The organism is Aeromonas sp. ASNIH4 (assembly GCF_002934425.1).
GTDB lineage: Bacteria > Pseudomonadota > Gammaproteobacteria > Enterobacterales > Aeromonadaceae > Aeromonas > Aeromonas hydrophila.
Window position 1 is genome coordinate 2,376,329 of record NZ_CP026217.1, and the last position, 115,343, is coordinate 2,491,671.

A 115,343-nucleotide genomic window follows, 5' to 3' on the forward strand; every position below is an offset into this window, starting at 1 on the left:
CCAGCAGTTCAAGGACGACCTCGACGCCCTGGCTGCCGACGGCATCAAAAAGAGCACGGGCAAGGCCTGATATCCCCCTGGCTGCCCGCTGCGGGCAGCCACATCTCCCCATGCTCCGTCACGACAGGCTCGCCCTGCGCCGGGGATGGGTGAAGGAGAGAACATGAGCCAATCATCTTACGGCCCGCTGTTCGAGGCCCTGGCCCACTACAACGACAAGCTGCTGGACATGGCCAAGGCGCAGACCGAGCGCACGGCACAAGCCCTGCTGCAGACCAATCTCGACGACCTCGGCCAGGTGCTGGAACAGGGTAGCCAGCAGCCCTGGCAACTGATCAATGCCCAGATGAACTGGTGGCAGGATCAGCTCAAGCTGATGCAGCACACCCTGCTCAAAAGCGCAGGCCAGCAGAGCGAACCGCTCATCGCCCCCGAGCGCAGCGATCGCCGCTTCAAGGCCGAGGCCTGGAGCGAGCAGCCCATCTATGACTACCTCAAGCAATCCTATCTGCTGACAGCCAAGCACCTGCTGGCTTCGGTAGATGCCCTCGAGGGGGTGCCCCAGAAGAGCCGGGAGCGGCTGCGTTTCTTTACCCGCCAGTACATCAACGCCATGGCCCCCAGCAACTTTCTGGCCACCAACCCGGAGCTGCTCAAGCTGACCCTGGAGTCCGACGGTCAGAATCTGGTGCGCGGACTGGCGCTGCTGGCCGAAGATCTCGAGCGCAGCGCCGATCAGCTCAACATCCGGCTGACCGACGAGTCCGCCTTCGAGCTCGGCCGGGATCTGGCGCTGACGCCGGGCCGGGTGGTGCAGCGCACCGAGCTCTATGAGCTCATTCAGTACAGCCCGACCACGGAAACGGTGGCCAGGGCGCCGGTACTGATCGTGCCGCCCTTCATCAACAAGTACTACATCCTGGACATGCGGCCCCAGAACTCCCTGGTGGCCTGGCTGGTCGCCCAGGGCCAGACGGTGTTCATGATCTCCTGGCGCAACCCGGGTCCGGCCCAGGCCGACATCGACCTCGACGACTACGTGGTGGACGGCGTCATCGCCGCGCTGGATGGCGTGGAGGCGGCCACCGGCGAGCGGGAAGTGCACGGCATCGGCTACTGCATCGGCGGTACCGCCCTCTCCCTGGCCATGGGCTGGCTGGCTGCCAGGCGCCAGAAGCAGCGGGTTCGCTCCGCCACCCTGTTCACCACCCTGCTCGACTTCTCCCAACCAGGGGAACTTGGCATCTTCATCCACGAGCCCATCATTGCGGCGCTGGAAGCCCAGAACGAGGCCAAGGGCATCATGGACGGACGCCAGCTGGCGGTCTCCTTCAGCCTGCTGCGGGAAAACAGCCTCTACTGGAATTACTACATCGACAGCTACCTCAAGGGGCAGAGCCCGGTGGCGTTCGATCTGCTGCACTGGAACAGCGACAGCACCAATGTGGCGGGCAAGACCCACAGCAGCCTGCTGCGCCGGCTCTATCTGGAGAACCAGCTGGTGAAGGGGGAGCTCAAGATCCGCCACACCCGCATCGATCTCGGCAAGGTGAAGACACCGGTGCTGCTGGTCTCGGCCATGGACGATCACATCGCCCTCTGGCAAGGGACCTGGCAGGGCATGAAGCTGTTCGGTGGCGAGCAGCGCTTCATCCTGGCCGAATCGGGCCACATCGCCGGCATCGTCAATCCGCCGGACGCCAACAAGTACGGCTTCTGGCAGAACGACGCCGAGGCCGCCAGCCCCGAGGTGTGGCTTGCCGGCGCAAGTCACACCCCAGGCTCCTGGTGGCCGCAGATGGCAGCCTTCATCCAGAGCCGGGAAGAGGATCCCGCCCCTCTCCCCGCCCGCATCCCGAGCGAAGGGCTGGAAGCAGCCCCCGGCAGCTACGTCAAGGTACGGCTCAACCCGGTCTTTACCCAGACCCCCGAGGAGGTGCCCGCATGAGCACGCTTCCCTTCGAGGTGGGCCAGAAAGCCAGTCTGATCAAGCGGTTCGGGGCGGCAGAAGTCGAGGCGTTTGCCGGGTTGTCGGAGGATTTCAATCCGCTGCACCTGGATCCCGCCTTCGCCGCCACCACGCCGTTCGAGCGCCCCATCGTGCACGGCATGCTGCTGGCCAGTCTCTTCTCGGGGCTGCTGGGCCAGCAACTGCCGGGCAAGGGCACCGTCTACCTCGGTCAGAGCCTCGCCTTCAAGCAGCCGGTGTTTGTGGGAGATGAGGTGACGGCAGAGGTGGAGATCATCGCCCTGCGCAGTGACAAGCCCATCATCACCCTGGCCACCCGCATCTTGACGGCAACCGGCGCCATCGCCGTCAGCGGTGAAGCCGTGGTGAAGTTCGGCTGAAAAGGGTTTGCCCCATGATCTCAGTCAGCCCGGCAACAGCCGGGCTGACTGCTATGGTGTGCGCCCCAAAAATGGTCTTGCAGGCCACAATTGCCCGCAGAGAGGTGCCCTTGCCCTTTCCTTGACGACCCGAACTGCCTAGAATAACCGCCCTGCTGTTTCAGCCATTCATCCACTAGAGGATTTCCCATGGAGACGTTTCTGCTCGAAGGCCACCCCTTCGTTGCCTTGTGCGACCTTATCAAACATCAGGGTTGGGCCGATTGTGGCGGTGCGGCCAAGGCGCTGGTCGCCGAAGGGTTGGTAGAGGTGGACGGTCAGGTCGAGACCCGCAAACGCTGCAAGATCGTGGCCGAGCAAGTAGTCAACTTCAACGGCATGAAGGTCGTGGTGAAAGAGGGCGTCAGCCCGGAGATCCTCTGACCTCGCTTGAATAAGGGCGCCGACGCGCCCTTTGGTATTCAGCTGGCCTTGATCGACAGGGTCAGCACGAAGCGCGCCATCGCCTCATCCCCGTTCAGCGACGGACAGGTGGCCACCACCTGGATGGGGCGGTTGATGCGCTGACCGCTCGCCAGCGACTCGTCGATCATGGCGTCGATCTCCTCCCCGGCCGCGCAGTCAAACTGCACATCCCCTTCGGGCCGTTTCAGAAACTCCCCCTGCACATCCTTGAAGGCGAAGTGCACCTTCTTGCGCCGCTGCCGCCCCTTCTCCATCACCAGCAGACCGCCCACCAGATCGGCACCGGTCGCCAGCGCGCCGAAGTACATGCTGCCCAGGTGGTTGCGGGTGCGCCAACCGAGCGGGATGCGAATGCGCAGCGCCTTGGCACTCATCTCTTCGATGACGGGGGCACAAAATCCGATGACGGGGATATAGCGCCAGGCAAAGAGCCGCAGCGCCAGGTTGGCCTTCAAACGTTGCAAATCCATATGCGAACTGATCCGATGAGTTGATGTAAACAACATGTTGCCAGCATGGCTGGCGTTCGACAAGGATGCGGATCACGCTTGCTGTCATTTCCTCTCATCAAAAAAGAGGGAACCGCACCGGTTCCCTCTTTATTCCATCTTACTGGTTCACAGCAGATGCACTGGTCAGGCCCGCTTCTCTTCCAGCCAGGCGCCCTGGCTCTGCATCTCGAACAGCTGGGCATAATGGCCGCCCAGCGCCATCAGCTCGCCATGAGTACCCCGCTCGTTCACCTGACCGCGCGAGAGCAGTAAGATCTCGTCCGCGTCGACGATGGTCGAGAGACGGTGGGCGATGGCGATGGTGGTACGGCCGCGCCGCGCCGCCGCCAGCGCCGAAGAGAGGGCCAGCTCGGTCTGGGAGTCCACGCTGGCAGTCGCCTCGTCCAGAATGAGGATGCGCGGATCCCCCACCAGGGCACGGGCAAAGGAGAGCAGCTGGCGCTGGCCGGCGGAGAGGTTCTTGCCCCCCTCCTCCATCAGGGTGTTCAAACCCTCCGGCAGGCTCAGCACGAACTCGGCCAGCTGCACCTCGGTCAGCGCCTGCCACAGGCGCGCCTCGTCGATGCCGTCGCGGCCAAGCCGCAGGTTTTCCGCCAACGTCCCAACGAAGATAAAGGGATCCTGCTGTACCAGCCCGATGCTGCGGCGCACCGCCGAGAGCGACAGGCTCGCCATCGGATGATCATCGAAGCGGATGATGCCCTGATCCAGCGGGTAGAAGCCCATCAGCAGGCTGATGATGGTGGACTTGCCGCTGCCGGTATGACCCACCAGCGCCAGCATCTGGCCCGGTTTGGCGGTAAAGCTTACGTCGCGCAGCACCTGCTGCTCGCCATCGTAGGAGAAGCTCACCCGCTCGAAGCTCACCTGCCCCTTGAGCGGGCGCATCTCGCCCTCGGTACTCTCGCGGGTTTCATCGAGCAGAGCAAAGACCCGCTCCCCGGCTACCATGGCCTGCTGCAACTGGTTGAGCTGGTTGGTCATCTCGATGAGCGGCTCGATCATCCGCCCCAGATAGCTGATGAAGGCGTAGAGCACCCCCACCTGGATGGCGCCCTCCGCACTCAGCCCCTCGCGGGCAAACAGCGCCAACAGGCCGATCAGCACCATCATGTAGAAGAGGTCGATGAGCGGGCGCAGCAGGATGCCGTTGATCTTGAGGCTCTTGAGGCGCGCCGCCCAGTGCTGCTGGTTCACCTCGGCAAAGGCGTTGGCGAAATGGCGCTCCTGCACCATGGCCTGAATGACCGGCATCCCCTGCAGCGACTCGTTGAGGCGGCTGTTGATATCGGAGAGCAGGCTGCGGGTCGCCCGCACCACGGGCACGCTCAGTTTCTGATAAAGCCACATCACGCCGCCCACCGCCGGCAACAGACAGGCACACACCAGCATCAGCCGCAGATCCAGCAGCGCCATGGAGATGAGAATGCCGCACAGCAGCACCACCTTCTGCACCAACAGCCCAATCACCTGCACATAGAGGTTCATGATCGCCTCGGTGTCGTTGGTGATGCGGGAGATGAGCGAACCGGAGCGATGCTGGTCAAAGTAGCGGGCCGGCAGCCGGATGGCGGTGGCAAACACCTGCTCGCGCAGCCGCTGCACCACCGCCTGGGCGATGCGGTTGAAACGCAGGGACTGCAGGTAAAAACCGGCCGCAGACAATACCTGCAGGCCGAGATAGCCGGCGGCAATGGCCGCGATGGCGGGCCACACCAGCTGGCGCGGCGCCAGATAGTCGTCGATGAACAGCTTGATAAGCAAGGGACCGGCCACTTCGGCGCCGGTGGCCAGCAGCAGGCAGATCCCCGCCTGAATCAGCCAGTGCGGATAACGGGCGCAGTACCCGAGCAGTCGTTTGATGGTCGGGTTCACAGGCGCTCCTCCACGTCTTGTTTCAGCCGCTGATGATGAGGCCCCAGGCCGGCATACCAGCACTCGGGCTCAGCGTCACATCGAGTGAAAACGCTCTTGATGAGTGGGCTCACAGGCTCTCCTCCACGTCTTGCTCGAGACGCTGGTAACGCACCATATCCGCGTACCAACCGTTGTGGGCCATCAGGGCGCCGTGGCGACCCCGCTCACTGACGTGGCCCTCTTCCAGCACCAGGATCTCGTCGGCCTGCTCCACCGCCGTCATCCGGTGGCTGACCAGGATCAGGGTACGCTTGTGGGCCTTGAGGGCGTGCAGGATCTGCTGCTCAGTGTGGGCATCCACCGCCGAGAGGGCATCGTCGAGCACCAGGATGGGTGCCTCCAGCAGCAGGGCTCGGGCGATGGCGAGCCGCTGTTTCTGACCGCCGGAGAGGGTCACCCCCTTCTCCCCCACTTCGGTCTCATAGCCTTTGGGGAAACGGCTGATGTCGTCGTGCACGCAGGCGATGCGCGCCACCCGCTCAATCTCCTCCCGGCTGGCATCGGGGCGGCCGAGGGCGATGTTGGCGGCAATGGTGGTGGAGAAGAGAAACGGCTCCTGCGGCACATAGGCAAACTGACCGCGCAGCTCACCCAGCGCCAGTTGCGAGATGGGCACCTCCCCCATGCGGATCTCCCCCGCGGTGGGGTTGGCCAGTCGCATCAACAGCTTGAGCAGGGAACTCTTGCCCGCGCCGGTGCGCCCGACGACTCCGAGCATGCCGCCGGCTTGCAGCGTGAAATCCACATTGCGCAGCAGGGTGCGCTGCTCGAGCTGGTAGCTGAGCGCCACGGCGCGCAGCGGAAAGGCCGAGGTCAGCGCCACCGGCTGGGCCGGCTCTTCGATGTCGCTGCGCTCGGCCAGCAGGCTTTCGATCCGTGAATAGGCAGCGCTGCCGCGCTCGATGATGTTGAACAACCAGGCGATGGCGAACATGGGCCAGATCAGCTGGCCGAGGTACATGGTGAAGCTGGTGAGCTCCCCCAGGGTCAGCTCGCCCTGCAGCACCAGGGCGCTGCCGCCGGCTACCGCCAGAAAGTAGGAGCAGCCGATGCAGAGGTAGATGACGGGATCGAACTTGGCATCGATGCGGGCCACCGCCATGTTGCAGGCGCCCGCCTCCCGGGTCAGCTCGGCAAAGCCGCGATCTTCAAGCGACTCCACCGCATAGGACTTGAGCACCCGCACGCCGGAGAGCGCTTCCTGGGTCTTGTTGTTGAGCCGGGAGAAGGCACCCTGCGCCGCCTTGAACTCCTTGTAGATCTGGGTGCCGAAGCGGTTCATGAAGAACGCCATCACCGGCAACGGCAACAGGGAGAGCAGGGTCAGCTGCCATGAGTACTGGCTGCACATGATGGAGAGCACCAGCACCCCGACGATGATGGAATCCACCAGGGTCAGCACCCCTTCCCCGGCGGTCATCTCCACCGCCTGGATGTCGTTGGTGGCGTGGGCCATCAGATCGCCGGTACGGTGGCGCTGGTAGAAGTCCGGGCTCATGCAGGTGAAGTGGCTGAACAGCCGGTTACGCAGCACATAGGCTAGCCGGTATGAGGCGCCAAACAGCATGACTCGCCACACGTAGCGCAGCAGATAGATCAGCAGACCGAGACCAAACAGCCCAGCCAGATAGCCCGTCAGGGTTGCACTATCAAGGGACCCTTTGGCGATGCCATCCACCACCCAGCCCACCACCTTGGGCGGGATCACGGTCAACAGGGCCACCATCATCAACAGGGAGATGGCGATCAGGTAACGCCGCCACTGCTCCTTGAAGAACCAGCCCAGCCTTGCAAATACGCTCACGTAGATATCCTTTGTCGCGACCGGCCCAGGGCCGGCGTCCATCACGGGGAAACTCAATGCAATCGCCCCCGGCTGGGGGCGATACGAGGGGGTCATGATAGCCTGAAGCAAGCGGCTTGAGAATTATTGCTATTTCACCTGTTACAACAAGCGATCATCACGCTGTCCGAAGCCTGCGTACGGTGTTTCATGCTGCTCCCCGGTGAGCAGGAAGTGGGACACCTCCTCCCGGGTCAGGCTGAACACCTGTTGCAGCTGCTCCAGATCCTGCTCGGTCAGCTCCTCCTGCTGGCGCAACCGCCACTCCAGCTCACCGGCCATGATCTGCAGACGGGAGGCGGAAATATTGGCGGAGACCCCCTTGAGGGTATGCAGCAACCGGCAGGCGATATCGGGCTGCTGACGACGCAGGGCGGAGCGGATCTCCCACAGGTCGTCCTTGTGCTCCGACATGAACAGCTTGAACAGGATCTGCAGCGCCTCCTTGTCCTGCTCCAGCCGCCTGAGGGCATCCTCCAGATCCAGCACCCCCATCAGGTCGGGCGGTTTCACCTCGAGCGGCACCCGCCGCTCGCCGCTGGCGCTCTTCACCCACTGCAGCAAGTTGTTGTAGAGATCAAGCTTGCTGACCGGCTTGGTGACATAGCCGTTCATGCCGACCCCGAGGCAACGTTCCCTGTCCCCCGGCATGGCACTTGCGGTCAGGGCGATGATGGGTACATCGTGCTTGTCGACCATCTTGCGGATCTGGCGGGTGGCATCCAGCCCGTCCAGCACCGGCATCTGCAAGTCCATCAGGATCACGTCGAAGGGTTGCTCGGCCACCCGCTCGACCGCCTCCCGGCCGTTGCCCACCACGGTCACCAGAGCATCGACCCGGCGCAGGTATTCGATGATGAGCTGCTGGTTGACCCGGTTGTCCTCGGCCAGCAGTACCCGGATGCCTTGCAGCAGCTCGCGAAAATGCTGCTGATCCCCCTGCGCCTCGGCCTGGCGGAACTGCTGATCGTGGGAGCTGCCGTTGAGCAGTTCATCCACCTTGGCCAGCAGGGCATTTTCGGTCATCGGCTTGGGCAGGAAGTGGGTCAATCCCATGCTCTCCATCCGCCCATGCAGTCCCTCCTTGGCCCAGGCACTGGTCATCAGGATCGGCAGACGGCGCCACTGGCTGTGTTGATACATCTCGAGCGCCAGATCCAGCCCGTCTTCCTGCCCCATGCGCCAGTCCAGAATGGCCAGCCGGATATTCTGCCCCTCTTCCCGCAGCACCTGGCGGGCCCGGGAGAGGCTGTTGACCGCCATCACCCTGGCTCCGGCCCGGCCCAGGATATCCTTGGCCAGATCCAGCACCAGCTCGTTGTCATCCATCACCAGCACCAGCGGCTGATGTTCGAAGAAGACCCGCCGCCCGGAGACACCGTAGACAGCCTTGGTCATGGGGATCTCGAACTGGAAGACCGAGCCCGTTCCCGGCTTGCTCTGTACCGTGATCCTGCCCCCCATCAGTTCGACCAGGCGCTGGGATATGTTGAGACCCAGACCGGAGCCGCCGTATTTGCGGGTATTGCCTGCCTCCAGCTGGGTGAAGGGCTGGAACAGCTGGGCCTGTTTCTCCTCGGCGATACCGATGCCGGTGTCACGCACGCTGAAACGCACCTGCATGGGATGCTGGTTGACAAGGGTGATGGCCACTTCCACCTCGCCCCGCTCGGTAAACTTGATGGCGTTGTTGACCAGATTGACCAGCACCTGGCCGAGGCGCAGCGGATCACCGCGCAGAAAATCCGGCACGGCTGGCGACTTGTTGATAATGACCTCGACCTGCTTGCGCTCGGCCAGGTCGGCAAACATGCCAGCCAGCGAGTCGATCTGCTCGCTCAGATCGAAGTCGATCTCCTCCAGGGTCAGCTTGCCGGACTCCACCTTGGTCAGATCCAGAATGTCGTTGATGAGCAGCAGCAGGGTATCCGATGAGGATTTGATCTTGCTGAGATAATCCCGCTGCTGCTGATCCAGCTCGGTCTGCAATGCCAGCGAGCTGAACCCGATGATGGCGTTCATGGGGGTGCGGATCTCGTGGCTCATGTTGGCCAGAAAGTCGCTCTTGGCCTGTGCCAGCAAGCCGGTCTGGCGCGACAGCTCGCTCAGCTTCTGGTTGCGCCGCCACAGGGTCACCGCCACCAGCCCGAAACAGAGCATGGCCCCCCCCAATACCATCAGATAGAAGCGGCTCTTGAGGGAGGAGGCCTGCTCCATCTTGCTCTGCTTCCAGAGTGACAGCCCCTCCAGTTCGTGCATGTCGATCACCTGGTTGCGCAGCACGTGGTACTCCACCACCTGATGGCTGACATCCTCGCTCAGCTGGGCCAGCCCCGCCACTTCGGGATTGCCGGGATAGGCCGTCTTGAGGCGGCGCTGCAGGGCCTGCAGCCGCAGCTGCTCTCCCTTGTCCCAGCTGCGCTTGAGGTAGTGACTGAGCTGGGCCAGCTCGGTCAGGTCGATGGCCAGCTGAGAGTCTGCCGGCAAGGTGGCCAGCAAGCCGTTGAGCTGCTTTTGAAAAGGCTGCTCTATGTACTCGATCGCCATCTCCATGGAATAAAGCTTGGCCAAGTCGAGCAAATAGCTGTCGATGTCGTGCAACAGGGATTGGGAGTGGGGATTGTCGGCAGAGTCGGGATCGTTGCGCACCTGGCGCACGAAGCTGTCGAGGTTGCTCGACAACTGGTTGAGACGTTGCTGTACGTTGCCGTCGTTGGCCTTCTCGCGGCCAAGCAGATAGACGGTGTCGGTATTGACCCGGTTGAGGATCAACTCTGCGGCAACGCTGAGCTCGGAGGCCTTCTGCTGCTGGCTGAGCAGCTGCCAGCAATAGCCGGAAAACCCCAGCAGCGATACGATGATCAGGCTAAGCACAACACGATTGACCCGTGTCACATTATTCATCCCGTCTCGATTCTCATGTCATGGCCACGCATCCACCGACATCATGTCGACACAGGATAACTGGCTGTGAAAGATAACTGACTACTATGTTACCGTTACTCTGCCCTGTCAGTGCAATAAGATGTTGCAGGGCTTATGCATACAGGAATCAATTATGTCATTTATCACTACCTATTGTAGCCATTGCTTCACCAGGAACCGCCTGCCTGAAGAAAAAGTGGATTCAAACGCGAAATGCGGCCGCTGCAAGAGCGGGCTGTTCGTTACCACCCCGGTCAACGGCCAGGAGCAGCAGTTCGATACCCTGATCCAGTCGGATATCCCGGTCGTGGTCGACTTCTGGGCCAGCTGGTGCGGGCCATGCCTTCAATTTTCACCTGTTTTTCAACAAGTTGCTAGTGAACTTGAGCCAAGACTCCGCTTTGTCAAGGTCGATACCGAGCAACAAGCCGCCATTGCGGCCCGTTACGCCATTCGCAGCATTCCCACCCTGATGGTCTTCAAGCAGGGCAAGATGGTGGCACAACGCAGTGGCTCCCTTCCTCCCAGTCTGTTCAAGGAGTGGTTGCACAGCTTCATCTAGGCCACAAATGATACCAATATGTTTAATTTGTGTTTATTTAATGTTTTCATTTGCCTTGACTCTGTGAGTCCCGGCATGCTTTGACCAGTTCCCCCTGTTTCAAACGGGGGGATGAATGTAATCTCGGCAACACAACAACAACCATAAATTAACCGAGAGAACAATATGCACACATCTGCAGTACCCTCCACTACCCCATCACGCTGGCTGGACATCAAATCCGGGATCGTCATCCTGGATGTGTTGCTGCTCTGTGCCATGCTGGCCTGGCTACCCTTTGACCCCAACGTCAACAAGGGGCTGGGGATCCTGGTCTTCATCGCCATCCTCTGGCTGACTGAAGCAGTCAACATCACCATCACGGCCCTCTCCATCCCGGTACTTGCCACCCTGCTCGGGGTCTTTGACATGAGCAAGTCGCTGACGGATTTTGCCAACCCGGTGCTGTTTCTGTTCTTTGGCGGCTTTGCACTGGCCGCCGCACTCTCCAAACAGGGGCTGGATACCCAGATCGCCGCCAAGGTGATGCAGCTTGCCAGAGGCCACCTCGGCTGGGCCGCCATCGTGCTCTTCACCATCACGGCCGCCCTCTCCATGTGGATCAGCAACACCGCCACCGCCGCCATGATGATGCCGCTGGCCCTCGGCATGCTGAAAGGTCTCGATGCCCACAAGGAGCGCCGTACCCTGGTCTTCGTCCTGCTGGGGGTCGCCTACAGCGCCAGCATCGGCGGCATCGGCACCCTGGTCGGCAGCCCGCCCAACGCCATCGCCGCCGCCCAGATGGGGCTGGGTTTCACCGACTGGATGAAGTTCGGCATCCCGGTGGTACTCATCTTCATGCCAGTGGGCATCGGCCTGCTTTATATGGTGACTCGTCCCAACCTCTCCCATCAGGTCAGCACCGAGCAGGTCACCATCCAGTGGACCGGTCAACGCAAGATCACCCTGCTCATCTTCCTGACCACAGTACTGCTGTGGATCGGCTCCCAGCCCATTGCCAAGGCACTGGGAGGCATTCCCCAGTTCGATACCCTGATCGCCATGGGCGCCATTGTGGCCATTGCCATCAGCCGGGTGGCCAGTTGGGATGACATCAACCAGAACACCGACTGGGGCGTGCTGATGCTGTTTGGTGGTGGCCTTACCTTAAGCGCCATCCTGAAGCAAACCGGGGCCAACGCCTTCCTGGCGGAGCATCTCTCCAACGGTCTGGCCACCATGCCGATCTTCATCATCCTGCTCTGTCTGGCCGCGTTCGTGGTGTTCCTGACCGAGCTGGTCTCCAACACCGCCACTGCCGCCCTGCTGGTGCCGCTGTTTGCCGGAGTAGCCCAGGCGCTGGGTGTATCGCCCATCGTCGTCTCCGTACTGATCGCCGTCGGTGCCTCCTGCGCCTTCATGCTGCCGGTGGCCACCCCGCCCAACGCCATCGTGTTCGCCAGCGGTCATATCAAACAGCGTGAGATGATGCGGGCCGGCCTGGTGCTGAACCTGGTGTTCACCGTCATTCTGACCCTGCTCGCCTACTTCATGGGTGACATACTGCACTGATATTCCGAGTACCAAGAGGCCCCTGACGGGGCCTTTTTATTGCCTCTTCTGCATGCAGTCTCGGCCAAACTTCACCCCTTCTCACCCAGTCACCACCTGTGACAGTCCCCTTCTCGACTAAAAGAGCCGTATTGTAAAGGTTCTGGTTTGACGCTTCCCCTTGCGCTCCCTTTTCCTCAATCCCCCATCACCAACACCGACCACCCAAAATAAAAAACCCCCGCATGGCGGGGGTTTGCTGGTTTACCGTCTGGTTAACCGATGCTGCAAGGTTTCAGTTGCCAGATGCGATCCACATAGTCCTGGATGGAGCGATCGGAGTTGAACTTGCCCATGGTGGCCGAGTTGATGATGGCCTTCTTCGCCCACAGGGCCGGATCCCGATACCAGGTATCGATCAGCTTGTGAGCTTCCGAGTAGGAGGCGAAATCGGCCAGGGTCAGGTAGGGATCCCCCCCTTCCAGCAAGGAACGCTTGATGGAGGAGAGCTCGCCCGGACGACCCGGCGTGAAGTAGTCGGTATCAAACCAGTCCAGCACGGCCTTGAGCTCGGAGTTGGCATAGTAGAAGTCGTACGGGTTGTAGCCGCGCCCTTTCAATGCCTTCACCTCGTCTACGTTCAGACCGAAGATGGCGCAGTTCTCGGCTCCCGCCTCTTCGGCGATCTCGATGTTGGCGCCGTCCAGCGTACCGATGGTGATGGCACCGTTGAGCGCCATCTTCATGTTGCCGGTACCGGAGGCCTCATAGCCGGCGGTGGAGATCTGCTCGGACACATCAGCCGCCGGGATCAGCTTCTCGGCCAGGCTCACGCGGTAGTTCGGCATGAACACCACTTTCAGCTTGCCTTGGATGCGAGCATCGTTGTTGACCCGCTCCGCCAGCTTGTTGATGGCGTAGATGATGTCTTTGGCCAGCTTGTAACCGGGCGCTGCCTTGGAGCCGAAGATGAACACCCGCGGGTGCATGTCATAGTCGGGGTTGGCCAGCAGGCGACGGTAGAGCGCCATGATATGGATAAGGTTCAGCTGTTGACGCTTGTACTCGTGCAGACGCTTGATCTGGACGTCGAAGATCGCCTCCGAGCTCACCTCGATGCCGGTTTCGGCCTTGATCACCTTGACCAGCTTCTCCTTGTTGTGGCGCTTGATGGTCATGAACTGCTGCTGGAATGCCTTGTCGTCGGCAAACTTGACCACGCTGCGCAGCTTGTCAAGCTGCAGCGGCCACTCTTTGCCCACCACCTCGTTGTACAGCTCGGCCAGTTCCGGGTTGCAGGCCAGCAGCCAGCGACGCGGGGTCACCCCGTTGGTGACGTTGCACATCTTCTCTGGCCACAGCTCGGCATACTCGGGGAACAGGTCTTCCTTCACCAGCTTGGAGTGGATCTCGGCCACACCGTTGACCTTGGAAGAGCCGATGACACACAGGTTGCCCATGCGCACCTTGCGCACATCACCCTCTTCGATGATGGAGAGCTTGGCCTTGATGGCATCGTTACCCGGCCACTTGGGCTCCACCAGCTCGCTCAGGAAGCGGGCGTTGATCTCGTAGATCACCTCAAGATGACGGGGCAGCACCTTCTCGAACAGACTGACCGACCACTTCTCCAGCGCTTCCGGCAGCAAGGTATGGTTGGTGTAGGAGAAGACCTGATAGCTGATGGCCCAGGCCGCGTCCCAGGTCAGCCCCTCTTCGTCCACCAGCACCCGCATCAGTTCCGGGATAGCCACGGTGGGGTGAGTATCGTTGAGCTGGATGGCAATCTGGGCGGCAAAGTTGCTGAAATCGGCGCCATGCACCCGCTTGTAGCGACGCATGATGTCCTTGATGGAGCAGGCACAGAAGAAGTACTGCTGGATCAGGCGCAGCTCTTTGCCCGCATCGGTTTCATCGTTCGGATAGAGCACCTTGGAGATGGTCTCGGCCTGAGCTTTCTCCGCCTGGGAATCGATATAACCACCGGCGTTGAACACGTCCCAGTCAAAGAACTCGGAGGCGCGGGATTCCCACAGGCGCAGGATGTTGACGGTATGACCGCCAAAACCGACCACCGGGATATCCCAAGGCACCCCTTTGATCTTGCGGCCGGCGTGCCACACCTTCTTCAGGCCACCGTTGTCGCCAAAGACGGTCTCGACATAGCCATAGAGCGGGATCTCCTGCACGGATTCCGGGCGGCAGATCTCCCAGGGGTTGCCATATTCACGCCAGGAGTCGGGGCGCTCAATCTGGCGACCATCCTGAATTTCCTGACGGAACAAGCCGTGCTCGTAGTGGATACCATAACCGACCGCCGGATAGTTCAGGGTCGCCAGGGAATCGATGAAGCAGGCGGCCAGACGGCCCAGGCCACCGTTACCGAGCGCCATGTCGGGCTCTTGTTCACACAGATCGGTCAGTTCCAGACCGAGTTCACCCAGCGCCTCTTCGCAAACTTTGTATAGAGAGAGGTTGTGCAGGTTGTTGGAGGTCAGACGCCCCATCAGGAATTCAGCAGAGAGATAGTGAATCGCACGAGTATCTTTCTTGAAGTGAGTCTGCTGAGTGCGGGTCAGGCGCTCGTACACCTGTTCGTTGACGGCGGCTGCGGTCGCTTTCCACCACGCTTCTGGCGAGGCTTTCTGTTCGCTTGTACCCAAGGTAGAACGCAGGTGACGCACGATACTCGCCTTGAGCTGATCTTTATCCAGTTGGAGATCCTGGTCTGTCTTCTTCTTGGTAGCCATAAACCATTTCCTTCGTTACAGAATAATAAATTGTTATCCCATCAGGGACCGGCGCTGTTGTTATCTCAGAATATGTTCCGGCGTGGGCATACTAGCTAAAGCCGCTGGTTTAAAAGTTAACGCAAGTCACACTTTAACGCATAAAAATGACAGTTCAAGCTTGAAAACCCTTTCCTGAAACCTGCCATTATGAATCTTTAATTTCATTAAAAATCATAAAGTTAATATCTTCATAAAAATATAAATACGTGAATAGGTTTTCAATGATTGCCAAGTGCTGAAAATCCTTGAAAATAACTGAAAATTCAGCGCACATTGAAAACGATTTCAATATGCGCTGTTCATGAAAAGCAAAGACCAAGACTGTTCGGTTGATTTCTGCGGGTCAACCATGGGCCTTGAACTGGTTGCTCATGGGGTCATAGTGATAGCCTATCTGCAATAAGCGGGTAGCCAGCTGATCTTCCGTCATGTCGTAGTAGGCCAACAACTCTTCCAGCCCGTCACACTCCAGCCGCAGCTTCTCATTGATGATCCCGAGCAGGATATTGGCATCCAGTCGTTGCAAGGTGCTGACGTCCATCTCATCTCTCCTCTGTGCAAGACATACTGTATAACCATGGGCGTCCCCTCCTGCTTTGTCCATAGGCTAAAAAACACTCACCGCCAACACCAAATAAATAACCTTTATAATCAATGCTATATACTCACCCACTGCCAATTCGATCACATTTTAGAGCACAAATGGCTTGTCACTGGCACCAACAGCAACTACTGTATGCGCATACAGCATGGTTATTCATACAGGACAAACATATGAGCCAGCCCATGAGTCAGCACCCCATCACCACCTCAGCCGGTATGAGCAATCCCTGGCCCACCCGGCATCAAGGCAACATGGATGATGAGCGTTATAGTGCAACGATTGCCCATGAAGCCCCGCTGCTTGATGAGCTGGTGAGACTGAGCCATGGCGATACGGGCTGGATCCTGCTGATCGCACCACCCGGTCTGCCGGTAGCCAAGCAGTTGCAGGCACAGGGGATCAATCCCGCTAGGGTGTTGGTGGTGCACAGCCCCAAGATCAAAAACTGGCAACGTACGCTGGAACAGAGTCTGGGCAACGGCCGCTGCGCCGCCGTGCTGACCTGGCTGCCGGAACAGGTCATGCTGGATCGCGCCAAGTTGAGCAAGCTGGGACAACGCTGCGGGGTACTGACCCGTTTCTTCGAGCCGGCCGCATCCTCTCCTGTCCACAGTGGTTCACTGGTCTATGGCGGGCAGGATGTCTATCTCAACCACTGACAGGTACCAAGAGTGCGAGGAGACGCCTTGTAGGATTGGCTGCTGAGTTGAACGGGCTTTTCGTTGGGCGCTGAACAGCCCAGCAATCACTGAGTGACAAGAGCCCTACAACCGTCAGGCAACAGCGGCAAGTGCCTGCCGACAGACGGAAGTGGAAGCCGGCATGAAAGCAAGGCGCAGAGCCCCTCACAGTGAGCACATTGGCAATTGACTCATGCGACTGCACGCTGGCCAAAAGAGAAGGCGACCCTGGGGTCGCCTTCGTTCTGTCTGTTATGGCTGCAGCGGTATAACGGTGGTATCGATAACAGTCACGCGCCGTGTCCGCTCACGCTGAGCCTCGAGACAAGTCTCAAGAGCACGCGTGAACAGCCATCAAACAGCTTTCACTCACGCCAGCTTGCCATCGAGCTCGGCAATCTTGGCAGACCAGTAAGCCGGGCCTGTCTCATGGATATTGTTGCCCTGGGAGTCGACCGCCACGGTCACCGGCATGTCTTCCACCTCGAACTCATAGATGGCTTCCATACCCAGATCGGCAAAGGCCACTACCCGCGCCTTCTTGATAGCCTTGGCCACCAGATAGGCGGCGCCGCCGACGGCCATCAGATAGACAGCCTGGTGCTGCTTGATGCTCTCGACCGTCTTGGGGCCTCGCTCGGATTTGCCGATCATGCCGATGAGGCCGGTTTCCCCCAGCATCATGTCGGTGAACTTGTCCATCCGGGTGGAGGTAGTCGGGCCGGCCGGGCCGACCACTTCGTCACGCACGGCATCGACCGGGCCGACGTAATAGATGAAGCGGTTGGTGAAATCGACCCCTTCCGGCAGCCCCTCGCCTTTTTTCAGCATGTCGGCAATGCGTTTGTGAGCGGCATCGCGACCGGTCAGGATCTTGCCGGAGAGCAGCACGGTATCCCCGCTCTTCCAGCTGGCAAGCTCTGCCTTGGTGATACCGTCGACATTGACACGGCGTACGTTGCCGCCAGCCGAGCGGGTGATCTCCGGCCAATCTTCCAGCTTCGGCGGAGTCAGCTCGGCCGGGCCGGAACCATCCAGTTCGAAGTGCACGTGACGGGTCGCCGCGCAGTTGGGGATCATCACCACCGGCTTAGAGGCGGCGTGGGTCGGCGCAGATTTTACCTTCACATCCAGCACGGTAGTAAGACCGCCGAGGCCCTGGGCGCCGATCCCCAGCTTGTTGACCTTGTCGTAGAGCTCGACCCGCAGCTTCTCTTCGGTGGTTTGCGGGCTACGGGCGATCAGCTCCTGAATGTCGATGTGCTCCATCAGGGCTTCTTTGGCCAGTACGGCTGCCTTCTCGGCGGTACCGCCGATGCCGATCCCCAGCATGCCCGGTGGACACCAGCCGGCGCCCATGGTCGGCACGGTTTTGAGTACCCACTCCACCACGTCGTCGGAGGGGTTGAGCATCACCATCTTGGACTTGTTCTCGGAGCCGCCGCCCTTGGCCGCGATGCTCACTTCCACCTTGTCACCCGGGATCATGTCGATGTGCACCACGGCCGGGGCATTGTCCTTGGTGTTCTTGCGACTGCCGGCGGGGTCGGCCAGCACGGAGGCGCGCAGCGGGTTGTCCGGATTGGTGTAGGCACGGCGGGTGCCCTCGTCCACCATCTCCTGCACCGTCATGTCGCTGTCCCACTGCACCTGCATGCCGATCTTGACGAAGCAGGTGACGATGCCGGTATCCTGACACAGGGGGCGATGCCCTTCGGCAGACATGCGGGAGTTGATCAGGATCTGGGCCAGGGCGTCCTTGGCGGCCGGGTTGATCTCGCGGTCATAGGCAGCCTTGGCGGCCTGCACGAAATCGAGGGGGTGGTAGTAGGAGATGTACTGCAGGGCGTCGGCGATGGAATCGATAAAATCCTGTTTTTTAATGATGCTCATATCATCCTCACTGGTCCTTGTCTCCGGCGCGATGCAGAGCAAGGGCTTCCATATGAGCCGTGCTTCGGTGGGGTGGTGCCAGGCGGCTTGCCTGTCGGCCCGATAAGACAACGGCGTGTTTTTTCTAAAAATTCCGGCGGCTATGATACGCTTGCCACCCCCGTACCGGCTAGGGAGCAGGCTGTAAACTGTTGCCTGTGTAACAAAAAATGAAACCAACGCTGCATATCCACCATTTTGATCACCAGACGGCGCTCCATGCCCTGTTCGCACGCCTTCATCATCTGCCCTGGGCCATGTTGCTGGAATCCGCCGGCCCGCTGGGAGCGGACAACGGCTTTGACATCATCACCGCCGATCCGCTGGCCACTTTGCAGACCGAAGGAGCGCTGACCCGTATCGCGCAGGGAGATCAGCACGAATCCCGTGAAGATGATCCGTTGACGCTGCTGGCCCAACGCCAACACGCCCTGCTGGGAGAGGTCATCAGTCAAGCGACCCCCCTGCCCTTCATCGGCGGAGCTCTCGGCCTGTTTGGCTATGATCTGGGCCGCCGTTTCGAGCGTCTGCCGAGCCTGGCCGCCCGTGACGTGACCATCCCGGACATGGCAGTCGGCATCTATGACTGGGCCCTGCTGCGGGACCTGGCAACGGGTCAATGGCAGCTGGTGCACTGGGGCGATGAGGCCGGCCTTGCCCGCCGCCTGCAGTGGCTCAAGGCGCAGCAGGCAACCGCCACTGAGCCCTTTGCCTTGCAGGGAAAATGGCAGAGCAACATGAGCCGCGCGCAATACGGTGACAAGTTTGCCAAGGTCCAGGCCTATCTGGCCGCCGGGGACTGCTATCAGATCAACCTGACCCAGCGCTTCAGCGCGCCCTATCGGGGCGACGAGTGGCAGGCCTATCAGGCGCTGTCACAAGCTAATCGCGCCCCCTTCTCGGCCTTCCTGCGCTTGCCGCAGGGCGCCATATTGAGCCTCTCCCCCGAGCGCTTCCTGTTGCTCGACCAGCGCCATATCGAGACCAAGCCCATCAAGGGCACCCGCCCGCGACTGGCCGACCCTGCGCTGGATCAGGCCAGCGCCCTGGAGCTGGCTAGCGCCGACAAAGACAGATCGGAAAATCTGATGATCGTGGATCTGCTGCGTAACGACATCGGCCGGGTGAGTCGGCCCGGCTCGGTCAGCGTGCCCAGCCTGTTTGCGGTAGAGTCTTTTCCGGCGGTGCATCACCTGGTATCCACCATCCACGGCGAGCTGGACGCCCAGTGGCAGGCGGTGGACCTGCTGCGCGCCTGTTTCCCCGGCGGCTCCATCACCGGCGCCCCCAAGATCCGGGCCATGGAGATCATCGAAGAGCTGGAGCCCCAGCGGCGCAACGCCTACTGCGGCAGCATCGGTTATCTGAGCCAGCATGGCCGGATGGATACCAGCATCTGCATCCGCACCCTGATCGCCGCACAGGGACAGCTCCACTGCTGGGCCGGTGGCGGCGTCATTGCCGACTCCGACGTGGACGACGAATATCAGGAAACTTATGACAAGGTGGCCCGCATTCTGCCGCTGCTGGACACACTGCGTTGAAAACCTGACAAAATGGATCACAGCAACTGGAGCGAAAAAGAATCGAGATGGAACGTGCCGAACTGCTGACCCGCTTTTTATTGCAACGCCCCGCCCCCGCCCACCGGCTGACGGTGGCCGGGCTCAAGCCCGCCGCCGTGCTGCTGCCGTTGGTCGAGCGGGCCGACGGCCTGCAACTGCTGCTGACCCGGCGCAGCCCGCACCTGCGCCACCACGCAGGGCAGATAAGCTTCCCCGGCGGCAGGCAGGATCCAGACGACCGGGACTTGATCCACACGGCGCTGCGGGAAACCCAAGAAGAGCTCGGCATAGTCCCTGCCCAAATAAAGGTGCTGGGTACCCTCACGCCCCTCAACACCGTCTCCCAATACGACGTGCTGCCGGTGCTGGGGCTGGTCACGGCCGACTATCAGCTCACCCTGAGCCGGGACGAGGTCGACCAGGCTTTTGAGGTGCCGCTCAACCACCTGCTGGATCCACGCCACCACATCGCGCTCACCATCCCCAGAGCCGATCACCTGCACACCATCTACTGGATCCCCTGGCAGCATCACTTCATCTGGGGCGCCACCGCCAGCATGATCCGCCAACTCTCTCGGCAACTTGCCATATAACATTTTGCCTACAAAACGTTTTGCAACATTCGCGCATTAACATTAAACTAACGTAGGTTTTTATAAAAAATAATTGATTAATTCTTCTTTCGATCACATTTCCACAAAAGAATGCGGGTTTGAGCCCCATAAAGGTGAATTTGATCAACATTTTTGATTAAAAAAACCGTATCCTTGCGCCGATTCAATAAAAACCACAATTCGGGGTGAGACACATGTCTAATACTGTCACCGGCGCACAGGACGTTGCGACCTCACAGGAGCAAGGAACCCGCTCCATCCAATCGCGTGGTTGGACCAAGCAAGACACCAGCTGGGTGATCAGCCTGTTCGGCACCGCCGTCGGCGCCGGCATTCTGTTTTTGCCCATCAACGCCGGCATGGGTGGCTTCTGGCCACTGGTGGTGATGGCGCTGCTGGTCGGCCCCATGACCTACCTGGCCCACCGCGGCCTCGCCCGCTTCGTACTCTCCTCCAGCAGACCCGATGCCGACATCACGGAAGTGGTGGAAGAGCACTTCGGCGTGGGTGCCGGCAAGTTGATCACCCTGCTCTACTTCTTCGCCATCTACCCCATCGTGCTGATCTACGGGGTGGGCATCACCAACACGGTTGAGAGCTTCATGGTCAACCAGTTGCAAATGACGGCCCCCCCACGCTGGATCCTCTCCATCGTGCTGATCATGGGCATGATGTCGGTGATGCTGGCCGGTGAAAAACTGATGCTGAAGGTGACCGAGTTCCTGGTCTACCCACTCATCGCCATCCTGGTGGGGATCTCCTTCTATCTCATCCCGGACTGGACCGGTGCAGCCCTCTCCCAGATGCCGTCCGGCAAGGACTTTGCCATCACTCTGTGGCTGACCATTCCGGTGCTGGTGTTCTCCTTCAACCACAGCCCGGCGATCTCCAGCTTCTCGCTGGCCCAGCGTCGCGATCACGGCGAACACGCGGTCGAGAAATCTGACGCCATCCTCAAGCGTACCGCCACCATCCTGCTCGGTTTCGTGATGTTCTTCGTCTTCTCCTGCGTGATGAGCCTGACCCCGGCGCAGCTGGCAGAAGCCAAGTCCCAGAACATCGCCGTACTCTCCTACCTGGCCAACCAGCACGCGAGCCCCATCATCTCCTACTTCGGCCCGCTGGTGGCATTCGTGGCCATCGTCTCCTCCTTCTTCGGCCATTATCTGGGTGCCCGTGAAGGCCTGAAGGGGATGATCGTCCAGAACCTACGCAAGTCCGGCAAGGAGCCGAACCACAAGAAGGTCGAGATGTTCATCATCGCCTTCTTCATCCTGACCCTGTGGGGCACCGCGGTGATCAACCCCTCCATCCTCGGCATGATCGAGTCGATGGGCGGCCCCATCATCGCCACCATCCTGTTCATCATGCCGATGTACGCCATCAAGCGCGTGCCGGCCATGGCGAAGTATCAGGGCCATATCAGCAACGTCTTCGTGGCTGTGATGGGGATGACGGCCATCTCCGCCATCCTCTACCAACTGCTCGGCTGACATTCGGCCATACTAGCAACAATGCCAGCCGGGTAACCGGCTGGCATTTTTTATGATGCCAACAGCAGCGGATGATGACTCTCCAGCAGGCGAGCATGCACAGGCATCTTGGCCAACCCGCCACTCGCAAAACACCGGCCCTGCTCCCCATCCCGACAATTCCCCCCCTTTTCTTTCGTCATCCTCCCTTCAACGGCAACCGACAATGGCTGGCCCATAGCCCATACAGCCTTATACAAGCCGCTGCCACACCGCCTGCCTGACCATGCGTTCATCCAGGCTCTTGATGCGCCTGCGGTATTCACTCAGCCTGCTCCTCTCATCTCACGAAGATTCGGATCGGACCAGCCGCCAGACAATAAAAAACGCCCTCGAATGAGGGCGTTTTCTGTGCGGTGAAGGCTGTACTATCAGGCTTCGCTGTTGGGCACCGACGAGGCATCCAGCAGGGTTTCATCTTCGGCCATGCAGGCCGCGGCGGTGAACAGCACGTCGGTGGAGCTGTTCAGGGCAGTCTCTGCAGAATCCTGCAGTACCCCGATGATGAAGCCCACGGCTACCACCTGCATGGCGATGTCGTTGCTGATACCAAACAGGCTGCACGCCAGCGGGATCAGCAGCAGGGAGCCGCCGGCCACGCCGGACGCGCCGCAGGCGCTGATGGTTGCAACCACGGAGAGCAGAATGGCGGTCGCCAGATCCACTTCCATCCCCAGGGTGTGTACCGCCGCCATGGAGAGCACGGTGATGGTGATGGCGGCACCGGCCATGTTGATGGTGGCACCCAGCGGGATGGAGACCGCATAGGTATCTTCCGGCAAGCGCAGTTTCTCGGCCAGTGCCATGTTGACCGGGATGTTGGCGGCAGAGCTGCGGGTAAAGAAGGCGGTCACGCCGCTCTCTTTCAGGCAGGTCAGCACCAGCGGATAGGGGTTGCGCTTGATCTTCCAGAACACGATCAGCGGGTTGACCACGAAGGCGATGAACAGCATGCAGCCGATCAGCACCATCAGCAGCTGGGCATAGCCGAACAGGGCGTCAAAACCGGTTTCCGCCAGGGTGGAGGCAACCAGGCCCAGAATACCGAGCGGCGCGCAGCGGATCACCGCTTTCACGATGGTGGAGACACCGTGGGACAGGTCGGTGATCACCGCCTTGGTCCCCTCGCTGGCGTGGCGCATGGCGATACCAAGGCCGATGGCCCAGGCCAGAATGCCGATGTAGTTGGCATCCAGCAGCGCCTTGACCGGGTTGGTCACCACGTTGAACAGCAGGGTCTGCAGCACCTCGGTGATCCCGCCCGGCGGGGTGATCTCGGCACTGTTGGCCACCAGATGCAGGTTGGAGGGGAACAGGAAGCTGGCCACGACGGCGACCGCAGCAGCCAGGAAGGTGCCCAGCAGATAGAGCAGCAGGATCGGTTTCATGTTGGTCTTCTGGCCCTGCTTGTGGCCGATGATCGCTGCCATGACCAGTACAAAGACCAGCAGCGGGGCCACCGCCTTCAGGGCGCCGACGAACAGGCTGCCGAGCAGACCTGCCGTTTTGGCCCATTCCGGCATGAACATGGCAAGGAGAATACCGAAGACCAGACCGACCAGGATCTGGCTAACCAGGCTGGTACTGTTGACCAGTCTTACGAGGGGGTGTTGTTGTGTCATCAAATAGTCCCTGAGCACCGAAGTGCGTGAATCATTAGTCCTGTTGGCAACCGCTACGCCAGGCGACACCCATGTCACGGCTGGCGTCATCTGTCCCGGCAAGCCTTCTGTTGAGCCTGTCCGGTAACACACGGGATTGCGGACAAGGAATATCCCATCTGCAACCGCTTTTTTCCATATAATCACTGAAAAATATCCGGTTGACCTCACAAAAAAACCACAACAATGCGATAACACAATATCAACAGCATTCAAATGGATGCCGTTTTCCCTCGCTTGGCCATCCAGACACTCCCCGGCGGTGGTATCATGACGGTTTTTGCGCTGGAGCCCTGCCATGATCTCATCCCTGTTGACCCGTCACTTCGGCTTCGATCGGTTAAGACCGGGACAGGAGGCGGTGATCAGCCGATTACTGGCCGGTCAGAGTGCCGCCGCCATCTTCCCCACCGGCTCCGGCAAGTCCCTCTGTTATCAGCTGCCGGCGCTTGCCCTGCCCCATCTAACCCTGGTGATTTCGCCGCTGATCGCGCTGATGCACGATCAGCTCGCCTTCCTTCGCAGCAAAGGGATCGCCGCCGCCACCCTCGACTCGAGCCTGACCCCGGAAGAGAGCCGCCGGGTGATGCAGCAGGCCGGCGATGGCCAGCTCAAGATCCTGATGATCTCGGTGGAGCGGCTCAAGAACGAACGCTTTCGCCGCTTCATCCGGCAGGTGCCGCTGTCGATGCTGGTGGTGGACGAGGCCCACTGCATTTCGGAGTGGGGCCACAACTTTCGCCCCGACTACCTCAAGCTGCCGGATTACCGCCGTGAATTGCAGATCCCGCAGGTGTTGCTGCTGACGGCCACCGCCACCCCGGCGGTCATGGCCGACATGCAGGCCAAATTCGAGATCGAGGATGAGGGGCTCATCGTCACCGGTTTTTATCGCGCCAACCTGGACTTGGCCGTGGTACCGCTGCCTGACGAGGCTCGCGATAGCTGGCTGCATGCCGAACTGGTTCGTGACCCCACCGCGCCGACCATCATCTATGTCACCCTGCAACACACTGCAGAGCAGTACGCCACCCGCTTGCAGCAAGCCGGGATCAGGGCGCGCGCCTATCACGCCGGGCTCGATGCCACCCTGCGCAGCCAGATCCAGCACGACTTCATGGCCGGCAAGCTGGACTGCATCGTGGCGACCATCGCCTTCGGCATGGGGATCGACAAGGCCGACATTCGCCGGGTGATCCATTACGATCTGCCCAAATCCATCGAAAACTACAGTCAGGAGATAGGCCGCGCCGGCCGGGATGGTCTGCCTTCCCGCTGCATGGTACTGGCCAATCGCAGCCAGTTGCCGGTGCTGGAAAACTTCGTCTATGGCGACACCCCGGACAGAGCGGCCATCGTCACCTTGCTCGAGATCCTGCAGCAAAGCGGCAGCGAGTGGGAATTTGGCTTGCTGCGCCTCTCCAACGCCACCAATATCCGCCAGTTGCCGCTCAAGACCCTGCTGGTCTACCTGGAGATGGCGGGCATCATAGCGCCGGCCTACAGCTATTTTGCCGAGTATCGCTTCAAGTTCGTGCTGGACAAGGCCGACATCCTGGCCCGTTTCAATCCGGCGCGACGCCAGTTTCTGGAGCAAGTGTTCGCCAGTGCCCCGCAAGCGCGCAGCTGGTGCACCATGGACTTCGAGGCGCTCTGGCAGGGTTATCAGGGGGAGCGGTCGCGGGCCGCTGCCGCGCTGGATTATCTACAGCAGCAAGGCTGGATCGAGCTGGAGAGCAAGCAGATGACCGAGGTCTATCGGGTGCTACAGCAAGATCTGGACATAGCACCGCTGGCCGATCAGCTGCACTCACTGTTTGAAAAGAAAGAGCAAAGCGAGCTGGCGCGTCTGCAAGCATTGCTGGGGTTCTTTACCTCCAGCAGTTGCCTGAGCCATGAGCTGGCCCGCTACTTTGCCGATCAGGCCGCGCCCACCCATTGCGGGCACTGCTCAGTCTGTCGGGGAGAGGTGGCACAGCTTCCCTCCTTACCCAGCCGGACACTCCCCAATGAACAGGGGCTCAGAGCCTGGTGCGATCCACTGGTGGCCCTGTGTCACAGTCGGGATCCCCGCATCCTGACGCGTTTCCTGTGCGGCATCACCACCCCACTCACCACCCGGCTCAAGGCCAGAAGCCTGGCTGGATTCGGCCAGCTGGCATCCCACCCCTTTGCCGATGTGCAGACGGCCGTATCCAACATTTATGCCGCTCGCCAACAGGAATAAGCGGCCTAAACATCGGGTAGAGCCCAAAAAAATAAGACCCTCGCATCTGCGAGGGTCAAGCCAACGGAAACGTGCTTAAACAGAGCTTTGTATCAGCAACCAGCCACTCTCTTGCTAAAGCGCTGACTGCCTGACACAGGGCCAATCTAGAGCAGTCGCAATGTAGCGTCAATGTAAAAATTAGAGCTAAAACACCAAACAAAACACTTTCCGCTCACGTAAACGTAATGTTAGTTCGTCTCGTCTACGCCCTGCCCCTTGCCCCGTCTGTGCTGCAGCCAGTCTCCCAAATAAACGCGATGTCATTTCCATTTTCCGACAAACATTTATTTTTTATGTCTTTGACATTTACCTCACTATCGTGGCAAAAATAATTTAACAGTCAGTAACATAGGTGTGTCACTGATTGCGCCTTCCCGCATTGGGTCGGGAAGTACCCTTGCAAATTTAAACCAATAGTTGGTGATGGATTACTGGGGGCTGTTGACTAGGCTTAATGAGGTAAACAGAACAAAAGTAGTGATCCACTCTTTTCAGGGTAAGCGACTATAACGAGGGCAAAGTTATGGGCATCTTCGAGCATTATCAACAGCGATATGAGAAAGCCAGGGAAGAGGAATACACCATCCAGGAATTTCTGGATATGTGTAAGCAGGACAAATCCTGCTACGCCTCCGCCGCCGAGCGTTTGCTGGTCGCCATCGGCGAACCGGAAATGATCGACACCTCGGTCAACCCCAGACTCAGTCGCCTTTTCTCCAACCGCGTCGTGGCACGCTATCCCGCCTTCAAAGATTTCTACGGCATGGAAGAGGCCATCGAACAGATTGTCTCCTATCTCAAGCACTCGGCTCAGGGCCTGGAAGAGAAGAAGCAGATCCTCTATCTGCTGGGGCCGGTTGGCGGTGGTAAATCCTCGCTGGCAGAGAAACTCAAATCCCTGATGCAAAAAGTGCCTGTCTATCGTATCAAGGGTTCACCGGTCAACGACCACCCCTTCTGCCTGTTCGACATCGAAGAAGATGGCGAGATTCTGGAGAAGGAGTACGGCATTCCGCGCCGTTATCTGCGCCCCATCATGTCCCCCTGGGTCGCCAAACGGCTGCATGAGTTTGGTGGCGACATCACCAAGTTCAAGGTGGAGAAGGTCAATCCCTCTATTCTCGACCAGATCGCCATCGCTAAGACCGAACCGGGTGATGACAACAACCAGGACATTTCCTCGCTGGTCGGCAAGGTGGATATCCGCATGCTGGAGCACTTTGCCCAGGATGATGCCGATGCTTACTCCTACTCGGGCGCGCTGTGCAAGGCCAACCAGGGGATCATGGAGTTCGTCGAGATGTTCAAGGCACCCATCAAGGTGCTGCACCCGCTGCTGACCGCCACTCAGGAGGGCAACTACAACGGGACCGAGGGGCTCTCCGCCCTACCCTTCGACGGCATCCTGCTGGCCCACTCCAACGAATCCGAGTGGCAGCAGTTCCGCAACAACAAGAACAACGAGGCTTTCCTCGACCGGGTCTACATCGTCAAGGTGCCTTACTGCCTGCGCGTATCGGAAGAGGTGAAGATATACGAGAAGCTGCTGGTCAACAGCGAGCTGACCGATGCCAAGTGCGCCCCGGGCACCCTTGAACTGCTGGGCCAGTTTTCCGTGCTGTCACGTCTCAAGGAGCCGGAAAACTCGAGCCTCTACTCCAAGATGCGGGTCTATGATGGTGAGAGCCTCAAAGACACGGATCCCAAGGCGAAGAGCTATCAGGAGTATCGCGACTACGCCGGCGTGGATGAAGGGATGAATGGCCTGTCGACCCGCTTCGCGTTCAAGATCCTCTCCCGCGTCTTCAACTTCGACCACGCGGAAGTGGCAGCCAACCCGGTGCACCTCTTCTATGTGCTGGAGCAGCAGATCGAGCGCGAGCAGTTCCCGCAAGAGCTGCATGATCGCTACCTTGAGTTCATCAAGGGCTATCTGACTCCGCGCTATGTGGAGTTCATCGGCAAAGAGATCCAGACCGCCTACCTCGAGTCCTACTCCGAGTACGGTCAGAACATCTTCGACCGCTACGTCACCTATGCTGATTTCTGGATCCAGGATCAGGAGTACCGTGACCCCGAGACCGGCCAGCTGTTTGACCGCGCGTCGCTCAACAGCGAGCTGGAGAAGATTGAGAAACCCGCCGGGATCAGCAACCCGAAAGATTTCCGCAACGAAATCGTCAACTTCGTGCTGCGTGCCCGGGCCAACAATGCAGGCCGTAACCCCAACTGGACCAGTTACGAGAAGCTGCGCACCGTGATCGAGAAGAAGATGTTCTCCAACACGGAAGAGCTGCTGCCGGTTATCTCCTTCAACAGCAAAACCTCAGCCGAGGAGCAGAAGAAGCACGATAACTTTGTCGAACGGATGATGGAGAAAGGCTACACCCGCAAACAGGTGCGACTGCTCTCCGAATGGTATCTCAGGGTACGCAAGTCATCCTGACCCTGACTGTTCAAGGGGGAGTTATGGCGCATTTTATCGACCGCAGGCTCAACGGCAAAAACAAAAGCGCTGTCAATCGGCAGCGCTTCATCCGCCGCTACAAGAAGCAGATCAAACAAGCGGTCTCTGATGCTGTCTCCAAGCGCAGCATTCAAGACGTAGACACGGGCGAGAGCATCAGCATCCCGACCAAGGATATCGGCGAGCCCCATTTCCATCAGGGGCAAGGCGGCAAACGGGAGATGGTGCATCCCGGCAATGACCAGTTTGTCTCCGGCGACAAAATTGACCGCCCCAAGGGAGGAGGTGGCGGTCAAGGCTCTGGCGAAGGGCAGGCTTCCAACCAGGGAGAAGGGGCGGATGACTTCGTCTTCCAGATCTCCAAGGACGAGTACCTCGACCTGCTGTTTGAAGATCTTGAGCTGCCGCGGCTGCAGAAAACCCAGCTCAACCAGCTGATGGAGGTCAAAACCTACCGGGCGGGCTACACCTCCAACGGGGTGCCGGCCAACATCAACGTAGTGCGTTCACTGCAAAATTCGCTGGCCCGTCGGATGGCGCTGCAGGCCGGCAAGAAACGCCAGCTGCATGAGCTGGAAGATAGGCTGGCCCTGCTGGCGGCAGATCCCAACGAACATTTTGCCGAAATAGCCCAGCTCGAGAAGGAGATCAGGGAGCTGAAAAGACGGATCGATGCGGTGCCGTTTATCGACACCTTCGACCTCAAGTTCAACAACTTCGTCAAGCGGCCCGTCCCCTCCAGCCAGGCGGTGATGTTCTGCCTGATGGACGTGTCAGGCTCCATGGATCAGGCCACCAAGGAGATGGCCAAGCGCTTCTACATCCTGCTCTATCTGTTCCTGAGCCGGACCTACAAAAACGTCGAAGTGGTCTATATCCGCCACCATACCCAGGCCAAGGAGGTGGATGAGCATGAGTTCTTCTACTCCCAGGAAACCGGCGGCACCATCGTCTCCAGCGCCCTCAAGATGATGAACGACATCATCAACGAGCGTTATCCTGCCCATCAGTGGAACATCTATGCGGCGCAAGCTTCGGATGGCGACAACTGGGCCGACGACTCGCCACAATGCCGGGAGATCCTGGCGCGGGACATCATGCCGCGAGTGCGGTACTACTCCTATATCGAGATCACCACCCGTGCCCACCAGACGTTGTGGCACGAATATGAATCGGTCGCCAGCGAGTTCCCCCACTTCGCGATGGAGCACATTCGCAAGGTAGAGGATATCTATCCGGTATTCCGGGAGCTGTTCAAGAAGCAAGCGGCGTGAGGGAGGTCATATGGTAGAAACCGCAAGAAAAGTCGCACCGCTGGACGATGGCCCGGATTGGAACTTCGACCTGCTGGACATTTACCATCAGGAGATAGCCCGGGTCGCCAAGTTCTATCGACTGGATACCTACCCCAACCAGATCGAGGTGATCACGGCAGAGCAGATGATGGATGCCTACTCCAGTGTCGGCATGCCCATCGGTTATCAGCACTGGTCATTCGGCAAGCGCTTCATTCACACCGAGCGCAACTACAAACGTGGCCAGATGGGGCTGGCCTACGAGATCGTCATCAACTCGGATCCCTGCATCGCCTATCTGATGGAGGAGAACACCATGCCGATGCAGGCACTGGTGATGGCCCACGCCTGCTACGGCCACAACTCCTTCTTCAAGAACAACTATCTGTTCAAGACCTGGACCGATGCCTCCTCCATCATCGACTATCTGCTGTTCGCCAAGAACTACATCACCGAGTGTGAAGAGAAACACGGCATTGATGCGGTGGAAAAGCTGCTCGACTCCTGCCATGCCTTGATGAACTTCGGGGTGGATCGCTACAAGCGGCCCCAGAAGATCTCACTGGCCGAAGAGAAGCGGCGCCAGAAGGCACGGGAAGACTATCTGCAGACCCAGGTCAACGAGCTGTGGCGAACCCTGCCCAAGCAGCACAAGGCCTCCGGGGTGGAAGACAGACGCTACCCGGCTGAACCACAGGAGAATATTCTCTATTTCATCGAGAAGAATGCCCCTTTGCTGGAACCCTGGCAGCGCGAGATAGTGCGCATCGTGCGCAAGATCAGCCAGTACTTCTATCCGCAAAAGCAGACCCAGGTGATGAACGAAGGGTGGGCCACCTTCTGGCACTACACCATCCTCAATCACCTCTATGACGAGGGCAAGATCAGCGATCGCTTCATGATTGAGGTACTGCACAGCCACACCAACGTGGTCTACCAGCCCCCCTACAACAGCCGCTACTACTCGGGGATCAACCCCTACGCCCTCGGTTTTGCCATGTTTACCGATCTGCGCCGTATCTGCGAGAACCCGACCGAGGAGGACAGATACTGGTTCCCCGATTACGCCGGCAGCAACTGGGTCGATACCCTGCATTTCGCCATGCAGAACTTCAAAGATGAGAGCTTCATCAGCCAGTTCCTCAGCCCCAAGGTGATGCGCGACATGAAGCTGTTCGCCATTGATGACGACGATCTGAAGAACTATCTCAAGGTCTCCGCCATCCACAATGACGAGGGCTACCGCCAGGTGCGCAATACCCTGTCGGCCCAATACAACCTGAGCAATCTGGAGCCCAACATCCAGGTATTCAACGTGGCGGTGAAGGGAGATCGCTCGCTGACGCTGCGCTACGTGCCGCACAACCGGATCCCGCTGGGGGACTCCCGGCACGAGGTGCTCAAGCATCTGCACCAGTTGTGGGGATTCGATGTGGTGCTGGAACAGGATAATGGTGAACTGCCTGCGGATATCATCGGGCGTTGCCCGGAGAAAAAACCGGCTTGAGCAAGCAGCCATCCACCATAAAAAAACGCGCCATTTGGCGCGTTTTTCTTGCATCAGAATACCATCAGTTGTCGCACAGATTACTCGGCATGTCCTGACGCAGACGGGTCCACAACTTGCCTGACTCGATGCCGTACTGGCGTACCGTCATGAACACGGCTTCGTGATTCTTGGTCTCGGCCAGGTTCAGCAAGGTCTTGTAATAGGCATCGGCTGCTTCACGGGCCTGCTTGTCGGAAAAATAGTAACGTCCAACCCGGCTGTACAGCCCCTTGAAGCCGTTGAGGATCAGGGCATAAATCGGGTTGCCGGAAGCAAAGGAGAGCTGGTGGTGCAGGCGATAATCAAACTCTGCATACGCTTCCGGGGAGTTCTCTACCGCGTCGGCACCACGCAGGATCTCGGCGGCTTGCTCCGGATTGTTGCGGATCGCGCCACGAATGAAGATGGTGCAGATGTTGGTGCGCGCCGACAGCAGCTGGGCTACCAGATCCGGCACCTTGTCCTGATCCAGCCTGGCCAGGGTCTCCAGAATGTTGAGGCCCGAGGTTTCCCAGAAGTTGTTCACCTTGGTCGGTTTGCCATGCTGAATGGTGAGCCAGCCATCACGGGCCAGACGCTGCAGCACTTCACGCAAGGTGGTTCGAGTCACGCCAATCAGCTCGGACAGCTCACGCTCGGCCGGCAAGATAGATCCTGGAGGAAAGCGATTGTTCCAGATGGACTCGATGATATATTCCTCGGCAAACCCTGCAGGGCTCTGCGCTTTTATGACCATGTAGTGACTCTGTTGTAGTACGTAAAAAGGCTCACGAATAATAGCAAAGCAGGGAGGGCTGGCAAGCAGAAGGTCAGTCCTCTGCTCACATAAGCAGGCCATTTTGTTAAAAATATGTATTGATTGCTGCGATGGGTGTCAGCCAACCCCATCAATTGGCGATAAAACGGCCAATCTCGTGGGCAAGGCCGACTATGTTATTTATAGTTAATGCTCTTTTTGATTAAAATCATGAGGAATCAATCTGATAAGGGACAACATCCGGATGTTCTGGTCGAGCCTGTCTTGACTGCATAGACGCAGATACCAACCACAACACAGAGACCCACTATTATGCCAATCAGCTTAGGGCAAGCCTTTGCCAGGAACTTTCTGGGCAATGCGCCCCAGTGGTACAAGGCCGCTATTCTTCTATTCCTGCTGATCAACCCGATCGCCTTTTACCTCGATCCCTTCATCGCCGGCTGGCTGCTGGTCGTCGAGTTCATCTTCACTCTGGCCATGGCGCTCAAGTGCTATCCGCTGCAACCTGGCGGCCTGCTGGCCATTGAGGCCGTGCTGATCGGCATGACCTCGGCCGAGCAGGTCAAACATGAGCTGGTGGCCAATATCGAGGTACTGCTGCTGCTGGTCTTCATGGTGGCCGGTATCTATTTCATGAAACAACTGCTGCTCTATGTGTTTACCAAGCTGCTGATCAGGATCCACTCCAAGACCCTGCTTTCTTTGGCATTTTGTCTGGTCTCCGCTTTCCTGTCAGCCTTTCTTGACGCCCTCACTGTGATCGCCGTGGTGATCAGCGTCGCCACCGGTTTCTACGCCATCTATCACAAGGTTTCCTCCGGCAAGGAGTTTGGCAACCCGCACGATCACACCGATGATGACGCCGTCAATGAACTCAATCGCCAACATCTGGACGACTTTCGCGCCTTCCTGCGCAGCCTGATGATGCATGCCGCCATCGGTACTGCCCTCGGCGGCGTCTGCACCCTGGTAGGAGAACCGCAGAACCTGATCATCGGCGAACAGGCGGGCTGGAACTTCGGCGAGTTTGCCATTCGCATGTCTCCGGTCACGGTACCGGTGTTTATCTGCGGCCTGCTCACCTGTGTTCTGGTCGAAAAGTGCCGCTGGTTCGGCTACGGCGCCAAGCTGCCGGACGCAGTACGCCGCATCATGGAGGATTACAACCGCTATGAAGAGGCCGGACGTACCGCCCAGGACAAGGCCAAGCTCATAGTGCAAGCAGTGATCGCCCTCTGGCTGATCCTGGGGCTGGCCATGCACCTGGCGGCGGTGGGCCTCATCGGCCTGTCGGTCATCGTGCTGGCTACCTCGCTCACCGGCATCACCGAGGAGCACTCCCTCGGCAAGGCATTCCAGGAGGCGCTGCCCTTTACCGCCCTGCTGGCCGTCTTCTTCAGCGTGGTCGCCGTCATCATCGATCAGCAGCTGTTCAAGCCGGTGATCCAGTGGGTGCTGGCCGCCGAGCCGGACGCCCAGCTCGCGCTCTTCTACCTGGCCAACGGCCTGCTCTCCATGGTCAGTGACAACGTCTTCGTCGGCACCGTCTATATCAACGAGGTGAAGACGGCGCTGCTCAACAACGCCATCAGCCGCGAACAGTTCGAACTGCTGGCCGTGGCCATCAACACCGGGACCAACCTGCCGTCGGTGGCTACCCCCAACGGCCAGGCCGCCTTCCTGTTCATGCTGACCTCTGCGCTGGCACCGCTGCTGCGCCTCTCCTACGGGCGCATGGTGTGGATGGCACTGCCCTATACCCTGGTGCTGGGGCTGGTGGGTTTCTTCTCGGTGGAGATACTGCTCGGGCCGCTTACCGACTGGTTCTATCAGGCTGGCTGGCTGGTGCTCGACAACGTCGCGCCGGCGGCGCTGCCCGCCCTGCATTGATACCATGAGGGCCCATGCGGGCCCTTTCCTTTTGGCCCCTGCTCTGCTCTAATTCAGCCACTGTTTTTTCTGTGAGATCAACCAGATGATAGAGTTTCTGCGCCGTATTGCCGCCCATCGCCTGGCCTGGAGTCTGCTTGCAGCCTCTGCCCTGTTCCTCGAGTTGAGCGCCCTCTTCTTCCAGCATGTGCTGGGCCTGCATCCCTGCGTCATGTGCGTCTATGAGCGGATCGCCACGCTGGGAGTCCTCACCGCAGGGCTGCTCGGCATGGTGGCACCGCAGAAATGGTACGTGCGCTGGAGCGCTCTGCTGTTGTGGGGATCCAGTGCCTTCTGGGGCCTGAAACTGGCGCTCAAGCATGTGGATTATCAGGTCAATCCCTCCCCCTTCAACGTCTGCGAAGGCTTTGTCGACTTCCCGAGCTGGGCGCCGCTGGATCAGTGGATCCCCTGGATGTTCTACCCGGATGGTGATTGCAGCGAGGTCACCTGGCAGTTCCTGAGCTTCTCCATGCCTCAGTGGCTGGTGGCCATCTTCGCCGCCTACCTGCTGGTGTTCGTCGTGGTGGCCATCGGCAATCTGGTCAAGGGTCGTTGCTGCAGCTAAGCCCGATAGCAGTACAAAAAAAGAAGGGAGCCACTGGCTCCCTTCTTTTTTATGTCATTTTGCTTAATCAGCCAGGTGGCAAGGTGCTCAGGACGCCGCCTTGCTGGCGTTAATTCTGGCCTTCACCATGCCGATCACCATGGGCAGCAGCGAAATGCCGATGATGCCGAAGATGAGCAGGGTAAAGTTCTGACGCACCACCGGCAGATTGCCAAAGAAGTGGCCGGCATAGACGAATGAAAGGACCCACAACAGACCACCCACCAGATTGAACGCCAGGAAGCGCGGGTAGGTCATGGCGCCCATACCCGCCACGAAGGGCGCGAAGGTGCGCACGATGGGTAGGAAGCGGGTGATGATGATGGTCTTGCCGCCATGCTTGGCGTAGAAGGCGTGAGTCTTGTCCAGGTAATCCCGCCGGAAGATTTTGGAGTCAGGATTGCGAAACAGCTGCTCGCCGAAGAAGTGACCTATGGTGTAGTTCACCACGTTGCCGAGCACCGCAGCGATGATCAGCACGGCGGCCAGGGTATGCACATCCAGCACGCTGCCCACGGTGAGCGCACCGGCGGCAAACAGCAGGGAATCGCCCGGCAGGAAGGGGGTTACCACCAGTCCGGTCTCGCAGAAGATGATCAGAAACAGGATGGCGTAAACCCAGATCCCATAGTTTTCAAACAGCTCTTTCAAGTGCACGTCGACGTGCAGGATAAAATCAATCGCAAACAGGATCAGATCCATTTTCTCATACCCATAAAGTGAACGGCGTGGAGTCTACGCCAATGCATTGAGCGCCACAATCTCCCCCACCATGCTCTTTCTTATCACGCCCAAACACAACCGGCATGACACTTTTCATCAAATCAACGGGCGATGCAGCGGGCACGGCCAAGGCGGCCTACTCCCGCTCGGTGAGCGCCGCCCTCACGGCACCTGGCAGGCATAACTCCCAACCCCACAACAAGAGCAGCAGCAGGGTCGCATCGTCGAGCCAGCCAACGAATGGCACCACATCGGGGATGAGATCCAGCGGGCTGATGCCGTAGAGCAGGACCAGGATCACCAGCCCCCTGGCCCACCAGGGGGTATCAGGGTGACGAAAACCCCGATAGAGGCGGCGCAAACGCCGCCAGATCAGCCAGCGTCGGGCACCCGGCAAGGCACTCAACTCTCGATCAACTCGTTGCGCAGCCGCTGGATCTGGTCCCGCAGCGCTGCCGCCTGCTCGAACTCCAGATCCCGTGCATGCTGGAACATCTGCTCTTCCATCCGCTTGATCTCCTTGCTGATCTCGCTGGCGGAACGAGCATGGTACTCCCCTTGTGGCTCGGCGGCCTTGCGGCTGCCCCGCCCGCTCTTGCCTGCACTGCGACTGCCTCCCATGTCCATCACATCGCCCACCGACTTGTTGAGACCCGTCGGGGTGATGCCATGTTCGAGGTTGTGGGCATGCTGCAGAGCGCGGCGCCGCTCGGTCTCTTCGATCGCCACCTGCATGGAGTTGGTGATGGTATCCCCGTAGAGAATGACCTTGCCGTTGAGGTTGCGCGCCGCCCGGCCGATGGTCTGGATGAGGGAGCGGGTGGAGCGCAGGAAACCCTCTTTATCCGCATCCAGGATCGCCACCAGCGAGACCTCCGGCATATCGAGCCCCTCCCGCAGCAGGTTGATCCCCACCAGCACGTCGAACTTGCCGAGGCGCAGATCGCGAATGATCTCCACCCGCTCGACGGTGTCGATGTCCGAGTGCAGATAACGCACCCGCACCTCGAGATCCGCCAGGTATTCGGTCAGATCCTCCGCCATCCGCTTGGTGAGGGTGGTGACCAGCACCCGCTCCTCCACCGCCACCCGCTTGCGGATCTCGGAGAGCAGGTCGTCCACCTGGGTGGTGACCGGCCGCACTTCGATCTCGGGGTCGAGCAGGCCGGTGGGGCGCACCACCTGCTGCACTACATCGCCGCCGGACTTCTCCAGCTCGTAGGGGCCGGGGGTGGCCGAGACAAACACCGTCTGCGGCATCAGCGCCTCGAACTCGTCGAACTTGAGCGGCCGGTTGTCCAGCGCCGAGGGGAGCCGGAAGCCGTACTCCACCAGGGTCTCCTTGCGGGATCTGTCCCCTTTGAACATGGCGCCGATCTGCGGCACCGTGACGTGGGATTCGTCGATGATGAGCAGGCCATCCCCCGGCAGATAGTCAAACAGGGTGGGCGGCGGCTCGCCGGGCGCGCGACCGGAGAGGTAACGGCTGTAGTTCTCGATGCCAGAGCAGTAGCCCAGCTCCTGCATCATCTCGATGTCGAACTGGGTACGCTGGCTGATGCGTTGCTCCTCCACCAGCTTGCCCAGCGACAACAGCTGCTCACGGCGGCTCTTGAGCTCCTCCTTGATGTGCTCGATGGCCCCCAAAATGGTCTCGCGCGGGGTGGCATAGTGGGTCTTGGGATAGATGGTGTAGCGCACCACCGTCTGCTCGATGGCACCGGTCAGCGGATCGAACAGGGAGAGGCGCTCCACCTCCTCATCAAACAGCTCCACCCGCAGGGCCAGCTTGTCCGATTCGGCGGGGTAGATGTCGATCACCTCTCCCCGCACCCGGAAGGTGCCGCGCTGGAAGGCCATGTCGTTGCGGGTGTACTGCAGCTCGGCGAGACGGCGCAGGATATCCCGCTGATTGATCAGGTCCCCTACTTTCAGGTGCAGCATCATGCTGAGGTAGGCTTGCGGATCCCCCAGACCGTAGATGGCCGACACCGAGGCGACGATCACCACGTCGCGGCGCTCCAGCAGTGCCTTGGTGGCCGACAGCCGCATCTGCTCGATGTGATCGTTGATGGAGGCATCCTTCTCGATGAAGGTGTCGGTGGTCGGTACATAGGCTTCCGGCTGGTAGTAGTCGTAGTAGGAGACGAAATACTCCACCGAGTTGTCGGGGAAGAACTCCTTCATCTCGCCATAGAGCTGGGCCGCCAGGGTCTTGTTGGGAGCCAGGATCATGGTAGGGCGATTGAGGGTGGCGATGACGTTGGCCATGGTGAAGGTCTTGCCCGAGCCGGTCACTCCGAGCAGGGTCTGATGGGCAAGGCCGGATTCGATGCCATCGAGCAGCTGGGCGATGGCCCTTGGCTGATCCCCGGCGGGTTGAAACTGGCTGGCCAGCTGGAATAACTTGCTCATGACGACTCCCGGCAAAAAAACGCAAGAGCAGAAGTGTACTCCGAGATGGGGTGGGCTGGGTATCCACTCTGCCGGAAGAAGCGGCTATTGACCTCGAAATACGACCTCTGTATGATGCTCCTCCTTGCCTGATGTTCCCCCGTAGTTCAGTCGGTAGAACGGCGGACTGTTAATCCGTATGTCACTGGTTCAAGTCCAGTCGGGGGAGCCAATCTCCTCACCATCTCGGTGCAAGTTATCCACTTTAGTGCTTTCCTCTGCCAATTTTAATGCACAAGCCGCCTCCCGCGGTGACGCCTCCCTTTTGATTCCTCATCCGCCCCGGCAGCGTTTTGTTCTGCTGCGTCTAACTATTTGATTTTTATAGAAACAATTTATCTCAGGTATTTTTTGAACAGTCCTTGCAGCCCAGTATTGGCGCGGGATACAGCCTGATCACCAAGTTTCATAAACAGGGTTATCCACAGATTCTGTGGGTAAGTAGAGCAAAGCCAATGACGGCCTAGGCTGGCAGGCCATTGCCAGCGACGGGCGATGTTTTTCCCTGACGACCTGATTTTCTGCTGTTTTTGAGCGCCCCCCTGAATGGGTTGCCATCGCCGCCGACAGATGCCTTTTGCAGATATCTTTTCGCTATCCCGCACAACATGGGTCACTCCCTCTCGACACCCACCGATCGGCTCCCGGACTCATGCCATCCCCTTCAGTCAGATGTGCTGAAAAACCAGGAAACCGCCCAGCCAAACAGCAGAGAATAAATTTTCAAGCAGAGCGGAAAGACGAGGATCACAGATAGCAGGAATCACTAATTGACAGCGGGGCTGGCAGAGGGAAATAGAGGTCATCACCAGACCCGCCCCGCAATTTCCCTCACACAGGCGGGGCGAGTGGCGGGTTAGTGCCGATTAATCCTCCTTTGACGCTTCTTTATTGGTGAGGGATCCGGCACAATATCGGCCCCACTTTTTTCCTCGGTTTTTCCGGGCATGACCATAGATTTTGTGACACTGCTACATCAAAGCGACTCCCTGCTGCTGTTCGTGGTACTGGCCTTCGGCCTGCTGCTCGGTAAAGTCAGGTTCGGCAACTTCCAGATCGGCAACACCATCGGCGTGCTGTTTACCGCCCTACTGTTCGGCCAGATGGGCTTCGAATTCACCGCCACCACGGAGAACGTCGGCTTCATGCTGTTCATCTTCTGCGTGGGGATAGAAGCGGGGCCGCACTTCTTCAGCGTCTTCCTGCGTGACGGCATCCACTACATCACCCTCACCCTGGTGATCCTGCTGACGGCCCTCTTCCTCACCGTGGGGCTGGCCAAGTTCTTCAACCTCGGGCCGGGCATGGCCGCCGGCATCCTGGCCGGCTCGCTCACCTCGACCCCGGCGCTGGTGGGCGCCCAGGATGCCCTGCGCAGCGGCCTGCTCAACCTGCCCCATCAGACCGACATGCAGTCGGTGCTCGACAACATGGGCATCGGCTATGCACTCACCTATCTGGTGGGACTGGTCGGCCTGATGCTGGTGGTGCGCTACCTGCCCTCGCTGGCACGGCTCGACCTCAACACCGAGGCGCAGAAGATCGCCCGCGAGCGGGGCCTGTCGGACAACGAGAGCCGCAAGACCTACCTTCCCATCATCCGTGCCTACCGGGTCGGCCCGGAGCTGGCAGCCTGGATTGGCGGCCGCACCCTGCGCGAGACCGGCATCTACCCCCACACCGGCTGCTACGTGGAGCGGATCCGCCGCAACGGCATTCTGGCGAGCCCGGATGGCGACGCCGTCATTCAGGAAGGGGACGAGATCGCCCTGGTGGGTTACCCCGAGAGCCACGAGAAGCTCGACGTCAACTACCGCAACGGCAAGGAGGTGTTCGACCGCAACCTGCTTGACCTGCAGATCGTCACCGAAGAGATAGTGGTGAAAAACGATGCGGTGGTGGGTCGCCATCTGGTAGAGCTCAACCTCACCGAGAAGGGCTGCTTCCTCAACCGGGTGGTGCGCTCCCAGATCGAGATGCCGTTCGATCGCAACATCATGCTGCAAAAGGGCGACGTGCTGCAGATCAGTGGCGAGAAGCAGCGGGTCAAGCTGCTTGCCAACAAGATCGGCTTCATCAGCATCCACAGCCAGACCACGGATCTGGTGGCCTTCACCACCTTCTTCGTGCTGGGGCTGCTGATAGGCTCCGTCTCCCTGGTATTCGGCCAGCTCGAATTTGGGCTGGGTAACGCCGTCGGCCTGCTGCTGGCGGGGATCCTGATGGGCTATCTGCGCGCCAACCACCCCACGGTCGGCTACGTACCGCCGGGCGCCCTGCGTCTGGCCAAGGATCTGGGCCTCGCCGTCTTCATGGTGAGCACCGGCCTCAAAGCCGGCGGCGGCATTCTGGACCACCTGAGCCAGGTCGGTGCCGTGGTGCTCTTTTCCGGCATGCTGGTGACCACCCTGCCGGTGCTGGTGGGCTACCTGTTCGGAGTCTGGGTGCTGAAGATGAACCCGGCCCTGCTGCTCGGCGCCATCACGGGGGCCCGCACCTGCGCCCCGGCCATGGACGTGGTGAACGAGGCAGCCAACAGCTCCATCCCGGCGCTCGGCTATGCCGGCACCTATGCGGTGGCCAACGTCATGCTGACCCTGGCGGGCTCCTTCATCATCGGCTTCTGGTTCTAGCGCCGACGATCCAGCACCAAGTACACCAACTCAAGGGGAGCCGTTATGGCTCCCCTTTTCGTTCATGCCGCTCTCCTCTTCGCCTAAGCCCCATCGCCTCGCCCCCGCAGGATAGGGCCTATCGTGCTATGCGCCCCTCACCGACCAAACCCAATGAGCTAAAGCGCCCGCCCCATGCCGCTTACACTCAATGAAACACACGAGGGCATCGTCATGATACGGTTATGGATCCTTCTGGGCTGGCTGCTGTGCGGCCCGCTGCAGGCCGCCACGGCAGCGCAAACCTCCCCCGCAGAGGAAGCCGACCCCGAGCCGGCCGCCCTGGCCTTCAGCAGCGATCAGCTGGCCCAGCCCCTGCTTGGTGATCTCGATGCCATGCTGGCACGGCGCACCATCCGGGTGCTCACCACCTACAACAAGACCGGCTATTTCATCTACAAGGGGGTGCAGCGAGGCGTCACTTACGACGCCTTCATCGAGGTGGAGAAGCGGCTCAACGAGCAGCTGCGCAAGCAAAAGAGCCTCAAGCGCCATCTCAAGCTGCACCTGGTCTTCATCCCGGTAGCGCGCGAGGCCCTGCTGGAAGCCCTCATCGCAGGCAAGGGCGACATCGCCGCCGCCAACCTCACCATCACCGAGCGGCGCAAACTGCAGGGGGTGCGCTTTACCGATCCTCTGCTGGAGAACGTGCGGGAGCTGCTCATCTCGGGACCGGTCTCCCCCAAGGTGGAGAGCGCCGCCGATCTGGCCGGCCAACGGGTCTATGTGCGCCCCTCCTCCAGCTACTTCGAGAGCCTCACGGCCTACAACCAGGCGCGCAAGGCGGCGGGAGAACCGCTTGTCGACATCCAGCCGGCCCCGGAGGCGCTGGAAGATGAAGATCTGGTGGAGATGGTCAATGCCGGCCTGCTGCCCTTCATCGTCATGGACGAACACAAGGCCCGGTTCTGGCAGAAGATCTTCCCCGCCATCCGCATCCATGAACAGCCGGTGTTCCGGCAAGGGGGGGTCATCGCCTGGGCGGTGCGCAAGGAGAGCCCGCAACTGCTGGCCATGCTCAACGAACAGATAGCCGCCCTGCGCGGCAAACACAGCGGTGACGCCATCCTGGCCCGCTATCTCAAGCAGAACAAATTCGTCAAGAGCGCCGCCGCCGACGCCGAGCGCCAGAAGTTTCTGCAGGTGGTGGATCTGTTTCGCGAATATGGCGAGAAATACGAGGTGGACTGGCTGCTGATGGCGGCCCAGGGCTATCAGGAGTCGGCCCTCAATCACAAGGCGCGCAGCCACGTCGGCGCCATCGGCATCATGCAGATCATGCCCGCCACCGGCAAGGGGCTCAAAGTGGGCGACATCCGCCAGCTCGAGCCCAACATTCACGGCGGCGTCAAATACATGCGCTGGATGATCGACCACTACTATGCAGACGAGCCCATGACGGCCCTCGACAAGGCGCTCTTCTCGTTCGCCTCCTACAACGCCGGCCCCGCCCGGGTGGCACGGCTGCGCACCGAGGCCAAGAAACGGGGGCTGGATCCCAACGTCTGGTTTCACAACGTCGAGTACGTGGCGGCGGAGAAGATAGGGCCGGAGACGGTCACCTACGTCGGCAACATCTACAAGTACTACATCGCCTACAAGCTGGTGATGGAGCAGTTGCAGCGCAGGCAGCAGGCGACCGAGGCCATCAAGCAGCAGGGCGCCGGTGGCGACCAGGTCTCCGCCGCACCCGCATCACAGGGATAAGCCAGCCCTTCATCCGCGCGGCTCCCCGTCAGACGGGGAGCCTCCCGTCTTTTCAACCGTTGCCGCAGTACCATCCTGACCTCCTTCAGCCCCGTCATGGCCCAACCTCACCCTGCCGTGACCAGAATGAACACAATGACCACAACAGCCTTAATAGCCATTACGGTCAGATTGTTTGCCGACCAAACACGATTAATTAACCTTCCCGCAACAATCACAAGGAGTACACCATGTTGCAAGGAACCCTCAAACGCACGTTGCTCTGCTGCCTGCTGGGCGCCAGCCTCGGCGCCCAGGCCAAGATCGACGAAATCCACTTCCTCATTCCGGGCGGCGCCGGCGGCGGCTGGGACAACACCGCCCGCGGCACCGGCGAGGCGCTGACCAAATCCGGCCTCATCACCACCGCCTCCTACCAGAACATCTCGGCCGGTGGCGGTGCCAAGGCCATCGCCCACCTCATCGAGACGTCGGCCCAGTCCGACAAGACCCTGATGGTCAACTCCACCCCCATCATCGTCAAATCCCTCTCCAAGGAGCTGCCGCAATCGTTCCGGGATCTCACCCCGGTGGCCGCCATCATCGCCGACTACCAGGCGCTGGCCGTGCCGCTGGACTCCCCCTACCAGAGCTGGCCCCAACTGCTGGCCGCCTATCAGGAGAACCCCGCCAAGGTGAAGATTGCCGGCGGCTCCGCCCGTGGCAGCCTGGATCATCTGGTGGCGGCCATGACCTTCAAGAATGCCGGGGCCGATGCCGGCAAGCTGCGCTACGTGGCCTATGACGCCGGCGGCAGCGCCATGGCGGCGGTGCTGGCGGGGGAAACCCAGGTGCTCTCCACCGGCTTTGGCGAAGCGATGGAGGCGGTCAAGTCGGGCCAGATGCGGATCCTCGGCATGACGGCCCCGACCCGGATGCCGGATGCGAGCGAGGTGCCCACCTTCAGCGAGCAGGGCAACCCCACGGTCTTTGCCAACTGGCGCGGCTATTTCGCCTCCCCTGCCGTCAGCGCCGACAAGTCGGCCGAATTCGCAGCCCTGCTCAAGCAGATGTATGACAAGCCGGAGTGGGAGACGGTCCGCGCCCGCAACAACTGGACCAATCTCTACCAGGCCGGCCCCGAGTTCACCGCCTTTCTGATCCAGCAGGAGCAGCAGATCGGCGGCCTGATGCGCGAACTCGGCTTCATCAAGTAATCCCACTGTCGGCGGGCCTGGCCCGCCCATCGGAGTCATCCCATGCATCTGACCAAGGAGCGACTCGGGGGGCTGCTGTTTTTGCTGCTCTCCCTCGCCTACGGCTATCACGCCACCCAGATCCCCGGCTACCCCGGGGACGAATATGAACCCTTCACCGCCAGCACCCTGCCCTATGCCCTGGCCGGTGCCGGCGCCCTGCTCTCCCTGCTGCTGATCTGCTTTCCGGGCGGCGAGCGACTGCAGCGCGAAACCGGCAACTGGCGGCTGGTGTTTGCCCTGCTGCTGCTGATGCTGGCTTACGGCCTGGCCCTTGGCTGGCTCGGCTTTCTGGTCGCCACCACCCTGTTTCTCATCGGCGGGATCCGGCTGATGGGCGAGCAGAGCCTCGCCTTTGCCTGCAAGGTGAGCCTGCCGTTCACTCTCATCTTCTGGGCCCTGCTCACCAAGGGGCTCAACGTCTACCTCGAGCCGGGCCGGCTGTTCACCCAGTTGCTGGGATAAGGAGAACCCATGTTAGACGGCATTCTGCAAGGACTGGGCACCGCCATGATGCCCATCAACATCTTCATGGTGATCGTCGGCTGTTTCGTCGGCACCTTCATCGGCATGCTGCCGGGCCTCGGGCCCGTCACCGCCATCGCCCTGATGATCCCCATCACCTACGGGCTGGATCCCGCCTCCGGCATCATCCTGATGGCCGGGGTCTATTACGGCTCCATGTTCGGCGGCTCCACCTCCTCCATCCTGATCAACACCCCGGGCTGCTCCGCCAGCATGATCACCGCCATCGACGGCTATCCGCTGGCCTGCAAGGGGCAGGCGGGCAAGGCGCTGGCCATCGCCGCCTACGCCTCCTTCACCGGCGGCACCCTGTCCGCCATCTTCCTGATGGTGGCGGCGCCGCTGCTGGCCAAGGTCTCCCTCTCGTTCCAGTCGGCGGACTACTTCGCCCTGATGGTGCTGGGGCTCTCGGCGGTGGCGGCCTTTGCCGGCAAGGGCCAGGTGCTCAAGGCGCTGATCATGGCGCTGTTCGGCATCATGCTCTCCACCGTCGGCATCGACCGCAGCGTCGGGGTGGACAGATTCACCTTCGGTCTGCCGGACTTGCGCGACGGCTTCTCCTTCCTGCTGCTGGCCATGGCCACCTTCGCCCTGGCGGAGATCCTGATGACGGTGCTGCGCCCGGGCAAGGACACCAGCAAGGAGGAGGCGCGCAAGATCCAGCAGCTCGGATCCCTCAAGCTGAGCAGGGACGAAGTCAAAGAGATAGCGCCCCCCATCGCCCGCTCCTCGGTGATGGGTTTCCTCATCGGCGTGCTGCCGGGGGCCGGCGCCACCATCGCCTCCTTCATGGCCTATGGCGCCGAGCGCAACTTCGCCAGCAAGCGCAGGCAGGAGCAGTTCGGCAAGGGCAGCCTGACCGGTATCGCCGCGCCGGAAGCGGCCAACAACGCAGCCTCCAGCGGGGCCTTCGTGCCGCTGCTGACCCTGGGGATCCCGGGCTCCGGCACCACGGCGCTGATGCTGGGGGCCCTTATCGCCTACGGCATCCAGCCGGGCCCGCGCCTGTTCATGGAGCACCCGGACGTGTTCTGGTCGGTGATCATCTCCATGTATCTGGGCAACGTGGTGCTCTTGATCCTTAACCTGCCGCTCATCCCCTATCTGGCCAAGATCCTGCAGGTGCCGCGCCCGGTGCTCATCCCCATGGTGCTGCTGTTTTCGCTGATCGGGGTCTATCTGGTCTCCTTCAACACCATGGACATCTATGTGATGGCGCTGGTGGCGCTGATCGCCATCGGCCTGCGCCTGCTGGACTTCCCCATGGCGCCCATGTTGCTCGGCTTTATTCTGGGGGGCATGCTGGAGGACAACCTGCGCCGGGCGCTGGTGATCAACGACGGCTCCCTGAGCTTCCTGTGGGAACGCCCCATCACCCTCGCCTTTACGCTGATCACTCTGGTGATGCTGCTGTTGCCGGTGTGGCAGTGGTGGCAGGCGCGCCGCGCACCGGCCGCCACACTGCAATCCGAGCCGAGCTGAGTTGGCGCATCCCACGCAGCAAAAGAGCGCCGAAAGGCGCTCTTTTTATTGGCAAGACGAAATGGGTGGCAATTCGCTCAGGGCTGGCGATAACGCCGCTCCGGCCGGCCCACTGTGCCGTACTCCAGCTCCGGGCTCGCCAACTGCTGGCCCACCAGAAACTCCAGATAGCGGCGCGCCGTGGTACGGCTCACCCCGACCCGGCCGCCAATCTCCTCGGCGCTGGCTCCCTGCGATCCCAGCGCCGCCAGCACCCGCTGCAGGGTGAGCCCGTCAATCCCCTTGGGCAGGCCGCCCGCCGCCACCTGCTGCAACGGCGTCCCCAGCAGGGCGTCCACCGCCTGCTGATCGATGTCGGCCAGCGCCGCCAGAGCGGCGCGGTTCTGGCAATATTTGTCGAGGGTGTCGCGCAGCCGCTCGAACACCACGGGCTTGAGGATGAAATCCACCACCCCGAGCCGCATCGCCTCCTGCAGGGCACTCGCCTCCCGCGCCGCGGTGAGCAGTATCACGTCGAGAGAAGCCCCCGCCTGGCGCAGCTCTCGCAGCAGGGCAAAGCCCTCGCCATCGGGCAACCAGACATCCAGCAGCACCAGATCGGGTTTGAGGATCTCTATCTGCTCCCTGGCATCGAACAGGGTGAGCGCCACCCCCAGCACCTCGAAACCCGCCAGCCGCTGCACGAAGCGGCGGTGGATCTCGGCAATGGCCGGGTCATCCTCGACGATCAGGATCTTGATCACTCACACCTCCTTGGGAATGTAACAGACGACGCAACTCCCCTGCGTCGTGGCTTCGATGGTGATGGTCCCCTGCAGGGCATCCAGGGTCTTGCGCACCAGCGCGAGGCCGATGCCGTGATCCGGCTCCGCCTTGCTGCTGACCCCACGCTCGAACAGGCGATCAGCCAGCGCGGGATCGATCCCCCCCGCCCCGTCTTCCACCTCCAGGATCAGATCCTGGCCGAGATCGCTCAGCGCCACCCGCACCGGCTGGTAGGGGGCACCGTGGCGACGGGTCGCCTCGAAGGCATTGTCGATGAGATTGCCCAGCACCGTCACCAGCTGGGAGCCGCTGACGCGAAGGGGGATGTCGTGCAGGCGGGAATCCGGGTCCACCTCCAGCACCAGCCCCAGCTCGTGAGCCCTGTGGTATTTGCCGAGCAGCAGGCCGGCCACCTTGGGCTTGGCGATGGCGCTCAGCAAGAAGCTGAGCAGGCTCTGCTCGGTGGCCGCCTCCCGCCCGATGAAGGCGAGCGCCTCGCGGGTGGCCCCGAGCTCGATGAGCCCGGCGATGGTGCCAAGCTGGTTGTGGTGTTCGTGGGTCTGCACCCGCAGCAGATCGCTGTAGGCCTGCACCTGGGAGAGCTGGGCGCTCAGTTCGGCCAGCTCGTCCTTGCGCCGAAAGCTCGACACCGCGCCGATCAGCTTGCCATCGCGCACCAGCGGCAGCCGGTTAACGATGAGGGACTGGCCGTTGAGCACTATCTCCTCGTCAAACTGCGGACGTGGATCCTGAATGAGGGAGAGCATGCGACTCTCTGGCAGCAGCCGGGTGACGGGCTGGCCGATGGCGGCCCGGGCCGTCTGCTCGTCAAGGCGCAGCAAACGGATGCCATTGGGATTGAGGGAGGTGAGCCGGCCCTGCTCGTCGATGGTGAGGATCCCCTCGCGCACGGTGCGCAGGGTGCAGTCAAGTTCGGCATAGAGGCGGCCGATCTGCTCGGGCTCAAAGCCAAGGATGGCACGTTTGTAACGGCGGGCCAGCCAGGCGGCGGCCAGGCTGTTGAGCAGCACGATGAGCAGGGTCATGGCGAGGCCAAAGCGCAGAAACCCCTGCAGATCCGCCTCGATATCCCGCACCAGATAACCGACCGAGACCACCCCGATGATCTGACCGAGCTCATCGCGGATGGGGCTCTTGCCGCGCACCGAGACCCCGAGGGATCCTTGCGCGCGGGAGATGTAGGCCTCCCCCTGCAGCGCCCGCCTCGGATCATCCCCCATCATGGGCTGGCCGATGCGATCCGCATTGGGGTGCACCAGCCGGCGCGCGTCTTTATCGCCGATGACGATATAGCTGGCACCGACCTCGGCGCGGATCCGCTCCACCAGCACGTTGAGACGGGCGGTATCGGCCCGCTTCACCCCGGCCAGCACGCCAGGCTCGCGGGCCACCAGCCGCGCCACGTCGAGGGCCTGATCCCCCACCTCGCGGTAGCGCTGCTCGGACACATAGTAGTAACTGGCCCCGCTCAGCAGCACCAGCTGCAGCAGACTGACCAGACAGAGCATGAGGAGGATGCGTCCTTGCAACCCCAGCTTCATGCCTCCTTGTCGCCTCGCAACAAGTCGAGCAGCAGGCTGCCGTCGCGCAGGGCCTTGTGCACCTGCACCGAGGTGGGCTTGGTGGGATCTTCGTAGAAGTGGGTGGATTCAATCTGCAGCCGCACCAGGTATTCGGCCGGCAGCTGGCTTGCCAGCGACTGGTGCAGCATGGGGAACAGCAGCCGATCGGCGCGGGTGATTTCCCCCCCCAGCAGCAGCTTGCCCGGATTGAGCAGGCAGATGAGGTTGGAGAGCACCCGGGAGAGCCGCCCCGCCGCCTGATGGAGGATGTCCTGGCAGAGGCTGTTGCCCGCCAGCGCCAGCTCGCACAGCTCACGAATGGTGACGCTCTCGGGCAGATCGTACTCCTGCATCCGCTCGCGCAGATCCCGGTACTGGGCTTCGAGCGCCTGATTGGTCACCAGGGTGCAGGCACAGCCAAAGCCGCCGCAATAGCAGCGCTGACCGTAGGGCTCAAGCTGCAGGTGGCTGAGATCGCCGAGCAGGGCCGACTCGCTCTCGATGAGCTGGCCGTTGACCACCATGCCGACCCCGATGTCGTTGTGCACGAACACCAGCACCGCATCGGCGCAGTTCTTGGCGGCCCCCCACTCACGCTCGGCCTGGATCCAGGTGCGCACGTCGCCACTCACCAGCACGGGCACCGCGAACGCCTCCTGCAGGGTGGGGCCGAGCGGCCAGTTGCGCAGATCGTAGAAGGGGAAGTGTTTGACCATGCCGGAGTGGCGCTCCACCTGCCCCGGCAGACAGAGGGCGATGCAGGCGAGGCGCAGCGCCTTCTTGGGCAAGAAGCCCTCGATGGCCCGCACCAGGCTGGCCAGCAGGTCGGCGCGCTCCCCTTCGCTGAAGACATGGCGATGACGGGCAAGCGAGCGGCCGGCCAGATCGAACAGCGCCATGTCCACATAACCGCGACCAAGGCGCATGGAGAGAAACTGGAAGCGGCGCTCGTTGATGCGCAGCAAGGTCTGGCGGCGACCGCGCCCCACCGAGCTCTCGCCACAGGTGACCACCAGGCCGCCGTCGAGCAATTCGCGGGTGATCTTGGTGATGCTGGCAGGCGAAAGGCCGGTCAAGCGGGAGAGATCGGTACGGGACAGCTCCTTGTGCTCCTCCAGGCTGGCGTAGACCAGGCCATAGTTGAGCTGACGGATCAAATCGATACTGCCTTTCACGATCTCATTCATAGGGTACGGGGCAAGGGCTGACACAGAGGGGGCCAATTTTCACATATTATTGGTCAATCCCCAAATAAAGTGCGGCCTGAACCGGGGTTCAGGCCGCATCTTGTGAGGGACATCCCCCTCTTGTCATCCCATCAGTAGCGGAACTGGGAGACCAGCTTGCGCAGTTTGTCGCCGGTGCTGGCGAGATCGCGGGTGGTGCTGTTGGACTCAACCGCCGCGTCGGTCAGCTCGCTGACGATCTGCTGAATGGCCACCAGGTTCTTGTTGATCTCCTCGGAGACCGCGTGCTGCTCCTCGGCGGCGGTGGCTATCTGGATGTTCATGTCGTTGATGGTGCTGACCGCCATCACCATGCTGTCGAGGGAGGTCGCGATATGGCTCGCCTCCTGCACCGTCTCCTGGCTGCGCTCCTCGCTCGCCTGCATCACGTCCACCGCCTGCTTTACCCCACCCTGCAGGCGCTGCAGCATCTCGTTGATCTCTTTGGTGCTCTGCTGGGTGCGACCGGCCAGCGAGCGGACTTCGTCCGCCACCACCGCAAAGCCGCGTCCCTGCTCGCCGGCCCGGGCCGCCTCGATGGCGGCGTTGAGCGCCAGCAGGTTGGTCTGCTCGGCAATGCCGCGAATGACCTCCACCACGGATCCTATCTTGGCGGTCTCCTGCGCCAGCTGCTCGATGACCCCGGAGGCGGTGTGCACCTCGCCCACCAGCCGGTTGATGCTGTTGATGGCGGTGCCCACCACGCCGCGAGCCGCATCGGATTCGCGCGCCGCGTCGCTGGTGGCGGTGGCCGCGTTGGAGGCACTGGCCGCCACTTCCTGGGCGGTGGAGCTCATCTCGGTCACCGCGGTGACCACCTGATCGGTCTCCCGGCTGTGGCCGTGCATCTGATGGTCATAGTGCTCGCTCAGGTGGTGCAGCTTCTCCACCGCGCTGAACAGGTGATTGCTGGTCTCCCCCACCTGGCTCACCACCGACTGGATCCTCGTCACGAAGCGGTTGAAGGCGGTGGCCAGCTGACCAATCTCGTCATGGCTCTGCACCTTGAGGCGCTGGGTCAGATCCCCCTCCCCGTCGGCAATGTCGTTGAGGGCCGAGACCGCATCCGCCAGCGGCCGGGTGACCCGGTTGCCGATCACCACGGTGGCGGCCAGGGTCACCCCCAGGATCACCAGGATCAGCAGCACGCTGCTCTGCAGCGAATCGCGCATGTTGCTCTCGCGCTCGGTGCGCAGCACCGCCAGCTCGTTGTCGATGTCGTCGATGTAAAAGCCGGTGCCGATGACCCACTGATATTTGTCGAGCACCAGGTTGAAGGAGAGCTTGGGCGCATCCCGGCCGATGGAGGGCTTGGCGGTCCAGTATTCGGAGAAGCCGTCCCCCTGGCGCGCCGCCTTGACGATCTCCTGGATCAGCAGCTTGCCCTTGGCATCCTTGTCCTGCCAGCGGTTCTTGCCTTCCATCTCGGGGCGGGTGGGCAGCAGTATGGTGTTGCCCTGGAAGTCGTAGACGAAGAAGTAGCCGTCACTGCTGTAGCGCAGCGGCCGCAGCAGCTCGGTCACCTGCTTGCGCACCGCCGGGCTGTCCGGCTGGTTGTAGACGGCATCGATGGCGGTCTTGGCCAGCATCAGGTAGCTGCTGAGCAACGCCTTGCGCTCCTTGATGGCATTTTCTCGCGCCACCACCAGATCGGCTTCCAGGTCACTCTTTGAAATCATGTAGTTGCTGAGATTGACCACCAGGGCCATCAGGAGCACGGGGACGGCTCCCAACAACAGAATTTTCTGCTTTAGCGTCATCTTTCACATCCTTGCAGCTATTTTTATGGGCGTTCCGTTCCTACCAGACCAGTATAGGATGCTGGTCGACGGGGACCCGCTTTCGCTACAATCCCCGCCCTCTATATCTATCGACTCTGATGGCCAGACACATGAACAAATGTCCTTGCGGTTCAACTCTTTCTCTCGAATTGTGCTGTGGATCACTGCATAGGGGAGCCGCCGCCCAGACCCCGGAGCAGCTGATGCGCTCACGCTACAGCGCCTTCGTGCTGGGATTGGGGGAGTACCTGGTGCACAGCTGGCACCCTGACTATCTAGGGGATCTGACTGCGGAGCAGCTCTCCCAGACCGACACCCAATGGGACGGGCTCGAGATCATCGCCAGCCAGGGCGGCCCCGATGACACCCTCGGCATGGTGGAGTTCAAGGCCTGGTTCATGGAAGGTGAAGCGCGCCACTGCCTGCATGAGCGCTCCCGCTTCGTGCGCCATCAGGGGCGCTGGGTCTACACCGACGGCGAGCAGGATCCGGCGCCGCTGCGGGTGGGGCGCAATGACCCCTGCCCCTGCGGCAGCGGCAAGAAGTTCAAGAAGTGCTGCGGCTGAGCGCCGTGACTCGTGTCGACAGAGGGGGCCCAGCGGCCCCCTCTGCTGTTGCTGGAGTGTGACAACAATCACGATTTGCTCATTAACACCCCTTAACTTGAGCGTTTGCGAACATTAACTTGGCCCATATCAAACATTTTCACCCAGAGACAGGCCACACTGGCACCATCTGGAAGAGATGAGACGGGCAAGAATGAAAAGAATAACCACACAAGTCGTCATCATAGGGGGTGGCGCCACCGGAGCCGGCATCATGCGCGATTGCGCACTGCGCGGCATCGACTGTATCCTGCTTGAGCGGGACGACATCGCCGCCGGCACCACGGGCCGCAACCACGGCCTGCTCCACTCCGGCGCCCGCTACGCGGTGACGGATCAGGAGTCCGCCCGCGAGTGTATTCAGGAGAACCGCATCCTCAAGCGGATCGCCAGCCACTGTGTCGAGGACACCGGCGGCCTCTTCATCACCCTGCCGGAAGATGACATCAATTTTCAAAATACCTTCATGGACGCCTGCGCCCTGGCGGGCATCGACGCCCGCCAGCTGGATCCCGCCGATGCGCTGCGCCTCGAACCCAACGTCAACCCCGCGCTGATCGGCGCCATTCAGGTGCCGGACGGCACGGTCGATCCGTTCCGCCTGGCCGCCGCCAACGTGCTGGACGCGAAAGAACACGGCGCCCGCATCTTCACCCACAGCAAGGTGCTCGGGCTTTTGCGCACTCAGGATCGGGTGCACGGGGTCAAGGCGATCAACACCCGCACCGGCGAAGCGTTTGAGGTGGAGTGTCAGGAGGTGATCAACGCCGCCGGCATCTGGGGCCAGCAGATCTGCGAGTACGCCGATCTCGGCATCCGCATGTTCCCGGCCAAGGGCTCCCTGCTCATCATGGATTACCGCATCAACCAGCTGGTGCTCAACCGCGCCCGCAAACCGGCGGACGCGGACATCCTGGTGCCGGGCGATACCATCTCCCTCATCGGCACCACGTCAAGCCGCATCGATTACCACAAGATTGACCAGCTCACCGTCGAGCCTGAAGAGGTGGAGGTGCTGCTGCGCGAGGGGATCAAGCTCGCCCCCATCATGGCCCGCACCCGTCTGCTGCGCGCCTACGCCGGCGTGCGCCCGTTGGTGGCGGTGGATGGCGACGAGTCCGGCCGCAACATCAGCCGCGGCATAGTCCTGCTCGATCACAGCGAGCGTGACGGCCTGCAGGGGTTCAACACCATCACCGGCGGCAAGCTGATGACCTACCGGCTGATGGCTGAATGGGCCACCGATCTGCTGGCCAAGAAGCTTGGCAACAGCAAGCCCTGCCGCACCGCCGAACTAAGCCTGCCCGGCTCGCGGGATCCGGAGAAGGTCTCCGCCCCCGGCCTCTCGGTGCCTGCCGAAGGCTCGGCCCAGTACCGCCACGGCGAGCGGGTCATCGCCTTCTTCCGCGACAACCCCAAGGCCAACGCCCTCATCTGCGAGTGCGAGATGGTCACTGCGGGCGAGATTGAATACGCCCTACGCGAGCTGGATGTGGACAACCTGGTGGATCTGCGCCGCCGCACACGCCTGGGCATGGGCCCCTGTCAGGGGGAGCTGTGCGCCTATCGCGCCGCCGGTCTGATGCAGGAGTACGGCAAGGCCGACGGTCGTCAGGCCTGCGTCATGCTGCGCCAGTTCCTGGAGGAACGCTACAAGGGCACCCGACCGGTACTGTGGGGCGATGCTCTGCGCGAAGCCGAATTTACCTACTGGATCTACGAGGGGCTGTTCGGCCTTGGCGAGTGGACGGCCCCCCACCTGGTGGCCGAGCCGCCCTTCCCGCTCGATGCCAGCACCGCAAATCCCACCAAGGAGCGCAGCCATGAAATTTGACAGCATCGTTATCGGCGGCGGCATGGCTGGCCTCTCGGCGGCCCTGCGCCTGGCCGAGGCCGGCCAGAAGACCCTGCTGATGGCCTCCGGCCAGAGCGCCCTGCACTTCTCCTCCGGCTCGGTCGATCTGCTGGAGAGCGAGGGGGATCCCCGCGCCGCTCTGCCCGCCTTTATGGCCGCCAACCCCGAGCATCCCTACAACAAGGTGGGGCTGACCCATATCGCGGCGAGCCTCGATGATCTGCAGCGCCACTGCGCCGCGCAGGGATTGCCGCTGTTTCGCCAGGAGCGCAACCACCAGCGGCTGACCCCCATCGGCACCCTCAAAGCCACCTGGCTCTCCCCCAACACCTGCGCCTGTGTGACCGATGCGCCGGCCCCCGACGCCATCCTGCTGGCGACCCTGGAGGGATTTCGCGATTTTCACCCCGAGCTCGCGGCCGCCAACCTGGCGACCCACACGCGCTTCGCCCACTGCCGCATCCTGACCGGGGAGCTTCGCCTGCCCCAGCTGGCCGAGTTCAGCCGCAATCCCCACGAGTTTCGCTCCGCCGACATCGCCCGCCTGTTCGACAAGCAGGGCAATGGCCAGCGTGACCTGCTGACGGATCTGGCCCGCGAGATCAGCCGCCTGGTGCAAGAGAGCGGTGAGCCGCGCTGCCATCACCTGGTGCTGCCCGCCTGCCTGTCGCTGGGGCTGGTCGGCCCGCGCCTGGCGGAGCTGGAGCAGCGCACCGGCTGCATCATCAAGGAGGTGGCTACCATGCCGCCGTCACTGATCGGCATGCGGATGCAGGAGGCGCTCAAGCGCCGCTTCATGGCCCTTGGCGGCACCTTCCTCACCAGCGAGCGGGTGCTCAGAGCCCGTTACGAGGGCGATCGGGTGATCGGTGTGCACAGCCAGAATGGCGACGATCAGCTGTTCGAGGCGGACCACTTCGTGCTCGCCTCCGGCAGCTTCTTCAGCCGCGGGCTGGAGTCCCGCCTGCGCGGCATTCGCGAGCCCATCTTCAACGCCGATGTGCTGAGTCTGCCCGAGCGGGACGCCTGGGCCGGCCGTCGCCTGTTCGACCACCACCCCTTCATGGGCTTCGGGGTCAAGACCGACGACAAGCTCAGAGTGCTGCGTGGCGGCAAGCCGCTCACCAACCTCTACGGCGCGGGCAGCGTGCTGGCTCACTATGACCCCATTAAAGAAGGTTCCGGCTCAGGCGTGGCCGTTGCCACCGGCTGGCAGGCTGCCGGTCATATTTTGAGTTCAGCCCAATGATGATTTTGTCCCATATCCCGTGCCTTCACACCCAACGGGAGGAGAACTGACATGCTACTGGATCATGCCAACCAAACCTTCGATCAGTGCATCAAATGCACCGTCTGTACCGCCTACTGCCCGGTGGCCAAGGCCAACCCGGCCTACCCCGGCCCCAAGCAGGCGGGCCCGGATGGGGAGCGGCTGCGCATCAAGAGCCCCGAGCTCTTTGACAGCGCCCTCAAGTACTGCACCAACTGCAAGCGCTGTGAAGTGGCCTGCCCGAGCGGGGTGCGCATCGGCGATATCATCGCCAAGGCCAAGCACCAGTACAGCGGTTTCAAGCCGGGGATCCGCGAGTTCGTGCTCTCCCACACCGATCTGATGGGCAGCATGTCCACCCTGATGGCCCCGGTGGTCAACTTCACCACCGGCCTCAAGCCGATGAAGCTGGTGCTGGACAAGGCGCTGGGGGTCTCCTCCCACCGCGACCTGCCCAAGTACTCCCAGGGCACCTTCCGCCGCTGGTACAAGAAGCAGAAAGCGAGTCAGGCCCGCTTCGAGCGCCAGATCGCCTACTTCCACGGCTGCTACGTCAACTACAACCACCCGCAGCTCGGCAAGGAGCTGGTGCAGGTGCTCAACGCCATGAACATCGGCGTCCAGCTGCTGGAACGGGAGAAGTGCTGCGGCGTGCCGCTGATTGCCAACGGCTTCATGGACAAGGCCAAGCAGCAGGCGGCCTTCAACATCAAACAGCTGGAGAACACCCTGCTCGGCAACGAGATGCCGCTGCTGGCCACCTCCTCCACCTGCGGCTTCACCCTGCGCGACGAATATCCCCACCTGCTGGAGCAGGACAACCACAAGGTGCGCGATCGCATCTCGCTGGTGACCCGCTTCCTGTGGAACGAGTTCTACAAGGGCAACAAGCCGGCGATGAAGCCGCTCAATCTGCACATCGCCTACCACACCCCCTGCCACATGGAGAAGATGGGCGGCGTCATCTATACCCTCGAGCTGCTGCGCGCCATCCCCGGTGTCAAGGTGACCGTGCTGGACTCTCAGTGCTGCGGCATCGCCGGCACCTACGGCTTCAAGTCGGAGAACTACCAGACCAGTCAGGCCATCGGTGAAGGGCTGTTTGATCAGATAAACCGGCTCAAGCCCGATCTGGTCATCACCGACTGCGAAACCTGCAAATGGCAGATCGAGATGAGCACGCCGTTCCCTTGTGAACACCCCATCCACCTGCTGGCCCGGGCCCTGGCGTGATCCCCTTGCAATATCGGGCCAGATCGCCCTGGCAAAGGGGCCGATAAGCAAACTCTAGGTAGAAAAAGAGCCGGCAAATGCCGGCTCTTATTACTGGATCATCGTTCGAATAGACCATGGTATCCATGGACAGTCCTCTGATTGAATCCGGCAACCAGGGGATCATCATGGCTCCCTTCCCTTAATTTAATAATGCATATCTATTCACAGAAAATTTTCTATCCCTAAATGAATACAGCTCGCGCCATTTGACGCACATTCCCTTGCGGGACGCGGGCTGGCGGGCCATGGCCGCCACGGTGCGTGGTGCACAGCATTAACAATGATGCAATAAGTTGAGTTTCCTCATAATTTAACCGGGATCTCATTTCCGCTCGTTGCCTGCTCCGACAATTGATCTAGCGCAATCCCGCTCCCGATAAATCATCATTCGTTTTACCCATTTGGTAATATCCAGCTCGAGCAATCGCATAAATACATGGGTTTTATTCACTAATAACAATTAATCGGCCTGCCTGCTCCTGCCTAGTGCGGGGGCTGATGCCCACATCCAGGATGGAACGGTCAGGCTTGGCAATGAGATCGATTTGGGAGTGATGATCGTGAGTTCACACAACAGACAGACCAGGCTGGGCCTCGCCGCCCTGCTGCTTACCACCTGCCTTGGCACCAGCGGCTGGGCACAGGCGGCCGACGAGGCACAACCCAAGGGCAAGATCGAGGCGCGCAGCGAGCTGTTCGCCAAGGATCACGCCGATCAGTTCACCAGCTGGAAAGGCACCAGCGAGAGCAAGGAGCGCACCGATGCCCTGGCGGAAGATCCACAGATGGTGGTGCTCTGGGCCGGCTACCCCTTCTCCAAGGATTACAACAAACCGCGCGGCCACTTCTATGCCCTGACCGACGTGCGGGAAACCCTGCGTACCGGCGCCCCCAAGACCGCCGAAGACGGTCCGCTGCCCATGGCCTGCTGGAGCTGCAAAGGCCCGGACGTAGCCCGCGTCATCGACGAGAAGGGTGAGGATGGCTACTTCAAGGGGATGTGGGCAAAAGGCGGCCCCGAGATAGTCAACACCATCGGCTGCGCCGACTGCCACGACACCGCCTCGAAAGAGTTCAAGGAGGGGAAACCCGCCCTGCACCTCTCCCGTCCCTATGCCGACCGGGCCATGACCGCCATCGGCAAGCCGTTCAAGGAGCAGGGGCGCTTCGATCAGCAGTCCCAGGTGTGCGGCCAGTGCCACGTGGAGTACTACTTCAGCGGCCCCACCAAGGCGGTGAAATTCCCATGGGACAAGGGCACCACAGTGGAGCAGATGGAGCAGTATTACGATGAAATAGGCTTTGCCGACTGGACCCATGCCCTCTCCAAGACCCCCATGCTCAAAGCCCAGCACCCCGAGTACGAGACCTGGCGCGCCGGCATTCACGGCCAGAACAACGTCGCCTGCGTCGACTGCCACATGCCCAAGGTGCAGAACGAACAGGGCAAGGTCTACACCGATCACAAGGTAGGCAACCCCTTCGATCGCTTCGACCAGACCTGCCGCAACTGCCACACCCAGAGCAAGGAGATGCTGCAAGGGGTGGTCAAGCAGCGCAAGGATGCCGTCACCGAGATCAAGCTCAAAGTCGAGAAGCAGCTGGTGCACGCCCACTTTGAAGCCAAGGCCGCCTGGGATGCCGGCGCCACCGAGGCCGAGATGAAGGACATTCTGCAGGACATCCGTCACGCCCAATGGCGCTGGGACTTCTCCATCGCCTCCCACGGGGTGCAGATGCACGCCCCGGAAGTGGCGCTGCGCATGCTGGGAACCGCCCTGGACAAGGCCGCCGATGCCCGCACCAAGCTGGCACGCCTGCTGGCCGCCAAGGGGATCAGCCACGAGATCGCCATTCCTGACATCTCCAGCAAGGAGAAGGCCCAAGCCGCTCTTGGCATGGACATGAAGCAGATGAACAGCGACAAGGCCCAGTTCCTCAAGACCACAGTCCCCGCCTGGGATGCCGAGGCCAAAGCGGCCGGACGGCTCGCACAATGACGAGGCATGCGGGCCCGCAGTGTCGGGCCCGCAGCTGGATGGAGGCTTCCTATGGGTGATTTAACAATGGATTTCTTACGACTGATGCTGATGGCAGCCATGCTGCTGACCAGCCTGCAGGGCCAGGCCGCCGATGCGGCCGGCGCGCCTGCGGCCCTCTCTGCCACACCTGTCTCTGCCACACATGAGGTGGAGTTTTTGCGCAATCCCGATGCCGCCTGTACCGACTGCCACAAGGAGCAGACATACGGCATGCACGGCAAGCACGGTCACGCAACCAACCCCAACAACCTGGCGCCGGTCACCTGCACCAACTGCCATGGTCAGCCCTCCCCCAAACACCGGGAAGGGGTCAAGGATGTGATGCGCTTTAGCGACAGCTTCAAGGACAAACAGAGTACCGAGAGCTACCCCATCGCCGAGCAGAACGGGGTCTGCATGAGCTGTCACGAACCCAAGCCGCTGCGCGAGGCGCTCTGGGCCCACGACGTGCACGCCACCAAGCTCACCTGCACCAGCTGCCACCAGCTGCACCCGGCCAAGGAGCCCATGGTGGCGATTCCGGAGAAGTCCCGCATCAAGCTCTGCGTCGACTGCCACAGCAAGCAGCATGAGGCCGTCAAGGCGGCCAAGGCGAACACCACCTCGGGCAAGGAGGCACAATGAGCTGCTCTCGCCGTCACTTCATGGCGGGGATGAGCGCGGGGGCCCTCATCATGATGACGGGGGCTGCTCGTGCCAACACCCGCTCCCTTGCCGCCACCCTCGCCCACAGCCAGACCATCGACGGGATCCGCTACGGCATGATCCACGACGAGACGGCCTGCATCGGCTGTACCGCCTGCATGGATGCCTGCCGGGAGGTGAATCAGGTGCCAGAGAGGGTCTCGCGCCTCGAGATCATCCGCTCCGGCCCCATCGGCACCTTCCCCGATGCCGAGTACCACTTCTTTCGCAAGTCCTGCCAGCACTGCGACAACGCTCCCTGCGTACACGTCTGCCCGACCGGTGCCTCCCATATCCGCAAGGAGGATGGCATCGTCGACGTCAACCCGGATCTCTGCGTTGGCTGCATGTACTGTCTGGCCGCCTGCCCCTATCAGGTGCGCTTTATCAACCCTGTGACCAAGGTGGCGGACAAGTGCGACTTTTGCCGCAAGACCAACCTGGCGGCGGGTAAGGAGCCGGCCTGCGTGGAGTCCTGCCCCACCAAGGCGCTGGTGTTCGGCAATCTGGATGACCCGGACAGCCCTATCGCCAAACGGCTGGTGAAGGAGACCACCTATCGCTACAAGCAGGCACTCGGCACCTCGCCCAAGATGTACCGCGTGCCCAAAGGGGAGATAAAGTCATGACGATGCAAGAGGCGTTTCACTTTCCTTCACTTGTCTGGGACTGGCCCATCGCCATCTATCTCTTTCTGCTCGGCATCTCCGCCGGGGCCACCACCCTCTCGGTGCTGCTGCGCCGCAAGGGGGCCGGCAGCGAGAGCGGCATCATCAAGGCGACCGCCATTCTGGCGCCGGTGAGCGTGGTGCTGGGGTTACTGATCCTTATCTTCCACCTGGCCCGCCCCTGGACCTTCTGGAAGCTGATGTTCCACTACCAGTTCGACTCCGTGATGTCGATGGGGGTCATGCTGTTCCAGGTCTACATGGCGGTGCTGTTCGCCTGGCTGGCGGTGGTGTTTCGCTCCGAGATCGAGACCTTGCGCAGTCACCTGCTGCAAGAGAAATTCGCCTTTGTGGATGGGCTGATCGCCCTGTTGGCACGCTTTGAGCGGCTGCTGGCGCCGCTCTTGCTGCTGCTTGCCGTGCTGTTGGGGGCCTACACCGGCTTTCTGCTGTCGGCGCTCAAGACCTATCCGCTGTTGAACAACCCGGTGCTGCCGGTGCTGTTCCTCATCTCCGGCGTCAGCTCCGGCATCGCCTCCACCATCTTGCTGGCGGTCACCCTGTTCAAGGAGAACCATCACAGCCAGGGGGTGAGCTTTGTCCACCGCTTTGAGCGGCCGGTGCTGGCGGTGGAGGTGTTGCTGCTGGTCTGCTTCTTTACCGGCCTCTACTTCGGTGGCGGCCAGAAGGAGGCAGCCATGTGGGCCGCCATCGGCAGCGGCTTCTGGGCTCAGGTGTTCTGGCTCGGGGTGGTGGGCATCGGCATGCTGCTGCCCCAGTTGCTGGCCCTGCTGGCCCCCGCACCGCTGCGGGCCAAAAACAGCTATCTGGTGCTGGTCTGCAGCCTGACCCTGGTGGGGATCCTGCTGCTGCGCTACTTCGTGCTTTATGCCGGTCAAATGACAGTCGTATAACGGTATGATCACCAGCGCCAGCCACCCTCGGGTGACTGGCGCTTGTTTGTTGCGATGAGTTGTTGCGATTGATTGTTGCCAGAAATGTGGATGTTATTCCCCAGCGCCGGTACGGTGCAGACGCTGCGGCATAACATAGACGAATGATTGACTGGAGGTTGTGTGCTGGCGGAGCTCGGCTATCTCTCACTGTTGCTGGCGACCGGGCTCGCCCTGCTGCAAGGCACCCTGCCTTGGCTGGGGCTGCGGCTCGCCTCACGGCCGCTGCTCGGCTGCGCAATACCGCTGGCCCTCCTGGTCGCGCTCCTGCTGTTGGCTGCCCTGCTGCTGCTCGCCGGCTGTTTTGGCCTCGATGACTTCACCCTGGTCTATGTGGCCCAGCACGCCAACAGCGCCCTGCCGCTGGGCTTCAAGCTGGCGGCCGTGTGGGGCGGTCACGAGGGCTCCATGCTGTTCTTCGTCTTTGCGCTGGGGTTGTGGGGCGCGCTGGTGGCTCTTTGCTCCAGGCGGGTCGATCCGCTGATCACAACCCGGGTATTGGCCATCATGGGGCTGATCGTCGGGCTGTTCGGCCTCTATACCCTGATCTTCTCCAGCCCGTTTGACCGCCAGTTCCCGGGGCCGCTGGAGGGGCGCGACCTCAACCCCATGCTGCAGGACATCGGCCTCATCATTCACCCGCCCCTGCTCTATCTCGGTTACGTCGGCTTTGCCGTCAACTTCGCCTTCGCCATGGCGGCGCTGCACTCGGGTCGGCTCGATGGCGCCGTGGCCCACTGGAGCCGCCCTTGGGCGCTCGGCTCCTGGGTGTTTCTCACCGCCGGTATCGTGCTGGGTTCCTGGTGGGCCTATTACGAGCTCGGCTGGGGCGGCTGGTGGTTCTGGGATCCGGTAGAAAACGCCTCCCTCTTGCCCTGGCTGCTCGGCACCGCCCTGCTGCACGCCCTGGTGGTGTGCGAGAAGCGCGGCGCTTACGGCCACGCCGTGTTGCTGCTCTCTATTTTTACTTTCTCGCTGAGCCTGCTCGGCACCTTCGTGGTGCGCTCCGGGGTGCTCACCTCGGTACACGCCTTTGCGGTCGACCCCAGCCGCGGCCTCACCCTGCTGTTGCTACTCGGCTTGCTGCTCACCTGTGCCCTCACCCTGTTTGCCCTGCGGGCAGACATTCGCGCCCCCTATGCCCGCTTTGGCTTGCTGTCAAAAGAGGGGCTGCTCGGTGCCGCCATCCTGCTGCTCAGCGTGGCCTGTGCCAGCGTGCTGCTCGGCACCTTCTACCCCATGGTGTTCCAGTCGCTCCATCTGGGCTCGCTCTCGGTGGGCGCCCCCTATTTCAATACCATCTTCGTGCCGCTGGCCCTCTGCCTGATGGCGCTGATGACCCAGCTGCCGCGCCTGCGCTGGCAGCATCTGGCAGCCCAGCGCCGCATCAAGGTGCTGCTCCCATGCCTGCTCGGCCTGCTGGGGGGCGCCTTGCTGAGCCTCGCCTATCCCGAGCCGCTGCGAGGCGGCTGGCTGGGGCTCGCGGCCAACGTGCTGAGCCTCTGGCTGATGGCCAGCCTGCTGCTCCCGCTCTTGCAGCCGACGTCGCTGCGCGAGCTCACCCTCAATCGGTTCGGCAGCCTGCTGGCCCACCTCGGGGTGGCGGTGTGCGCCCTCGGCATTGCGCAGGTGAGTCACCACAGTCAGGAGGGGGGCGCCATGCTCGCCGCAGGCCAGCCCTATCGGCTCGGCGCCTTCGAGTTTCGCTATGAGGGGAGCGAGCCCATCATCGGCCCCAACTACACCGCCGAGCGCATCACTCTCAGCGTGCATCAGAACGGTAAAGAGGTGGCGCGGCTGACGCCGGAGCGGCGTCACTACCGCGTGCGCACCATGAACATGAACGAACCCGGGATCAAATGGGGAATGCTCGGCGATCTCTACGTGGTGCTGGGTGAGAAGATGGGACCAGGCGCCTATGCTATGCGGCTGCACTACAAGCCGCTGGTACGCTGGATCTGGCTCGGCGGCCTGTTGATGATGGCGGGCGGCGCCCTGCGTCTGCTCGCCCGCCGGCCGCTGTTGGCTAGCCATCCAGCCCCAGCTGCCGCTCCCTACCCTCGGCTCGAACAGGAGTCCTTATGAACGCCCGTCTGCGCCTGTTCGTGCCGCTGGTGCTCACCATGGGGCTCGGCGCCCTGCTCTGGCTCGGCCTTGGCAACAACCCCTACAGCCAGGATGAGGCCGTCGCCGGGCGCACCCTGCCTGCGTGGCAGAGCGACAATCTGCTGGGTGGAAATCCGATCCAGACCGCCAACCTCAAGGGGGAGCCCTTTGTGCTTAACGTCTGGGCCAGCTGGTGCCCCAACTGCCGCGCCGAGCATCCGCTGCTGAGTGAGCTGGCCAGCACCGTGCCCCTCTACGGCCTCAACTACCGGGACAAGGAGGATGCGGCCCGCGCCTGGCTTATCCAAGCTGGCAACCCCTATCGCGCCGTGCTGGCCGACCCCGACGGCCGACTCGCGCTGGAGCTCGGCGTCTACGGCACGCCGGAAACCTATCTCTTCGCCGGCGACGGTACCCTGCTGACCCGCCATACCGGCCTGCTCACCCGGGAGATCTGGCAACGCCAGTTTGCCCTCCAGCTTGCAAAGGCCCGCAGCAACACCGCCGGCCAGCCCGAACTGGAGAGACAAGTGCAGGAGAGCAAGCCATGAGCCGTCTCGGCCACGCCCTGATCGCGCCGCTCTTGCTGGCCTTGAGCCTCGGGGCCCTTGCCAGCGGGGTCGACACCTATGAGTTTCGCCACCCCGAGCGGCAGACCCGCGCTCAGGATCTGGCCCGCGCCCTGCGCTGCCCCCAGTGCCAGAACCAGAACCTGGTGGAGTCCAACTCCCCCATCGCCCGGGATCTGCGGCTCGAGGTCTATCGCTGGGTGGACGAGGGGCAGTCTGATCAGCAGGTGATCGCCCGCATGACGGAGCGCTTCGGCGATTTCGTCCGCTACGATCCCCCCTTCAAGCGCAGCACGGCGCTGCTATGGGGCGGCCCCGCCCTCTTGCTGTTGCTGGCGCTCAATCGCCTGCGCAGGAGCCTGCATCGCCGGCAACCGGCGCGGATGCCGCTTATCGGCGACAGAGCCGAGGGGATGCTCGCCCACGACCCCAGGGCCGAGCTGAACCGGCTGATCATGGCCGAACAGCAGGCGGGGCTTGCCCCCCACAGCCGCCTCTACCGGGAGCTGGAGCTGGCCCGTCTCGCCAACGCCACCCCACCTGCCGAGCAAACTCTGCGCGACCGGCTGGCCAAGGACCGCACCGCCCATCCGCAGCTTAGGCTGCGCACCTGGATACTGCTTGGGGGCCTGCTGCTGGCGCTGATGGCCGGTATTTATGCCGGCACCGGCCGCTATCAGGCATGGCAGGCGTATCAGTCGCGCCCCGATCCGCTGGCGGGGTTGAGCCCGCGGGATCTGCAAGACAAGGAGCTGGGCGCCCTGCACCAGCGTCTGCAAGCCAACCCCGCCGATCTCGACAGCTGGGCGGCGCTCGGTCAGCTCTATCTCTATCGGGGCGAATATGACAACGCCCTGCTCGCCTATCAGCGTCTCGCCCTGCTGGAGGGTGGCGCCAGCGCGGCAACCAAGGCCGCGCAAGCCACCGTGCTCTACTACCAGGCGGGTCAGCAGCTGACTCCCGAAGCAACCCGCCTGCTGGAGAACGCCCTCAAGCAGGATGCGGGGGAAGTAAGCGCCCTGATGCTGCTCGCTTCCGATCACTTCCTGCATGGCCGCTACAGCCAAGCCATTGCCCTTTGGCAGCAACTGCTTGATGGCGAGCGCCCTCGCATCAACCGGGCTGCGCTGATTGAGGCGATCCAGACGGCACGAATAATGGGGGGCTGACCGCCTCCTGTCACTTTGGCCCGCCACCATCGGCACAGACCGCTGCCGACCGGAAAATCACTTGCCACTCTGACTTGTCCGCCAAACAATACGGCTCTCTTTGGCCAACCTCTGGAGTCACATCATGCTCCCCATTCGCTACAAGGCCGTCTCCGACGTTGCCCTTGCCACTATCGATGGCGAAACAAAACTGCTGGTGATGAAACGGGTCAAGGGGGGCTTCTGGTGTCATGTGGCGGGCACGGTGGAGGCGGGTGAAACCGGCTGGCAGACCATTATTCGGGAGTTTGGCGAAGAGACGGGGATCAGGGTCACCGAGCTCTACAACGGCCAGTATCTGGAGCAGTTCTACGAGGCGAGCCTGAATACGATAGAGGTGGTGCCGGTCTTTGTGGTCTATTGCCCGCCCAATCAGGCGGTGACCCTCAACGATGAGCACACCGAATACCGCTGGTGCAGCCTGGCCGAGGCCAAGGCACTGGCGGGCTTCCCCGGCCAGCAGGCATTCTATGATCACCTCTGGCACTATTTTGTCGAAAACAGCCCCTCGGCGCTGATGCGGGTGGCCATGACACCATAGCGGGTGCATGCCAAGAGCCCTGCCGTTATCCCCTTGATCCTGTGATGATCCACATCCAGCCATATCCGCCATCAGCACATGTTGTCGCCCCTGATCAGGCCGTTTTCAGCAGAGATGATCACCCAGAATGAGCGAGAGGAACGAAACAAGCAACAGAGAGAGGTAAAAGAGTGACTATCTTGCGGCCAGGGGGCACCGCCAGCCGCGCGCCGCGACTAGGTTCCCCACTCCTGCCCACCCTGTCACTACTCGTATGAAGCCACCCATAGCCGCCATTACCGTTATTTCAAGGTGCGCCATCCCATAAAATTGAAATATCGGGCCATTAGACGTTGTGAAGCGTCAATTACCGTCATATAACTTAGCCAAATATCCCTGTCAGCCGTACGGTAGCGTCAAATCATGATTACTCGCCCTTTTCTTACCCTGTTGCTCGGTGCCTTCCTTGTTCCCGTCAGCATGGAGAGCGCCCAGGCCAATCCGTTTTCAGCCCAGTCCCACTCCCCCAACAGCTTTCTGGAGCAGCGCAACGATCTGGCGCTGAGCTCCGCCGCCTTTGTGGTGGCCAACCCGCGCACCGGTGAAGTGCTGTCGGAGCGCAACGCCAACCGGGTGATGCCGATAGCCTCCATCACCAAGCTGATGACGGCGCTGGTGGTGCTCGATGCCAACCAGCGGCTCTCCGAGATGTTGACCGTCACCATGGCCGACGTGGATCGCCTCAAGGGCACCGGGTCGCGGCTGGCGGTGGGCTCACGCCTGAGCCGGGCCGACATGCTGCACATCGCCCTGATGTCGTCGGAAAACCGCGCCGCCTCGGCGCTGGCCAGAAACTACCCGGGCGGCCAGCGCGCCTTCATCGAAGCGATGAATGCCAAGGCCCGCATGCTCGGCATGTGGAGCACCCAGTTCTCCGACAGTACCGGGCTCACCCCCCGCAACGTCTCCAGCGCCCACGATCTCGCCAAGCTGGTGGCGGCGGCATCCACCTATCCGCTCATTCGCCAGTACTCCTCCACCGAGGAGCGCATGGTGCGCAACGGCAAGCGCCAGCTGCACTACCTCAACTCCAACCGGCTGGTGCGCGAAGGGAGCTGGCCCATCTCCCTCTCCAAAACCGGCTATATCCGCGAGGCGGGTCGCTGCCTGGTGATGGCCACCCAGATCAACCGCGAGCCGGTGATCATGGTGCTGCTCAATGCCGACACCCCCAATGCCCGGGTGGCCGATGCCAAGCGGATCAAATCCTGGCTGGAGACTTCCGGTCGCATGAGCCTGACCGCCCAGTCCACTCCCCAGACCAAGCTATTCAGCAGCCAGTAAGGCGCCCGGCCATCCTCGTCAAAAAAGCCCCCGCATCCAGGTGCGGGGGCTTTTGTTGTTGAGCCTTGTGGTCAGGCCTGCTGGCTACGACGCCGAAGTGCTGGCGATCAGACCGGCTTGAGCCGCGCGGTGAAATGGCGCAGCAGCGGCGGCTCGTAGTCAAAGGTGAGCCCGCGAATGTCGCTGGCCCGCGCCTTCACCGCGATCAGGCAGTCGGCCACATAATCCATGTGATCCCGGGTGTAGACCCGGCGCGGAATGGTGAGGCGCAGCAGCTCAAAGTCCGCCGCCTCCTGCTTGCCGGTGGCGGGATCACGCCCGAGCAGCAGGGAACCTATCTCTACCCCGCGCACGCCCCCTTCCAGATAGAGCTCGCAGGCGAGCGCATGGGCGGGGAACTGCTCGGCCGGAATATGGGGCAGCAGCTTTTTGGCATCCACAAACACCGCATGACCGCCGGTGGGGGTCTGGATCGGGATGCCCGCCTCAGCCAGCCGCTCGCCAAGATAAGCCACCTGACTGATGCGGTAGGTGAGATACTCCTCATCCATCCCCTCGCACAGGCCGATGGCGAGCGCCGCCATGTCCCGCCCGGCAAGGCCTCCATAGGTGACGAATCCCTCCATCGCCACGCAGCGCACCTGCACCGCGCGAAACAGGTCGAGATCCTCTTTAAAGCAACAGAGCCCGCCGATATTGACCAGCCCGTCTTTTTTGGCGGACATGGTGAAGATGTCCCCCAGGGCAAACATCTGGCGCACTATCTCTTTGATGCTGCACTTCGCATAAGCCGGATCCCGCGCCTTGATAAACCAGGCGTTCTCGGCGAAACGGGCGGCATCGATCACCACCGGAATATGGTGACGACGGGCCAGCGTCGAGACCGCTTCCATATTGGCCATGGAGACCGGCTGACCGCCGGCGCTGTTGCAAGTCACCGTGATGATGATGCCGGCCACGTTGGCGGCCCCCAGGGCCTCGATGGTGTCGTTCAGGCGAGGGAGATCAAAATCCCCCTTCCAGGCGTAGGGGGCCGTGGTGTCGAGGGCTTTCGGAGTGAGCAGGTTGATGGCCCGCGCCCCGGCCAACTCCACGTGGGCCTTGGTGGTATCGAAGTGGTAGTTGGAGATGAAGACCGGCGCCTTGCCCTGACAACGCTTGACCAGCTCGGGGAAGAGGATCTGCTCGGCCCCGCGCCCCTGGTGGGTGGGTATCACATGCTGATAGCCAAAGATCTCGCGCACCGCGCGCTCCAGCTCGACAAAGTTGCGGCTGCCCGCATAGGCTTCGTCCCCCATCATGATGCCGGCCCACTGACGATCGGACATGGCACCGGTGCCGCTATCGGTCAGCAGATCGATATAGACATCCTCGGCCAGCAGCAGGAAGGGGTTCCAGCCAGCGGCCTCGAGGGCGGCACGGCGCTCGGCGCCAGTGGTCTGTTTGATGGGCTCGACCATCTTGATACGAAACGGCTCGGGTATACGACGCATAAAAGACTCCTCACCGACACAAGGCCAGTGTGTTTGAAATTGGGATAGGCAAAGAGGCCGGGGCGATCAGAGTCGTCCGGCTGACAAATTCAAACGGCGGGTGCCGCCAATCAGCGGTGAGGAAAGTCGAGGGTCAGAATGGGATCCCGGGTGTACCAGTGGGCGAGCAGGCAGGCTGCCCGGGGCGTAGCTGTCACGATTGGCATCACTCCCCTCCATGTCGGTTGTAACCAGTCGGTGGCCAATTAAGATCCGTTGATGAGTGCTGCCAGCAGGCAGCCTCGCCACGTTAACGGCAGGTTAATTGGCAGACAAGAGGCGCACCGCCGGGCTGTGCGCCTGCTCACAAAGCGTCCATTCACTTGGCCCGATACCGGCAATGGTGATCCCCCCAGCCCTCCGCTTCGTTAAGCTGTTATCCCGTTGACTTGACACCGTTCACGCACCTCGTTGCCCACAGCCGGAAGTCCCATGCATCGCAAAGCCCATCTGCCCGAGAAGATCTGCCCCGTCTGCCAGCGTCCCTTCAGCTGGCGGCGCAAGTGGGCGAAAAGCTGGGAGGCGGTTCGCTACTGCAGCGAGCGCTGTCGCCACGCTCGTCATAGCAGCCGTCAACATAACGGGGAGCCAGTCTGATGGAGCTGCGCCTTGTGCTCGGCGATCAGCTGAACGCCAGTCACAGCTGGTTTCGCACCCCGGATCCGGCGGTTTGCTATCTGATGGCGGAGCTGCGGCAGGAGACCGACTACTGCCGCCACCATCGCCAGAAGGTGCTGGCCTTCTTTGCCGCCATGCGCACCTTCGCGGCGGCTCTCAAAAAAGCTGGCCATCGCGTCTGTTACCTGACCCTCGATGAGAGCGCCCGCTGGCCCGACTTGCCCAGCCTGCTGGCAGCTCAGATCGCGGCGCATCAGGCCGACAGCGTTGCCTGGCAGAGCCCGGACGAGTGGCGCCTCGCCAGCCAGTTGAAAAGCTGGGCGGCGGGCCTTGCCATCCCTGCCACCGAGGTGGAGAGCGAGCATTTCCTCACCCCCCGCGATGGCTGGCAGCGCTACCCCCACAGCCGGATGGAGTTCTTCTACCGCGCCCTGCGAAAGCAATACAGGGTGCTGCTCGATGAGCGCGGCCAACCCCTTGGCGGGCGCTGGAACTTTGATGATGAGAACCGCGCCAAATTGCCGGCGAGCCAGCCCATCCCGGCCCCCCTCACCTTTGCCAACGAGGTGAGCGACATCGATGCCATGCTGACCCGCCACGGGGTCAGTACCATCGGCGAGGCGGATGCCAGCAGACTGCCCTGGCCCATCAGCCGGCGCCAGAGTCGCGAGTTGCTGGCCCATTTTCTGGCCCACTGCCTGCCCCACTTTGGCCGCTATCAGGATGCCCTGAGCGAGCGCGGCTGGAGCCTGTTTCACAGCCGCCTGTCGTTTTCCCTCAACAGCAAGATGCTTCATCCGCTAGAGGTGATCCGCGCCGCCGAAGCCCACTGGCAGACCAATCAGGGCACTATCACCCTGGCGCAAGTGGAGGGCTTTATCCGCCAGATCCTCGGCTGGCGCGAGTTCGTGCGCGCCCTCTACTGGGACAAGATGCCCGCCTATCAGCAGACCAATTTTCTCGGGGCCGAGCGGCCGCTACCCGGTTTTTTCTGGAGCGGTGAAACCAAGATGGCCTGCATGCGCCACGCCATTGGCCAGTCTCTGGAGCACGCCTACGCCCACCATATCCAGCGGCTAATGGTGACCGGCAACTTTGCCCTGCTAGCGGGGATCGATCCTGACGAGGTGGATGCCTGGTATCTCGGCATCTATGTGGATGCCATCGAGTGGGTGGAGCTGCCCAACACCCGCGGCATGAGCCAGTTTGCTGATGGTGGCCTGATGGGCAGCAAGCCCTACGCCAGCAGCGGCGCCTATCTCAAGCGGATGGGCCACTACTGCAAGGGGTGCCACTATCAGGTGAAGGCCCGCCACGGCGATGGGAGTTGCCCCTTCAACAGCCTCTACTGGCACTTTCTCTGGCGCAATCGGGACAAACTTGGCGGCAATCCCCGCCTCGCCCTGCCCTATGCCAACTGGGATGGCCAGGCCGCCGAACAGCAGCACGCCATCCTGACAACGGCGGAGCAGTACCTGATCCGGCTGGAGCAGCTCTGACTGCCACAGCTAATACCAACAAGTCCACACTTTTCAACATTGAAAACCAGTTAAATAAATGTAAATAGATATATATCCCAATTATATCTACACCAGTTGAATATCCTGTGGCGGCTGATTAAGGTGAGGGCCCCAGTCAAGGAGAGACAAGATGGACATAGTGGTACTCGGTGGTGGCGTGGTCGGCGTGACCAGCGCCTGGTATCTGGCCAAGGCGGGTCACAAGGTGACGCTGCTGGAGCGGCGTGACGGGGTGGCCCTTGAAACCAGCCACGCCAATGCCGGCCAGATCTCCCCCGGTTACGCGGCCCCCTGGGCGGCCCCCGGCATTCCCCTCAAGGCCGCCAAGTGGCTGCTGCAAAAGCATGCCCCCTTCACGGTGCGACCAACCTCGGATCCCTTCCAGCTGCGCTGGATGCTGAAGATGTTTGCCAACTGCACCCCGGCGGCCTATGCGGTCAACAAGGGGCGCATGGTGCGGCTGGCCGAATACAGCCGCGACTGCATGAAGCTGCTGCGCGACGAGCTGAGCATCGATTATGAAGGGCGCCAGCTCGGCACCCTGCAGCTGTTTCGCAGTCAGGCCCAGCTCGATGCCAGCAAGCGCGACATCGAGGTGCTGGAAGAGTACGGCGTGCCCTACCAGTCCCTCGATGCCGCTGGCTGTGAAGGGGCAGAACCGGCGCTGGCCCGGGTACGTGGCAAGATAGTGGGCGGCCTGCGCCTGCCGGGCGATGAGACCGGCGACTGCTTCCGCTTCACCAAGGCAATGGCAGCAGAAGCGCAGCGACTGGGGGTCAAGTTCGTGTTCAACTGCGCCATCGACGAGATCGAACTGGCGCAGGGACGCGCCGTGGCGGTGCGGGCCGGCGAGCAGCGCTTCAAGGCCGACGCCATCGTCTGTGCCCTCGGCAGCTATGCCACCGGGTTTCTGCGCCCGCTCGGGCTCGATCTGCCCGTCTACCCGGTCAAGGGCTACTCCCTCACCCTGCCGATGATCAACGCCGAGGCCTCGCCGCGCAGTACCGTGCTGGACGAAACCTACAAGGTGGCCATCACCCGCTTCGATGAGCGGATCCGAGTCGGTGGCATGGCGGAGCTGTCGGGCTACAACCTGGCCCTCAACCCGAAACGGCACGACACCCTGGCCATGGTGGTCGGCAATCTCTTCCCCGAGGGGGGCGACATCAGCCGCGCCGACTTCTGGACCGGGCTGCGCCCCATGACGCCGGATGGCACCCCGCTGGTGGGCCCAAGCCCCATCCCCGGCCTCTGGCTCAACACCGGCCACGGCACCCTGGGCTGGACCATGGCGGCGGGCTCGGGTCAGCTGCTGTGCGATCTCATCAGCGGCAGCGACACCGCCATCAGCGACGAAGGGCTCACCCTGGCTCGCTACGGCTGAGCCTTCTCCTCCGTCTCTTCCCGTTTCATCCCAAAGAGGGAGTGCCTGGCACTCCCTCTTTTTTTGACCCCAGTTTGTTTTGACCGCAGTTTGTTTTGACCCCAGTGCGGTTTATTCAGCCTCTGCCGCCGCACCGCCCGGCATCAGGGTGGGCAGCGCTTGCCACACCCGGGCGGGATCCGGCTCGGCGATGGCGCTCGCCACCAGTTGCTGCAGCCAGTGGCGATGGAGCAGCCAGATGGGATCCCCCTGCCGTCCCTGCTCCTTGGCGCACTGCTTGACCACATCCGCCGTCCGGTAGAAGTAGCGGATCAGGCTGGTGAGCTCGGGCTCGGGCCAGCGGCAGCCAAAATGGCGCAGCCGCTCGTGCCAGAACGCCAGCTGGCCGTGCTCGTGCTCCTGCTCGAGCCCATGCAGAGCCGGGATGAGATCCATCGCCTGCCACAGGGCCCCGTAGCCGACGAAGCGCTCATCCAGTGCGTCCAGCGCCTGATCCAGCATGGCCAGGGTCTGCGGCCAGTCGTCGGCCTGCTGGCGGATTGTCGCCTGCGCCTCGCACACCGCCGCCAGCCAGTCCATCGCCAGCCGGCAGATGATCGCTTCCTTGTTGGGATAGAGGTGATAGAGCGACTTGATGCCCACCCCGGCGCGGGCGGCGATGGCATTGGTGTTGAGCGCCGCGAACCCCTGCTCCCGCAGCAGCGCCAGGGTGGCCTGCTCGATGCGGGTCGCCACCTCCTGACTGCGCTGCTGCCGCGGCTGACGCCGCATGCTGAGCCCCTCTGGCAATGCGTGTTCCGCCATTGCGTCTCTCCCTCCATGGTCACCGAGTCTCATCACTACATGATGAGACAGACTCAACACAAGTCAAAAAAAGTGCAGCAATCACTGGCATTTTCCGGCACAGCTGCAATAAACAACTGTGCTCATATTTGCAGTAATCACTGCAATCATACAAGGAGAGCACGCAATGGATGGCAAACAACACAACCACCGCCGGGGGCTGGTCGCCCTGCTGATGACAGCCCTGCTCGGCGGCTGCCAGCAGGACAACCGCTCGCAGGAACCGACCAGTACCCTCTACTTCAACGGCAAGATTTACACCCAGGACGGCCAGCGCAGCCTAGCCGAGGCCATGGTGGTCGAGGATGGCAAGTTCCGCTACGTCGGCTCGCGCCAGGGGGCCGAATCCTTTATGACCAGCGCGACCCGCCAGGTGGATCTGCAGGGGCGCATGGTGCTGCCGGGGCTGCACGACAACCACATCCACCTGCTCGGCACCGTGGCCCTGCCCATGTGCGATCTGGATGGTCAGGCCGTCGATCTCGATCAGCTGGCTGCCAAGGTCAAGGCGTGCCTGCCCCGCTACGCCGGGCAGCCAGGCGAGTGGCTGGTGGTCAATCAGTGGTCCCCTTACGACGGCAATACCCCGACCGCCAGCCATGCCACCCTGCTGGCCACCCTGGATGCCGTGGCGCCGGACAATCCGGTGGTACTGCTCGGGGCGGACGGTCACGCCAGTGCCTACAACTCGCAGGCACTGGCCAGCGCCGAAGATCAGGATGGCAATCAGGTGGGCTTCAACCCCGCCACATTGGCGCCGAGCGGGGTGTTCGAGCGGTTCATCCCCTATGTGGACTTGACCAGCGGCGTCATCCGGGAGGGGGCCCGCAGCGCCATTCCGGTGCCGGACAGCGGAGTGCTGAGCGCCAGCGATGAGCGGGCCGCCGCCCAGTACGAGCAGATCCTGCCGGCCATCGCCACCCTGATGGCCTCGCGCGGCATCACCGGCGTGCAGGACGCCTGTGCCACCGACTTCATCCGCCAGCGCCTGCTCAACATGCAGGCTCGGGGGCTGCTGCAGATGCGCATCACCGCCGCCACCTGCTTTCACGAGGATGACTACAGCGGCAAGCTGGACATCGAGGGGCACTTGGCCAAGGCCACTCAGGTCAGAAGCGCCTTTGCCGGCAACCCGCTGATCAAGGCCGATGCGGTCAAGATCTTCCTCGACGGAGTGCTGGAGGGGGATCCCTTCACCGCGCCGCCTTTCCTGCCCAACGCCGGCATGCTGGAGAACTACCAGAACCCCCATCTGGTGCTGGATCCGGACAGCGGCCGGGTCACCATCACCGCCGACAGCGAAGACGCCGGCAGCAACGGCATCGTCAACTATCGGGAGGCGGATCTGAAGCGCTACGTCACCGCACTGGACGGGGCGGGTTTTGGCATCCACATGCACAGCATCGGTGATCGCAGCACCCGGGTCGGGCTCGATGCGCTGGCTGCCGCCCGCGCCAGCAACGGCGATCGGGGCATCCCCCACACCCTGGCCCACCTGCAGGTGGTGCATCCGGACGATCAGCGCCGCCTCGGCGAGCTCGGGCTCTACCTCACCTTCACCTACGCCTGGACCACGCCCCAGCTTGCCTACGACATGCTGGTCACCCCCTTCATCCAGCCAACCAGGGCTGGCCAGTCCCTGAGCGAGGCGCTCTACGATCCGCTGGGCTATCTGCAGCAGGCCCTCTATCCGGTCGAGAGCAGCCGCAAGGCGGGCGCCATCCTGGTAGCGGGCAGCGACGCGCCGGTCGACAGCCGGGATCCCCGCCCGTTTGAGAACATGGCCGCGGGCATCGTGCGAGCGGCCGGCAGCGACGATGCATTTCGCGCCAGCCAACGTATCTCGCTGACCGAGATGCTGGCTGCCTACACCATCAACGGTGCCAGGGCGGTGCGCCAGGGGGAGATCACCGGCTCCATCGAGGCGGGCAAATCCGCTGACTTCATCGTGCTCGACCGGGATCTGTTCGCCCTGGTCGAAGCCGGCACGCCGGAGCAGATTGCCGACACCCGGGTCGAGCAGACCGTGTTTCAGGGCAACACCATCTACCCGGCCCCCTGAGCCAAACCGCTGACAACAAAAAGGCCCCGCAAGGGGCCTTTTTTATGGACTGGCCGGCGCGCCGGTTTCGCCCTGCGCCGGATGCAGCGCCAGGTTGAATAGCGCCGCCACCATGTCCGACTGGGTCAGGATCCCCACCAGCTGCTCGCCATCCACCACCGGCATGTGGTGCAGGCCGCCATCGGAGAAGGCGCCCACCAGATCGTAGAGCGGCTGATAGCGGCGGGCGGTCGACACGTTGCGGGTCATCAGGTCCGCGACCCGCAGCTCGGCCAGATCCGCGGCGCCTCGCGGCTGTTGCAGCGCCCGGTCGATCATCAGGTCATGCAGGGTGATGATGCCGGTCAGCCTGCCAGCCTCGTCCACCACCGGCAGCGCCTTGACCTGATGGTGGGAGAGCAGTTGCCAGGCCGCCATGGCCGGCTGCTGCGCCGCTATCAGGATCAGATCCCGCGACATCACGTCCTGCACCCGCACCGTGCCCACCCTGGCCCGCAGGGCGTGCAGCTGGGCCTCCTGCAACAGCGCCTGCAGATCCTGGCGGCTGATGTCGAGCAGCTCGCCGTGCTTTTCCAGCGCAAAGTCGATGTCCGCCGCCTGGGTCGCCACCCGCTCGCTCGGCTGGGGATCGGCGGTCTGGTGGCGATTGGGCTGGGCCTGACCGCTGTTGGGGTAGCGCCGTCCCAGCTGCCGGTTGTAGCAGAGCGCCAGTAGCAGCAACAAGAGCGAGTTGAGCAACACCGGCAGCAGCACATAGCCGACCCCGAGCTGGCGGATCCCTTCACCGCCGATGACCGCGGTCAAGGCCACGGCGCCGCCGGGCGGATGCAGGCTGCGGGTGAGAAACATGGCGGCGATGGCCAGCATCACGGCAAGGGCCGCAGCCAGCGCCGGATCCGCCACCAGGCTGGCACTCAGCACCCCCATCAGCGCCGAGACCCCGTTGCCCACCACGATGGACCAGGGCTGGGCCAGCGGGCTGGCGGGCGCGGCAAACAACAGCACGGCGGAGGCCCCCATGGGAGCGATCAGCCAATGGACCTCAAGCCCCAGCCCCCAGCGACACAAGAGGGCGGTACCCAGCAGCCCGACGAAGGCGCCCAGGGCGCCGTAACAACTCTCTTTGATACTGGTATTGGTGGATACCGGAAAAAAATCCCTGAACTGCATGGGGCTCCTGCGCTGATAACATTTATTTCAAATGCGCAATTTTAACGGTATCCCCTCGCCCAATACCACCGCCAGATGCAGCTAGGCCCCTCTTATTTGGTGACGCGCGGCCTCATGGGAGTCACACCACCATCCCTCTGCTCCCCGCGCTCGCCAAGAAACTGTGATGCAGCAACAAATTCTTACAAAAAAGCCGCTGACGCCCCCCTTTCCCCCTTCTCTTAACACGCCCTTAAGAATCGCAGTGTCATCTTGAGCTCATCTTCATGCACGGAGCCACTACTTATGAGCACCATCAGAGATGCCCTTCGCCGCTTCGACGGCCAGCGCCGCTGCTGGACCGCCGGGCTGGAGCGGGCCGCCCTCGCCTGGCTCGCGCGTCAAGGCCGACTGCCGGCAAGCAGCCAGCCTCCCCGGCGGGTCCTGGTCATTCGCAGTACCTGCCGCATCGGCAACAATCTGTTTCTGCTGCCCTTTTTGCAGAAGGTGCGCAGCGCCCACCCCCACGCCGAGATAGAGCTGGTGTGCAGCGGCGGTCAGCTGCTCCCCTTCCTCGCCGATCTGCAACTGCAGCGCATTCATCCGGTCAAGCTGCAGGGCAAGCGGCTGCTGGCCTCCCTGTCGGTGCTGTGGCGGCTGCGCCGTCAGCACTATGATCGGGTCTACGTGCCCTTTGCCTCCAGCACCGATCACCTGATCGCCGGCTGGGTGAAGGCGCGCGAGAAGCTCGGCTTTGACGATGCCAAGGGCGACGCCCTGTTTCCCCAGCCCCTCACTCCCAACCAGCACTGCCATTACGCCCACCAGCCGCTGCAACTGCTCGGCATGCACGGCCATCTCGCCGATCAGATTGAGCTCGGCAGCCTGCTGCACAGCGCCAGCCCACGGCTGCTGGCACTCAGGCACGACTACCCGGCGCGGCCGCTCATCGGCTTTTTCACCGGGGCCCGCAAGGGCAAGGGGCTCTCTCTGCCCCAGTGGCAACGACTGCTCGCGGATCTGCACCGCCACTACCCCAGCGCCCTGCTGATCCAGCTTGAGGATCCCGTCGATCCCCAGCCCCGGCTCGGGGACGTGCAAGTCTCCCTCTCCAGCCTGAGCGAGCTGGCCCGCTTTGCCGGCGGCCTCTCCCTCTTCGTCAGCGGCGACACCGGGCCGCTGCACCTGGCCGCCGCCAGCGGCGTGCCCTGCCTCGGTCTCTTTACCCAGACCGATCCCGCCCGCTACGGCTGCCTCGGCGCCCAGCACCTCAATCTGGTGATCGGTGATCGCAATACCATCCCCCTCGATCACCACTGGCTGGCCGAGGCGCTGGCAAGGGAGCCCCAGCCGCAGCAGCTGCCGAGCGCCCCCTCGCCCGTCCCAAGCCCGGGGCTTGCCAGCGGCGCGTTTGTCGTCACCCTCTGAGGGGCTTCAAGCGCACAAAAAAAGAGGGAAGGCTTGCGCCTTCCCTCGTTCGTTATGCCCGTACTCTCTTGTTGTTTGCTGATGCTCTTCAGGCCAGCTCGGCACGCAGCGCCTTGGTGGCATCGACCATCACCTTGAGGGCCGCCTCGGTCTCTTCCCAGCCGCGGGTCTTGAGGCCGCAATCCGGGTTGACCCACAGCCGCTCGGCCGGGATCTGCTTGGCCGCCTTGCGCAGCAGGCCTTCAATCCAGCTCTGGCTCGGCACGTTCGGCGAGTGGATGTCGTAGACGCCCGGGCCGATTTCGTTGGGGTAGTTGAAGCGCTCGAATGCTTCGAGCAGCTGCATCTGGCTGCGGCTGGTCTCGATGGTGATCACGTCCGCATCCAGCGCCGCCACTGCCTCGATGATGAGGTTGAAGTCGCTGTAGCACATGTGGGTGTGGATCTGGGTGCTGTCCGCCACCGGGCTTGCACTCAGACGGAAGGCCCGCACCGCCCAGTCGAGATAAGCCTGATGATCCTGCTTGCGCAGGGGCAGACCTTCACGGATCGCCGGCTCGTCGATCTGGATGATCTTGATGCCAGCGGCTTCGAGATCTGCCACCTCGTCGCGAATGGCCAGGCCAATCTGCAGGGCGGACTGCTCGCGACTCACGTCTTCGCGCGGGAAGGACCAGCAGAGGATGGTCACCGGGCCGGTCAGCATGCCCTTGACCGGCTTGTCGGTCAGGCTCTGGGCAAACTTCGTCCACGCCAGGGTCATGGGGGTCGGTCGGTCGATGTCACGGGTGATCACCGGCGGCTTGACGCAGCGGGAGCCATAGCTCTGTACCCAGCCGAAGCGGGTGATGGCAAAGCCATCCAGCAGCTCACCGAAATACTCCACCATGTCGTTGCGCTCGGCTTCACCGTGCACCAGCACGTCCAGCCCGATGGCCTCCTGGCGCAGGATGGCATCCTTGATCTGGGCCTGAATGCCCGCCTCGTAGGCTTGGTCGTCGATGCGACCGGCCCGCCAATCCTGGCGCAGCACCCGAATTTCCGAGGTCTGCGGGAAGGAGCCGATGGTGGTGGTGGGCAACAGCGGCAGCTTGAGATCCGAGCGCTGCGCGTCAGCCCGCACCGGGTAGGCGCTGTGGCGATCGAAATCACTGTTGGTCAGGCTGGCCAGCCGTGACTGCACCGCCTTCTTGTGCACCCGGCTGTCGGACTCCCGATCCACGATGGGCTGGCTGTAGGCAGTGATCTTGTCCAGCTCCCCGCCGTTGAGATGGTCAGCCAGCAGCCCCAGCTCGTAGCATTTTTGCAGGGCGAAGGCGAACCAGCTGCGGGTCTGGGCATCCAGCTCCAACTCGAGGGTCAAGTCCACCGGGCTGTGCAGCAAGGAGCAGGAGGAAGCCACCCAGAGCCGCTCGCCGAGCTTGGCCTTCAGTGCTTTCAAGGTCGGTACCAGCTTGGCCAGGTTGGCACGCCAGACGTTGCGACCGTTGATGACCCCGGCCGAGATGACCCACTGGGCCGGCAGGTGCGGGACTAGCGTCTCCAGCTGCTCGGGGGCCGCCACCAGATCCAGGTGCAGGCCGTCCACCTTCAGGCTGGTGATGATGTCGCGCTGATGGGCCACCGAACCGAAATAGGTAGTCAGCAGCAGCTTGCAGGGACCGGCCAGACGCTCGTAAGCGTTGAGATAAGCCAGCCGCCACTCGTCCGGCAGGTCCAGCGCCAGCGCCGGCTCGTCGATCTGCACCCACTCCACCCCCTGGGCGGCCAGTTTCGCCAGGATCTCCTGATAGACGATGAGCAAGCGGTCGAGCAGTTCGAGGCGGGAGAAGCCGCTCTCTTTCTCCTTGCCAAGCCACAGGTAGGAGACAGGGCCCAGCAGCACCGCCTTAACCGGCAGCCCCAGCGCCTTGGCCTCTTCCACTTCGTCAAACAGCTGGCTCCAGCCCAGTTTGAAGCGCTGGTCGCGGCTGAACTCGGGCACCAGGTAGTGATAGTTGGTGTTGAACCACTTGGTCATCTCGGCGGCGGCAGCGGCCGGGCCGGTCGGCGCACGGCCACGGGCGACCCGGAACAGGGTATCGAGATCGGTGTCGCCATGACGGTGGCGGGCGGGGATGGCATCCACCAGCAGGCTGGTGCCGAGCACCTGATCGTACCAGGCGAAGTCACCCACCGGCAGCAGGGTCACACCGGCCTGTTGCTGGGCCTGCCAGTGACGCTCACGCAGGCTCTTGCCGGTGGCGATGAGTTCGGCCTGGCTGGTTTCGCCGCGCCAGTAAGATTCGAGGGCAAATTTCAGCTCGCGCTTGGCGCCGATACGGGGAAAGCCCAGGGTGTGTGCGCAGGTCATAGGTTCCATTCCTTATGCTCATTCATCTGATGGTGAACTGGATGATTTAGCCATCCAGATGTTTACACATCCAAAATGACAAGATAAGGTGGCGTTGGCTATTGAATCCTTTTCAACTGGCTCTCAAGAAATTCTCAAGGCGGGCAACAAGCCGCCGCCCAGGCACAACAAGGAGGGATACCATGGCGGTGTCAAGCAACCCGGGGATCGACATCAAGCACCTGAAGACGGTGAGCGCGCTGGCCGAACAGGGCTCGCTGGCCGGTGCGGCGCTGACCCTCAACCTCACTCAGTCCGCCCTCTCCCACCAGCTCAAGGAGCTGGAGACCCGCCTCAACCTGGAGCTCTATCTGCGCAAGAGCCGCCCCCTGGTGCTGACCGCGGCCGGCAACCAGCTGCTGGGGCTGGCCCGCCAGGTGCTGCCGGCGCTGGCGCAGACCGAGAAACAGCTGCAGGCCCTGCACAGCGGCGAGGCCGGTCGCCTTCACCTGGCGCTCGATTGCCACAGCTGCATCCAGTGGCTGCTGCCGCTGTTGCCCGATTTTCGCCGCCAGTGGCCGGGGGTGGATCTGGAGGTGGAGTCGGTGCCGGGCTTTGATGCCATCAGCGCCCTGCTCGGCGGCCAGCTCGACTTGCTGCTCACCTCGGACGTGCAGGCGCGCGGCGATCTCCACTTCGAGCCGCTGTTCGCCTTCGAGCTGGTGCTGGTGACGGCGCCGGATCACCCTCTCTGTGGGCAGCAGACCATCAAGCCTGAGGATCTGCGCCCCGAGGTGCTGTTGGTCTACCCGGTGGAGCGGGCACGGATGGACGTGTTCAGCCGCTTCCTGCAACCAGCCGGCATCGAGCCCGCCCGCTGCAAGCCGGTGGACAACACCTCCGTGATGCTGCAGATGGCCGCCGCTGGCCTTGGTGTCGCCGCCCTGCCGCGCTGGGCCTGCGAGGAGTTTGTCCGTCAGGGGCTGCTCGAGGCGCGCCCGCTCGCCGAGGGGGTACGCCGCCACATGTATGGCGCCGTGCGCGCCGCCGACCGGGATCAAGCCTGTCTACAGAGCCTGTTCGAGCGGATTCGCACCAAGATGGGCGACGTAAGAGCGCAGTAACTTGCAGGAGCAAGGACGCTACGCCGACCAGGATCATCTGAACCTGCAAACGGCAGAGCCTGTTTGAGCGCATTCGCACCAAGATGGGAGACGTAAAGGCGCAGTAAAAAGCCGCCTTGGGGCGGCTTGTCATCACGCAGGGCTTCTCTGTTCAAGCCCCCTCTTCACAGCTCGCCGCCCCCTGCCGCCGCGGGCAGTTGGCGCAGAGCTCACCATCGCGGCGCTTGTAGTGCAGGCAGCAGCGCTGGCGCACATAGCCGACCAAGCCGGCCGCTGGCGGCCAGGGTGCCGGTTGCCAGCCCGCCAGGTGCTCGGCCGGCAGGCCGCAGGCGGCAAGCCAGTGCGGCGCATGGGCCGCCACCTCGGCGGGGCTTACCTCATCAAAGAACGCGGGCACCCGCACCAGCGCCGCCAGCAGATCGTCCGCCAAGAGCGGCCGCACGAAGCCGGGTCGCAGCCGCTGCACCTGCCCGAGCGCTGCGAACAGCGCCTGCCAATGGGCCTGCAGCCGCTCGCCCGCCGTCTTGATCAAGCGCTCCAGCTCTCCCTTGATCATGGGCTCGGCCGGCAGGGTAAAGCCCGAAACCAGCCCATCCTGATAGCCCTGGCCCAGCCTCTCCAGCGCCGGCACGGCCCGCAGCCGATAGACGGCCACCATGGCAAGATAGATGGATTGCCAGCAGAGCATGCCCCAGCTGCGGGTGAGCCAGTAGGCGGGACCCGCCTCCGGATGGGCCAGCCGCCAATACTCGTGCAGCGCGGCCGCCACCTCGGCCGGCGTGGCCTGTTTGGTCGCCGTCAACAGCGCCGCAGCCTCGCCGGCAGCCACCAGTCGCCCCTTGAGGGACGGGATAAGCCCGGCTGCGGCCGCAAACAGGGCGCCGTGATCCGCCAGCGCCTGCAGATCCGGCTCGCGCCGCGCGCCCGGGGTGCGGGCATGGCGGCCGGCGCCGCGCATGGGGTGAGAGAGTCCCGGGTGCGGCCCGGGACGCAGGGTCAGAATACGTATTTGAGTCGCGCCTCCACGCTGCGCTCTGCCCCGAACCAGCAGTTGTTCTGGTCGTAGCAGGAGTAGTAGGTTTTGTTGAACAGGTTGCTGGCGCTGAGTGACACCTCCACCCCTTGCAGAAGCTGGCTGAGCTGGGCCAGATCGTAGGAGGCAGCCATGTCCATCAGCAGGTAATCCGGCACGGTGTCGGTGTTGGCGGCATCAAGCTGGGCCTCCCCCACATAGCGCAAGCCAGCCCCCAGGCGCACTCCTGCCAGCGAGCCGGCCGGCAGGTAGTTGCTCCACAGCGAAGCCATTTGCTTGGGCACCCAGACCGGGGTCTTGCCCTGCAGGCTGGTGGTGTCGCGGGTGATCTCCATATCCTGACGGGTATAGCTCAGCGCCAGATCCCAGCGACTGGTGAGATCGACGCGCCCCTCCAGCTCGACCCCCTTGGAGACCATCTCGCCGGTCTGCAGCTTGGGCCCGTAGACATTGTCCGGATCCGTCACCAGGGCATTTTGCTTGGTGATGTGGAACGCCGAGAGCGTGGCGGTCTTGCTCATGTCCTCGGAGAGGAACTTGAGCCCCCCCTCCCACTGCCGTCCAGTAGCCGGTTTGAACGCTTGGCCCTGTTTGTCCGCCCCCGCCACCGGTTCGAAACTCTCGGCATAGCTCACATAGGGTGAGAGACCGTGATCCAGCTCGTAGAGGGCGCCGAGGCGCAGCGAGAGGTTGTCCTGATCAATCTGGGCCAGGCTGTTGCTCGCCGCCCCCTGATAGAGGGTCCGGCTGTCGGTGTCCATCCGGTAGCGGTCGTAGCGGGCGCCGCCGATGGCCACCAACCGATCGAGGCGCACCTGATCCTGCAGGTAGAGGCCGCTCTGATACTGGCGGATGGTTCGGTTGTCCTGATAGTTGAAGGCCAGGTCTGCCGGCACTATCTGCTGGTGGTTCGGGTTGAAGATGTCGATGGCCGGGGCCGCATAGTCGAGGGTATCCCGGTAGAGAATGCGCGCATCCAGATACTGGTAATCCACCCCCAGCAGCAGGTTGTGCTGGGCCTTGCCGGTCTGCACCTGGCCCGCCAGCTGGTTGTCGATGACAAAGCCGCGAGACTCTTCATCGGTCAGGTAGGCGTTGCGGGCCAGGGTGCGGTTATCGGCCGCCAGCGCCGCGTTGTAGGTGTTCTGCTGGTTGGCCGAGGCATCCATGTAGCGGGCGTTTTGCAGCAGCTGCCAGTTGGCGTTGAAGTCGTGGCTCAGCTTGTACCCGAGCAGGGTCACCTCCCGGCTGTAGTGGTTCCAGTTTTCATCGCCAAGGAAGGTATCGCTGCCAAGCTGGCCCAGCGGGTTGGACTTGACCGAACCGCTGGCCGGCACCGTGGTGTAGATGCCGGCTTGCGGGTCTTTCTGGTAATAGAGGTTGAGGTTCAGCAGGGTGCGATCACTCAACTGCCAGTCGAGAGAGGGCGCCAGCACGTAGCGCTCCTCCTCTGAGGTCACCGCCTGACCCTCTTTCTGGCGGGCCAGCCCCACCAGCCGATAGGCAAACTGATCGTTGAGGGCGCCGGTGCTGTCGAGGGTCAGCTCCTTGAGGGTGCCCGTCCCGCTCGCCACGCTGACGCTGTGCCTGCTCTCCCGCTGGGGGCGCTTGGCGATGAGGTTGACCATGCCGCCGGGGGGCATGCTGCCGTAGAGCACGGAGGTGGGCCCCTTGAACACTTCCAGCTGCTCGATGGCCACTGGATCGATCTGGGGCTGCAGGTTCCAGTCGTTGTACTGCAGCAGCAGGCCGTCGTAGAAGTTCTGGTAGTTGTCAAAGCCGCGGATGTTGAACAGATCCAGCCGGTTGACCGCTCCGCCCCGCAGTTCGGTGTTGACGCCAGGCACGTAGCGCAGCGCCTCGCTCACCGAGCTGACGCCGCGCTGTTCCAGGGTGTCACCCTCCACCACCGAAATGGCCTGGGGCGTCTCCAGGGGGTCGAGCCGGGTCTTGGTCGCGGTGTTGCGATAGGTCTCGCCGAGCACGGTCAGGGTCTCGTCTGCCCGGGTCTGTGTCGGGCGCTCGGTGGCGGCTGCCTGCACGGGGCCTGCCAACAGGGCGGAGATAGTCGCGGCGACCAGGGTCAAAGGGGGGTGAGTGGCGTACATCTGATCCTCGAATGCAATGAGTGAATAGTAACAAATCTCATTTGCATTTTATTGGGTCATTTTGCCCTTGAATTAACAATTTGGGGCATGTTGGCGCTAAAGAGGGAGAAAACTCGGCCAATTTGGCCCCATCCGGCAACCTAAACTGCGGCAGCAACGCAGGCGATGTCGAATGGATATCGAAGCCTGGCGCAGCAAAAAGGAAAGAGGGAATAGCAGCACCCGGCACCCGCCGGGCAAGGGAATAGCCCTGTCAGAGAGGGTCGACGGGCAGCCAGTACTCCATGCGGGCATCCGGCTGGTTGCCGTCAAAATCGGGGGCGTAACGCTCCAGCTCGAAACCGTCCACCCCGCGATAACCGGAGCTCGGCAGCCAGTGCAGGATGAACCAGTTGAGGGTCTGCCCCAGCTGGCTGACGGGGCCCACGTGGCTTAGCACAGCGTAGGTCTGGGCCGGCACCGGGAGGCGCGCCAGACCGGCAGGCAAGCTGGCCCCCTCCTCCATCACGCTGCCCGCCCAGTAGGGGAGCGACTCGCCGGCACCAGCAACATCCACCACCCCCACCCGCTCCTGCCCGGGTGGCAAACCGCCCGCCGTGCGCAGGGCGCGCCAGATGGCGGGCACCGTCTGCTGAAAGTCGGGGGCGGCGGCAAACAGCCCGCGGATCTGCCCCTTCACCCCTTGCAGGATAAAGCCCGGCTGGCTCTCGATCCGTACCTGTACCAGCCTGGCAGGCATGGGTTGCGGCAGGGTAGCCCGCACCAGGGGGGTACGCAGCCCCAGCCGCAGACCGCGCTTGCGATAGGCCAGCGGCGAGCAGCCGAACTGCTGCTTGAAGGCGCGGCTGAAGCTCACCTCGGAGCCAAAACCGTAACAGAGCGCCAGATCCAGCACCCGCTGGCGACCAGACAACAGCGCCTCTGCCGCCTGGCTCAGCTTGAGCTCGCGCACATAGTGGGCCACCGTCAGCCCCGTCTCATGGAGGAACACCCGCTGCAGCTGCCAGCGCGACCAGCAGCTCTGCTCCGCCAGCTCGGCCAGCGCCAGCGGCTGATCCAGATTGGCGTGGATGTAGTCGAGCACCCGCTCGATGCGGGTCAGCTGGCTGTGCGGCTGGGGCACGGCGTCGGGAGTGGTGGGCAAGATGGGCATGACGAGATCGGATCTGGGCTGTCGGCAAGGCGCTGCGCGCAAGGGCCCCATTAAACATGGCCGCGACCTTGGCGGCAAGCGCTGGCCGCAGCGCTCACCCCGGCCCCCTTGTCCGCCCCTTAGGCCAGCGCGTCAAGCCAGCTTGGCAGACTGTCACAAAAGTGACGCGTTTGCCTGTCAGATTGTTTGAAAACAAATATATCAATTACCTCAAAAAGCCCATAAAGTCCTCGTTCGAATCTTTTACGCAGGGAGAGCCAAGATGAAGAAAGTTGCCTTGATCACCGGAGCCCGTGGCGGCATCGGATCCGCCATCACCACCGCCTTGCTGGCCCAGGGGTATCGCATCATCGCCACCCACTCCAGCCCCAACGGGGCGGCGGCGCACGACTGGTACGGGGAGCAGGGTTTTCGGCCGGATCAGGTGCGGCTGCTGGCGCTGGACGTGGCCGACACTGCTATGTGCCGCGACACTCTGGGCCGATTGCTGCAGGATGAAGGGCGGGTGGACGTGCTGGTCAACAATGCCGGCATCACCCGGGACGGGGCCTTCAAGCGGATGACCCCGGAGCAGTGGTTCGAGGTGATCCACACCAACCTGTGCAGCCTCTACAACGTGACCCAGCCGCTGTTCGACGCCATGTGCGAGCAGCGCGATGCCCGCATCATCAACATCTCCTCGGTCAATGGCCAGAAGGGGCAGTTCGGCCAGGTCAACTACTCGGCCGCCAAGGCGGGTATGCTGGGCTTCACCAAGGCGCTGGCGGCGGAAGGAGCCCGCTTCGGGGTGACGGTCAACGCCATCGCCCCCGGCTACACCGCCACCCCCATGGTGGAGGCGATCCGCACCGACATCCTCGACAGCATCAAGGCCGACATCCCCATGCGCCGGCTGGCCAAGCCGGAAGAGATCGCCGCCGCCGTGGTGTTTCTTGCCAGCGAGGCAGGTGCCTATATCACCGGCGAGACCCTGGCCATCAACGGCGGCCTCTACATGAAGTGAGGCCGGGCCTGTTTTCACCGGCATTGCATCGACAGAGGGCAGCCCGCGGGCTGCCCTCTTTTTTGATCCGGCCAACCGGAACGGCCTTCTTCCTTGCCCGGACTACGGACGTGTCGCCACGGCCCCCACCGGTTCGGCGAAGTGGCTGCGCAGGGCGGCGATCACCCGGCGCACCTTCTCCGGGATCTCCCGCTGCGGGGTGATGGCGTGGATCTCCATGGGTGGCACCCGAAAGCCCGGCAGCAGTTCCAGCAGGCGGCCCGAGGCGAGATCGTCGGCGATCTCCCCCTCCGGCTGCAGCGACACCCCCTGCCCTGCCAGGGTGAACTGGCGCAGCGGCAGCACGTTGTTGCAGACCACCCGCGGCTTGGGCTTGACCCTGTGCCCCTGCCCCTTCTCGTCGAAGAAAGTCAGGCCGCCGCTCAGCATATCGGCGGCCAGCCAGTCATGATCCAGCAGCGCCTCCGGGCTGCGCGGGGTGCCCTTGCGCGCCAGGTAGGCGGGCGAGGCGCACAGCAGCATCCGGGTCTGGCCCAGCTTGCGCGCCACCAGGGTGGAGTCCGAGAGCGTGCCGACCCGCAGCGCCACGTCGATGCGCTCGGCAATGAGATCCCGCTTCTCGTCGTCGGCGATGATCTGGATGCACAGGCCGGGGTGGGCCTGCAGCAGCGGCGAGAGCGCCCGCGCCAGCGGCTGGCCGGCCATCCCCACCGGGGCGGTGATCCGAACTTCACCGAGCAGGCTGTCACGCACCTCCGAGAGGCGCAGCTCGGTCTGGTTGAGGGTCTGCTGCAGGGACTGGCACCCTTGCCACACCACCTCCCCCGCCTCGGTCAGGTTGAGGCGGCGGGTGGAGCGGTGCAGCAGGGTGAGGCCGAGCAGGCTCTCCAGCTGGCTGATATGCTGACTGACGGCGGAGGGTGTCATGCCGAGGGCCTTGGCGGCGCCGGTCATACTGCCCGCCTCGACCACGGCGGCGAAGATGGCGTAACGCTTGAGCTGTTCCATTATTAAATCCAGCTTATAAGTGAATGCAATTTACAACGGATTATTAAATCACATTCGGGGGCGTAGGATAGCCCCATTCCAACAGTGAAGGAGAATCTCCCATGAAAATTGCCCTGATCGGTGCCAGCGGTTTTGTCGGTACAGCCATCCTCAACGAAGCCGTCAGCCGCGGCCATCACGTCACCGCCATCGTGCGTGACGTGAGCAAGGTCGCCGCCCACCCGCAGGTCACCGCCGTGGCGGTGGATGCCCAGGACAGCCAGGCGCTGGCCAAGGTGCTCAACGGGCACGATCGGGTGATCAGCGCCTACAACCCGGGCTGGACCGTCCCGGACATCTACGATCAGTACCTCAAGGGGGCCAGCGCCATCGTAGCCGCCGCCGTCGCGGCCAACAGCTGGCTGCTGGTGGTCGGCGGTGCCGGCAGTCTGGAAATTGCCCCCGGCGTGCAACTGGTGGATACCCCGGAATTCCCAGCCGAGTGGAAACAGGGGGCCCTGGCCGCCCGCGACGGCCTCACCGCCCTGCGCCGTGAAACCACCCTCGACTGGCGTTTCGTCTCCCCGCCCGTGTTCCTGGAACCCGGCGAGAAGCGCGGCGGCTACCGGCTCGGTGCCGATCAGGTGCTGTTCAGCGGTGAACAACCGGCCGGGATCACGGTCGGCGATCTGGCCGACGGCGTGCTCAACGAAGCGGAAAAACCGGCCCACCTGCGCCAGCGCTTCACCCTGGGTTACTGAACCTGAGCCAGGCACCACACAGGGCCGCAACGTCCGTCACACAAAGGGAGGCATCAGCCTCCCTTTTTGCATCTCTGTATTTGGGCATCTCTGCATTTTGCGCATCTCTGCGCTGGCACGATGCTCGCCTCTCTATTTGCCCAACTCGCGCTCACATGGCGCTCAAGCCGGTACATGCCGGGTCAGGCCAACATGGGTGCCAAGTGCGCCGCTATATTGCCATTATCGCCGCTCAATCGGCAGCCACCCGGATGGGTGGCGAATTCTATTTCGATTTTTGTATATAACTAAGAATAATTTGTTGTTTCCGTCTTATAACTCCGAACAGTAGCATCTCCCTCAATCCAAATGGCGCCATCCCTGGCAACAGGGCGTTGGCCGGTTCATCGGTCAGGGCGTCGTCGTTTTCATGTCAGGTGTGCGGGTAGCATCCCGCCCCTGGCCAGTGAGGAGGTGCACATGGAACATTCACCACTGCCGATCATCGATCTCGCCGCGCTCGACGGCGCCCCCGAGACCCGTCGCCAGATGCTGGCCACCCTTGGCCGGGCGGCCCGCGAGGTGGGCTTTTTCTATCTGATCGGCCATGGCCTGAGCGAGCAAGAACAGCAGGAAACCCTGGCGCTGGCGGCCCGCTTCTTCGCCCTGCCGCAGCAGGAGAAGCTGGCGGTGCAGATGTTGCACTCCCCCCACTTTCGCGGCTACAACCAGGTGGGGGCCGAGCTCACCCGGGCGCGGCCGGATCTGCGCGAGCAGTTCGACATCATGAACGAAGAGGCCGCCCTCGATGCCGCCAGCCTGCAGCATCCCTGGCAGCGGCTCATCGGCCCCAACCAGTGGCCGAGCGCCCTGCCCGAGATGAAATCTCACCTGCTGGCGTGGCAGGAGCGGCTGAGCGCCATCACCCTCACCCTGCTGGCCGCCTTCGCCGAGGTGCTGGAGCAGCCAGCCGGGGTGTTTGACGAGAGCATTCGCGGGGCGCCCCATCAGCACATGAAGCTGATCCACTACCCGGGGCAAGCCGCAGGGGGCAGCGGTCAGGGGGTGGGCGCCCACAAGGATCCCGGCTACCTGACCCTGGTGATGCAGGACCATCACTCCGGGCTCGAGGTGGAGATGGCCGACGGCTGGATCTCGGCGCCGCCCCTGCCGGGCGCCCTGGTGGTCAACATCGGCGAACTGCTGGAGCTCGCCTCCAACGGCTACCTCAAGGCCACCCTGCACCGGGTGCAGAGCCCGCCGCCCGGGGTATCGCGCCTCTCCTGCGCCTTCTTCATGGCGGCGCGACTGGATGCGACCGTGCCGCTGCTCAGCCTCTCCCCCGCACTGGCGGCGCAGGCACAGGGGCCCGAGAGCGACCCGACCAACCCGCTCTTTTATCAGGTGGGGGAGAACGTACTCAAAGGGAGGCTGCGCTCCCACCCGGATGTGGCAGCCCGCCACTATGGCGTCGCCCCGGCGTCGGCCAATCCGCAGACAAGCAGCGAGCAGATGGCAAAGCGCGATCGGCGCGAGCCACAACTCGCCTGACGCTGCCATACCTAATAGACGGGGGCGCCGCGACGTCCCCTTCAGATGACACAAGCAGTTGGGCCACAGCCTGGCAATGACGGAGCAATACAATGAAATTCAAAACCATGAGCGTGCACAGCGGCCAGCGGATCGATCCCCAGACCGGCGCCCTCACCACCCCGCTCTACCAGAGCAGCACCTTCAGCTACTTCAACGCCCAGGCGGGCAAGGAGCGCTTCGCCGGTCAGGCCCCCGGCTTCATCTACAGCCGCTTTGGCAACCCCACCACCGCCGAACTGGAGCAGAAGCTGGCGGCACTGGAAGGGGCCGACGAAGCGCTGGTGGTGGCGAGCGGCATGGCGGCGGTGAGCGCCATCATGTATGCCCTGGCCGACAGCGGCGATGAAGTGGCCTATATCGGCCCGCTCTACGGCGGCACCGATGCCTTCCTCAAGCAGACCTTCAGCCGCGCCGGCATCAAGGTCACCGCGTATGAGAGCGATCAGGATCTGCTGGCCAACATCCGCCCCGCCACCAAGGTGGTACTGTTCGAAACCCTGACCAACCCCACCCTCAAGGTGGTGGATCCGCGGGTGGTAGTGGAAGCGGCCCGCAAGGTGGGCGCCATTACGGTGTGTGACAACACCTTCCTCACCCCCTACCTGCTGCGCCCGCTGGAGCTTGGCATCGACATCGTCATGCACAGCGGCACCAAGTACCTGGGCGGCCACGGCGACATCATCGCCGGGGTGGTGGCGGGCTCTCACGCGCTGATGAAGTCGATTCGCACCGTGGCCCTCAAGCACATCGGTTCCCCCATCGGTCCGCAGGAGGCCTACCTGCTGCAGCGCGGGGTCAAGACCCTGCCCCTGCGCATGGATGCCCACCTGCACAACGCCCAGAAGGTGGCTGACTTCCTGGCCGCCCATCCGGCGGTGAAAAAGGTGATCTACCCGGGGCTTGCCAGTCATCCGGGCCACGATGCCCTCGGCGCCTTCGCCAGCGGCTTTGGCGGCATGGTGAGCATCGAGCTGGAAGGCGGCTTTGCCCGTTGCGCCACCCTGCTCGACAACCTGCAGCTGTTCGTGCAGGCGGTGAGCCTGGGGGATCTCGAGAGTCTCGCCTGCCATCCGGCCAGCACTACCCACGCCGCCATGGACGAGGCGAGCCGCCTCGCCGCCGGGGTCAATGACGATCTCATCCGCTTCAGCATCGGGGTGGAAGACGCCGACGATCTGATTGCCGATCTGGCCGCCGCCCTGGCCCTGATCTGACCGTTTGCCTCTTTGAGCGCAAAAAAACAGCCCGCCCCCTGCCAGGGGGCGGGCTGTTTTGCTTGCGGCCGTCGCCCGATAGGGGCAACCCTGCTTAAGGCGTGGCAGAGAGGCGCTGCACCGGCCAGCCCAACGCGGCCAGCTCGGGAGCCAGCGTCTTGGCATCCCCCACCACCAGGATCACCATGTCGTCGGGATCGAGCCAGCGGCGAGCCAGCTCACGCAGGGTAAAGGGAGAGAGCCGGCTCACCTGCTGCACCCGCTGCTCCACATAATCCTCCGGCCACCCCTTGAGCAGGATGGGCAGCATGTACTCCATTTCCTGCGGCAACGTTTCGTAATCGAGCGCCTGACCATTGAGCACCCGATCCCGCAGGGTACGCACCTCCAGCCGGGTCGGCCCCAGCCGCTGATACTTGTCGAGCTCCTGCAGGATCTGCCGCAGGGCAGCCCCGGTCACCCCGCTGCGCACGCTGCTTTGCAGCAGGAAATGGCCCGCATCGGCATTGCCATCGAAGGCGGCGTCGATAAAGTAGGTGTAACCCAGCTCCTCGCGCAGCCGGATGTGCAGCCGCTCGGCGAGGGACACATTCATCAGCCGGGTCAGGTAGTGCTCGCCGAAGGCATCTTCCGCCATGGCGCGCCGCCCCACCCGGATCTGGCTGAGCGCCGCCCCGGGATTGTCCAGCAGATAGATGGCCCGTTTGGCCTGCTGACCGCGCCAATCCAGAGAGTGCAGGGCCGGCGGCTGACCGGCAGGCTCGACCAGAAAGCCGAGGGCCTTCATCACCCGCTCCTGGGCCAGATCCCCGCTCACCACCACCTGGGCTTCCCCGCTGCGATAGACCGACTGATAAAAGTGACGCACATCGTCGAGCGTCAGCGCGCGCACACTGGCCAGCAGATCCGGCCGCTTGCGCCCCTCGAGCAGGGCGCCGAACTGCCAGTCCGCCTGCCACTGGGGATCTTGCATCAGCTGTTGCAACCACTGGACATGATCAAAGCGGCTGCGCTCAAAATCGGCTACGCGCATGGCGGGCTGCTGCACCAACTCCCGCACCAGGGCCAGCGTCTCGTCAAAATGGGAGGTGAGCCCCTCGATCTCGACGTAGCTGCGCCCCTCCCCATGGTTGAAGCGAATGCTGGCCCCCAGCTGGCGGGCCCGCTCCTCGATGCTGGCCGCCTGCAGTTGCTCGCTGCCAAGGAAAAGCATGGCGTCGGCCAGGGTGGCGACCCCGCCCTTGCCCTCGGGTTCGGCCCGCTCACCGCCCGGCCAGCTGATGCTCATGGCAAAGGCCGGCACCTCGTCGCTGTAGTGGCCGAGCAGGGAGATCCGCTCACCCAGCTTGGCCTGCCACAGGGTCGGCATGGGCACCGGCAAGGCGCCACCACTGGCTGGTTCCTGGCGCCGGTCCAGGGTCTCCTTGATGACATGAGGCAGCAAAGAGGGGGTCAGCCGGGTCAGCGGCAAGGGGGGTGGCTCGACAAAGTTGGGTCTGCCCGCCTGCCACTCAGGGTGCTCGGCCGGCACCACGCTCAGCACCACCCTGGGCTTGTTCAACACATAGCGCGTCAACACCCGTTGCAGGTCGGCCGGCGTCACCCTGGCGATGCGCTTGAGGTTGCGGTACTGGAAGTTGGGGTCCGCAAACAGGGTGTGGCCGGTGGCCAGCTGCTCCACCTTGCCGGCCACGCTGTCCAGCGGCCAGATCCGCAGGGCCCGTTGGGCATTGACCGAGTGGGCCAGCTGCTCGCGGGAGACGCCATCGCTGGCGAGCTGGCCGACGATCCGGTCGATCTCCGCCTTGATGGGACCCAGCTCGCCCCCTTTGGCCAGATTGGGCACCGCCTCAATCACCAGCATGCAGGCCAGTACGCCACACTCCTGTCTGGCCGTCACCGAGACCAGCCGGCCACTTTGCTGCAGTTGTCGCTGCAACAGGCCGCTGGCCGAGCCCCCCAGCTGATCCGCCAGCAGATCGAGGGCCTCGAAGTCGGGCTCGCGGGCGGAGACGGTCGGATAGGCCAGCACCAGCATGGGCTCGCTGACCCGATCCACCAGGGTGCGATAGCGGCTCTTCTTCAGCGTCACCGGACGCACCACCGGGCTTGTCTGGGTTGGTGACGGAGGCAGCGCGGCAAAATAGCGCTCGACCCAGGCCAGGGTCTGGGCCGGCTGAATGTCGCCACCGATCACCAGGGTGGCGTTGTTGGGCCCATACCAGCGCAGGAAAAACTGGCGAACGTCCTCCAGAGTGAGGCGATCCAGATCCGCCACCCGGCCAAACGGCGTGTTGAAATAGGGGTGATTAGGGGGGTAGAGAGTGCGGTTGAGTGCTTCCAGCACCCGGCCGTAAGGAGCAGCATCCACCAGGGTGGCTCGCTCGTTCTTGGCGATGTCGCGCTTGGCCTCCAATTTCTGCTGGTAGAGGGTATCGAGCAGAAACCCCATGCGATCCGCCTCCAGCCAGAGCACCTTCTCCAGCTGATTAGCTGGCAGCGTCTGGTAATAGCGGGTCTGATCCCGGGAGGTCAGGCCATTGATGTTGCGCCCGCCCACCTGTTGCAGCAGCCGGATGTAGCCCTCCTCCCCCACGTGGGCCGAGCCCTGAAACATCATGTGTTCGAACAGATGGGCCAGCCCGGACTGGCCGGGGGCCTCTTCCGGCAACCCAACCCGGTAGTGGACTGCCACGTGCACCAGGGGATCGGAGTGATCCTGGGTCAGGATCACCGTCAGGCCATTGTCGAGCCGATATTGCTGATAGGGCACGATCAGCGGATCGGCCACTTTTTTCTGCTCCTTGACCAGCACCGGGCTGGCCAAGGCCAAGACACTGAAGAAATAGAGCAAACTCCACACGACTCTCATGTTATTTCCCAATTTTCAAACCTGAACATTATTATTGGCGGTCGCTGCGCGTCATCCATATCCAGCGCGCAACAACGAAAAAATGGCGACAGCACTCTGCAGGCGCCTCGCATTATTGATGACATGAATAATATTTTTGCCGGCAGCAAAGTCTGCCCCGAGCCAGTCAATGCAGCTGCCAAAGGCTGGCAGCCTGCAACCCGGCCGTGGCCGTCAGTGTAATCAATCAAGCCCCGAAGGGATATCAGCAACAGACGTGCTTTTGTAACAAGGTATATATCTGGCCCATCCGTCAACGCCTTTGAATAGCCTGAACGGCACTATTTAACCGTGTTAACTTAACCGTGTTAACCGTGCCGATTAACAGTGCCGGAAAATATCGTCGGTATGGCGTTTCGACCGCTGATGGGAAATAAGTCTGCCGTTATTGAGTCACGAAAAAATAAGCCAGGCGATTAGTCAATATTGATGCCATTAATAACAAGCGGATGGCAGGCGCCTTGCTGGCATCACTCGCCAGCCCACCCTTTTTGCACTCACGGCCGGCCTGGGTGGCAAAGGCGCAAAAAAACAGGGGGCCGCGGCCCCCTGTTCATGCTGGGTGCAACCGGATCAACCGCGATCCAGCAGGATGTTGAGCATGCGGCGCAGCGGCTCGGCGGCGCCCCACAGCAGCTGGTCACCCACGGTGAAGGCGGCCAGGTACTCCGGGCCCATGTTGAGCTTGCGCAGACGACCGACCGGGATGCTGAGGGTGCCGGTGACGGCAGCCGGAGTCAGCTCGCGGGCGGTGATGTCGCGATCGTTGGGGATCACCTTGACCCAGTCGTTGTGGGCAGCCAGCAGGGCTTCGATTTCCGCCAGCGGCACATCTTTTTTCAGCTTGATGGTGAAGGCCTGGCTGTGACAGCGCAGGGCGCCGATGCGCACGCACAGACCATCCACCGGAATGGCGGCGTTTTCGATGCCGAGGATCTTGTTGGTCTCGGCCTGACCCTTCCACTCTTCGCGGCTCTGGCCGTTGTCGAGCTTGGTGTCGATCCAGGGGATGAGGCCACCGGCCAGCGGCACGCCGAAGTTGTCCACCGGCAGGGTGCCGGAGCGGGTCTTCTCGGTGATCTTGCGCTCGATGTCGAGGATGGCGGAGGCGGGATCCGCCAGCTCCACCGCCACTTCATCGCGCAGCAGGCCCATCTGGGTGACCAGCTCGCGCATGTGGCGCGCACCACCGCCGGAGGCGGCCTGATAGGTGGCCACGCTCACCCACTCCACCAGATCGGCCTTGAACAGGCCACCCAGGGCCAGCAGCATCAGACTGACGGTGCAGTTGCCGCCGACGAAGGTCTTGATGCCGTTGTTCAGGGCATGGTCGATGACGTCGCCGTTGACCGGATCCAGGATGATGACAGCGTCCTTCTCCATGCGCAGGGAGGAGGCGGCATCAATCCAGTAGCCCTGCCAGCCGGCGGCTTTCAGGCGCGGATAGACATCCTTGGTGTAGTCGCCGCCCTGGGCGGTGATGATGACGTCCTGTGCGGCCAGCGCCTCGATGTCGAAGGCATCCTGCAGGGTGCCGGCATCGACGCCGAAATTGGGGGCGGCCTCACCGGCCTGGGAGGTGGTGAAGAAGGTGGGCTGAATGCGGGAAAAATCCTTCTCTTCCTGCATCCGGCTCATCAACACCGAACCCACCATGCCACGCCAACCGACCAAACCTACTTTTTTCATAATGTCCTACCCTGGATAGCTGCTTATAGAAACCGAGTGTGATACCCGTGATCCCTTGTCCGGCGCGGGCCGTTTACAAGCGGTTCACAAAATATGGGTTGCGAAAAATGTGTCTGTCCACATTACGGATTGTGACGGCGGGCGCAAGTCGAATTGCGCAATATTCTGTGCCGTTCGCTGCAATATCCGTCAGCCTGGCCGACCTGCGGGCAGCCGGTTGGCATCCCGCTACAACTTGGGGCATCATTGAGACCGACCGGCAGCCCCGCTGCCCCTCGGGGACGACCTCGAGGCCTCCTGATACGCAGGGACGACCCTGCTTCCTGCGGAATCTGCCTTATGTCCTGGTTGCTCTTGCTGTTGGCCGGCCTGTTCGAGGTCGCCTGGGCCATCGGCCTCAAATACACCGACGGTTTCAGCCGTCCCCTGCCCACCCTGCTGACCCTGATTGCCATGGGGGTAAGCGTGCTGCTGCTCGCCATGGCGGTCAAACAGTTGCCCCTTGGCACCGCCTACGCGGTCTGGACCGGCATCGGCGCGGTCGGCACCGTGCTGATGGGGATCTGGCTGTTCAACGAACCGGCCACCCTCGCCCGAGTGCTCTGTCTGCTGCTGATCATCGGCGGGATCCTGGGTCTGAAATTCATCGGCTGAGCCGTGACCGAGCTCGGCTGAATGGAGAGCAAAACGGGGCATGAGCCCCGTTTTTTGCCTGCCAAACGCGCCGACCCCTGCTATTATCTGCGGCCAAACATGAGCCAATAAAAATCAGGATATCGTGATGACCGACCACACTTTTATTCCCGGCAAGGACGCGGCGCTGGAAGACTCCATCGAACGCTTCCAGACCAAGCTGCAAGCCCTGGGGTTTGATATCGAAGAGGCCTCCTGGCTCAACCCCGTGCCCAACGTCTGGTCCGTGCACATCCGGGACAAGGAGTGCTCCCTCTGTTTCACCAACGGCAAGGGTGCCAGCAAGAAGGCGGCGCTCGCCTCCGCCCTTGGTGAATATTTCGAACGTCTCTCCACCAACTACTTCTTCGCCGACTTCTATCTGGGCGAGCAGGTCGCCAATGGCGACTTCGTTCACTACCCGAACGAGAAGTGGTTCCCCATCGAAGGGGATCAGCTGCCCGCCGGTCTGCTCGACAGCTTCACCCGCAAGTTCTACAACCCGGACGGTGAAGTGACCGCCGACATGCTGGTGGATCTGCAATCCGGCAACGAAGAGCGCGGCATCGTCGCCCTGCCCTTCGAGCGTCAGTCTGATCACCAGACCGTCTACATCCCGATGAACATCATCGGCAACCTGTATGTCTCCAACGGCATGAGCGCCGGCAACACCCGCACCGAGGCCCGCACCCAGGGGCTGTCGGAGGTGTTCGAGCGCCACGTGAAGAACAAGATCATCGCAGAGGCCCTCAGCCTACCGCTGATCCCGAGCGAGGTGATCGCCCGTTACCCCGGCATCAAGGCCTCCATCGATGCGCTGGAAGCCGAAGGTTTCCCCATCTACAGCTTCGACGCGTCGCTCGGCGGTCGCTACCCGGTCATCTGCGTGGTGCTGCTCAACCCGAGCAACGGTACCTGCTTTGCCTCCTTCGGCGCCCACCCGCGCTTCGAAGTGGCGTTCGAGCGCACCGTCACCGAGCTGCTGCAGGGCCGCAGCCTCAAGGATCTGGATGTATTCGTGCCGCCCTCGTTCGACAACGAGCAGGTGGCGGATCACCACAACCTGGAAACCCACTTCATCGACTCCTCCGGCCTCATCAGCTGGGATCTGTTCAAGCAGGATGCGGACTTCGAGTTTGCCGACTGGGACTTCCGCGGCACCTCGCAAGAGGAGTTCGACCACCTGATCGGCATCTTCCACGAGCTGGAGCAGCCGGTCTACATCGCCGACTACGAGCACCTGGGCGTCTACGCCTGCCGCATCCTGGTGCCCGGCATGTCCGACATCTATCCGGCCGAAGACCTGCTGCTGGCCAACAACACCATGGGTGCCCACCTGCGGGAGACCATCCTGGCGCTGCCGGCGCTGGAGTGGGATGCAGAGCAGTACATGGCGCTGTTCGACCAGCTGGATGAAGAGGGTCACGACGAGCGCACCCGGGTGCGCGAGCTGCTCGGCATCGCCGCCGCCAAGGGCACCGCCCTGCACACCCTGCGGGTGGGCGAATTGAAAGCCATGCTGGCACTGGCCGCCGGCGAACTCGACACGGCGCTCGATCTCATCGATTGGACCATGGAGTTCAACCAGTCGGTGTTCCCGGCCGATCGTGCCAACTACTACCGTGCCCTGCGCGCCTGCGTCGAGCTGTTCCTGGATGAGGATCGCGACCCCGAGCAGTACCGCGCCGTGTTCACCCGCATGTATGGTGAAGAGACGCTGGCACAGGCCTGGGCCCACGCCAGTGGTGAAGCGCGCTTCCACGGGTTGGAAGCTGCCGACCTGTCCCTCAGCCAGTTCCCGCTGCATCAGAAGCTGCTGGCAGCCTATGAGAAGCTGCAGAAGGCCAAACGAGCCCACTCATGGGGCTGATGTGGTAGTATGTGAAGGGGCCCTGATGGCCCCTTTTGCTTTATGGTCGCCAGAGAGGCGATTTGTTATTCAAAGATGAAATAAAAAACAAAAAATACCTCTTAGGGGGTTGCCAAGCCGGGGCAGAGAATGCTGGGGAGATGCAAAGATGCCTTGCCAGTACCATTTTTAGGCGATGAAAAATAAATTGTTTAAAATCATTGCATTAAAAAATCAGCATTTATGTTTCAGCTGAAACCTGGTGTAAAGCAACGCTGCCGGAGGACTCAAATTTTTGTAGTAAAATTACATTCACAATCTGCAATTCTTGATCGGAGTCAATTTTGACGATCTGGCCCTTTGTTATGATTTCCACAGGCAAAACATCAGGTACATGAGAATTGAAAGCAGAATCTCCCTTTGATTGTCTCAAGCCAGAAGCCATCGCTGCACTGGCAGAAGATATCACCTATGCCAAGGCCACCAAGCCTGCATACAAGGTCATCCCCCTGGCCATCACCGCAGGCGCTTTCATCGCCATTGCTTTCGTCTTCTTCATCACGGTGACTACCGGTGCCGGCAATGTGGCCTGGGGCCTCAGCAAGCTGGTCGGCGGTCTCTGTTTCGCACTGGGTCTGATCCTCTGCGTGCTGCTCGGTGCCGAGCTGTTCACCTCCACCACCTTGACTCTGGTGGCCAAGGCGGCCAACCGCATCACCTGGGCCCAGCTGTTCAAGAACTGGGGACTGGTCTACTTCGGCAACCTCATCGGCGGTCTCATCATCGTCGGCCTCATCATCATGTCGGCCGAGTACATGGCGGCAGATGGTCAGTGGGGTCTGAACGCCCTCAAGGTGGCCCAGCACAAGATCCACCATACCTTCTTCGAGGCCCTTGCCCTCGGTATCCTCTGCAACCTCATGGTGTGTCTGGCCGTGTGGATGGCGTTCGGCGCCCGCAGTGCGACCGACAAGGTGATGGTCATGCTGCTCCCCGTCGCCATGTTCGTGGCCTCCGGTTTTGAGCACAGCATCGCAAACATGTTTATGATCCCGGTCGGTATCGCTATCCATGCGGTAGCAGGCCCGGAATTTTGGCAGGCCATCGGCCAGGACCCGGCGACCTTTGCCGACCTGACCGTATCCAACTTCGTCCTACACAACCTCATTCCCGTCACCATAGGTAATATCATTGGTGGTGGCGTCATGGTTGGTCTGACTTACTGGTTTATCTTCCGTCGTCATCATTAAGGATGATTGCGGGATACTACATCAATACCGTGTGAGGTAATGAAAATGGCAGAACTTAACGAACAGTTCCAAAAAGCATGGGAAGGCTTCGCGGCCGGTGAATGGCAGACCTCTGTCAACACCCGTGACTTCATCCAGAAGAACTACACCCCGTATGAAGGTGACGAGTCCTTCCTGGCTGGCGCGACCGAAGCTACCACCAAGCTGTGGGACAAGGTCATGGAAGGCATCAAGATCGAGAACCGCACCCACGCGCCGGTCGATTTTGATACCGACCTGCCCTCCACCATTACCGCTCACGATGCCGGCTATATCGATCAGAGCCTGGAGCAAATCGTTGGTCTGCAGACCGACAAGCCGCTCAAGCGCGCCATCATCGCCAACGGCGGTATCAAGATGGTCAAGACCTCTTGCGAAGTGTACGGTCGTCAGCTGGACCCGATGGTCGAGAAGATCTTCACCGAGTACCGCAAAACTCACAACCAGGGCGTGTTTGACGTTTACACCAAAGACATCCTGAACTGCCGCAAGTCCGGCGTCATCACCGGTCTGCCGGATGCCTATGGCCGTGGCCGTATCATCGGTGACTACCGTCGTGTTGCCCTGTACGGTATCGACTTCCTGATGGCCGACAAACTGGCCCAGTTCAAGTCCCTGCAGGCCGACCTGGAAAACGGTGTCAACCTGGAAGCCACCATCCGTCTGCGCGAAGAGATCTCCGAGCAGCACCGTGCCCTGGCACAGATGAAGGTAATGGCTGCCAAGTACGGTTGCGATATCTCCGTACCGGCCAAAAACGCCAAAGAAGCCGTACAGTGGACCTACTTCGCCTACCTGGCGGCAGTCAAGTCCCAGAACGGTGCCGCCATGTCCTTCGGTCGTACTTCCAGCTTCCTGGACGTGTACATCGAGCGTGACCTGAAGAAAGGCCTGATCACCGAGCAAGAAGCCCAGGAGCTGATGGACCACATGGTCATGAAGCTGCGTATGGTTCGCTTCCTGCGTACCCCGGAATACGATTCACTGTTCTCCGGCGACCCGATGTGGGCTACCGAGACCCTGGCTGGTATGGGCGTTGATGGCCGTACCCTGGTCACCAAGAACAGCTTCCGTATGCTGAACACCCTGTACACCATGGGCCCGTCCCCTGAGCCGAACCTGACCATCCTGTGGTCCGAGAAGCTGCCGGTCGGTTTCAAGAAGTACTGCGCCAAGGTATCCATCGAGACCTCTTCTGTTCAGTACGAGAACGACGACCTGATGCGTCCGGACTTCAACAACGATGACTACGCCATCGCTTGCTGTGTGTCCCCGATGATCGTCGGCAAACAGATGCAGTTCTTCGGTGCCCGTGCCAACCTGGCCAAGACCATGCTGTATGCAATCAACGGCGGTATGGACGAGAAGCTCAAGATCCAGGTCGGTCCGAAGACCGAAATGGTCAAGTCCGAGTACCTCGACTACAACGATGTGATGGATCGTCTGGATCACTTCATGGACTGGCTGGCCAAGCAATACGTTGCCGCGCTGAACATCATCCACTACATGCACGACAAGTACAGCTACGAAGCCTCTCTGATGGCGCTGCACGACCGTGACGTCTATCGCACCATGGCGTGTGGTATCGCCGGTCTGTCCGTAGCAGCTGACTCCCTGTCTGCCATCAAGTTCGCCAAGGTCAAGCCGGTTCGTGACGAAGATGGCGTTGCCATCGACTTCGAAATCGAAGGCGAATACCCGCAGTTCGGTAACAACGACGCTCGCGTCGATGACATCGCCTGCGACCTGGTTGAGCGCTTCATGAAGAAAATTCAGAAGCTGAACACCTACCGTGGTGCCGTGGCTACCCAGTCCGTGCTGACCATCACCTCCAACGTGGTGTACGGCAAGAAGACCGGTAACACCCCGGATGGCCGTCGCGCTGGTGCGCCGTTCGGCCCGGGTGCCAACCCGATGCACGGTCGTGACCAGAAGGGTGCCGTTGCTTCCCTGACTTCCGTTGCCAAGCTGCCGTTCGCTTACGCCAAAGATGGTATCTCCTATACCTTCTCCATCGTGCCGAACGCGCTGGGTAAAGACATGGAAGCCCAGAAAGCCAACCTGGCCGGTCTGATGGATGGTTACTTCCACCATGAGTCCAACCTGGAAGGTGGTCAGCACCTGAACGTCAACGTGATGAACCGTGAAATGCTGCTGGACGCCATGGAAAACCCGGAAAAATATCCGCAGTTGACCATCCGCGTATCCGGTTATGCCGTTCGCTTCAACTCTTTGACCAAAGAGCAACAGCAAGACGTCATCACCCGTACCTTCACCGCTTCTCTGTAATAGAGTCTCGGTGAACAAAAACCGGCGCCAAGGCGCCGGTTTTTTTATGCCTGATAGTCAGGGAGCATAGGCCTGAAAACCTGCCGGCAAGGCCGGCACTGCCCTCCTCTCATCCCACCTTGTTCAGGGCCGCTCTCCTGCCGCCAGGCGGCGGTTGATATCGGCGATAACCGGGGCGATATCCGCCAGAGTGTCGATCACATAGTGCGCCCCTGCCGCCCGCAGTTTGGCCTCCGCCGGTCTACGCCGGGCAGCGATTTCCGCCTCGCTCATGGCGGCAAACGCTTCCCAGGTGGCGCCGAACTCGTTGCCGGAGACCGACAATCCCACCGTCCACATGCCAGCGTTCAACCCTTCGCTGATGCCCGGCACGGCGTCATCCACCTTGATGCAGCGATGCACCGCGCTCACTCCCAGCTCAATCACGTTGGCCAGCGCCATCCAGGGGCCGGGGCGACCGCCTGCCTTGAGATCATCGGTAGCGACCCAATGATCCGGGCGGTAGCCGTGATCGGCCGCCGCAGGTACCAGCGTCTCCATCACCGGGCGGGGGTAACCGGAGCAGGAGCCGATTTTCATCCCCTGCCCCCGCAGAGCATCCAGCACCGGCAGCACACCGGGGATGGGGTCTGCGAAGCGGGTCACCGCAGCAATCTGCAGCGGCATAAAGGTGTGATAGAGATGGTCCACCTCGGCGTGGCTCATGGGGTGGCCGAAGCGGGCCTGCCAGCGCGCATCCACCGAGGGCAGACGGCCTAGCGCAGCGATATGGTCCCACTTGCCCAGCCCCATGGGCTGGCGCGCCTCATCCAGGGTCACCGGAAAGTCATAGGCGCGGGCGAAGGCCTCGATGAAGATGGAGGTGGGGGCGAAGGAGCCGAAATCGACGACGGTACCGGCCCAATCGAGGATCAGCGCCTCTACGTCGGTGGCCGGGTCGATGGCAATCTGCAAGTCAGTCATGGTGATGTTCCTGTTTCGGTGAAAGCGCGATCTCGCCCAAGGCGCGATCGAGAATGGTGATGGCGCGCACCAGATCGGCGCGGGCGATATTGAGCGGCGGCGAGAGCTGGATAACGTTGCCCTGGGAAACCTTGAAGCTGAGCCCAAGCTCCAGACAGCGGTAGAGCAGCCGCTCGGCGGCCTGGCTATTGCGCTTTCGACTCTGGTGATCGACCACCAGATCGAGCGCCCACAAAAGACCGATGCCGCGCACCTGGCCGATCAGCGGGTGACATGCGGCAAGCGCCGCAAGCTCGCGCGCCATAAAGCGGCCATCCTCCTGCGCTTTTACCAACAATCCAGCTTCGCGGATTGTCTCTATCGTGGCGAGAGCCGCCGCACAGCCGATGGGGCTCTTCTCGTGGGTGTAGTGGCCGAGCGAAATAGCCACCACCTGATTGAAGCGGTCGCGGGTAATGAGCGCGGCAAACGGCACCACCCCGCCCCCCAGTCCCTTGCCCAGACAGATGATGTCTGGCTCGATGCCGAACTCCTCGAAGCTGAACCAGTGGCCGGTGCGGCCCAGCGCGTTGGGGATCTCGTCGACGATCAACAGCACCTTGTGGCGATCGCAGATCTCCCGCACCCGCTGCCAGTAAGCCTTCGAGGGCACCTGCACATCGGTATTGCGGATGGGCTCGGCGATAAAGGCGCCTATTCCCCCCTCCTTCTCGATGACGTACTCCAGATAATCGGCATAGTGCAGGTCATCCCCCTCCCCGCGATACCAGACACCGCGATAGCGGGTGGGAGGCGGGATGCGCTCCACCCCGGCCATCAGCGGGCCCATGCCAGCGCGAAAACAGGCTTCACCGCCGACCGAGATGGCATCGAGGGAGGCGCCGTGAAAGGCATCCCAGAGGGACACCACCTTGCTATTGCCGGTAATAAAGCGGGCAAGCTTCAGGGCAATCCCCACCACCTCGCTGCCACCGGGGGCGAACAGCACCCGGTTGAGATCGCCGGGGGCCAGCTCAGCCAGGGTGCGGGCACAGTCGATAGCGACCTGATGGGTGTAGCGGCGGGGTGCGAACGGCAGATCGGCGAGTTGCTGCTGCACCTCGGCCACCACCCTGGGGTGGCCGTGGCCCAGCTGATGGACGCTGTTGCCGTGAAAATCGAGGTAACGCGCGCCCGATATGCTGGTCAGCCAGCTCCCCTGCGCGCGCTCAATCATATCCAGACAGGGGGTGGAGAGCGCCTGATGGAGGAAGTAGCGGCTATCTTCCGCCAATCCGGCCTGTACATCTTCACTCTGGCCCGCCCACCAGCGCGTTCGTCCCTCACCGAGGTTGATATCCCCTTCGCTGTCGGCGCGGCCGCTGCCGTGCAGCTTATGGTCGTGCTGAACGCAACCCTGAGGCGCTTGGCTCGTCATCGCGCGTCCCCTTGCCAGTAGCAGGCGCTGGCCATGGCGGCGAGCAGGCAGCGCACCCGCGCTGGCGTCACGTCACCGATATTGCCGATGCGAAAGCAGTCGGCCTGAGAGACCTTGCCCGGATAGATGACAAAACCCTGCGCCTTGAGCCGCTGGTAGAAGTCGGCGAAGCGGTAGTCAGGATGGGCCGGAGAGTAGAAGGCGGTGATGATGGGTGATTGCCACTGCTCGGGCAGCAGCGGCGCAAAGCCGAGGGCAGCCATCCCCGTCACCAGGGTGCGCTGGTTCTCGCGGTAGCGCTGATGGCGGGCGGCAATGCCCCCCTCCTCTTCCAGCTCGCGCAGGGCCTGGGCAAAGGCCAGCACGGTATGGGTGGGCGAGGTAAAGCGCCACTTGCCCCCCTGCTGCTCCATGGTCTGCCACTGGGCATGCAGGTCGAGGGAGACAGAGCGGGCGCGACCGGCGCAGGCCGTGAGCGCGGCGCGGCGGGCGATGACGAAACCAAAGCCCGGCACCCCCTGAATGCACTTGTTGGCGGAGCTGATGAGAAACTCGATGCCAAGGCGCCCCATGTCGATGGGGATACCGCCAAAGCTGCTCATGGCATCGACGATAAGGCGAATGCCGCGGCGCTGGCAGAGCGCAGCCACCTCCTCAAGGGGGTTGAGCATGCCGGTGGTGGTCTCGCAGTGCACCATGGCCAAGTGGGTGATCTCGGGGTGGCGCACCAGCATCGCCTCGATGGCGGCGGGTTCCGGGCGGGTGGTCTCGCCGCAGTCCAGCTCATAGTGGCGTAGGCCAAGACAGCGGGCCATCTCCCCCATGCGGGCACCGTAGGCGCCGTTGTTGATGATCAGCAGACACTCATCGCTACCTATCGCCGAGCCCAGCACGCTCTCCACCACATAGCTGCCACTCCCTTGCAGCAGCACGGCGCTGTAGTCGCTCTCATATTCAGGGCCAGTGGCGAGGCGCACCAGCTCGCGGCGGATGGGCTCCACCACCCCCTGGTTGTAGTCCGCATCCCAGGTACAGCTGTCTTGCAGCATGGCGGCGCGCACCGTCGCGGTGGTCGAGAGGGGGCCCGGGGTCAGCAGCAGGTAATCGATGGCGGCGGGGGCCGCAGGAATATGGGTCATGACTTCGCTCCTTTTTGGTATATACCAGAATGAGCGCATTGTGTGTAACTGCCCCGCCAAGGTCAAAGGGGTGGCGCTACGTGCAACAAAAAATTCATTTTCAGCGCAGGGATCGCGATAATCTAGGAAGCCTGAACAACAGGGGCGATTCTGGTATCTACCAACGTATGTTGATGTTGCCGTGTAACGACCGGGCAGATGACCTGCCCTGTGCCCAGTCCATTGCCCAACTCATTGCACAACTTATTGCAAAACCAGGGATTTTCATGAGCAAACCCCAATACCTGCAGATCAAGGATGCCCTCGCCAACCAGATCCTGGCGGGGGGTCTGACCCCCAACGACAAGCTCCCCTCCGAGCGGCTGCTGGGGGAACTCTATGGCACCACCCGGGTTACCATCCGCGAGGCACTGGTGCAGCTGGAGGCCAATGGCCTTATCTATCGGGAGGATCGCCGCGGCTGGTTCGTCACACCGCCGCGCTTTCGCTTGAACCCCAGACGCACCTCCAACTTTCACCAGATAGTGCGGGAGCAAGGGGGCGAGCCGCGCACCGAGCTGCTGGAGAAAAGCCGCCAGGCAGTGCCGCCCGCGTTGATGGCGCAGTTGCAGCTCAAACCGTTCGACAGCCTGTTTCTGCTCAAACGGCTGCGCTATGCCAACGGGCGCGCCATCTGCTACTGCGAGAACCACTGCCTGCCAGAGCGGGTACCGGGCCTGCTGGAGCTGGATCTCAACGGCAGTCTGACCGAGATCTACCAGGCCCATTACGATCTCCACTACGCCCGCATGCAGGTGCGCTTCTTCCCCACCGCCCTGCCGGACGAGGTGGCCAAGGCACTGGGGGCCACCGCCGGTCTGCCCGCCCTGCGCCTCGAGCGACTCAACTTCGATCAGCACGGCCGGGTGCTCGACTTCGATCTGGAGTACTGGCGCCACGACAGTCTGGAGATCGAGGTGGATACCCAGGATTAGTCGCGGACAAATCAGGGACAGCAAAACGTCACGGGGCTGTCACGGTCACGTCATAAAAAAACCCTAGCCTCTCTCTCGACCAATCTGGTTTATACCAAGCCAACTTATATGGAGAAGAGGATGAAACAGGGAATCCATCTGCTGGCCGCCGCCGTGCTGGCTGCCATGACCACCCCGACACTGGCCGCAACCGATCTCACCGTCTATACCGCCTTCGAACCGGAGCAGCTCAGCGAGCTGAAAACCGCGTTCGAGCGCCAGCATCCGGATATCAACATCAAGTGGGTGCGTGACTCCACCGGCGTGGTCACCGCCCGCTTGCTGGCGGAAAAAGCCCAGCCCAAAGCGGATGTGGTATGGGGACTGGCGGCTACCAGCCTGATGCAACTCGATCAGCAGCAGATGCTCAATGCCTATGCACCGAAAGGGCTGGACAAGCTCGACAGCCGCTTTCGCGACAGCAAGGCCGAGCCGCACTGGATCGGTCTGGACGCCTTCTTCAGCGCCATCTGCTTCAACAAGGTAGAGGCGGAAAAACAGGGGATCCCGGCACCCACCAGCTGGGCCGATCTCACCAAGCCCATCTACAAGGGCAAGGTGATCATGCCCAACCCCAGCTCCTCCGGCACCGGTTACCTGAGCGTCGCTGGCTGGCTCCAGACCATGGGCGAACAGCAGGGCTGGCAATTCATGGACGGCCTGCACCAGAACATTGACCGTTATACCCACTCGGGCTCCGCCCCCTGCAAGCTGGCCGCCAGCGGCGAGACGGTGATCGGTATCTCCTTCGACTTCCCGGCCACCAGCCTCAAGGCCAAGGGGGCTCCCATTGAGGTGGTGTTCCCGAAAGAGGGTTCGGGCTGGGATATGGAAGCCGCCGCCATCATCAAGGGCACCCCCAAGCTGGAGGCCGCCAAACAGCTGCTCGACTTTGCCGCCACCGAACAGGCCAACGCCCTCTACAACAAGTCGTTCGCCGTGGTCGCCATCCCGGAGGTAGCCAAGCCCAGAGCCGGCTATCCCGCCAACATCAAGGGCCAGATGATCGACAACGACTTTGGCTGGGCTGCCCGCGAGCGCAACACCATCCTGGCCCAGTGGAGTGCCAGCTTCGACGGCAAGACCGAAGCCAAGCAGTAAGCGTGAAGGGCAGCGGTTTGTTCACGCCACACACCGCAGCCAATAAACTGCCAGTCGAAGGCCAACAGGTGTTGGCCTTCGTTTTTTGGTTTTAACTTCCCGAGTTTGTATTGCCTTGAATTAGCAACGCCTCACCCATCCACACGCTGCCAAGCCAGCTGCTGGCGCCCCCTCGTTATCTGACTGTCATCAAGCTGTCATCCCCCGATCACCTGACCGTCACACTTCACCCTCAAACTGGTATATACCAAATCAGTAGCGAGTCGAACCATGACCCAGCCCTATCTGGACATTCAACATCTCAACAAGCAGTTCGGTGCTTTTCAGGCCCTCAAGGGGATCTCTCTGACCATTGAGCCGGGGGAGTTCATCTGCTTTCTCGGCCCCTCCGGCTGCGGCAAGACCACCTTGCTCAGAGCCATCGCCGGGCTGGATCTGCCGGACAGCGGCGAGATCTGGCAAGGGGGGCTCAATATCTCCCAGCTGCCGCCCCAGCAGCGCGATTTTGGCATCGTGTTTCAGTCCTACGCCCTCTTCCCCAACCTGACGGTGGCCCAGAACATCGCCTTCGGCCTTGAGAATCAGGGGCTGGCGCGGGATCTCATCAAGGAGCGGGTCGATCACTGGCTGGAACTGGTGGATCTCACTGCCCAATCCCATAAATACCCGAGCCAGATCTCCGGCGGCCAGCAGCAGCGGGTGGCGCTGGCCCGGGCACTGGCCCTCTCCCCCGGCCTGTTGCTGCTGGACGAACCGCTCAGCGCGCTGGATGCGCTGGTACGCACCCACCTTCGCAGCGAGATCCGCGCCTTGCAGCAGCGCCTTGGCATCACCACCATCATGGTGACCCACGATCAGGAAGAGGCGCTGACCATGGCCGATCGCATCGTGGTGATGGAGGGCGGCCGCATCGTGCAAGTGGGTACTCCGCAGGCGATCTACCACCAGCCTGCCAGCCGCTTCGTGGCAAGCTTCGTCGGCACCATGAACTTCCTCGACACCCTGGTGCTCAGCCCCACTCAGGTGCGCCTCAACGAGCAGCCGCTGCAACTCACCAACCGGGCCGCCGCCGGCAGCAAATTGCAGGTGGCGATCCGCCCCGAGGCAATCACGCTAAGTGCGCCGAGCGAGCCGTATCTTGGGCAACATGGCGTTGAAGCAACCATCGATCAGGTGGAATTTCTCGGCGCCGCCCAGCGCCTTATCTGCACCGCCGACACCTATCTGGGCCCGCAGCCAATTCTGGTGGAGCGCCCGACCCACGAGCTGCCACGCCACGAACAGGGTGGCTGGCGCAGCGGCATGCGCTGCTCACTGCACTGGCCCGCTGGGGCGATGCAGCTGTTTGAAGGAGAGCGCCCATGACGGCCCCCTTCGCGACCTCCTCCCTGTTGCTGCCAGCGACCGCCCGGCAAGACGCCCGCTGGCAGCGGCTGTGTCGCGGCTGGAGCCGGGATCAGCTGCTGCAACTGATCCTGCTGGTGCTTGGCATCGCTCTGCTGGTGGGGGGCCTCTTGCTGCCGCTGCTCACCATGCTGCAAAAGAGCCTGCAGGATGAGAACGGCCTCTGGGTAGGCCTTGCCAACTTCAGCGCCTACTTCGACTCCCCGCATCTGGGGCGCACCATCGGCAACACCCTCTGGCTCGGGGTGCTGATCACCGCGCTGGTGGTGACCATCGCCTTTGGCTACGCCTATGCCCTCACCCGCACCTGCATGCCGGGCAAGGGGTTGTTTCGCCTCATTGGCCTTATTCCGCTGTTGATGCCCTCCCTGCTGCCCGCCATCAGTCTGGTCTACTGGTTTGGCAATCAGGGGATCGCCAAGGGGCTGCTCGGCGGCGAGAGCATCTACGGCCCCATCGGTATCGTTATCGGTCTGGGCTTCTGGTGCTTTCCCCACGCCCTGATGATCCTGATCACGGCGCTGGGCCAGAGCGATGCCCGCCTCTATGAAGCCTCCCGGGTGCTCGGCAGCAGCGGCTGGCGCACCTTTGTCACCGTCACCCTGCCCACCGCCCGTTATGGCCTGCTCAGCGCCGTCATCGCGGTCTTTACCCTCACCATCTGCGACTTCGGGGTGGCCAAAGTGATTGGCGGCCAGTACAGCGTGCTGGCCACCGACATCTACCGGCAGGTGATCGGGATGCAGAACTTCTCGCTGGGCGCCGTTGCCAGCGTCACCCTGCTGCTGCCGGCACTGTTGAGCTTTGCCCTGGAGCACAGGGTGCGCAGCAAGATGCAAGAGCAGAGCAACACCAAGGCGGTGCCCTATCGCCCCAGGCCCCATCGGCTGCGGGATCTTCTGGCGCTCGGCTGGTGCACGCTCTGGGCCCTGCTGTTTCTGGCGCTGGTGGGCATGGCGGTCTACGGCTCCCTGGTGCAGTTCTGGCCCTACAACCTTGGGCTCACGCTGGATCACTACGCCTTTGACAGCAACAGCGTCTATGGCTGGCAGCCCTTTACCAACACCTTGCAGCTGGGCCTCTATACCGCGCTTATCGGTACCGTGCTGGTGATGGTGCTGGCCTGGGCACAGGAGAAGGGGCGCCACTTCGCATGGCTGCGCCAGTTGCTGCATCTGCTCGCCATGCTGTCGCTGGCGGTACCCGGCATGGTGCTGGGGCTGGGTTACATCTTCTTTTTCAACGGCAATCCGCTCTTTGGCAGCCTCTACAGCACTCTCTATGGCACCCTGCCGCTGATGGTGCTCTCCTGCGTCATCCACTACTACACCGTGGGTCATATGACGGCCCTGACCAGCCTCAAGCAGTTGCCCAAGGAGCTGGAGCTGGTGGCCATCTCATTGCGCATTCCGCTCTGGAAGGCGTTCTGGCGAGTCACCCTGCCCACCTCCCTGCCAGCGATCTTGGAGATCTTTATCTATCTGTTCGTCAACGCCATGACCACCACCTCGGCGGTGATCTTCCTCTATTCGAGCGACAGCGTGCTCGCCTCCATCGCCGTGCTCAATATGGAGGATTCCGGCGATACCGCCGCTGCTGCCGCCATGGCCACCTTGATCCTGCTGGCCGCCGCCACCGTCAAGCTGCTCCAGCTCTTTTTGAGCCGCGCCCTGCTGGATCGCACCCAGCGCTGGCGCTACCCATAACCTTGTCGAGGAGTCATCATGTCCACTCTCCCCTTCTGGCTGGCCGAAGCCCTCGCCGCCGAACAACCCGCGCCCCCCACGCCACTTCACAGCATCCACGAGGTCGATGTCTGCATCGTCGGCGGCGGCTTTACCGGGCTGTGGAGCGCCATCACCCTTAAACAGGCTGAGCCTGCCTTACGCATCATGGTGCTGGAAAAAGATCGCTGCGGCAGCGGCGCCTCCGGGCGCAACGGCGGCTGCCTGCTCACCTGGTCGGCCAAATACCTGACGTTAAAGCGCCTCTTTGGCGAAGAGCAGGCTGCCTGGCTGGTGCAAGGCTCCGAGCAGGCGGTGCACGAAATCGCCCGCTTCTGCGAACAGCACCACATAGAGGCGGATCTGAGAGTCGAGGGCACCTGCTACACCGCCACCAGCGAGGCCCAGCGCGGCCTGATGGAGCCGGTGTTGCGGGAGCTACAGCGCACCGACCTTAACCAGTGGCAGGTAATTGCAGAGGGTGAACTGGCGAGCCAGAGCGGCTCCCACGTCCATCTGGAGGGGCTCTACAGCCCCCACGCGGGCTCGGTGCAGCCGGCGCTGCTGGTGCGTGGCCTGCTGCGGGTGGCGCGGAAGCTGGGGGTCGAAGTCTATGAAGGCTCCCCCATGCAGCGCCTCGAAGGGGGCCAGCCTGCGCGGGTGCAGACGCCACAGGGTGAGGTGCGCGCCCGCAAGGTGGTGCTGGCCCTCAACAGCGCTATGACGGCGCACTTTCGCGAGTTTCGCCGCAGCATAGTGCTGGTCTCCTCGGATATGGTGATAACCGACCCCGCGCCGGATGCACTGGCCGCCCAGCAGCTTGCGCACGGCCGCTCCGTGGTGGATGGCCGCACCTTTGTCCATTACTACCGATCCACTGCGCAAGGGCGGCTGATGCTGGGCAAGGGGGGCAACACCTTCGCCTTTGCCAACCGCCATCTGGCCGAGTTCGATGCCCCCAGTCGTTATCTTGTCCCCCTCACCCGCACCCTGCGCCGCTTCTTTCCGGCGCTCAAGGAGGTGCCCATCGCCGCCAGCTGGTGCGGCGCCTCCGACCGCTCGGTAGATGGCCTCCCCTTCTTCGGCCACTGGCGAGGGCAGCCCAACGTTGTCTATGGCCTCGGCTATTCCGGCAACGGGGTGGCGCAAAGCTGGATCGGCGGCCAGATCCTGGCAGCTTTGGTGCGCGATGAAGTGCGGGAGGAGGACAAGCCGTGGCGCGACTGCGCGCTGGTCAGCGGCCCGCGCGGCTATTTTCCGCCCGAGCCATTTCGCTGGCTGGGCGCCATGGCGGTGCGCAACGCCATCCGGCGTAAAGAGCGGGCGGAAGATGAGAACCGTCCGGTGGCCTGGTATGACAAACAGCTGGCCAAACTTGCCGATGCGGCTGGCAAGGCGGACAAATAGGCGCCTTCGCAGCGCTTAGGAAAAAGCCAAAAAGCCGAAGGGGCAGGAGAGTGATGACTCCCCTACCCCTTCGCGGTTGGTACGGCTCGCGGCTGACCCGATAGACAGGCCTGGCGTTAGCTGGCCCAGGTAATGATGTGATCGATCCAGTCGCCGGCATCCACCTCGTGCACCACCTTGCCGCGCACCGACTGACCGGCCTGGTGCATGGCGCTGCGGCTGCCGGTGATCAGCGGGTGCCACTCAGGCAAAGTCTGTCCCTCCGCCAGCAGGCGATAGGCACAGGTAGAGGGCAGCCAGTCATATTCGGCAATCTTGTCGTGGGTGATCTGCAGGCAGTCCGGCTCTTTTTTAAAGCGGTTGCCGTAGTCGGAGCACTGGCAGGTCTTGGTATTGAGCAGGTTGCAGGCCACGTTGGTGAACACCAGCTCCTCGGTGTCCTCGTCGATCAGCTTGTTCAGGCAGCACTTGCCGCAGCCGTCGCACAGGGACTCCCACTCCGTCATGGTCATCTGTTGCAGGCTTTTTACCTGCCAAAAGGGGGCGTTCTGCACGGGTTCACTCTGCTGCATAAAAGGTGGCTCACTCAATACACTGACAAGCGCGTGGTTATACGCCCTATGGCCCGATTTTTCAAGGTTGGTGAAGATCAACATTACAGGGACGGTCCATGAGTCTGTGAGGTATTTCTCTCTTTTCCCATCTCCATGTTTCAAATAGAGAACTACTACCTAATTAGAACATTAATCCAAAATACAGCTTATTTGTACACTCTAAAACTTCTGATGTAGCGCCACTCGCCACCTGCTTCAAAACAATGAATACGCATCAAAAGATCGGGTTCATACTTTTTCATTTGCATCTCAAATAAAACTCGCAGGCGAGGATTTTCCTTTAACCCCTGTGTGGTTTTATTCAGAAATTCTGTGTAACACTCCACCATATCTTTATATTTATGTTGTATGGCATCCTCAATTTTTTGTTCTGAATGAGGTTCGCTTGTATAGATCAGATCTATGCATAAATGAGATTCGTAGGACTGTTTAGAAGAACTAACCGCCTCTTTCATTCTGGCTAAATTCGCATCAAACCGCTTTCTACCCTGTTCGTCATTAGCAAATCGGTCTTCAATTGACAATTCATTTTTGGCCATTTCCAAACATGTGGTAATGGCCATTTTTTCGAAAGAACACGTTTGTTCAAGCGACGACACTGCTTTTTGCACTTCACTGTGAAGGCGAACATAGTCATTTAATTCACCAATTGTGGTGTTAAATGTCTCTAATCCGTCTACTGCCGTTCCTAGAATTGAATCTACACTGGAAAATTGAGAAACATTATTATCAGTTTTTTGTTGTGTATCACGATTTAATTTAAATGGTTTTGCTTTATCATTTCCATCCTTCATTTTTTCTGACGAAAAAAATCCAATTACAAAGAGAAATATAAAAATCCAAATTATTATCTCCATCATCCACCCCATTCCAATATTACTCATATCGTATGTTGTGCTTCATAAACTCAGCATCAACTTACAAAGTGTAATAAATATAGACTGGTGTTAAATCAAATGAAAAACAACATAAAAAAGCCGCCCATCGGGCGGCTTTTTTATTAGAGATAACGGGCTGAAAGGACTTACCAGCCGGTCACTTCGCGCAGGGCTTTGCCGATATCGGCGAGCGAGCGCACGGTTTTCACGCCGGCATCTTCCAGGGCGGCAAATTTCTCGGCCGCGGTGCCTTTGCCACCGGCGATGATGGCGCCCGCATGACCCATGCGCTTGCCAGCCGGAGCGGTGACACCCGCGATGTAGGAGACCACCGGCTTGGTGACGTGGGCCTTGATGTAGGCCGCCGCGTCTTCCTCGGCGTTGCCGCCGATCTCGCCGATCATCACGATGGCTTCGGTCTGCGGGTCATTCTGGAACATCTCCAGAATGTCGATGAAGTTGGAGCCCGGGATGGGGTCGCCACCGATACCGACGCAGGTGGACTGGCCGAAGCCCTCGTCCGTGGTCTGCTTGACCGCTTCATAGGTCAGGGTGCCGGAGCGGGAGACGATGCCCACCTTGCCCGGCTTGTGGATGTGGCCCGGCATGATGCCGATCTTGCACTCACCCGGGGTGATGACGCCCGGGCAGTTGGGCCCGATCATCCGCACGCCGGTTTCCTGCAGCTTCACCTTGACGTCCAGCATGTCCAGGGTCGGGATGCCTTCGGTAATGGTGACGATGAGCTTGATGCCGGCATCGATGGCTTCCAGGATGGCGTCCTTGCAGAACGGGGCCGGTACATAGATGACGGAGGCGGTGGCGCCGGTGGCTTCCACGGCGTCACGGACGGTGTTGAACACCGGCAGGCCCAGGTGAGTGGTACCACCCTTGCCCGGGGAGACGCCGCCGACCATCTGGGTACCGTAGGCAATCGCCTGTTCGGAGTGGAAAGTGCCCTGACCGCCGGTAAAGCCCTGGCAGATCACCTTGGTGTCTTTGTTGATCAGAACGCTCATTATTTGGCCTCCGCTGCTTTTACCACTTGCTGAGCTGCGTCAGTCAGACTCGTTGCGGCGATGATATTGAGGCCGCTGTCGGCCAGTTTACGGGCACCCAGTTCGGCGTTGTTGCCTTCCAGACGCACCACCACGGGCACTTTCACCCCCACTTCCTTGACGGCACCGATGATGCCTTCCGCGATCATGTCGCAGCGCACGATGCCGCCGAAGATGTTGACCAGCACGGCTTGTACCTTGCTGTCGGAGAGGATGATCTTGAACGCCTCGGTCACCCGCTCCTTGGTGGCGCCGCCGCCGACGTCCAAGAAGTTGGCCGGTGAGCCGCCGTGCAGGTTGACGATGTCCATGGTACCCATGGCCAGACCCGCGCCGTTGACCATGCAGCCGATGTTGCCATCGAGCGCCACATAGTTGAGCTCCCACTGGGCGGCGTGCGCTTCGCGGGGGTCATCCTGGGACGGATCGTGCATCTGGCGCAGCTTGGGCTGACGGTACAGGGCGTTAGCATCGATGTTGATCTTGCCGTCCAGGCAGTGCAGGTTGCCCTGGGCGGTGATCACCAACGGGTTGATTTCCAGCAGGGCGAAGTCGCAGTCCAGGAACATTTGACCCAGACCCATGAAGATCTTGGTGAACTGCTTGATCTGCTCGCCGACCAGACCCAGTTTGAAGGCCAGCTCTCGGGCCTGATAAGGCTGCGGGCCTACCAGCGGATCGATGGCGGCTTTGTGAATGAGTTCCGGGGTTTCGTGGGCGACTTTTTCAATCTCCACGCCACCTTCGGTAGAGGCCATGAAGACCACGCGACGGGAGCCACGGTCAACCACGGCGCCCAGATAGAGCTCCTTGGCGATGTCGGTGCAAGATTCCACCAGGATCTTGGTGACTGGCTGACCGTTGGCGTCAGTCTGATAGGTCACCAGGTTCTTGCCGAGCCAGTTCTGGGCGAAGGCACGGATCTCGTCCTTGCTCTTGGCCAGCTTGACGCCGCCCGCTTTACCGCGGCCACCGGCGTGGACCTGGCACTTGACGACCCAGGTGTTGCCGCCAATCTTGTCGGCCGCTTCGGCCGCTTCCTGCGGGGTGGCACAGGCATAACCTTCGGAGACCGGCAGGCCATACTCGGCAAACAGCTGTTTTGCCTGATATTCATGCAGATTCATAGATGCTCTATCCGTGTTGTAGGTATTTCCGTCCGGGGCTCGTGTTTCTCAATCCCCTGTGAAAGAGGCCAAGGTGGCCCCTCGTTATCTTTCTAATTTCACTTTCACTCAGACGTTCCGTCGGGGCCGGGTTGACCCCCGCTTGCCGCCGAACGGGAAGTCCGGCGGCAAGCTTGTGGCGCGAGCCGTCAAGCCCGAGGGCTTGCCGGTCCGGCCGATTTCTTTAGACGTCCAGCAGCAGACGGGTCGGATCTTCCAAGAGCTCCTTGATGGAGACCAGGAAGCCCACCGACTCGCGGCCGTCGATGATGCGGTGATCGTAGGAGAGCGCCAGGTACATCATCGGCAGGATCTCGACCTTGCCGTCGACGGCCATGGGGCGGTCCTGGATCTTGTGCATGCCCAGAATGGCGCTCTGGGGCGGGTTGATGATCGGGGTGGACATCAGGGAGCCGAATACGCCACCGTTGGTGATGGTGAAGTTGCCGCCGGTCAGTTCATCCACGGTCAGCTTGCCGTCACGGCCCTTGCCGGCCAGGTCTTTGATGGCCTTCTCGATGTCGGCCAGGCTCATGTTGTCGCAGTCACGCAGCACCGGGGTCACCAGACCACGGGGGGTGGAGACGGCGATGCTGACGTCGAAGTAGTTGTGGTAGACGATGTCGTCACCGTCCAGCGCCGCGTTCACTTCCGGGTAGCGCTTGAGGGATTCCACCACTGCCTTCACGTAGAAGGACATGAAGCCGAGCTTGATACCGTGCTTCTTCTCGAAGATCTCGCCGTACTGCTTGCGCAGCTTCATGATGGGCGCCATGTTGATCTCGTTGAAGGTGGTCAGCATGGCGGTGGTGTTCTTGGCCTCCAGCAGACGCTCGGCGATGCGCTTGCGCAGACGGGTCATGGGCACGCGCTTTTCGGTGCGACCGGCCAGCGGAGCGACCGGCGCAGCCGGGGCTGCAGCGGCAACCGGGGCGGCGGCAGGCTTGTTGCCACCCTTGATGAAGGCTTCCACGTCTTCCTTGGTGACGCGACCGCCCTTACCGGTACCGGTCAGCTTGGCGACGTCGATGTCATGCTCGGCCACCAGGCGGCGCACGGAGGGGCTCAGGCCATCGGCAGCGTCATCGGCCACCGCTTCGACCGGCTTTTCCTTAGTCTCTTCGCCGGCCACCGGGGCAGGCTTGAGCATGGCGATCAGCTGGCGGGAAAGCACGGTGGCCCCTTCGCTTTGCAGGATGTCGCCCAGCACGCCGGCTTCCGGCGCCGGCACTTCCAGCACGACCTTGTCGGTCTCGATGTCGACCAGCACTTCATCACGGGCAACCAGATCACCCGGTTTCTTGTGCCAAGTGGCGATGGTGG

87 protein-coding genes and 1 tRNA gene (2 of these 88 running past the window's edge) are annotated in these 115,343 nt (G+C 62.0%); 54 read left to right on the top strand and 34 right to left on the bottom strand.

The window, feature by feature from the left end:
- From C2U40_RS10950 to ybcJ, 4 genes are all read left to right on the top strand, one after another.
- Window positions 1-70 carry the 3' portion of a phasin family protein gene (locus C2U40_RS10950; protein ID WP_011706254.1) on the top strand. It extends 281 nt beyond the left edge of the window, so 70 of the gene's 351 nt are visible here — the last part of the coding sequence; its start codon lies beyond the left edge, outside the window; it ends in the stop codon at window positions 68-70.
- A 93-nt stretch (window positions 71-163) separates the two neighbouring features.
- The gene (locus C2U40_RS10955; RefSeq protein WP_103826813.1) at window positions 164-1,948 is read left to right on the top strand and encodes a class I poly(R)-hydroxyalkanoic acid synthase; all 1,785 of its coding nucleotides are present in this window, start codon (window positions 164-166) and stop codon (window positions 1,946-1,948) included.
- Window positions 1,945-2,349, top strand: a complete 405-nt coding sequence (locus tag C2U40_RS10960) for a MaoC family dehydratase (RefSeq protein ID WP_039215240.1) — start codon at window positions 1,945-1,947, stop codon at window positions 2,347-2,349. The genes C2U40_RS10955 and C2U40_RS10960 overlap by 4 nt, the downstream gene beginning before the upstream one ends.
- Window positions 2,350-2,538: 189 nt before the next feature.
- Window positions 2,539-2,772: a ribosome-associated protein YbcJ gene (gene ybcJ, locus C2U40_RS10965; RefSeq protein ID WP_010674882.1), complete on the top strand. Its 234-nt coding sequence runs from the start codon at window positions 2,539-2,541 to the stop codon at window positions 2,770-2,772.
- Between the two features lie 38 nt (window positions 2,773-2,810).
- Here the strand turns inward: ybcJ and C2U40_RS10970 are convergent, their stop codons facing one another.
- From C2U40_RS10970 to C2U40_RS10990, 4 genes are all read right to left on the bottom strand, one after another.
- On the bottom strand, window positions 2,811-3,284 hold the full coding sequence (locus C2U40_RS10970) for a DUF4442 domain-containing protein (RefSeq protein ID WP_005300417.1): 474 nt from the start codon (window positions 3,282-3,284) through the stop codon (window positions 2,811-2,813).
- A gap of 165 nt (window positions 3,285-3,449) precedes the next feature.
- Entirely contained in the window at window positions 3,450-5,201 is a 1,752-nt protein-coding gene (locus tag C2U40_RS10975; RefSeq protein ID WP_043163808.1) for an ABC transporter transmembrane domain-containing protein, read from the bottom strand.
- A 109-nt stretch (window positions 5,202-5,310) separates the two neighbouring features.
- Complete coding sequence (locus C2U40_RS10985) at window positions 5,311-7,047, bottom strand: ABC transporter transmembrane domain-containing protein (RefSeq protein ID WP_103826895.1); 1,737 nt, start codon at window positions 7,045-7,047, stop codon at window positions 5,311-5,313.
- Window positions 7,048-7,188: 141 nt separating this feature from the next.
- The gene (locus C2U40_RS10990) at window positions 7,189-9,990 is read right to left on the bottom strand and encodes a hybrid sensor histidine kinase/response regulator (RefSeq protein WP_103826811.1); all 2,802 of its coding nucleotides are present in this window, start codon (window positions 9,988-9,990) and stop codon (window positions 7,189-7,191) included.
- Window positions 9,991-10,144: 154 nt separating this feature from the next.
- Here C2U40_RS10990 and trxC point away from each other — a divergent pair, with 154 nt between their 5' ends.
- Both trxC and C2U40_RS11000 read left to right on the top strand, forming a co-directional pair.
- Window positions 10,145-10,573, top strand: coding sequence for a thioredoxin TrxC (gene trxC / locus C2U40_RS10995; protein ID WP_103826810.1), 429 nt, complete (start codon window positions 10,145-10,147; stop codon window positions 10,571-10,573).
- Between the two features lie 165 nt (window positions 10,574-10,738).
- Complete coding sequence (locus C2U40_RS11000; RefSeq protein ID WP_011706263.1) at window positions 10,739-12,127, top strand: SLC13 family permease; 1,389 nt, start codon at window positions 10,739-10,741, stop codon at window positions 12,125-12,127.
- 254 nt (window positions 12,128-12,381) lie between these two features.
- On the opposite strand, the gene C2U40_RS11005 is transcribed toward C2U40_RS11000, so the two are convergent.
- Together C2U40_RS11005 and C2U40_RS11015 are read right to left on the bottom strand one after the other, a co-directional pair.
- On the bottom strand, window positions 12,382-14,856 hold the full coding sequence (locus tag C2U40_RS11005) for a glycogen/starch/alpha-glucan phosphorylase (RefSeq protein WP_103826809.1): 2,475 nt from the start codon (window positions 14,854-14,856) through the stop codon (window positions 12,382-12,384).
- A 385-nt stretch (window positions 14,857-15,241) separates the two neighbouring features.
- Complete coding sequence (locus C2U40_RS11015) at window positions 15,242-15,439, bottom strand: DUF4250 domain-containing protein (protein WP_005300391.1); 198 nt, start codon at window positions 15,437-15,439, stop codon at window positions 15,242-15,244.
- Window positions 15,440-15,672: 233 nt separating this feature from the next.
- Between C2U40_RS11015 and C2U40_RS11020 the strand changes: the two genes are divergently transcribed.
- A complete protein-coding gene (locus tag C2U40_RS11020; protein WP_016350573.1) occupies window positions 15,673-16,161 on the top strand; it encodes a cell division inhibitor in 489 nt (162 codons plus the stop codon).
- Window positions 16,162-16,551: 390 nt separating this feature from the next.
- On the opposite strand, the gene C2U40_RS11025 is transcribed toward C2U40_RS11020, so the two are convergent.
- Window positions 16,552-18,075: a fumarate hydratase gene (locus tag C2U40_RS11025; RefSeq protein ID WP_039215229.1), complete on the bottom strand. Its 1,524-nt coding sequence runs from the start codon at window positions 18,073-18,075 to the stop codon at window positions 16,552-16,554.
- Between the two features lie 296 nt (window positions 18,076-18,371).
- On the opposite strand from C2U40_RS11025, the gene pabB reads away from it, so the two are divergent.
- The 3 genes from pabB to C2U40_RS11040 all read left to right on the top strand — a co-directional run bounded on the left by pabB (window position 18,372) and on the right by C2U40_RS11040 (window position 21,786).
- The gene (pabB, locus tag C2U40_RS11030; protein ID WP_233768844.1) at window positions 18,372-19,658 is read left to right on the top strand and encodes an aminodeoxychorismate synthase component I; all 1,287 of its coding nucleotides are present in this window, start codon (window positions 18,372-18,374) and stop codon (window positions 19,656-19,658) included.
- 47 nt (window positions 19,659-19,705) lie between these two features.
- Complete coding sequence (locus C2U40_RS11035) at window positions 19,706-20,272, top strand: CoA pyrophosphatase (RefSeq protein ID WP_060389538.1); 567 nt, start codon at window positions 19,706-19,708, stop codon at window positions 20,270-20,272.
- 215 nt (window positions 20,273-20,487) lie between these two features.
- Window positions 20,488-21,786, top strand: a complete 1,299-nt coding sequence (locus C2U40_RS11040) for a serine/threonine transporter (protein WP_011706270.1) — start codon at window positions 20,488-20,490, stop codon at window positions 21,784-21,786.
- Between the two features lie 410 nt (window positions 21,787-22,196).
- On the opposite strand, the gene sstT is transcribed toward C2U40_RS11040, so the two are convergent.
- A complete protein-coding gene (gene sstT, locus C2U40_RS11045; protein WP_103826806.1) occupies window positions 22,197-23,447 on the bottom strand; it encodes a serine/threonine transporter SstT in 1,251 nt (416 codons plus the stop codon).
- A gap of 337 nt (window positions 23,448-23,784) precedes the next feature.
- Between sstT and C2U40_RS11050 the strand changes: the two genes are divergently transcribed.
- The 4 genes from C2U40_RS11050 to C2U40_RS11065 all read left to right on the top strand — a co-directional run bounded on the left by C2U40_RS11050 (window position 23,785) and on the right by C2U40_RS11065 (window position 31,024).
- Window positions 23,785-25,713, top strand: a complete 1,929-nt coding sequence (locus C2U40_RS11050) for a RecQ family ATP-dependent DNA helicase (RefSeq protein ID WP_103826805.1) — start codon at window positions 23,785-23,787, stop codon at window positions 25,711-25,713.
- A gap of 565 nt (window positions 25,714-26,278) precedes the next feature.
- On the top strand, window positions 26,279-28,201 hold the full coding sequence (locus C2U40_RS11055) for a PrkA family serine protein kinase (RefSeq protein ID WP_011706273.1): 1,923 nt from the start codon (window positions 26,279-26,281) through the stop codon (window positions 28,199-28,201).
- 23 nt (window positions 28,202-28,224) lie between these two features.
- Window positions 28,225-29,496 (top strand): YeaH/YhbH family protein, encoded by a 1,272-nt coding sequence (locus C2U40_RS11060; RefSeq protein ID WP_016350566.1) that lies wholly within the window; start codon window positions 28,225-28,227, stop codon window positions 29,494-29,496.
- A 10-nt stretch (window positions 29,497-29,506) separates the two neighbouring features.
- The gene (locus C2U40_RS11065; protein WP_011706275.1) at window positions 29,507-31,024 is read left to right on the top strand and encodes a SpoVR family protein; all 1,518 of its coding nucleotides are present in this window, start codon (window positions 29,507-29,509) and stop codon (window positions 31,022-31,024) included.
- 64 nt (window positions 31,025-31,088) lie between these two features.
- Here C2U40_RS11065 and fadR read toward each other — a convergent pair whose 3' ends face one another.
- Window positions 31,089-31,802 carry a fatty acid metabolism transcriptional regulator FadR gene (fadR, locus tag C2U40_RS11070; protein WP_016350565.1) on the bottom strand — a complete coding sequence of 238 codons (714 nt, stop codon included), beginning with the start codon at window positions 31,800-31,802 and terminating at the stop codon, window positions 31,089-31,091.
- 333 nt (window positions 31,803-32,135) lie between these two features.
- Between fadR and nhaB the strand changes: the two genes are divergently transcribed.
- Both nhaB and dsbB read left to right on the top strand, forming a co-directional pair.
- Window positions 32,136-33,716, top strand: coding sequence for a Na(+)/H(+) antiporter NhaB (nhaB, locus tag C2U40_RS11075; RefSeq protein ID WP_103826804.1), 1,581 nt, complete (start codon window positions 32,136-32,138; stop codon window positions 33,714-33,716).
- An 85-nt stretch (window positions 33,717-33,801) separates the two neighbouring features.
- Window positions 33,802-34,323 (top strand): disulfide bond formation protein DsbB, encoded by a 522-nt coding sequence (gene dsbB / locus C2U40_RS11080; RefSeq protein ID WP_016350563.1) that lies wholly within the window; start codon window positions 33,802-33,804, stop codon window positions 34,321-34,323.
- Window positions 34,324-34,410: 87 nt separating this feature from the next.
- Here dsbB and C2U40_RS11085 read toward each other — a convergent pair whose 3' ends face one another.
- The 3 genes from C2U40_RS11085 to uvrB all read right to left on the bottom strand — a co-directional run bounded on the left by C2U40_RS11085 (window position 34,411) and on the right by uvrB (window position 37,500).
- Window positions 34,411-35,064 (bottom strand): DedA family protein, encoded by a 654-nt coding sequence (locus C2U40_RS11085; RefSeq protein ID WP_103826803.1) that lies wholly within the window; start codon window positions 35,062-35,064, stop codon window positions 34,411-34,413.
- A gap of 157 nt (window positions 35,065-35,221) precedes the next feature.
- Window positions 35,222-35,491 carry a YkvA family protein gene (locus C2U40_RS11090; RefSeq protein ID WP_103826802.1) on the bottom strand — a complete coding sequence of 90 codons (270 nt, stop codon included), beginning with the start codon at window positions 35,489-35,491 and terminating at the stop codon, window positions 35,222-35,224.
- Complete coding sequence (gene uvrB / locus C2U40_RS11095) at window positions 35,488-37,500, bottom strand: excinuclease ABC subunit UvrB (protein WP_103826801.1); 2,013 nt, start codon at window positions 37,498-37,500, stop codon at window positions 35,488-35,490. Before uvrB ends, C2U40_RS11090 begins: the two co-directional genes overlap by 4 nt.
- A 135-nt stretch (window positions 37,501-37,635) precedes the next feature.
- On the opposite strand from uvrB, the gene C2U40_RS11100 reads away from it, so the two are divergent.
- The 6 genes from C2U40_RS11100 (at window position 37,636) to C2U40_RS11130 (ending at window position 45,160) form a co-directional block, all read left to right on the top strand.
- Window positions 37,636-37,711, top strand: a tRNA-Asn gene (locus C2U40_RS11100).
- A 775-nt stretch (window positions 37,712-38,486) separates the two neighbouring features.
- Window positions 38,487-40,172, top strand: coding sequence for an aspartate:alanine antiporter (locus C2U40_RS11110; RefSeq protein WP_011706282.1), 1,686 nt, complete (start codon window positions 38,487-38,489; stop codon window positions 40,170-40,172).
- A 213-nt stretch (window positions 40,173-40,385) separates the two neighbouring features.
- Window positions 40,386-41,918, top strand: a complete 1,533-nt coding sequence (locus tag C2U40_RS11115; RefSeq protein ID WP_103826893.1) for a lytic transglycosylase F — start codon at window positions 40,386-40,388, stop codon at window positions 41,916-41,918.
- Between the two features lie 230 nt (window positions 41,919-42,148).
- A complete protein-coding gene (locus C2U40_RS11120) occupies window positions 42,149-43,114 on the top strand; it encodes a tripartite tricarboxylate transporter substrate binding protein (protein ID WP_029301042.1) in 966 nt (321 codons plus the stop codon).
- A gap of 42 nt (window positions 43,115-43,156) precedes the next feature.
- Window positions 43,157-43,618 (top strand): tripartite tricarboxylate transporter TctB family protein, encoded by a 462-nt coding sequence (locus tag C2U40_RS11125; RefSeq protein WP_039215220.1) that lies wholly within the window; start codon window positions 43,157-43,159, stop codon window positions 43,616-43,618.
- A gap of 9 nt (window positions 43,619-43,627) precedes the next feature.
- Window positions 43,628-45,160: a tripartite tricarboxylate transporter permease gene (locus C2U40_RS11130; RefSeq protein WP_103826800.1), complete on the top strand. Its 1,533-nt coding sequence runs from the start codon at window positions 43,628-43,630 to the stop codon at window positions 45,158-45,160.
- A 77-nt stretch (window positions 45,161-45,237) separates the two neighbouring features.
- Here C2U40_RS11130 and C2U40_RS11135 read toward each other — a convergent pair whose 3' ends face one another.
- From C2U40_RS11135 to C2U40_RS11150, 4 genes are all read right to left on the bottom strand, one after another.
- Window positions 45,238-45,903, bottom strand: a complete 666-nt coding sequence (locus tag C2U40_RS11135) for a response regulator (protein WP_103826799.1) — start codon at window positions 45,901-45,903, stop codon at window positions 45,238-45,240.
- On the bottom strand, window positions 45,904-47,487 hold the full coding sequence (locus C2U40_RS11140) for an ATP-binding protein (RefSeq protein WP_103826798.1): 1,584 nt from the start codon (window positions 47,485-47,487) through the stop codon (window positions 45,904-45,906).
- Entirely contained in the window at window positions 47,484-48,695 is a 1,212-nt protein-coding gene (locus C2U40_RS11145; RefSeq protein WP_024944477.1) for an ROK family transcriptional regulator, read from the bottom strand. The genes C2U40_RS11140 and C2U40_RS11145 overlap by 4 nt, the downstream gene beginning before the upstream one ends.
- Before the next feature lie 131 nt (window positions 48,696-48,826).
- On the bottom strand, window positions 48,827-50,494 hold the full coding sequence (locus C2U40_RS11150; RefSeq protein ID WP_045525109.1) for a methyl-accepting chemotaxis protein: 1,668 nt from the start codon (window positions 50,492-50,494) through the stop codon (window positions 48,827-48,829).
- A gap of 131 nt (window positions 50,495-50,625) precedes the next feature.
- Between C2U40_RS11150 and C2U40_RS11155 the strand changes: the two genes are divergently transcribed.
- The 13 genes from C2U40_RS11155 to pbpG all read left to right on the top strand — a co-directional run bounded on the left by C2U40_RS11155 (window position 50,626) and on the right by pbpG (window position 65,614).
- On the top strand, window positions 50,626-51,081 hold the full coding sequence (locus C2U40_RS11155) for a YchJ family protein (RefSeq protein ID WP_080708446.1): 456 nt from the start codon (window positions 50,626-50,628) through the stop codon (window positions 51,079-51,081).
- A 193-nt stretch (window positions 51,082-51,274) separates the two neighbouring features.
- On the top strand, window positions 51,275-52,954 hold the full coding sequence (gene glpA, locus C2U40_RS11160; RefSeq protein WP_103826797.1) for an anaerobic glycerol-3-phosphate dehydrogenase subunit A: 1,680 nt from the start codon (window positions 51,275-51,277) through the stop codon (window positions 52,952-52,954).
- Window positions 52,944-54,224 (top strand): glycerol-3-phosphate dehydrogenase subunit GlpB, encoded by a 1,281-nt coding sequence (gene glpB / locus C2U40_RS11165; RefSeq protein ID WP_103826796.1) that lies wholly within the window; start codon window positions 52,944-52,946, stop codon window positions 54,222-54,224. Before glpA ends, glpB begins: the two co-directional genes overlap by 11 nt.
- 51 nt (window positions 54,225-54,275) lie before the next feature.
- On the top strand, window positions 54,276-55,478 hold the full coding sequence (gene glpC / locus C2U40_RS11170; RefSeq protein ID WP_103826795.1) for an anaerobic glycerol-3-phosphate dehydrogenase subunit GlpC: 1,203 nt from the start codon (window positions 54,276-54,278) through the stop codon (window positions 55,476-55,478).
- 596 nt (window positions 55,479-56,074) lie between these two features.
- A complete protein-coding gene (nrfA, locus tag C2U40_RS11175) occupies window positions 56,075-57,520 on the top strand; it encodes an ammonia-forming nitrite reductase cytochrome c552 subunit (protein WP_049048700.1) in 1,446 nt (481 codons plus the stop codon).
- Window positions 57,521-57,571: 51 nt separating this feature from the next.
- Entirely contained in the window at window positions 57,572-58,186 is a 615-nt protein-coding gene (nrfB, locus tag C2U40_RS11180; protein ID WP_103826794.1) for a cytochrome c nitrite reductase pentaheme subunit, read from the top strand.
- Entirely contained in the window at window positions 58,183-58,875 is a 693-nt protein-coding gene (locus C2U40_RS11185) for a 4Fe-4S dicluster domain-containing protein (protein WP_103826793.1), read from the top strand. Before nrfB ends, C2U40_RS11185 begins: the two co-directional genes overlap by 4 nt.
- Complete coding sequence (nrfD, locus tag C2U40_RS11190; protein WP_103826792.1) at window positions 58,872-59,828, top strand: cytochrome c nitrite reductase subunit NrfD; 957 nt, start codon at window positions 58,872-58,874, stop codon at window positions 59,826-59,828. The genes C2U40_RS11185 and nrfD overlap by 4 nt, the downstream gene beginning before the upstream one ends.
- Before the next feature lie 162 nt (window positions 59,829-59,990).
- Complete coding sequence (gene nrfE / locus C2U40_RS11195; RefSeq protein ID WP_103826791.1) at window positions 59,991-61,952, top strand: heme lyase NrfEFG subunit NrfE; 1,962 nt, start codon at window positions 59,991-59,993, stop codon at window positions 61,950-61,952.
- Window positions 61,949-62,524: a DsbE family thiol:disulfide interchange protein gene (locus C2U40_RS11200; RefSeq protein ID WP_103826790.1), complete on the top strand. Its 576-nt coding sequence runs from the start codon at window positions 61,949-61,951 to the stop codon at window positions 62,522-62,524. The genes nrfE and C2U40_RS11200 overlap by 4 nt, the downstream gene beginning before the upstream one ends.
- Complete coding sequence (gene nrfF, locus C2U40_RS11205) at window positions 62,521-63,711, top strand: heme lyase NrfEFG subunit NrfF (RefSeq protein ID WP_103826789.1); 1,191 nt, start codon at window positions 62,521-62,523, stop codon at window positions 63,709-63,711. The genes C2U40_RS11200 and nrfF overlap by 4 nt, the downstream gene beginning before the upstream one ends.
- A gap of 124 nt (window positions 63,712-63,835) precedes the next feature.
- Window positions 63,836-64,291 (top strand): NUDIX hydrolase, encoded by a 456-nt coding sequence (locus C2U40_RS11210; protein WP_103826788.1) that lies wholly within the window; start codon window positions 63,836-63,838, stop codon window positions 64,289-64,291.
- A 402-nt stretch (window positions 64,292-64,693) separates the two neighbouring features.
- Complete coding sequence (gene pbpG, locus C2U40_RS11215; protein ID WP_011706303.1) at window positions 64,694-65,614, top strand: D-alanyl-D-alanine endopeptidase; 921 nt, start codon at window positions 64,694-64,696, stop codon at window positions 65,612-65,614.
- Between the two features lie 107 nt (window positions 65,615-65,721).
- Here pbpG and C2U40_RS11220 read toward each other — a convergent pair whose 3' ends face one another.
- Complete coding sequence (locus C2U40_RS11220; protein WP_103826787.1) at window positions 65,722-67,107, bottom strand: tryptophanase; 1,386 nt, start codon at window positions 67,105-67,107, stop codon at window positions 65,722-65,724.
- 471 nt (window positions 67,108-67,578) lie between these two features.
- On the opposite strand from C2U40_RS11220, the gene C2U40_RS11225 reads away from it, so the two are divergent.
- The 3 genes from C2U40_RS11225 to C2U40_RS11235 all read left to right on the top strand — a co-directional run bounded on the left by C2U40_RS11225 (window position 67,579) and on the right by C2U40_RS11235 (window position 70,668).
- Window positions 67,579-67,743 (top strand): DUF2256 domain-containing protein, encoded by a 165-nt coding sequence (locus C2U40_RS11225; protein WP_080756240.1) that lies wholly within the window; start codon window positions 67,579-67,581, stop codon window positions 67,741-67,743.
- Window positions 67,743-69,263, top strand: coding sequence for a cryptochrome/photolyase family protein (locus C2U40_RS11230; RefSeq protein ID WP_103826786.1), 1,521 nt, complete (start codon window positions 67,743-67,745; stop codon window positions 69,261-69,263). Before C2U40_RS11225 ends, C2U40_RS11230 begins: the two co-directional genes overlap by 1 nt.
- A 151-nt stretch (window positions 69,264-69,414) precedes the next feature.
- On the top strand, window positions 69,415-70,668 hold the full coding sequence (locus C2U40_RS11235; RefSeq protein WP_103826785.1) for a D-amino acid dehydrogenase: 1,254 nt from the start codon (window positions 69,415-69,417) through the stop codon (window positions 70,666-70,668).
- A gap of 111 nt (window positions 70,669-70,779) precedes the next feature.
- Here C2U40_RS11235 and C2U40_RS11240 read toward each other — a convergent pair whose 3' ends face one another.
- Window positions 70,780-71,472 (bottom strand): TetR/AcrR family transcriptional regulator, encoded by a 693-nt coding sequence (locus C2U40_RS11240; protein ID WP_181014690.1) that lies wholly within the window; start codon window positions 71,470-71,472, stop codon window positions 70,780-70,782.
- Window positions 71,473-71,638: 166 nt separating this feature from the next.
- Here C2U40_RS11240 and C2U40_RS11245 point away from each other — a divergent pair, with 166 nt between their 5' ends.
- Window positions 71,639-73,573 carry an amidohydrolase gene (locus tag C2U40_RS11245; protein WP_103826784.1) on the top strand — a complete coding sequence of 645 codons (1,935 nt, stop codon included), beginning with the start codon at window positions 71,639-71,641 and terminating at the stop codon, window positions 73,571-73,573.
- Window positions 73,574-73,615: 42 nt separating this feature from the next.
- Here the strand turns inward: C2U40_RS11245 and C2U40_RS11250 are convergent, their stop codons facing one another.
- Complete coding sequence (locus tag C2U40_RS11250; RefSeq protein ID WP_103826783.1) at window positions 73,616-74,743, bottom strand: HPP family protein; 1,128 nt, start codon at window positions 74,741-74,743, stop codon at window positions 73,616-73,618.
- A 285-nt stretch (window positions 74,744-75,028) separates the two neighbouring features.
- Here C2U40_RS11250 and C2U40_RS11255 point away from each other — a divergent pair, with 285 nt between their 5' ends.
- Window positions 75,029-76,150 (top strand): glycosyltransferase family 9 protein, encoded by a 1,122-nt coding sequence (locus C2U40_RS11255; RefSeq protein ID WP_103826782.1) that lies wholly within the window; start codon window positions 75,029-75,031, stop codon window positions 76,148-76,150.
- Between the two features lie 88 nt (window positions 76,151-76,238).
- Here C2U40_RS11255 and metE read toward each other — a convergent pair whose 3' ends face one another.
- Window positions 76,239-78,503 carry a 5-methyltetrahydropteroyltriglutamate--homocysteine S-methyltransferase gene (gene metE, locus C2U40_RS11260; RefSeq protein ID WP_181014689.1) on the bottom strand — a complete coding sequence of 755 codons (2,265 nt, stop codon included), beginning with the start codon at window positions 78,501-78,503 and terminating at the stop codon, window positions 76,239-76,241.
- Between the two features lie 182 nt (window positions 78,504-78,685).
- On the opposite strand from metE, the gene C2U40_RS11265 reads away from it, so the two are divergent.
- A complete protein-coding gene (locus C2U40_RS11265) occupies window positions 78,686-79,606 on the top strand; it encodes a LysR substrate-binding domain-containing protein (RefSeq protein WP_103826780.1) in 921 nt (306 codons plus the stop codon).
- Window positions 79,607-79,757: 151 nt separating this feature from the next.
- Here the strand turns inward: C2U40_RS11265 and C2U40_RS11270 are convergent, their stop codons facing one another.
- The 3 genes from C2U40_RS11270 to C2U40_RS11280 form a co-directional block, all read right to left on the bottom strand.
- The gene (locus tag C2U40_RS11270; protein ID WP_103826779.1) at window positions 79,758-80,564 is read right to left on the bottom strand and encodes a siderophore ferric iron reductase; all 807 of its coding nucleotides are present in this window, start codon (window positions 80,562-80,564) and stop codon (window positions 79,758-79,760) included.
- Window positions 80,565-80,602: 38 nt separating this feature from the next.
- Window positions 80,603-82,747: a TonB-dependent siderophore receptor gene (locus C2U40_RS11275; protein WP_104467486.1), complete on the bottom strand. Its 2,145-nt coding sequence runs from the start codon at window positions 82,745-82,747 to the stop codon at window positions 80,603-80,605.
- 253 nt (window positions 82,748-83,000) lie between these two features.
- Window positions 83,001-83,978, bottom strand: coding sequence for an AraC family transcriptional regulator (locus C2U40_RS11280; protein ID WP_103826778.1), 978 nt, complete (start codon window positions 83,976-83,978; stop codon window positions 83,001-83,003).
- Between the two features lie 184 nt (window positions 83,979-84,162).
- Between C2U40_RS11280 and C2U40_RS11285 the strand changes: the two genes are divergently transcribed.
- The gene (locus C2U40_RS11285) at window positions 84,163-84,903 is read left to right on the top strand and encodes an SDR family oxidoreductase (protein ID WP_011705821.1); all 741 of its coding nucleotides are present in this window, start codon (window positions 84,163-84,165) and stop codon (window positions 84,901-84,903) included.
- Between the two features lie 102 nt (window positions 84,904-85,005).
- Here C2U40_RS11285 and C2U40_RS11290 read toward each other — a convergent pair whose 3' ends face one another.
- Window positions 85,006-85,911: a LysR family transcriptional regulator gene (locus tag C2U40_RS11290; RefSeq protein ID WP_103826777.1), complete on the bottom strand. Its 906-nt coding sequence runs from the start codon at window positions 85,909-85,911 to the stop codon at window positions 85,006-85,008.
- Window positions 85,912-86,012: 101 nt separating this feature from the next.
- On the opposite strand from C2U40_RS11290, the gene C2U40_RS11295 reads away from it, so the two are divergent.
- From C2U40_RS11295 to C2U40_RS11305, 3 genes are all read left to right on the top strand, one after another.
- On the top strand, window positions 86,013-86,651 hold the full coding sequence (locus C2U40_RS11295; protein ID WP_103826776.1) for an NAD(P)-dependent oxidoreductase: 639 nt from the start codon (window positions 86,013-86,015) through the stop codon (window positions 86,649-86,651).
- A gap of 459 nt (window positions 86,652-87,110) precedes the next feature.
- Complete coding sequence (locus tag C2U40_RS11300) at window positions 87,111-88,181, top strand: isopenicillin N synthase family dioxygenase (protein WP_103826775.1); 1,071 nt, start codon at window positions 87,111-87,113, stop codon at window positions 88,179-88,181.
- Window positions 88,182-88,273: 92 nt separating this feature from the next.
- Window positions 88,274-89,437 carry a trans-sulfuration enzyme family protein gene (locus C2U40_RS11305; RefSeq protein WP_024945398.1) on the top strand — a complete coding sequence of 388 codons (1,164 nt, stop codon included), beginning with the start codon at window positions 88,274-88,276 and terminating at the stop codon, window positions 89,435-89,437.
- Window positions 89,438-89,531: 94 nt separating this feature from the next.
- On the opposite strand, the gene C2U40_RS11310 is transcribed toward C2U40_RS11305, so the two are convergent.
- Window positions 89,532-92,309, bottom strand: a complete 2,778-nt coding sequence (locus C2U40_RS11310) for a M16 family metallopeptidase (RefSeq protein WP_103826774.1) — start codon at window positions 92,307-92,309, stop codon at window positions 89,532-89,534.
- 612 nt (window positions 92,310-92,921) lie between these two features.
- Window positions 92,922-94,037, bottom strand: coding sequence for an aspartate-semialdehyde dehydrogenase (asd, locus tag C2U40_RS11315; protein WP_103826773.1), 1,116 nt, complete (start codon window positions 94,035-94,037; stop codon window positions 92,922-92,924).
- Between the two features lie 339 nt (window positions 94,038-94,376).
- Between asd and sugE the strand changes: the two genes are divergently transcribed.
- From sugE to pflB, 4 genes are all read left to right on the top strand, one after another.
- Complete coding sequence (gene sugE / locus C2U40_RS11320; RefSeq protein ID WP_011705814.1) at window positions 94,377-94,691, top strand: quaternary ammonium compound efflux SMR transporter SugE; 315 nt, start codon at window positions 94,377-94,379, stop codon at window positions 94,689-94,691.
- A gap of 127 nt (window positions 94,692-94,818) precedes the next feature.
- Entirely contained in the window at window positions 94,819-96,579 is a 1,761-nt protein-coding gene (gene ycaO, locus C2U40_RS11325) for a 30S ribosomal protein S12 methylthiotransferase accessory factor YcaO (RefSeq protein ID WP_103826772.1), read from the top strand.
- A 380-nt stretch (window positions 96,580-96,959) separates the two neighbouring features.
- On the top strand, window positions 96,960-97,808 hold the full coding sequence (gene focA, locus C2U40_RS11330; RefSeq protein ID WP_011705812.1) for a formate transporter FocA: 849 nt from the start codon (window positions 96,960-96,962) through the stop codon (window positions 97,806-97,808).
- A 45-nt stretch (window positions 97,809-97,853) separates the two neighbouring features.
- Window positions 97,854-100,136, top strand: a complete 2,283-nt coding sequence (pflB, locus tag C2U40_RS11335) for a formate C-acetyltransferase (protein WP_016350517.1) — start codon at window positions 97,854-97,856, stop codon at window positions 100,134-100,136.
- A 123-nt stretch (window positions 100,137-100,259) separates the two neighbouring features.
- On the opposite strand, the gene phnX is transcribed toward pflB, so the two are convergent.
- Genes phnX through phnW form a run of 3 tightly spaced genes read right to left on the bottom strand, consistent with a single transcriptional unit; the run spans window position 100,260 to window position 103,655 of the window.
- Window positions 100,260-101,099, bottom strand: a complete 840-nt coding sequence (gene phnX, locus C2U40_RS11340; RefSeq protein ID WP_103826771.1) for a phosphonoacetaldehyde hydrolase — start codon at window positions 101,097-101,099, stop codon at window positions 100,260-100,262.
- Complete coding sequence (locus C2U40_RS11345; protein ID WP_103826770.1) at window positions 101,092-102,516, bottom strand: aspartate aminotransferase family protein; 1,425 nt, start codon at window positions 102,514-102,516, stop codon at window positions 101,092-101,094. Before C2U40_RS11345 ends, phnX begins: the two co-directional genes overlap by 8 nt.
- Complete coding sequence (gene phnW / locus C2U40_RS11350; RefSeq protein ID WP_103826769.1) at window positions 102,513-103,655, bottom strand: 2-aminoethylphosphonate--pyruvate transaminase; 1,143 nt, start codon at window positions 103,653-103,655, stop codon at window positions 102,513-102,515. Before phnW ends, C2U40_RS11345 begins: the two co-directional genes overlap by 4 nt.
- 266 nt (window positions 103,656-103,921) lie before the next feature.
- On the opposite strand from phnW, the gene phnR reads away from it, so the two are divergent.
- The 5 genes from phnR (at window position 103,922) to C2U40_RS11375 (ending at window position 110,304) form a co-directional block, all read left to right on the top strand.
- On the top strand, window positions 103,922-104,629 hold the full coding sequence (gene phnR / locus C2U40_RS11355; protein ID WP_181014688.1) for a phosphonate utilization transcriptional regulator PhnR: 708 nt from the start codon (window positions 103,922-103,924) through the stop codon (window positions 104,627-104,629).
- Window positions 104,630-104,749: 120 nt separating this feature from the next.
- Window positions 104,750-105,769, top strand: coding sequence for a putative 2-aminoethylphosphonate ABC transporter substrate-binding protein (locus C2U40_RS11360; RefSeq protein ID WP_103826767.1), 1,020 nt, complete (start codon window positions 104,750-104,752; stop codon window positions 105,767-105,769).
- Window positions 105,770-106,039: 270 nt separating this feature from the next.
- The gene (locus C2U40_RS11365) at window positions 106,040-107,134 is read left to right on the top strand and encodes a putative 2-aminoethylphosphonate ABC transporter ATP-binding protein (RefSeq protein WP_103826766.1); all 1,095 of its coding nucleotides are present in this window, start codon (window positions 106,040-106,042) and stop codon (window positions 107,132-107,134) included.
- Window positions 107,131-108,879 (top strand): putative 2-aminoethylphosphonate ABC transporter permease subunit, encoded by a 1,749-nt coding sequence (locus C2U40_RS11370; protein WP_103826765.1) that lies wholly within the window; start codon window positions 107,131-107,133, stop codon window positions 108,877-108,879. The genes C2U40_RS11365 and C2U40_RS11370 overlap by 4 nt, the downstream gene beginning before the upstream one ends.
- Before the next feature lie 18 nt (window positions 108,880-108,897).
- Window positions 108,898-110,304, top strand: a complete 1,407-nt coding sequence (locus C2U40_RS11375; protein WP_103826764.1) for an FAD-dependent oxidoreductase — start codon at window positions 108,898-108,900, stop codon at window positions 110,302-110,304.
- A gap of 116 nt (window positions 110,305-110,420) precedes the next feature.
- Here C2U40_RS11375 and C2U40_RS11380 read toward each other — a convergent pair whose 3' ends face one another.
- The 5 genes from C2U40_RS11380 to odhB all read right to left on the bottom strand — a co-directional run.
- Window positions 110,421-110,876, bottom strand: a complete 456-nt coding sequence (locus tag C2U40_RS11380) for a YcgN family cysteine cluster protein (protein ID WP_029301081.1) — start codon at window positions 110,874-110,876, stop codon at window positions 110,421-110,423.
- 188 nt (window positions 110,877-111,064) lie between these two features.
- A complete protein-coding gene (locus C2U40_RS26040) occupies window positions 111,065-111,802 on the bottom strand; it encodes a hypothetical protein (protein WP_146054339.1) in 738 nt (245 codons plus the stop codon).
- Window positions 111,803-111,942: 140 nt separating this feature from the next.
- Complete coding sequence (gene sucD / locus C2U40_RS11385) at window positions 111,943-112,815, bottom strand: succinate--CoA ligase subunit alpha (protein WP_005300222.1); 873 nt, start codon at window positions 112,813-112,815, stop codon at window positions 111,943-111,945.
- Complete coding sequence (gene sucC, locus C2U40_RS11390) at window positions 112,815-113,981, bottom strand: ADP-forming succinate--CoA ligase subunit beta (RefSeq protein ID WP_016350506.1); 1,167 nt, start codon at window positions 113,979-113,981, stop codon at window positions 112,815-112,817. Before sucC ends, sucD begins: the two co-directional genes overlap by 1 nt.
- A 223-nt stretch (window positions 113,982-114,204) precedes the next feature.
- Window positions 114,205-115,343, bottom strand: partial view of a 2-oxoglutarate dehydrogenase complex dihydrolipoyllysine-residue succinyltransferase gene (gene odhB / locus C2U40_RS11395; protein ID WP_011705800.1) — the 3' portion only. The gene runs 49 nt beyond the window's last position; the window shows 1,139 of its 1,188 coding nt (coding positions 50-1,188); its start codon lies beyond the right edge, outside the window; its stop codon occupies window positions 114,205-114,207.

Coding starts and splice junctions, on each gene's coding strand:
- C2U40_RS11065 (WP_011706275.1), top strand. CDS start 29,507: ATGGTAGAAACCGCAAGAAAAGTCGCACCGCTGGACGATGGCCCGGAT.
- sucD (WP_005300222.1), bottom strand. CDS start 112,815: ATGAGCGTTCTGATCAACAAAGACACCAAGGTGATCTGCCAGGGCTTT.
- metE (WP_181014689.1), bottom strand. CDS start 78,503: ATGACCTGCGCACACACCCTGGGCTTTCCCCGTATCGGCGCCAAGCGC.
- nhaB (WP_103826804.1), top strand. CDS start 32,136: ATGCCAATCAGCTTAGGGCAAGCCTTTGCCAGGAACTTTCTGGGCAAT.
- uvrB (WP_103826801.1), bottom strand. CDS start 37,500: ATGAGCAAGTTATTCCAGCTGGCCAGCCAGTTTCAACCCGCCGGGGAT.
- sucC (WP_016350506.1), bottom strand. CDS start 113,981: ATGAATCTGCATGAATATCAGGCAAAACAGCTGTTTGCCGAGTATGGC.
- C2U40_RS11250 (WP_103826783.1), bottom strand. CDS start 74,743: ATGCAGTTCAGGGATTTTTTTCCGGTATCCACCAATACCAGTATCAAA.
- C2U40_RS26040 (WP_146054339.1), bottom strand. CDS start 111,802: ATGAGTAATATTGGAATGGGGTGGATGATGGAGATAATAATTTGGATT.
- C2U40_RS11310 (WP_103826774.1), bottom strand. CDS start 92,309: ATGAGAGTCGTGTGGAGTTTGCTCTATTTCTTCAGTGTCTTGGCCTTG.
- glpA (WP_103826797.1), top strand. CDS start 51,275: ATGAAAAGAATAACCACACAAGTCGTCATCATAGGGGGTGGCGCCACC.
- dsbB (WP_016350563.1), top strand. CDS start 33,802: ATGATAGAGTTTCTGCGCCGTATTGCCGCCCATCGCCTGGCCTGGAGT.
- C2U40_RS11115 (WP_103826893.1), top strand. CDS start 40,386: ATGATACGGTTATGGATCCTTCTGGGCTGGCTGCTGTGCGGCCCGCTG.
- C2U40_RS11265 (WP_103826780.1), top strand. CDS start 78,686: ATGGCGGTGTCAAGCAACCCGGGGATCGACATCAAGCACCTGAAGACG.
- C2U40_RS11380 (WP_029301081.1), bottom strand. CDS start 110,876: ATGCAGCAGAGTGAACCCGTGCAGAACGCCCCCTTTTGGCAGGTAAAA.
- pbpG (WP_011706303.1), top strand. CDS start 64,694: ATGATTACTCGCCCTTTTCTTACCCTGTTGCTCGGTGCCTTCCTTGTT.
- C2U40_RS11000 (WP_011706263.1), top strand. CDS start 10,739: ATGCACACATCTGCAGTACCCTCCACTACCCCATCACGCTGGCTGGAC.
- C2U40_RS11210 (WP_103826788.1), top strand. CDS start 63,836: ATGCTCCCCATTCGCTACAAGGCCGTCTCCGACGTTGCCCTTGCCACT.
- C2U40_RS11305 (WP_024945398.1), top strand. CDS start 88,274: ATGAAATTCAAAACCATGAGCGTGCACAGCGGCCAGCGGATCGATCCC.
- phnX (WP_103826771.1), bottom strand. CDS start 101,099: ATGACTGACTTGCAGATTGCCATCGACCCGGCCACCGACGTAGAGGCG.
- C2U40_RS11020 (WP_016350573.1), top strand. CDS start 15,673: ATGAGCCAGCCCATGAGTCAGCACCCCATCACCACCTCAGCCGGTATG.
- nrfA (WP_049048700.1), top strand. CDS start 56,075: ATGATCGTGAGTTCACACAACAGACAGACCAGGCTGGGCCTCGCCGCC.
- nrfF (WP_103826789.1), top strand. CDS start 62,521: ATGAGCCGTCTCGGCCACGCCCTGATCGCGCCGCTCTTGCTGGCCTTG.
- C2U40_RS11025 (WP_039215229.1), bottom strand. CDS start 18,075: ATGAGCATCATTAAAAAACAGGATTTTATCGATTCCATCGCCGACGCC.
- C2U40_RS11285 (WP_011705821.1), top strand. CDS start 84,163: ATGAAGAAAGTTGCCTTGATCACCGGAGCCCGTGGCGGCATCGGATCC.
- C2U40_RS11300 (WP_103826775.1), top strand. CDS start 87,111: ATGGAACATTCACCACTGCCGATCATCGATCTCGCCGCGCTCGACGGC.
- C2U40_RS11085 (WP_103826803.1), bottom strand. CDS start 35,064: ATGGATCTGATCCTGTTTGCGATTGATTTTATCCTGCACGTCGACGTG.
- C2U40_RS11155 (WP_080708446.1), top strand. CDS start 50,626: ATGAACAAATGTCCTTGCGGTTCAACTCTTTCTCTCGAATTGTGCTGT.
- phnR (WP_181014688.1), top strand. CDS start 103,922: ATGAGCAAACCCCAATACCTGCAGATCAAGGATGCCCTCGCCAACCAG.
- nrfD (WP_103826792.1), top strand. CDS start 58,872: ATGACGATGCAAGAGGCGTTTCACTTTCCTTCACTTGTCTGGGACTGG.
- C2U40_RS11275 (WP_104467486.1), bottom strand. CDS start 82,747: ATGTACGCCACTCACCCCCCTTTGACCCTGGTCGCCGCGACTATCTCC.
- C2U40_RS10970 (WP_005300417.1), bottom strand. CDS start 3,284: ATGGATTTGCAACGTTTGAAGGCCAACCTGGCGCTGCGGCTCTTTGCC.
- nrfB (WP_103826794.1), top strand. CDS start 57,572: ATGGGTGATTTAACAATGGATTTCTTACGACTGATGCTGATGGCAGCC.
- asd (WP_103826773.1), bottom strand. CDS start 94,037: ATGAAAAAAGTAGGTTTGGTCGGTTGGCGTGGCATGGTGGGTTCGGTG.
- C2U40_RS11150 (WP_045525109.1), bottom strand. CDS start 50,494: ATGACGCTAAAGCAGAAAATTCTGTTGTTGGGAGCCGTCCCCGTGCTC.
- C2U40_RS11125 (WP_039215220.1), top strand. CDS start 43,157: ATGCATCTGACCAAGGAGCGACTCGGGGGGCTGCTGTTTTTGCTGCTC.
- C2U40_RS11060 (WP_016350566.1), top strand. CDS start 28,225: ATGGCGCATTTTATCGACCGCAGGCTCAACGGCAAAAACAAAAGCGCT.
- C2U40_RS11055 (WP_011706273.1), top strand. CDS start 26,279: ATGGGCATCTTCGAGCATTATCAACAGCGATATGAGAAAGCCAGGGAA.
- C2U40_RS11140 (WP_103826798.1), bottom strand. CDS start 47,487: ATGAAGCTGGGGTTGCAAGGACGCATCCTCCTCATGCTCTGTCTGGTC.
- C2U40_RS11240 (WP_181014690.1), bottom strand. CDS start 71,472: ATGGCGGAACACGCATTGCCAGAGGGGCTCAGCATGCGGCGTCAGCCG.
- phnW (WP_103826769.1), bottom strand. CDS start 103,655: ATGACCCATATTCCTGCGGCCCCCGCCGCCATCGATTACCTGCTGCTG.
- trxC (WP_103826810.1), top strand. CDS start 10,145: ATGTCATTTATCACTACCTATTGTAGCCATTGCTTCACCAGGAACCGC.
- C2U40_RS10990 (WP_103826811.1), bottom strand. CDS start 9,990: ATGAATAATGTGACACGGGTCAATCGTGTTGTGCTTAGCCTGATCATC.
- C2U40_RS11145 (WP_024944477.1), bottom strand. CDS start 48,695: ATGAATGAGATCGTGAAAGGCAGTATCGATTTGATCCGTCAGCTCAAC.
- C2U40_RS11015 (WP_005300391.1), bottom strand. CDS start 15,439: ATGGACGTCAGCACCTTGCAACGACTGGATGCCAATATCCTGCTCGGG.
- sstT (WP_103826806.1), bottom strand. CDS start 23,447: ATGACACAACAACACCCCCTCGTAAGACTGGTCAACAGTACCAGCCTG.
- C2U40_RS11225 (WP_080756240.1), top strand. CDS start 67,579: ATGCATCGCAAAGCCCATCTGCCCGAGAAGATCTGCCCCGTCTGCCAG.
- C2U40_RS11220 (WP_103826787.1), bottom strand. CDS start 67,107: ATGCGTCGTATACCCGAGCCGTTTCGTATCAAGATGGTCGAGCCCATC.
- C2U40_RS11290 (WP_103826777.1), bottom strand. CDS start 85,911: ATGGAACAGCTCAAGCGTTACGCCATCTTCGCCGCCGTGGTCGAGGCG.
- C2U40_RS11345 (WP_103826770.1), bottom strand. CDS start 102,516: ATGACGAGCCAAGCGCCTCAGGGTTGCGTTCAGCACGACCATAAGCTG.
- C2U40_RS11005 (WP_103826809.1), bottom strand. CDS start 14,856: ATGGCTACCAAGAAGAAGACAGACCAGGATCTCCAACTGGATAAAGAT.
- ybcJ (WP_010674882.1), top strand. CDS start 2,539: ATGGAGACGTTTCTGCTCGAAGGCCACCCCTTCGTTGCCTTGTGCGAC.
- glpC (WP_103826795.1), top strand. CDS start 54,276: ATGCTACTGGATCATGCCAACCAAACCTTCGATCAGTGCATCAAATGC.
- C2U40_RS11040 (WP_011706270.1), top strand. CDS start 20,488: ATGTCTAATACTGTCACCGGCGCACAGGACGTTGCGACCTCACAGGAG.
- C2U40_RS11235 (WP_103826785.1), top strand. CDS start 69,415: ATGGACATAGTGGTACTCGGTGGTGGCGTGGTCGGCGTGACCAGCGCC.
- C2U40_RS11360 (WP_103826767.1), top strand. CDS start 104,750: ATGAAACAGGGAATCCATCTGCTGGCCGCCGCCGTGCTGGCTGCCATG.
- C2U40_RS11375 (WP_103826764.1), top strand. CDS start 108,898: ATGTCCACTCTCCCCTTCTGGCTGGCCGAAGCCCTCGCCGCCGAACAA.
- C2U40_RS11035 (WP_060389538.1), top strand. CDS start 19,706: ATGGAACGTGCCGAACTGCTGACCCGCTTTTTATTGCAACGCCCCGCC.
- C2U40_RS11185 (WP_103826793.1), top strand. CDS start 58,183: ATGAGCTGCTCTCGCCGTCACTTCATGGCGGGGATGAGCGCGGGGGCC.
- C2U40_RS10960 (WP_039215240.1), top strand. CDS start 1,945: ATGAGCACGCTTCCCTTCGAGGTGGGCCAGAAAGCCAGTCTGATCAAG.
- C2U40_RS11365 (WP_103826766.1), top strand. CDS start 106,040: ATGACCCAGCCCTATCTGGACATTCAACATCTCAACAAGCAGTTCGGT.
- fadR (WP_016350565.1), bottom strand. CDS start 31,802: ATGGTCATAAAAGCGCAGAGCCCTGCAGGGTTTGCCGAGGAATATATC.
- C2U40_RS11120 (WP_029301042.1), top strand. CDS start 42,149: ATGTTGCAAGGAACCCTCAAACGCACGTTGCTCTGCTGCCTGCTGGGC.
- glpB (WP_103826796.1), top strand. CDS start 52,944: ATGAAATTTGACAGCATCGTTATCGGCGGCGGCATGGCTGGCCTCTCG.
- C2U40_RS11050 (WP_103826805.1), top strand. CDS start 23,785: ATGATCTCATCCCTGTTGACCCGTCACTTCGGCTTCGATCGGTTAAGA.
- C2U40_RS11130 (WP_103826800.1), top strand. CDS start 43,628: ATGTTAGACGGCATTCTGCAAGGACTGGGCACCGCCATGATGCCCATC.
- C2U40_RS11230 (WP_103826786.1), top strand. CDS start 67,743: ATGGAGCTGCGCCTTGTGCTCGGCGATCAGCTGAACGCCAGTCACAGC.
- sugE (WP_011705814.1), top strand. CDS start 94,377: ATGTCCTGGTTGCTCTTGCTGTTGGCCGGCCTGTTCGAGGTCGCCTGG.
- C2U40_RS11255 (WP_103826782.1), top strand. CDS start 75,029: ATGAGCACCATCAGAGATGCCCTTCGCCGCTTCGACGGCCAGCGCCGC.
- C2U40_RS11200 (WP_103826790.1), top strand. CDS start 61,949: ATGAACGCCCGTCTGCGCCTGTTCGTGCCGCTGGTGCTCACCATGGGG.
- pabB (WP_233768844.1), top strand. CDS start 18,372: ATGTTGCTGGAATCCGCCGGCCCGCTGGGAGCGGACAACGGCTTTGAC.
- ycaO (WP_103826772.1), top strand. CDS start 94,819: ATGACCGACCACACTTTTATTCCCGGCAAGGACGCGGCGCTGGAAGAC.
- C2U40_RS11295 (WP_103826776.1), top strand. CDS start 86,013: ATGAAAATTGCCCTGATCGGTGCCAGCGGTTTTGTCGGTACAGCCATC.
- C2U40_RS10955 (WP_103826813.1), top strand. CDS start 164: ATGAGCCAATCATCTTACGGCCCGCTGTTCGAGGCCCTGGCCCACTAC.
- C2U40_RS11270 (WP_103826779.1), bottom strand. CDS start 80,564: ATGCGCGGCGCCGGCCGCCATGCCCGCACCCCGGGCGCGCGGCGCGAG.
- C2U40_RS11245 (WP_103826784.1), top strand. CDS start 71,639: ATGGATGGCAAACAACACAACCACCGCCGGGGGCTGGTCGCCCTGCTG.
- pflB (WP_016350517.1), top strand. CDS start 97,854: ATGGCAGAACTTAACGAACAGTTCCAAAAAGCATGGGAAGGCTTCGCG.
- C2U40_RS11370 (WP_103826765.1), top strand. CDS start 107,131: ATGACGGCCCCCTTCGCGACCTCCTCCCTGTTGCTGCCAGCGACCGCC.
- C2U40_RS11110 (WP_011706282.1), top strand. CDS start 38,487: ATGACCATAGATTTTGTGACACTGCTACATCAAAGCGACTCCCTGCTG.